This window comes from Streptomyces arenae (assembly GCF_022343545.1).
In the GTDB taxonomy this organism is placed as follows: domain Bacteria; phylum Actinomycetota; class Actinomycetes; order Streptomycetales; family Streptomycetaceae; genus Streptomyces; species Streptomyces humi.
This window is the reverse complement of the sequence record NZ_JAKQYH010000010.1, coordinates 115,075-228,389: the sequence shown is the minus strand read 5'-3', so window position 1 is coordinate 228,389 and position 113,315 is coordinate 115,075. Positions and strand designations below refer to the sequence as shown.

Here is a 113,315-nt window from a genome sequence, read left to right as displayed (position 1 = left end):
TCAGGCGGTGAACATGGTGAGGACGGCGGCGATCCGGCCCTCGCGGACCGTGATCACGTCGATGCCGCGCACCGCCGGTTCGCCCTCGGGACCGAAAGCCCAGGCGAGTGCTCCGTCGTGCGGTCCGGCGTAGCGGCGGCCGTCCTCGCTGAAGCCGAAGTCGGCGGGCACCTTGTCGAGCAGTGCCCGCGCCTTGTCCTCCAGGGCGTCCCAGCCCGTGGTGACGCCTTCCGGGTCGGTGAAGACGACGTCCTCGGTGTAGATCCGTTCGATCGTCTCGCGCCGGGTAGCCGCGTCACGGTTGCCGAAGACGCCGTGCAGGTTGGCGGCGAGCAGATCGGGGACGGTGTGCATGGTGCTCCTTGTGGGTTTCGGGGGGCGGGGTCGCCGGACCTCGTTCTCGCGGGGCCCGGTCAGATCTGGCTGGCACCGCCGTCGACGTAGATCTCGGCGCCGGTCATGTAGCTGCTGGCGTCGGACGCCAGGAACAGTACGGTCTCGGCGATCTCCTCGGGACGCGCCAGCCGGTTCATCGGCACGCCGGCGGCCAGGCCCTTGAGGAGCTGCTCGGCGGCCGCGGGGTCACCGGCCAGACCGCTGAGCCCCGGGGTCTCGACCGGGCCGGGGGCGATGCTGTTGACCCGGATGTTCCGGCCGACGAGTTCGGCGGCCCAGCTGCGGGTGAGGGAGCGCAGGGCGGCCTTGCTGGCGGCGTAGACGCCGAACGAGGCGGCGCCCTTCGTGTCGATGTTGGAGCTGGTCACGATGACCGAGGCGCCCGGCCTGAGCAGCGGCAGCGCCTTCTGCACGGTGAACAGGGTGCCACCGACGTTGGTGTTGAACGTGTCGGCGTAGTGCTCCCAGGTGACGTCGGGCAGGGCCGCGAAGGACCCGCCGCCGGCGTTGGCGAAGACGATGTCGAGGCCGCCGTGCTGTTCGACGGCGGCGAACAGCCGGTCGAGGTCGGCGAGGTCGGCGACGTCCGCGCGCACTCCGGTGGCACGGTCGCCGATCGAGGCCACCGCCTCGTCCAAAGCCTCCTGGCGCCGGCCGGTGAGGAAGACGTGCGCTCCCTCGGCGGCCAGCCGCCGGGCCGCGGCGAGGCCGATGCCCGAGGTGGCGCCGGTGACGAGAGCGGTCCTGCCGTCGAGCTGTCCCATGATGGTTCCTCCTGAGAAGGGTTTCTGTACCGTTCGGTACTGAAGAACGGCGTACCCGCCCCGGTTATTTCCGTACCGCTCGGTTAAAATTTTCTCGACGTCTGGGAACGGGGGTGAGCATGGCGGAGCGGGGCAGGCCCCGGGGCTTCGACGCGGACGCGGCGCTCGACCGCGCGGTGGAGGTCTTCTGGCGCCAGGGGTACGAGGGTGCGTCGCTGAGCGACCTCACCGACGCCATGGGCATCAACCGGACGAGCATGTACGCGGCGTACGGCAACAAGGAGGAGCTGTTCCGCCGTGCCGTGGCCCGGTACGCCGAGGCGGACATGGCCTATGCCCGCGAGGCGCTCACCCGGCCCACGGGGTACGCCGTCATCGCGGCCTTCCTGCACGCCAACGTCGACGCGATCACCCGTGCCGACCGTCCGGCCGGCTGCCTGTCCGTGCAGGGCGGCCTCGCCGACGGCGGCGACAACGGCCGCATCGCCGAGTTCCTCGCCGCGAGCCGCCTCGCCGGCGAACAGGCACTGGCCGACCGGCTCTCCCGCGCGGTCACGGAGGGCGACCTGCCCGCGGGCACCGATCCGGTCGCACTGGCCCGCTACGTCATGGTCGTCAGCGAGGGCAACGCCGTGCACGCGGCGGCCGGCGCGGGGCGTGCCGCGCTGCACGCCACCGTCGACATCGCCCTGCGCGCCGTCCCCGGCCACCCCGCGGCGGATGCGGACGCCTGACATCGGGGCCTCGCGAATTCCCTCAGGAACTCGCGGACACCCGCCATTTGACGAACACCCGTGACGAACACCCGCCGTTTGACGCGGATTTCAGGTTGTGGGTTCGGTAAGGGAATCTCATTGGACGCTCAACTTCCTTCCTGAATGGCGGAACTCCGGCCGCCGTATTTCCGTACGAGCCGCGCTCGACCGCATGTGAGCGGCGCCGAGACCCGGTCACGGGTCCTGAGATGGGAGGAACGACCGTGTCCTTCGCGAAGATCACACTGGCCAAGAAGGCCAAGAAGAAGGAAGTGGGGTGTGCCGCAAAGGAGGCGCACCACAAGCACCACCACAAGAAGCACCACCGCAAGCACAAGAAGCACGCCAGGTAATTCGACCGCCGGACGGTGCCGGGGCCGGACCGCCTTCCCCTCGGGGGCGGGCGGCCCCGGCCCGTCCACGGAGTCAGGGAGTACCGGCCGGTCATGGCTGACGCCGCACCGCTCGACAAGTCCGCCGCGGCGCGCCGCGCCACCCCCGCCGTCGCCTCGGCGCGGACGCGCCACGCCCGGCTCTCGCCCTGGGCGGCGTTCCGCACGTTCTGGCCCCTGGTCAGCGGCAATCGCGCCGCCGTACTGGTGTCGGCGCTGCTCCTGGTGGTGTCGGCGGGCTGTGACGCGGGGGCGATCGGGATCGCCGGGCAGCTCACCGACGATGTGCTCACACCCGGTGACCTCGGCGCCTTCTGGGACCCGGCGGCCCTGTGGCTGGCCCTCGCCGGACTGGGTGCCGTCGCCTCCGCGGCCGGCGGCTACCTGGCGGGGTGGACCAGCGAGCACTTCCTCCTCGGCCTGCGCGACCGGGTCTTCCGGCACCTCCAGCGGCTGCCCCCCGACACCCTGGCGCGCTACGGCACCGGCGACCTGGTCTCCCGTCTGACCGGGGACGTCGAGGCGGTCGAGACGCTGGTGGCCTCCGCGCCCGTCGAACTGCTCACCTCAGCGGTCAGTGCCCTCGTCTTCGCCGTCGCGGCCCTGCGCACGAGCTGGCGGCTGGCCCTGATCACGTTCGCCGCCGCTCCGCTGATCTGGTTCGGGGCCCGGGCGTTCGGCACCCTGATGCGCACCGCGACCCGTGCGGAGCGCGACAGCAACGGCCGGCTCGCCTCGCTCCTGGAGGAGAGTCTGGCCAACATGCCCCTGGTACAGGCGTACGGCCGCCAGGAGGCCGAGCGTGCCAAGGTGCATCGTGAGGGACGCACCTGGATGCGGGCCGGACTCCGGCAGATCCGGCTGTCCTCCGTGTACGGCCCGCTCGGCGAACTCCTGGAAACGGTCAGCGTATTGACCGTCATCGGTGCCGGTGCCTGGCAGATCTCCGTCCACCACCTGAGCACCGGCGGACTCCTCGCCTTCGCCGCCTACCTCGGCTACCTCCACCCACGTCTTCAGGAACTCGGCGAACTGGTCGTCGGCGCCTCCTCGGCCACCGCCGCCTGCGAACGCCTCGTCGAGGTCCTGCACACCGGTCCCGCGCAGGACCCCACGTCCGGGTACGAGGCCCTCGCCACAGCCGCTGCCGCCGCCCCGCCGGTGCCCGTCCGCGGAGCCGTCACCTTCGAGGACGTCGGCTTCGGCTACCCAGGTGCCCGCCGGCCGGTACTGCACCGGGTCCACCTGGAGGTCCCCCCGGGTCTGCTGGTCGCGGTGACCGGCCCGAGCGGCGCGGGGAAGTCCACCCTGGCCGCGCTGCTGCTGCGCTTCCACGAACCGACCCAGGGCCGGATCCTGCTCGACGGCCGGGACATCGCCGCGCTCCCGGTCGACGAAGTGCGCGGCCACGTCACCCTGTTGCCCCAGGACAGCATGCTCTTCGACGGCACGGTCCGCGAGAACATCGCCTTCGGCAGGCCGGACGCCACCGACGCACAGGTACGCGCGGCCGCGGTGGCCGCCGACGCGCACGACTTCGTCACAGCGCTTCCCGAGGGCTACGACTCCCCCGTCGGCAGACGCGGCAACGCCCTCTCGGGCGGTCAGCGGCGCCGCGTCGCACTGGCCCGCGCCATGCTGCGGACCTCACCGGTACTCGTCCTCGACGAACCCACCACCGGTCTCGACGACTTGGCGACCGCCCGGGTGATGGGACCGCTGCGCCGGCTGACCGCGGGCCGCACCACCTTTCTCATCACCCATGACCTGCGGCTGATCACCCAGGCCGACCTCGTCCTGCACCTCACCGACGGCACGGCCACCACAACGGACCCGGACACCGACGGCTTCCGAGCCGCGGCGGGACCGGTGGAAGGCGGTTTTGGGGTGGCAGCGGGACCGGGCGAAGGCGGCTTCGGGGTGGGGGCGGGGACTCGGCGGGAACGGTTCGGGGGCCGAGGCAGGTGAGGGCGGGGCGCGGCCGTTACGTGGGCGGTTCCGTCCCGGCCTGCTCGGCAACCAGGTACCGCGCGTACCAGTCCGGCCAGTCCGGGTCCTCCGCGCCGGTGCGGGCCTCGTGCTCGCCGTGTGCCGCCGCGGCCCGGCGCAGCGCGCCCGCCAGGTCATCGGCCGAGGCGAACGAGGTGGTCGCGGGATCCAGCCGGCCGGGGAGTCTGGCGGTGACCTCCTGGAGGAGCCAGCCGTTGCCGTCCGGGTCGCTGAACGACAGGAAGGAGCCGTAGCTGCCGCGTTTCGGGTCGGTACCGGGCACGCGGGCGTCGGTGCCCGCGTGGTGGAAGACGCCACCGGCGTCGTGGAAAACCTCGCTCGGGTCGGCGCCGTTGCGCGCCAGTTCGTCGTGCGCGGCCTCGATGTCGGCGACGATCAGATGGAGGCCGCGGGCCGACCCCGGAGGCTGCTCGGTGACCTCGCTGCCGAAGATGACGGACGCCGGCGAACCGGGAGGGGTCACCTGCACCACCCTGAAGTCGCCGTCGGTGGCGACGTCCGCGTCGAGCCGCCAGCCCAGCGCCGTGTAGAAGTCCTTGGCCCGGTCGACGTCGGACACCGGCACCACGACGACCTCGAGTTTCATGTCCATTGTCCGTGCCTCCCGCGGAGCCGTCAGTGGGCGACGAGTTGCTGGCCGCCGTCGATGTCGTAGGTCGCGCCGGTGAGGGCGCCGTTGAGCATGATGTGCACGGCGAGAGCGGCGACGTCCGCCGGTCCGACCACCCGTCCGATGGGCAGCGTTCTCCTCAACTGCTCGCGTCTCGCCTCAAGTTCGTCGCCGAGGAGCGCGGCGGACAACGGTGTGTCGACGAACCCGGCGGCGATCAGGTTGACCCGGACCGGGGCGACCTCCAGGGCCAGGTTGGCGGTCAGGGCGGGCAGTGCGGCGGTGAGGGCGCCGGTCACGGCCATTCCGGGCGCGGGCCGCCGGCCGCCGGTGCCGCCGACGAAGAGCAGCGTTCCCCCGGCCCTGACCCGGTCGCGGCTCGCCCGTGCCACCGCCAGCATCATCGCGACGCGGCCGCCGAAGTCCTGGCCCGCCTCGGTCAGGTCCAGTTCGTCGAGGGGGGTGTACGACGGACTGCCCGCGGTGACCATCACGTGGTCGACGCGGCCCGGCAGTTCGCCGAGGAAGCGTTCCAGGCGCTCGGTGTCGCGGGCGTCGAACACGGCCGTGCCGAGCGGCTTCAACTCGTCCGCGGCCCGCACCAGACGCTCGGCGTTCCGGGCCGTGAGCACCACCTCGCCGCCGTTAGCCCGCACTTGCCGTGCGGTCTCCAGGCCCATCCCGGCGCTGCCGCCCACCAGCACGACCGTCTGCCCGGCAAGTGCGCCGGAGGTACCGTCGGTTCCTGCCCCGGTCCCGCTCACGGAAGGTCACCACCGTCCGGATCCTGGTCCCTGCCGGTTGCTTCCACGACGCCGGCGCACAGGCCGGCCACGGCGTCGCGGCCCGCCCCTGACCCGGACGGCCGCCGGCTCCCAGCCGCGCGGCGCGCGCCGCCGACGCCGAACCCAGTCTGTCACTCACCCGGGCGAACGGCATCCGGGACCTGCGAGGTCCGGCCCCGTGCCGGGCCGAACCTCGCCAACCGAGAAGAACACCTCACCGCAGGTCATGTCCACGCGGATCCCGACGGGGAGCCGGACCGCCGTCCCGGCCGGGGCGCGTCACCTGGCGGACGTCTTGCGGAGGGAGGCCGCGTACAGCTCCTTCGACGTGGTGATCAGCTCGCGCTGCTCCGCGTGCGAACCGACCATCGGGCGGGACCCGTTGAGCGGGACCTGCGCGCTCTCGGGCAGGAACCGCACGGTCACCAGGCCCATCGCGCCGGCCAGCATCAGGTAGTAGGCGGGCATCAGGTCGTCACCGGTGACGTTGACGAGCGCCTCGGTCACCAGGGGTGTGGTCCCGCCGAAGGCCGCGACCGCGATGTTGAAGCCGATGCCCATCGCGGCGTAGCGGACGGCCGTCGGGAAGAGCGCGGGCAGGGTGGCGGCGCTCGGGGCGGCGAAGCAGGCCAGCAGGGTCGAGAGGATCAGCACGCCGAGGACGGGCGGCCAGGTGCCGTCGGCCTTGATGAGCTGGAAGGACGGCACCGCGAGCAGGATCATGGCGGCCGCGGAGACGCCGTAGACGGGACGCCGTCCGATCCGGTCGCTGAGCCGGCCGATGAAGGTGATCAGTACGACGATCCAGACCATGCCGATCAGCACCAGGAGGTCGGCGGAGCCGCTGGAGCGGTGCAGGGTCTCCGTCTGGTACGTCGGCAGGAACCCGGTGACCATGTAGTTGGTGACGTTGTACAGCAGCACCAGGCCCATGCAGATCAGCAGCGGCCGCCAGTGCCGCGTGACGATGCCCTTCAGTTCGCCGCCCGCCGACTCCTGGGCGAGTTCCCGCTCGTGCTCGTCCAGTTGCTGCTGGAAGGCCGGGGACTCCTCCAGCTTGAGCCGCATGTAGAGACCGATGACACCCAGCGGACCGGCGATCAGGAACGGCAACCGCCAGCCCCAGGTGAGCATCTGCTGGTCGGTGAGGAGCAGGTTCAGCACGGTGACCAGGGCGGAGCCGAGGGCGTACCCGACGAAGGTGCCGAAGTCGAGCCAGCTGGAGAGGAAGCCGCGGCGCCGGTCGGGTGAGTACTCGGCGACGAACGTGGTGGCGCCGCCGTACTCGCCGCCGGTGGAGAAGCCCTGCACCATACGGGCGAGAAGCAGCAGGATCGGGGCGGCGATGCCGATCGTGGCGTAGCTGGGGATGAGCCCGATGGCGAAGGTGCCGAGCGCCATCATGATCATGGTGGTCGCGAGCACCTTCTGCCGGCCGACCCGGTCGCCGAGCGGGCCGAAGACGAGCCCGCCGAGGGGCCGTACGACGAAGGCGGCGGCGAAGGTGGCGAACGAGGAGATGACCTGGGCGCCGGGGGACGCGCCCGGGAAGAAGACCTTGCCGATGGTGGCGGCGAGGTAGCTGTAGACGCCGAAGTCGAACCACTCCATGCAGTTGCCGAGCGCCGAGGCACCGACCGCGCGCCGCAGCAGCGGCCGCTCGACGACCTGGACGTCGTCGGCGCGGAACGCCCGCCTGTTCCGGCGCAGTCGGCGCCCGAGCTCGTCGCGGACCTGCCGGGGCAGTTCGGCGACCGGCGACGAGGTCCTGACCGGTCCGGGACCGGGGATTTTGTCGGATGTCGTGTCGGCCATGCCGCTGCCCCCTTCCACTGTCGTGACTTCGATGTTTCGCTACAGCGAATTCCGTGCCAGGCGTGAAGGACCCGCACAGGCGTCGGCTGCCCCGGAATGGCGATGCCACACGTGCATCATGTGCTCCTGCAACGCCACCGGCATCGGGCCAGGCTCCCCGGCTTTGGTCTGAACCAAAAAAGGAAACAAATATTGACGCGCTCGAACAAGATGCGTAGCTTCCGGGCCGAGCCGATCAGAGAGGGACGTGCCATGCGTGGTTTCCCCGGTAATGTCATGCACTCGCCAAGATTGCGGTTACGTCCGTGGCGGAGCGTGGCCGCGGTGGCGGCCTGTCTCGGCCTCGCCCTCGGGCTGCTGCTGGGACTTCCGGCCGCCTCGCAGGCCGCCGGTTCACTGCCGTGTGACGTCTACGCCGCGGCCGGCACCCCGTGCGTCGCCGCGCACAGCGTCACCCGCGCACTGCTCTCCTCCTACTCCGGCCCGCTCTACCAGGTGACCCGCGTGTCGGACGGGGCGACCGCCGACATCGGAACGCTGGCCCAGGGCGGGTACGCGAACGCGGCGGCCCAGGACGCGTTCTGCGCGAACAGCGGCGGCTGCCGGATCACCCGGATCTACGACCAGAGCGGCCGGCACAACGACCTCACGCCCGGTCCGGCCGGTACCGCCGGCACGGGCGCCGACCGGGGCGCCGACGCCTCCGAGATATCCGTGACGGCCGGCGGCCACAAGGTGTACGGGCTGTGGATCTCGCCCGGCGTGGGCTACCGGTACACCGGGGTCGCCTCCGGCGTCGCGGTGAACGGGCAGCCCGAGGGCGCCTACATGGTGGCCAGCGGCACCCATGTCGGATCCGCCTGCTGCTTCGACTACGGAAACGCCGAGAGCACCCCCGCCGACACCGGCAACGGCCACATGGACGCCGTCTCCATCGCCACCACCTGCTACTTCGCTCCGTGCACCGGAAACGGGCCCTGGGTGGAGGCAGATCTGGAGAACGGCATGTTCCAGGGCGACAACGGCTCCAACACGGCGAACCAGGGCAACAGCAGCACCTTCGTCACCGCCGTGCTGAAGAACAACGGGCAGACCCGCTACGCGCTCAAGGGCGGCAACTCCCAGTCGGGCGGCCTGAGCACCTGGTGGGACGGCGCGTTGCCCACCCGCGGCGGCTACCGGCCCATGCAGCAGGAGGGCGGCATCATCCTGGGCATCGGCGGCGACAACAGCAACTGGAACCGGGGCACCTTCTTCGAGGGGGTCATGGTCTCCGGCTATCCCACCGACGCGGCGGAGAACGCCGTCCAGGCGAACATCGTCTCCGTCGGCTACAGCGGCCGGACCGACGTGCCCAACGGCCCGCAGGGGACGATCACCGGTCCTGGCGGCAAGTGCGTGGACGTCGCCGCCGACGACACCGGCACCGACGGCGCCGCCGTCCAGCTCTGGGACTGCCAGACGTACGCCGAGGACCAGCACTGGACGCACAACCCGGACGGTTCGCTGTCCACCCTGGGGCGCTGCCTCGACATCGAGAACAACGGCACGGCGGGCGGTGCCAGGCTGGAACTGTGGGACTGCAACGGGGTCGGCGGGCAGAAGTGGGTCCAGCAGGCCGACGGGTCCCTGCTCAACCCGCAGTCCGGACGCTGCCTCGACTCCCCCAGCGGCGCGACCGCCAACGGCACCCGCCTGCAGATCTGGGACTGCAACGGCGCCACCGCACAGAAGTTCTCGGTGAACGGCGGCGGCCCGGTCACCGGCCCCGGCGGCAAGTGCATGGACGTCGCCGCCGACGACACCGGCACCGACGGCGCCGCCGTCCAGCTCTGGGACTGCCAGTCGTACGCGATCGACCAGCACTGGTACCGCGGTTCCGACACCTCCCTGGCCACCCTGGGGCGCTGCCTGGACATCGTCGGCAACGGCACGGCGAACGGCACCAAGGTCGAGCTGTGGGACTGCAACGGGGTCGGCGGGCAGAAGTGGGTCCAGCAGGCCGACGGGTCCCTGCTCAACCCGCAGTCCGGACGCTGCCTCGACTCTCCCAGCGGCGCCACCGCCAACGGCACCCGTCTGCAGATCTGGGACTGCAACGGCGCCACCGCACAGAAGTTCACCCTCAGCTGACGGCCGGGCACGGCATGTCCGGTGGGGCTCCCGGTCCGTGGACCGGGAGCCCCACCGGGCGTCGGGCGGCGAGCGGCCCCCGACTAGGCCTGGGTGGCGGGCTCCAGTGCCGCGGCGGCCGCGGCCGCCGCGGAGGAGTCCTGCCCGTAGAAGATGTCGATGTCGACCTCCTCGCCGCCCATGGTCAGCGTGTCCCAGGCGCCGCTCAGGACGAGCATGCGCAGGGTGGCGGGCTGAAGCGTGCGCAGGCGTTCGAGGATCGCCTCGTCGTCCGGCATGCCCGCGAGGCGGGGAGCGAGCCGGGCACGGATGGCCTGCATGCGTTCCAGCAGCGTCTTGGTGTCGGCCTCGCGGTCGGGCTCCTCGGGGATCCCGTCGATGCCGTGGCCGATGATGTCCTTGATGGCCCAGGTGACGCCCTGGTCGTCGGTGGTGACCATCGCCTTCCAGGCCCGGCTCTTGTGCCGGTACTGGAGCATGGACATCGCCGCCTCGTGGCGCAGGAAGTCAGCGTCCCGGAACGGCCGTCCGTTCCAGGCGCTGTTGAGGGAGCGGGCCAGCGAGATGGCCGAGGCGAGACCGCTGTTGAGGCCCCGGCCCGGCCAGAAGTGGATCGCGTTGGCCGCGTCGCCCAGCAGGAAGCCGTAGGTGCCCGGCGAGTTGGTGGTGGGCGGCAGCAACTCGGCCGAGAAGCGCGGGCGTTGCACCATGTCCAGGCGGAAGCTGGTGACCGCGGACAGGTCGTCGGACTCGACACCGAACAGCAGCAGGCCCTCCCGCACCCGCCGCCACAACGGCGACCCCTTGACCAGCGCGGGCAGGAACAGCGTGCCGTGGGTCGAGCACTGGAAGTCGCCGTACTCGTCGCGGTCCATCAGGCACGGCCGGGAGGCGATGCACTCCTCGAAGACCCGGCGGACCGGATCGAGACCGATGACCTCCGCCGCCTCGGCGTCGGTGAGCCGCATGTTGAGGAAGCCCTCGCCGCGCAGCGAGTTGAGCAGGAAACGGTTCTGGGCGACGGTGAGCAGGACCGCCATGGGGTCGGTCAGGCCCGACTTCACGCGCAGGCCGAGGACGACGTCCTGGAGGTGCCGGCCGTCCAGGGAGTAGATCGACTCGTCGGCCTTGCCGAACCGGGCGGCGAAGTGTTCCCGGGTGCGTGACCGGCCGCCGTCGCAGATCGCCAGTACGTGCTGGGTGGCCAGCGCCTCCTGCTCCGCGGCCGCGTCGAAGCGGGCGGGGATGAGCCGGATCCGGTCCCGCTTCTCGTTGGCCAGTTCCAGCAGCCGGTCCTCGATGTAGGCGATGCGCATGTTGCGCGGGTGGTGGTCGCCGACCGAGTCCGGGCCCGAGGGCCACATCTCCGTGTAGTGCTCCGGGTCGAAGAGCCGGGCCCGGACCTCCTCCGGCCACGCCAGGTACTGACGGCTCTGCACGGTCACCACCTGCTGGCGGCGGACGTTGCCCTCCTCCTGGGTCTTCCAGGTCACGGTCCGGCCCTGCTTGCGCCACCGGCCGTCGTAGACGGTGATCTGTGCCTGGGGGCCGAGGAAGTGCTCAAGGAGCAGGGCGAGGGACAGGCCGACGGGGCCGCCGCCGGCGACGGTGACCCGCAGGACGGGCCCCTGCTCGCCCTCCTTCGGGCCGTGCGTCACGGACCGGGGCAGGGAGAGCGCCATGAGCGTCTGCATGGCGTCGGCGACCTCGAATCGGAACTCCTGGTCGCCCAGGGAGATCTCGTCCCCCGGCTGCAGCAGCCGGGACTCCACCTCTTCCCCGTTGACGAGGGTGCCGTTGCTGCTTTCCAGGTCACGCAGTACGTAACCCTTGTCCTCGTCGAAGACGATCTCCGCATGGAAGCGGGAGACGCTCAGGCTGGAGATGACGACAGTGTTCTCGGAGTTGCGTCCGAAGGTGACGCGGGTGTCCAGGACCGGGATGCGCTCCCCCGCCAGCAGACCTTCGAGTCCGACCAGCACCGGTGCCACGGCACTTCCTTCCAGGAGTGGATGATCTCTACATCGATGCGGCACCACCGGACACTGCCATGCACGTCCACGCCGGGCGGCAGTCAACCGGCGGAACAGCGACACGTTTGACATGTTGTCGAACCGCGACCTCCATCATGGGCTACGGAGCCGCGATTCTCACGGGGGAGCATATAGTTGCTTAGCCAAGTACTTCCACTCCGCGCCCCGGCCCAATCCCCTGCTGTGCGCGGGGACTTCGCCGGTATCCGGCCAGGCCCGTACGGCCGGAGGTCTGGGCCGGGTCAGTGGCCGGGGCCGTCCGAACGCCTGCGGTGCAGTGTGAAGTTCTCGAAGACCGACAGTTCGCCGTGCGGCTTGTTCACGTTGTAGTACGTGACGTGCATCCGGGTGGTGTCACCGGGGTGCCGGCCGGGGTCGACGGTGAACGCGGCGAAGCCGTAGGGGTGTTCGGTGTCCCGGACGCCGATCCACACCGCCTGCTCCTTCACGTAGGTGGAGGTGCGCTTGCCGTTGGAGCCGGCGGTCGCCGACACGGCGGTGATCACCTTGCCGGTGCCGTCCTTGAAGAAGTTCTGGTTGGTGGTACCGGAGACACCGCCGCCGCCGAGGATCATGTGCACGGTGCCATGGTCGGCGTCGATGTCGTCGGTGGCCTGCGACACCGGGTTGGGCGTGAGCGTCTCGCTGCCGGTGACGACGCCGCGGACCGCCAGTGACCGCTCGTAGTTGTGCTCGTGTCCGCACAGCACCAGGTCGACGCCGTACCGGTCGAACAGCGGCCCGTACTTCTCGCGCAGGCCCAGGTCGGCGCCGTTGGCGTCGGAGGAGCTGATCATGACCTGGTGCATGGCCACGACCACCCAGTCGACGTCCTTCGAGGAGCGCGCCGCCTTCAGCTCCCGCTCCAGGAAGGCGAGCTGACGGCCGCCGGAGTAGCCGCTGATGTAGACGTCGCCGCCGTCCTGGAGGCAGTTGTCGTCGTTCTGCAGCACGATCACCCGGACCGAGCCGGCCGTGAACGCGTACCACAGGCCCGCGAGTTCGGGGTCCGTCTCGGTGGAGGGAAGGGAGAAGTAGGTCTGGAAGGCGCCGAGTCCGATCGGACCGTTGGCCTTCTCGATCTCGTGGTTGCCGGCCGCCGGCATCCAGGGGCGGAAGCGCGCCGAACGGGTGTTGTTGGTGAAGAAGTTGTTCCAGGTACGCACCCGGTCGACATCCAGGTTGGCGTAGCAGAGGTCGCCGTTGAGCAGGTGGAACAGCGGGGCGACCTGCTCGATGCCGGTGACGATGTCCTTCGTCGCGGGCGTGGAGTTGGCGTCCAGGGCGACCGTGCCGTCGGCCGACCAGGTGACCTGCGGGGCGGACTGGTCGCCGAAGCTGGTGAAGGTGACCGGCTTGCGCCCGCGCGGGGCGGTGCGGAAGGTGCCGCTGTCCGGGGTCGCGCCCTCGTGCGTGGCGAGGTAGAGGTAGTCGGTGTCCGGGGTGAGGCGGTCGAGCCGGGCGTGGTGGACGTGGACGGTGCGGTTCGAGGTGCCGTCGACGTAGGTCACGGTCCGGGCGGCGGCCTTGGCACCGAAGCCGTGTTCCAGGGTGCCGTAGTGCACGACCGGCTTGGTCACCGGGCCGTCCGTGATCCAGGAGACCGTCATCTGGGTGCGCGGGTCGGCCCCGAAGGTCAGGTGCAGGCCCTGCACGGGGGAGGCGCCCGAGGCGTCCGCGGTGAGGTGGAGGGCCGGGGCGGCGAGCGGCGCGGCCTGGGCCGTACCGGCTCCCAGCAGGCCGGTGGCCGCCGCACCGGCTCCCGCGGTGCCGAGCAGCCCCAGCGCGTGCCGGCGGCTGAACCCCTCCGAGGCCTCCGGCGATCTGCCCTCTGTGGACTCCGTCTGTTCCGTCATGACGCCCTCCCGACGAGCTGCTGAGCTGCCAACGTCCGCACCCTGGCCCAGCCCAACTGCCGCCACATGAACACCACATGACCACCTGGCCACCACAGGCCAGGCATCAGGCCGTCAAGACCGACACCTGCCCTCGCCTTTACCTGCCTCCGCCCCGCTCTTGACCTGGCGTCGGCAAGCGGCTGCGTCCCCGGCCCGGACCGAGTTCCGTAATGAAGGTCGTGGTGGTCGGTGGGACCGGGCTCATCGGCTCGAAGGTGGTCGCCCTGCTGGGCGGGCAGGGACACTACGCCGGGGCCGGGGGCCTCACGTTGCGGCCAGCACCGCCGTCACGCACAGGCCCATGGCCACGGTGATCAGGATCATCGCGGTCAGGGTGCCGCGCAGCCAGTGCCCGAAGCGGGCGTTGTGCCGCTGCTCGGCCTCGCTGACGCTGGCGGCGATGTGGTCGGTCACCAGGCGGGCCACGTACGTCTGTTCCGCGAGGTACCAGCGCTCGATGTCCGCCTTCTGCACCGGCGTCAGGCCGGGCTCGCGCGCGGTGAACTCGGCCACGCGGCGGCGTGCCGCCCTCAGATGGGCCTGCTGGTACAGGAAGTCCTGGATGTCGGTCAGGCCGCGGGCGGCCTCCTCGCTCGTGTCCATGGTGTGCTCCACAGGTGAGGCGGCGGGAGAGCGACGCGCACGTACATGTCGAGCCGGGGCCGGCCGGGGACCTGGGTCTCACGGACGCCGCGGGGCTGCCGGACCGGAGAGTCTGAACGACCAGCGTGGCAACTTCCGCGGGAAGCCGCAAGGGTACGGTCACCGGACGTGTTCGCCGGGGCCTACGTCACTTGACGGAATCGCCGCCGGCCGGGCGCCGCCTAGCTTTGCCGAGGTGGCCGCGACGGGCGGGCACGCCGAAGGAGAGGCCATGAGCACACAAGCGCGCAACGTCGTCCTGGTCCACGGTGGCTTCGTGGACGGCTCCGGCTGGCAGGGGGTCCACGACGCGCTCGGGGCGGACGGCTACCACGTCACCGTCGTCCAGAACCCGACCCTGTCGCTGGAGGCGAACGGCTGCGCCGGGCGAAGGCCACGACGGAGGCACGGGCCCAGCTCGGTGCCGCGCTCGACACCTTCGAGGCCCTCGGTGCCCGCCCCTGGGCTGCCCGGGCCGGCAACGAACTGCGGGCCACCGGGCTGTCCCACGGGTCCGCCGGTAGTGGCGGTCTGGCGTCCCTGACCCCGCAGCAGCGCGAGATCGCGCTGCTGGCGGCGGCCGGCCTGACCAACAAGCAGATCGCCGAACGGCTCTTCCTCTCGCCGCGTACCGTCTCCACCCATCTGCACCAGCTCTTCCCGAAGCTGGGCGTGGCGTCCCGCGCCGCGCTGCGGGACGCGTTGGCGGAGGGGGACGGCGCCTGACCGGCGCGTGTCCGGGGCTCCGGGCGGCCGGTCAGCTGTCGTAGTCGACGGTGAGCGTCTCGGAGACCGGGAACGTCTGGCAGGTCAGGACGTAACCGGCCCGCACCTCGGCCGGTTCCAGAGCGTAGTTGCGGCGCATGTCCGCCGAGCCGTCCGTGACGCGTGCGCGGCAGGTGCCGCAGACGCCTCCCTTGCAGGCGAAGGGCAGGTCCGGGCGGATGCGCGCGGCGGCGTCGAGGAGGGTGCTCCCGCGCGGCAGCAGGGCGGTGGTGGAGCGGCCGTCCAGGGTGACGGTGACCTCGCTGACCGGGCCGTCCGCCGTTCTCTCCGGATGCCGGAGCGGTTCGATCGGCTCGTCGGCGAAGAAGAGCTCCTGGTGGACCCGTGCGTCCGGGACGCCCAGCTCCGCGAGCAGCTTCCGGGCGTCGAGCACCATGCCGTGCGGGCCGCACAGCCACCAGTGGTCGGCGCCCCGTACGTCGACCAGGCCCTCGACGAGCGCGGCGAGGCGTTCGCCGTCGAGCCGGCCGGACAGGAGGTCGGCCTCGCGGGGTTCACGGGACAGGACGTGGGCGAGGTGGAACCGGGTGCGGTACTCGTCCTTGAGGTCGGCCAGTTCGTCGGCGAACATCACGGTGTCGGTGCGCCGGTTGCCGTAGAACAGCGTGACCTGCGAGCGGTCGTCGGCGGCCAGGACGGACTCGGCGATGGACATCATGGGGGTGATGCCGGAGCCGGCCGCGATCAGCACGTGGTGGCCGGGGACGGTGAGGTCGGGGGTGAACGCTCCGGTCGGTGCCATCACCTGGACGGTGTCGCCCGGCCGCACCTCGTGGACCAGCCAGGAGGAGAAGAGCCCGCCGGGCACCTCACGGACGCCGATGCGGGGCGGGGTGCCGGCCGCCGAGCAGATCGAGTAGGAGCGCCGTTCGTCGCGTCCGTCGAGCTCGCGGCGCAGGGTGAGCGACTGGCCGGGGCCGAAGGCGAACTCCGCCGCGAGGGCTGCGGGGACGTCGAAGGTGACTGCCACGGCGTCCTCGCACAGCGGCTGCACGTCGGCGACGCGCAGGGCGTGGAAGGCCGGGCGGCGCCGCCGCGGACTCGTCGCGGGGGCACCGGCGGCCGGTGCCGTCAGCTCTGCCATCAGATCTCCTTGACGTACTCGAACGGCTCACGGCAGGTGCGGCACCGCCAGAGCGCTTTGCAGGAGGTGGCCGCGAAGCGGGAGGTCTCCTCGGTGTCGGCGGAGCCGCACTGCGGGCAGGGCACCGTGCGCCGGGTCGGCGACAGGTCCAGCGGGACGGGGCCCGCGGGGCGTCGCGGCGCCGTCATGGGCGGTGCGATGCCGTGCTCGGCGAGTTTGCGGCGCCCCTCGGGGGTGATCCAGTCGCTCGTCCACGGCGGGTCCAGCACCGTGCGGATCCGTACCCGCTCGAAGCCGGCGGCCCGCAGGCGCGCGGCGACCCCGGCCCGCATCTCGGCCATGGCGGGGCAGCCCGAGTAGGTGGGGGTGAGGGCCGCGACCACGGTGCCGTCCGGTTCGACCGTCACGTCCCGCAGCACACCGAGGTCGGCCAGGGTGAGCATGGGCAGCTCGGGGTCGGGGACCTGCTCGGCGAGGTGCCGGGCCCGCCGGGCGCCGGACAGCACGCCGGTCACCATGTCGCCTCCGGGTCGGCGCGGGCCACGCTCTGCAACTCGGTGAGCAGCGGGGCGAGATGCCCGGTGTGGGCGCCGTCGCGGCCGGCGCCCGGCGACGGCGGGAGGCTCAGCGTGGGGAGTCCGGCCGCGTCGAACACCTGGCGGAGGTCGGCCAGTACCGCGGCGCGCACGTCCTGTGCGGCGAACAGCTCGTCCCAGTAGGGGGAGTGTGCCGCCAGGGCGGTCAGCATGCGGGCGTGCGACTCCTCGGTGCCGTCGCCGAGGCGTACGACCCACTCGGCGGCGTACTGCCGGTGGTAGGTGAGTTCCTTGACGCCCTTGGCCGCGATCGCCGCGAGCACCGGGTCGGGTGCGGTGACGAGTTCGGTGAAGTGGGCGAGCCGCCAGGCGGCGAACACCAGCAGCCGCAGGACGGAGAAGGCGAAGTCGCCGTTGGGGAGTTCCGCGAGGGTCACGTTGCGGAAGTCGCCGGGGTCGCGGAAGTAGGCGTAGGCGTCCTCGGTGCGGCCGGTGCCGTCCGTCTGACCGCAGCGCGCGTACAGCAGGCGGGCCTGGCCCAGCAGGTCGAGCCCGATGTTGGCCAGTGCCACCTCCTCCTCCAGCTCGGGGGCGCGGGTGACCCATTCGGCGAGCCGCTGGGCCAGCACCAGGGCGTCGTCGCCGAGCGCCAGGCACAGGCGGGACAGTTCGGCGGCGTCGACGTGCTCGGGCACGGTGGTGTCGACGCCGTGCAGCGGGTCCTCGAAGCCGGTGCCGAAGGCCCAGCGGGCGTCACTGTCGTCATGGCCCTCGGCCAGGCTCAGGTAGACGTGGTCGTCGCTCATCACCGGCTCCTAGATGTGCGGGACGTCGTCGGGGATGTCGTAGAACGTCGGGTGCCGGTAGACCTTGTCGGCGCTCGGGGCGAAGAAGGGGTCCTTCTCGTCCCGGGTGGAGGCGGCGATGTGCTCCGAGCGCACCGCCCAGATGCTCACGCCTTCGTTGCGCCGGGTGTACAGGTCGCGGGCGTGGGTGAGGGCCATCTGGTCGTCCGCCGCGTGCAGTGAGCCGACGTGGACGTGGTTGAGGCCGCGCTTGCCGCGGATGAAGATCTCGTACAGCGGCCAGTTCTCGGAGTTGCTCATGCCACGGCCTCCTCACGTGCCAGGGCGGCCTGCTTGGCGGCGTGGGCACTGGCGGCCGCACGCACCCAGGCACCCTCCTCGTGGGCGGTGCGCCGGCGCTCCATCCGCTGCGCGTTGCAGGGGCCGTTGCCGGTGATGACTTCCTTCAGTTCGGTGAAGTCGGGGGTGCCGAAGTCGTGGTGGCCGCGCTCCTCGTTCCAGCGCAGCTCGGGGTCGGGCAGGGTCACGCCGAGCTTCGCCGCCTGGGGCACGGTCATGTCGACGAAGCGGCGGCGCAGTTCGTCGTTGCTGTGCCGCTTGATCTTCCAGGCCATCGACTGCGCGGAGTTGGGCGAGTCGTCGTCGGGCGGCCCGAACATCATCAGGGACGGCCACCACCAGCGGTTCACGGCGTCCTGCACCATCTCGCGCTGGGCCTCGGTGCCGCGCATCATGGTCATCAGCAGTTCGTAGCCCTGTCGCTGGTGGAAGGACTCCTCCTTGCAGATCCGCACCATCGCGCGCGCGTAAGGGCCGTAGGAGCTGCGGCACAGCGGCACCTGGTTGCAGATGGCCGCGCCGTCCACGAACCAGCCGATGACGCCGACGTCCGCGTAGCTGAGCGTCGGGTAGTTGAAGATGGACGAGTACTTCTGGCGGCCTTCGAGGAGGCGCTCGGTGAGGTCGGCGCGGTCCGCGCCCAGGGTCTCGGCGGCCGAGTAGAGGTACAGGCCGTGGCCGGCCTCGTCCTGGACCTTGGCGAACAGGATCGCCTTGCGGCGCAGCGAGGGGGCCCTGGTGATCCACTCGCCTTCCGGCTGCATGCCGATGATCTCGGAGTGCGCGTGCTGGGCGATCTGCCGGACGAGCGTCTTGCGGTAGCCCTCCGGCATCCAGTCGCGGGGCTCGATGCGCTGGTCACGCGCGATCGTCGCCTCGAACTGGGACTCCAGATCCGGCCCGGCGTCCCTTCCGGCCGCTTCAGTCATCTCCACCAACTCCCTACCGACCATTCGTTCGGTTCATCATAAGGTCTTCCCTCCCCGGTCTGACAAGAGTCCGGGCCGACCGGGCCCGGTCACCGGGTGTGACCGTTCCGGTGTTCACACGCGCTCCACGAGGAGGGCGGCGCCCTGGCCCACGCCGACGCAGAGCGTGGCCAGACCGCGGCGGCCGTTCTCCCGCTCGAGGCGGCCGAGCAGCGTGAGCAGGATGCGGGCTCCGGAGCAGCCCAGCGGATGCCCGAGGGCGATGGCGCCGCCGTCGGCGTTGACCCGGGCCTCGTCGAGTCCGAGGCGGCGGACGACGGCGAGCGCCTGGGCGGCGAACGCCTCGTTGAGCTCCACGGCGTCCAGGTCGTCGGCCTGCCATCCGGCCCGGGCCAGGACCTTCCCGGTGGCGGGTACCGGGCCCAGGCCCATCAGATGGGGCTGCACCCCGGCGGAGGCGGACGCGACGATCCGGGCCCGGGGCGTGAGGCCGTACCGCCGCACCGCGTCCGCGCCGGCGACGACCAGGGCCGCGGCGCCGTCGGAGAGCGGGGAGGAGGAGCCCGCCGTGACGATGCCGTCCGCGCGGAAGACCGTCCGCAGGGAGCCCAGCTTCTCCAGGGTGGTGCCGGGGCGCGGACCCTCGTCGCGGGTGACCTCGCCGTCGCGCACCGGGACCGGCACGATCTCGCGGTCGAAGCGGCCCGCCTCCTGGGCGGCCACGGCCCGCTGGTGGCTGCGCAGGGCGAAGGCGTCGGACTCGGCGCGGGTGATGCCGTCCAGGGCCGCGACCTCCTCCGCGGCCTCCCCCATGGAGAGCGTGACCCTGACCGCCTCCGGGCCGGCGTCCGGGGGCACGGCCCGGTCGGCGGCGGTGAAGCGCGGATTGGTGAACCGCCAGCCCAGGGCGGTGTCGTGCACCTGGCCCGGCCTGGCCCACGGGGTGCCGGGCTTCTCCATGACCCAGGGCGCCCGGGTCATGGACTCCACTCCCCCGGCGACCACGAGGTCCGCCTCCCCGGCGCGGATCGCCTGGGCCGCCGAGGCCACCGCGGTCAGGCCCGAGGCGCACAGGCGGTTGACGGTGTAGCCGGGCACGGTGTGCGGCAGTCCGGCCAGCAGGACCGCCATCCGGGCCACGTCCCGGTTGTCCTCGCCGGCCTGGTTGGCGGCTCCGAGCACGACCTCGTCCACGGCTTCGCCGGGCACGCCGGCCCGCCGGACAGCCTCGCCGACGACGAGGGCGGCCAGGTCGTCGGGGCGGACGGCGGCCAGCGCGCCGCCGTGGCGCCCCTGCGGGGTGCGGGCTCCGTCGACGAGGTACACGTCGTCGGGCATCGGTCGGCCTCCTCGGCGTCGGATCCGTCGGTCCCCTCGGGGGTCTGCGGCGACCTGCGGTCCGCCTCTTGACATGCGGGGGCCTGGCTGGATTACTTGACCACGCCGCACGCTAACCGAATGTTCGGTCGGTTCACAAGGTGGTGGAGATGACGACCCAGGTACCGGGTACGACGCCTGGCCCCGTCGAGACGATGTTCGCCGCGGACGAGGCGTCCCGCGGGCTCGGCATCGAGTTGCTCGAACACGGCGAAGGGACCGCCGTGCTCCGGATGACCGTGTCGTCCTCGCAGGTCAACGGGCACCGGATCGCCCACGGCGGCTTCCTGTTCCTCCTCGCCGACACCGCGTTCGCCTGTGCCTGCAACAGCCACGGCCCGGTGACCGTCGCCGCCGGCGCCGACATCGACTTCGTGGCGCCCGCGTACGAGGGCGACGTGCTGGTGGCCACCGCACGCGAGCGGGTCCGGTTCGGCCGCAGCGGTGTGTACGACGTGAGTGTCGTGCGCGGCGACGAGGTGATCGCGGAGTTCCGCGGCCGCAGTCGCACCCTCCGCACCCTCCGAAATGAGCACGAGGAGCCGCAGTGAGCAGCGAAGTGATCGCGCCCGAGCCCAGGGGCACCCGCCGGGGAGAGCCGCTGCCCGAGGCGCTGCTGGACGACGCCGAGCGGATGTCCCGTGCCGAGCTCCGGGCGCTCCAGCTCACCAGGCTCCGCACGACCCTGCGGCACGCGTACGACAACGTGGAGCTGTACCGCAGGAAGTTCGACGCGGCCGGGGTGCGGCCCGACGACTGCCGGACGCTCGCGGACCTCGCCCGGTTCCCCTTCACGACCAAGGCCGACCTGCGCGACACCTACCCCTTCGGCATGTTCGCCGTACCGATGTCCGAGGTGCGGCGGGTGCACGCCTCCAGCGGCACCACCGGCCGCCCCACAGTGGTCGGCTACACGGACCACGACCTGTCCGTGTGGGCGGACGTCGTGGCCCGCTCCATCCGGGCCGCCGGCGGCCGCCCCGGGCACAAGGTCCACATCTCCTACGGCTACGGCCTGTTCACCGGCGGCCTGGGCGCCCACTACGGCGCCGAGCGGGCCGGCTGCACCGTGATCCCCGCCTCGGGCGGCATGACGGCGCGCCAGGTGCAGATCATCCAGGACTTCCGGCCCGAGATCATCATGGTCACGCCGTCCTACATGCTGACCCTGCTCGACGAGTTCGAGCGCCAGGGCGTCGACCCCCGCTCCACCTCTCTGCGGGTCGGCATCTTCGGCGCCGAGCCGTGGACGGAGGAGATGCGCCGCGAGATCGAGGAGCGCCTCGACCTCCACGCGGTCGACATCTACGGCCTGTCCGAGGTGATGGGCCCAGGGGTCGCGCAGGAGTGCGTGGACACCAAGGACGGGCTGCACGTCTGGGAGGACCACTTCCTCCCCGAGGTCGTGGACCCGCTGACCGACGAGGTGCTGGCCGAGGGGGAGAGCGGAGAGCTGGTCTTCACCTCGCTCACCAAGGAGGCGCTGCCCGTCGTCCGCTACCGCACCCGGGACCTGACCCGGTTGCTGCCCGGCACCGCGCGTCCGGGATTCCGCCGGATCGAGAAGATCACCGGCCGCTGTGACGACATGATCATCCTGCGTGGGGTCAACGTCTTCCCCAGCCAGGTGGAGGAGATCGTGCTGCGGACCCCGGGGGTGGCCCCGCACTTCCAGATCCAGCTCAGCCGGCGGGGGCGGATGGACCACATGACCGTCCGCGTGGAGGCACGGCCCGACGCGGCGCCCGCCGACCGCGCGGCCGCCACGAGGACGATCGCGCAGGGCATCAAGGACGGGGTCGGGGTCACCGTCGAGGTCGACGTGGTCGCACCGGAGACCCTGGAGCGCTCGGTCGGCAAACTCCGCCGGGTCAAGGACCTGCGCAAGGCCTGACACGGTGGCGGACGGGCGGCCGGTTGCCTACCGTCCTCCCCATGCCCGAGCTCCAGTTGCTCCGTCCTGACCACGCCCCGGCGCTCCTCGTCTTCGAGCGGGAGAACCGCGCCTACTTCGCGGCGTCGATCCCCGACCGCGGGGACGACTTCTTCGCCCGCTTCGACGAGGTGCACCGTGCGCGGCTGGCCGAACAGGCCGCCGGGATCTGCTACTTCCACGTACTGGTCGACGCGGCCGGCGAGGTGCTGGGCCGGATCAACCTGGTGGACGTGGCGGACGGCGCCGCCGATCTGGGCTACCGGATCGCGGAGCGCGCCACCGGGCGGGGACTGGCCACCTCGGCCGTACGGGAGATCTGCCGGCTCGCCGCCGCCGACTACGGGCTGAGCGCCCTGCGAGCCGCCGCGAGCCTGCGGAACGCGGCGTCCCGGGCCGTCCTGACCCGGACCGGCTTCGTCGTCACCGGCGAAACCGTGCTCTCCGGCCGCCCGGCCCTGACCTACCTGCGTACCCTCGACGCCGCCCCCGGCCACCCCACGGGCACACCCGTGGAGCCGTGAGCAGGCCAGGGAGCTCCGCCGGGCACCGGACGTCGGCCGCGACGCTCGTGGACGTCGCGGCCGACGCCCGGTGGGTCAGCCGGCGACGGGCCTGCCGCGGCCCCAGGCCCAGGCGAGGCGGTCGGCGCCGGACTGGTTGGTGGTGGCCAGCCAGGGGCGGGAAGGGTCGCCGACCAGCTTCTGGATCGAGTACGTGTCGTCGGTGCGCAGGCCCGGCCAGTACACCGAGCCCATGCCGAGCTTGCGGAACAGGTCGGTGTCGGCCTGGATGAAGTTGACGGAGTTGTCGTCGGGCGCGGGCTTGTCGTAGTCGAGGCCCGTGGTCATCGGGGCGCCGAACTCGTCGGCGACGGTGCGGCCCGCGCAGTCGCCGAGGCGTTCCTTCAGGTCGGCGGCCCACTGGTCGTAGGTGGCGTAGCTCTTCCAGAACCCGTAGTGGTGCAGGGAGAGATAGGTGCCCTTCAGGCGCGGGTCCGCGCAGACGGTGGTGACGTGGTCGTTGTAGCCGGCGCCGCTGACGAAGACCCGGTCGTGCGGCACGGACGGGTAGGTGGCCAGCCACTTCGCGGCGAGGTCGGCCCACTGGGCGTCGGTGTAGCCGTGCGGCTCGTTCATCGGCTCGAAGTAGACGTGCGGGTCGTGCCGGTAGGTCTTCACGACGGTGTCCCACATCGGCCAGTAGGTGGCCTCGTCGTCGATGAAGCCGTCCTTGTTGGCGCCCGTCCCCTCCCAGTAGGAGACGATCACCTTGAAGCCCTGCGCGGAGGCCGCGTCGATGACCCCGCGGTACGACTTCCAGTACGAGCCGTTCACCGTGTACGGGTTGATGGGCAGCCGTACGGTGTTGGCCCCGAGGTTGGCACGGAAGGCCGCGATCACCCGGGTCGCCTTGGCGTAGGTCCGGGCGTAGCCGTCGGAGAGCGACAGGCCGGAGAGGACCACCGGGTCGTCGGCGTAGTTGTCGCGGGGGTCGGCCCAGTTGACGCCCTTGAACTGGCTGGTGCCGTGGCCCGGAACGGCGGCGGAGGCCGGGCTGCCGGTGAGGGTCGTGGCGCCCACCGCGGCGACCGCGACCGCCGCGAGGGCGGCGCGGGTGCGGGGGGTGACACGGGTTCTGGCTGGGGTCTTGCGCATCAACGTGCCCTTTCAGGAGACGGCGGCTCGACGCGAGGGGGGATCGGGGCCCAGGTCACGTGTTCACGTAAACATCAGGTGGTCGTGTTTACGTGAACATCGTCTGCGCGACGACCGGACGGGATCTCCGTCCGGGCTGGTCACACGGCGATGTTCACGTAAACTCGAAAGCGTCGGAATCGTGGCACCCGCTCCTGCGGCCGTCAAGATTCCCGGTCGCGACTTCCCGTGCCTGACGGGGATTTGAGGGGTGGGGCGATGGGTCCGGACGAGCCGGAGGGGCGGGTAGCGGCGGCCGCGGGCGGGGCCGGGCGGGATGGCGCCGGGGTGCCGGGCGGGCGCCGTAAGCAGCGGGTCTCCATGGCGGACGTGGCCGAACTCGCCGGTGTCTCCTCGCAGACGGTCTCGCGGGTCTCCAACGGCCGTCCGGGGGTGATCGGTTCCACCCGGGAACAGGTGCTGGCCGCGATGCGGGAGCTGGGCTACCGGCCCAACAGCGCGGCACGCGCCCTGCGTTACGGCCGGTTCAACACCATCGGCGTGATCCTGTTCAGTCTCTCCTCGACGGGCAGCAGCCGCACCGTGGAGGCGATCGCCACCCATGCCGCGGCCGAGGGCTACGCGATCACCCTCATCCCCATCGACGTGGCCACGCAGGACAACGTGCTGGGTGCCTTCACGCGGATGGGCGAGCTGGCCGTGGACGCCGTCATCGTCATCATGGAGATCCATCTGCTCGACACCAGCACCGTACAACTGCCGCCGGGGGTCCATGTGGTGGTCGTGGACTCGGACGCCGGGGACCGCTACTGCGTGGTCGACACCGACCAGGCCGACGGCGCGCGCAAGGCCGTACGGCATCTGCTGGAGCTGGGCCACCGGACGGTGTGGCATGTGACGGGTCCGGAGTCGTCGTACGCGGCTCAGCGCCGCGGTCAGGCCTGGCGGGCCGTGCTGGAGGAGGCCGGGTGCCCGGTGCCGGCACCGCTGCACGGTGACTGGTCCGCCGAGTCCGGTCACGCGGCCGGACTGCTGCTCGCCGAAGTCCCGGAGTGCACCGCCGTGTTCGCGGCCAACGACCAGATGGCGCTCGGTCTGCTGCGCGCCTTCCACGAGCGGCGGCGGTCCGTCCCGGCGGACATCAGTGTCGTCGGCTTCGACGACACCGCCGACGCGCCCTTCTTCACCCCGCCCCTGACCACCGTGCACCAGGACTTCGCCGAGGTCGGCCGGCGGTGCGTGCAGCGGGTCCTGCGTCAGATCCGCACCGGTGACGACTCCCGTCCCGGTACCGACCTCGTCCCCACCCGTCTCGTGGTCCGGGGCAGCACCGCCCCGCCGGGCGGCTGACGGCTCACCCGGCCGGCGGGAGCGCCGTGACGGCGGCCAGGGCGTCGCGGAGCGTGCTGCCGTGCGGCGGCGGCGCGTCCCAGCGGGCCGCGACATGGCCGTCCGGGCGGACCAGGAGGGCCCCGGCGCGCCGGTCCAGTCCGTACCCGGCGCAGTGTTCGCCGGGCAGCGCCTCGACCCGCACCGGCCAGGGGCCGGTGGCCTGGCTCAGCCAGCGGTCGGGAGCGGGCGTGAGCAGGGTGAACCACTCCCCGAGCGTGTCGAGGGTGGAGCGGCCGGGGGCCAGCCAGTGGTGCGGCATGCGGTGGCCCGGCCGGGCGGTGGGAACGTACTCGGTACCAGCGAGGCCGGGTCCGGTACCGGAGGGAGCGGGACGAGTACCGCGGGGCCGGGGTGACCCGTGCTCGTGGAGGACGGCCGCGGACTCGTACGTCACACCGAGCACGAGGCCGAGCTGGGCGAAGTACCTTTCCGACCAGGGAAGTTCGACGGGTCCCGAGCCCCCGGCGCGCAGTTGTCCGGTGCGCAGCCGCTGCACCTGGAGCAGGAGCCGGGTGTTGTCGACCGCCTGGCGGAGGGTCTCCCGGGCGACCGGTTGCCGTTCCGTCTCGTAGGTCGCGAGCAGACCTGGTCCGGCCCAGCCCTGGAGCACTCCGGCGAGTTTCCAGGACAGGTTGTGCGCGTCGGCGACTCCGGCGTTCATGCCGAGGCCGCCGATGGGCGGTACCGCGTGCGCAGCGTCACCGGCCAGGAAGACCCGGCCGTCGCCGAAGCTGTCGGCGACGTGCGCGGTCATCGACCAGTGCTGGACCCGGACCACCTCGGCCCGCACGTCCGCGTCGGGGCCGAGGGCGCGCGACACCAGGCCGGACCAGTCGGCGGGCCCGGCGGCCGGCGGTGTGGCGCCGAACCAGGCCCAGCCGCCCTCGGGGTAGAGCGGGGTGAAGGTGCCGAACGTGGTGAAGTAGACCCCTGCGGGCTGGTGCGCGCACCAGCGGGACAGGTCGGCGTCGAACACGACGGTGGTGAAACTGCCGAGCGCTCCGGGGCCGGTGGCCTTGATGCCGAGCCGTTCACGGACGGTGGAGTTCGCCCCGTCGGCGGCGAGCAGGTATCCGGCGCGGACGCGGGTCCGCGTCCCGCTGCCGGCGTCGACGAGTTCGGCGCGGACACCCGCGGCCGTCTCCTCCAGGTCGACGAGTTCGGTCCCGAACCGCACCTCTCCCCCGGCCGCGGCCAGCAGGATGGGCTCCAGCCGGTCCTGCGAGGTGACCACTCCGGTCACCGGGCTCTCGGGGACCGGATCGTGCACGCCTACCATCGCGGCGGTGGCGAAGTCGGGGTCGTGGAGGGTGTCGCGGAAGCGGACCCGCCCGTACTCGGGTGCGAACGCCCCGGCCGAGACCTCGGCGGCGACGCCGAGCCGCCGGAAGATCTCCATCGAGCCCACGTTGACCAGGCGGGACCGGGGGAACGGGGACAGTTCCCGGCGCTTCTCGACCAGCAGGGCCGGCACGCCCCAGCGCTCCAGCAGTGCCCGGGCGGTGAGCCCGACCGGTCCCCCGCCGACGATCAGCACCGGCACCTCGACATCCGCTCCAGGCATGCCCCCATCATCGGCTCCCGGCCGCCGATCGCCGGCTCCGCCCACGCACGTGCACCCGAACGAGCCCGTTCAGCGGACACAGCCGGCCGCATGGGCCGCCGACCGGGCGACCTGGAGGCCGGAGCCGGAGCCGGGAGCCGGAGCCGGAGCCCGCCGTCAGCCCAGTCGGCGGACCACGCGGCTCAGCCGCTCCGCCCCGTCGCAGCCGGAGCCCGCCGTCGCCGGCTCCAGGCTCCGGGCTCCAGGCGCTCCAGGCGCTCGCCTCCGGGCTCCGGGCTCCGGGCTCCGACGGGGCGGAGCGGCTGTGCGCCGGTCCTGGCCTCGTACCCTTTCGGTGTGTCCGCCAGCCGCCTGCATCGCGTCGCCGTCCTTGTCCTGGAGGGGGCCAAGCCCCTCGACGTCGGTATCCCGGCGCAGGTCTTCACGACCCGGGCGAGCATGCCGTACGAGGTACGGGTGTGCGGGGCGGCGCCCGGCCTCGTCACCGGCGGTGACGGGCTGTCGTACCACGTCGCCCACGGTCTGGACGCGCTGGAGTGGGCGGAGATGGTGTTCGTGCCCGGCTACCGGTTCCCGGACCGCGAGGACCCGCCGCGGGCGGTCGTCGACGCGCTGCTCGCCGCGCACGGCCGGGGCGCGCGGCTGGCCGCCATCTCGACGGGGGCCTTCGCACTCGCCGCGACGGGACTGCTCGACGGCCGGCGGGCCACCACGCACTGGCACTACACGCGGGCGCTCGCCGAGAGGCATCCGCTCGTCAAGGTCGACGAGAACGTGCTGTTCGTCGACGAGGGCAGCGTGCTGACGTCGGCCGGTGCCGCCTCGGGCATCGACCTGTGCCTGCACGTCCTGCGCGGTGACCTGGGCGTGGCCGCCTCCAACCACGCGGCGCGGCGGCTGGTGGCGGCTCCCTACCGCAGCGGCGGCCAGGCCCAGTACGTGCCGCGCAGCGTGCCCGAGCCGCTCGGCGAGCGGTTCGCCGCGACCCGTGAGTGGGCGCTGCACCGGCTGGCCGAGCCGCTCACCCTGGACGCGCTCGCCCGGCACGCCGGGGTGTCGCCGCGTACGTTCTCGCGGCGCTTCGTGGAGGACACCGGGTACACGCCGATGCAGTGGGTGATGCGGGCCCGGATCGACCTGGCCCGCGAACTCCTGGAGCGGTCGGAACGCGGCGTCGAGCAGATCGCCGACGACGTCGGCCTCGGCACCGGCGCGAACCTGCGGCTGCACTTCCAGCGCATCCTCGGCACGACACCGAGCGACTACCGGCGCACCTTCACGAAGGGCGAGTGACACCGCGCCGGGCGGTGGCGGGATCCTTTTGAACAGTGGCGTTCTCGCCGCTGTCCCGGGCGGGCGCGGACGGCGAACCTGGTGGCGTAGCGAAGGGACACCACTCATGACTCGTATCGCCGTCAACGGATTCGGCCGTATCGGACGTAATGTGCTGCGCGCTCTGCTGGAGCGGGACAGCAGCCTGGAGATCGTCGCCGTCAACGACCTCACGGAACCCACCGCGCTGGCGCGGCTGCTCGCCTTCGACTCGACGGCGGGCCGCCTCGGGCGCCCGGTGAGCGTCGACGGGGACGTCCTCGTCGTCGACGGCCGCCGGATCAAGGTGCTCGCCGAGCGCGAGCCGGCCCAGCTGCCGTGGGCCGACCTCGGCGTGGACCTCGTGCTGGAGTCGACCGGCCGGTTCACCTCCGCGAAGGCGGCCCGCGCGCACCTGGACGCGGGCGCGCGGAAGGTGCTGGTCAGCGCGCCGTCGGAGGGTGCCGACGTCACGCTGGCGTACGGCGTGAACACCGACGCGTACGACGCGGAACTGCACACGATCGTCTCCAACGCCTCCTGCACGACGAACGCGCTCGCGCCGCTGGCCGCCGTGCTCGACGAACTTGCCGGTATCGAGCACGGGTTCATGACGACCGTGCACGCCTACACGCAGGAGCAGAACCTCCAGGACGGCCCGCACCGCGACCCGCGGCGGGCCAGGGCCGCGGGGGTCAACATCGTGCCGACCACGACGGGCGCCGCGAAGGCGATCGGTCTGGTGCTGCCGAACCTCGACGGCAAGCTGTCGGGCGACTCGATCCGGGTGCCGGTGCCGGTGGGTTCGATCGTCGAGCTCAACACGACGGTGTCGCGGGACGTGACCCGCGACGAGGTGCTCGCCGCGTACCGCACGGCGGCCGAGGGTCCGCTCGCGGGTGTCCTCGAGTACTCGGACGACCCGCTGGTGTCCTCGGACATCACCGGCAACCCGGCCTCCTCGATCTTCGACTCGGCCCTCACCCGTGTCGACGGCCGCCACGTCAAGGTGGTCGCCTGGTACGACAACGAGTGGGGCTTCTCGAACCGGGTGATCGACACGCTGGAGCTGCTCGCGCGCTGACCGTCGGCGCGGCACGGCACCTCGATCCGGTCAGTTTCGGAGAAGCCCGCGGCGCTGCGGATTCCTAGCATGGAGTCCTCAGCAGGTCCGTCGGAGAGGAACCCGGAATGACGCGCACGCAGACAGCCGCGAAGAGCGCCGCCCCCGCGACCGCCGGGCGGCGCGACGGTTTCACGGACGAGGAACGCGACGCGATGAAGGAGCGGGCGCGGGAGCTGAAGGCGGCGGCCCGCCGGGCCGGGAGCGCGGACAAGGCGGCGGAGGCGGAGCGCGAGGTGCTCGCGAAGATCGCGGAGATGCCGGAGGCGGACCGTGTGCTCGCCGAGCGGATCCACGCCGTCGTCGCGTCCGCCGCGCCGGCCCTGGCGCCGAGGCTCTGGTACGGGATGCCCGCGTACGCCAGGGACGGCAAGGTCGTCTGCTTCTTCCAGAGCGCCCAGAAGTTCAAGTCGCGGTACGCCACGCTCGGTTTCAGCGACCAGGCGTTCCTGGACGACGGGACGCTGTGGCCGACGGCCTTCGCGCTGACGGAGCTGACCCCCGAGACCGAGGCGCGGATCACCGAACTCGTCCGGCGGGCGGCGGGGTGAGTCCGTCGGCCGGACGGTGTGCTGCGGGCCCGCCCGGCCGACGGAGGTCAGGACAGGTCAGGACGGCAGTGTCCAGCTCTGGTTGGCGGCGCCCGAGCAGGACCAGATCTGCAATCGGGTGCCGTTGGCCGAGCTGGGGCCGGTGGCGTCGAGGCACTTGCCCGACTGGGGGTTGACCAGGGACCCGTTCGCGCCGGTCCGCCAGACCTGTGCTCCGGAGCCGTTGCAGTCGTACAGCTGCACCTGGGCGCCGTTGGCGGTGCCGGCCGAGGTCACGTCCATGCACTTGCCGAGCGCGGTGAGGGTGCCGGAGCTGCCGACCGTCCAGTTCTGCGCGGAGGTGCCGTTGCAGTCGTAGAGCTGTACGGCGGTGCCGTTGGCGCTGCTCGCGCCCGCGACGTCCACGCACTTGCCGCCGTAGCCGTGGATCGGGCCGGTGGCGTTCGTGGGCGGGGTGACCGGGCCGGACTGGCCGGACGCCCACTTGATCTCCTGGAGCAGGAGCTGGTTCTGCTGGGCGCTCGCGAACGTCGACGACAGGGTGGTGTTCGTCGAGTAGTCCATCGCGTTGTGGCCGAAGTTGTTGTAGACCATCTTGTAGTTGCGGTTGGACCAGACGATCGGGTAATAGCCGCTGTACCAGGTCTGGTTGGGGTCGGTGCCGATCGGGAAGGTCGACGGGGCCATCGAGGCGAGGATGTCGATGGCCGGGTTCTGCCGCAGGTCGTTCTGCCAGCTGTACCACTCGCTCACCGAGGACGTGATGGTGGACGGGAGGTTCGCGGTCGCCGGGTGCGAGGGGTCGTCGATCTCCAGGGTCTCCTGGGTCGGCCCCCAGGTGTTGCTCCTGAAGGTGCCGGTGCCGAGGAAGGTGTTGTGGTACCAGGGCCAGTCACTGGTGTCGTCGTTGTAGGCCGAGACGTGGAAGCCGATGAACCCGCCGCCGCCCGCCACGTACGTCTGGAAGGCGGACTGCTGTGCCGCGGTGTGGGGGTAGTCGTCGAGGAACATGACCACCTGGTAGTTGGCCAGGGTGGCGGTGTTGAGCCGGCTCCAGTCCGTGGTCGCGGTGTAGGTGAAGCCGTTCTGCGCGCCCGCCTGCGGGAACCAGGAGTTGGCCTCGTGGTCGAAGCTGATGTGTGCCGCGTCGTAGGTGCCGTCGTAGAAGGCGATCACGTTGACGGTGGTGGCGGCGCGGGCGGTGTGCGCGGGCGCGGCCTGGACGCCGAGCACCACGGCGACCAGGGCGAACAGTCTCAACAGGGTGCGGGACCAGGTCATGACGGGGTGGGGGGTGATCATGCGGGGGCCTTCCTCGTGCGCGGCCGTCGGGCGAGAGGTGCGGATGAGCCGCATTGAAGGCCTCGGTACGCGTACATGTCAATGGTGCAGACCAAGTGCTCATGTCGTGGCCGCGGGGTACTCGGGCGATCAGCGGGAGGACCGCCACACCGGGAGGAGGCCGGGATGCGGGGTGACACGGACACCGGGGACCCGGTCACCGTCATGGTGACCCGGGTCGTCGCGCCGGAGCGGGAGGAGGAGTTCGCCCGCTGGGCCGAGGACGTCGACCGGGCGGCGGCCGGCTGTCCCGGCCACCTGGGCGCCGTACGGCTGGACGACGGTCAGGGGCTGCACCACCTCGTCTACCGCTTCGACTCCGCCGAGCACCTCGACGCGTGGGAGCGGTCGGACGTACGGCGCGAGCTGCTGCGGCGCGGCAACCGGATCTCGGAGCCACGGAGCAGTCGCAGCACCGACCTGGCCCCCTGGTTCACCCTTCAGGAACGGAACGTGCCGCCCCGGTGGAAGAGTTTCCTCACCACATGGGCCGCGGCCTATCCCTGCCTGCTGACCATCGCGACGCTGCTGAGGCTGCTGTTCCCCGCCCTGCCGCAGGCCGCGGCCCTGGCCGTCAACTCACTGGTCCTGACGGCCCTCCTCACCTGGGTGATCCAGCCGCGGCTGACCCGCAGGGCGCGTTCGTGGCTGCTGCGGGGAGCCCGGCCCGCGGGCACCAGGGGCACGACGTCCGAGCCGCGCGGCTGACGGGCCCTGTGCCAACCTGGAGGCACGAGCGAAAGGAATCCGCATGAGGATCGCGATCCTGGACGACTACCAGGGCGTCGCGCGGAGCCTGGCCGACTGGGATTCCCTCGGCGCCGACGTGCGGGTCTTCGGGGCACCCTTCGCGAACGAAGCGGACGTGGTGGCGGCCCTCGGCGACTTCGACGTGCTGGTGGCCATGCGCGAGCGGACCGCGTTCCCGTCGTCGACGCTGGGCGCGCTGCCCCGTCTGAAGCTGCTCGTCACCACCGGCCCGGTCAACGCGGCGATCGACGTGCCGGCCGCACGCGACCTGGGGATCACCGTCTGCGGCACGGGCTACTTCCCGCACCCGACGGTCGAGCTCACCTGGGGACTGATCCTGTCCGCGGCGCGCCTGATCCCCCAGCAGGTCGACGCGGTCCGCCGGGGCGGCTGGCAGGAAGGCCTCGGGACGAGTCTGCGGGGCGCCACGCTGGGGCTGCTGGGACTCGGCCGGCTGGGGACCGCGGTGGCGGAGATCGGGCGCGCCTTCGGGATGCGGACCATTGCCTGGAGTCAGCACCTGACCCCCGCCGACGCCGAGGCCAAGGGAGCCGCCCACGTGTCACGGGACGAACTGTTCCGGCGCTCCGACGTACTGAGCGTCCACGTCGTGCTCAGCGACCGCACCAGGGGCCTGGTCGGCGCCCGCGAACTGGGCCTGATGAAGCCGACGGCCGTCCTCGTGAACACCTCGCGCGGGCCCGTGGTGGAGGAAGAGGCCCTGATCACGGCACTGACCGAGAAGAGGATCGCGTCCGCGGCCCTGGACGTCTTCGACCGTGAGCCGCTGCCCGCCGGCCACCCGTTGCGTTCCCTGCCGAACGCGGTCGTGACCCCGCACATCGGGTACGTGAGCCGGGACCTGTACGAGGTGTTCTACCGGGACGCCGTCGAGGACATCGCCGCCTGGCAGGCCGGAACCCCGGTCCGCGTCCTCTCCTGACCGACCCGGCTTCAGCCGTCGTACGGCATCACCTTGACGGTCTTCCCCTTCTTGTCGGTCTGGAGGTATCCGGTCTGGCTGTGGTCGTTGCTGAGGTAGACGGACATCCCGGCGGGGTCGCCGAAGGCGTTGCCCGGCAGGATCAGCACCAGGTAACGGGTGTCGGGGTCGGGCACCTTGAGCTTCTCACCGGCCTCGGTGAGGAGCGAGGGCACCTTGTCCCAGTCGTAGCCGTCCAGGGTGACGGGCTTGTCGTCGCCGCTCACGTGCCCGCTGATGACGTCCTTCCGCACGCCCTGGCCCGGGCGGTAGGTGTACATGTCGTACGCGGCGTCGTCGCCCTTCACCATCAGGTTGGCGACCACGTACTCCGGATAGACCGTGAGACTGGCGTACCGGTCCCGGCCGGTCTCCTTCTCGAAGGCGGCGATCGCCGTGCGGATGCCCTGCGGCGTCAGCAGGTCGGTCGTGGTGGCCCGGCTCCCGGACGTGGGTGAGCCGGTGGCGTCGTCCGGCGCGGACGCCGTGGCGGACGTGGTGCCGGAGCCCGTGGGGCCGTTGGCGTGGGTGCCCGTGCCGGGCAGCTGGGTCCACACCAGGGCACCCGCGAGGGCGATGCCCGCGGTGGGCAGGACCAGCAGCGTCCACCGGCGGCGGCCGGGCGGGGGCGCGGCGGGGTGCGGAACCGTGTCCCGTGGCGGCGCGGCCGGCGGCCGCAGGGGGAAGGACGTGGGCGACTCGGTCCGGTCGGGCTGCCGGGCGGCTTCGGCCAGCATCCGGTCCAGCTGCCGGGCGGGCGCCGGGGTCGCGGACGAGGACGCGGCTGAGGACGTCCGTGAGCGGGCCCGCCTGAACCGGCGGGGGAACGTCCTCCGCGAGGACCGCCGCGAGCGTCGCGAGCGTGGTGCCCCGGCGCAGCGGGTGGTGGCCCTCGACGGCGACGTACAGCATCATCGCGAGCGACCACAGGTCCGCCGCCGGTCCGCCGTCCTTGCCCGAGACGCGCTCCGGTGCCATGTAGTCGGGGGTGCCGATGACCGAACCGGTGGCGGTGAGGGCGGTGGCCTCGCGGACGGCGGCGATGCCGAAGTCGGTGAGGACCGGACGCCCGTCGGGGCGCAGCAGGACGTTGGCCGGTTTGACGTCGCGGTGTTCGATGCCCGCCGCGTGGGCGGCCTGGAGGGCGGCCAGCACCTCGCGGCCCATGCGGGCGGCCTCGGCCGGGTGCATCGGGCCGCGGGCGAGGCGGTCGGCGAGCGAGCCGCCGGTGACCAGTTCCATGACGATCCACGGGTAGGTTCCCGGGCCGCCGTCGACGATGTGATGGATGGTCACCACGTTCGGGTGGTCGACCCGTGCCAGGGCGCGGGCCTCCCGCAGCACCCGTTCCCGCAGCAGCCGGGCCGCCTCCGGGTCGTACTCGGCGAGGCCGGGGTCGGACGGCCGTACCTCCTTGATGGCCACGCTCCGCCGCAGCACCAGGTCGGTGGCGCGCCAGACCATGCCCATCCCGCCGCCACCGAGCCGTGCCGCCAGCTCGAACCGGCCGTCGACAACCCGTCTCGCGGGGTCGCCTCTGCCCTCTTCGCTCATGCGCGGGAGCTTAGTTGGCCGGTCCGACAGCCTCGCACCCCGTTCAGTACCCGGACCCCAGCGACTGCGTCGTGTAGGCGCACTCGGTGTAGACGTAGCCGTAGCGGAGCTTGGCGGTGTCGGAGCCCGGCGTGGCCGAGGTGTCCTTCTTCGGTTGGTGCACGAAGTACGTGGTGCCGGGCGGGAGGCTGATCGTGCGCTGCGGGTAGTCGCGGCCGCTGTCGCTGCACGGCTCCCAGCCGGGGGTGATCGAGCTGGTGAAGGAGTACGCCTTGCAGCCGCCGCACGCCTTCAGCGTGAAGCTGCCGGTGACCGGGCCGGTGTACAGCACGGTGATGTCGTCCGGGCTGTCGTTCTTCACGGTGACGGAGATACCGCCGCCGGACGCCGTGGTGGGCAGTTTCCTGCCGGCGGCCGGGAGGGTCTGGGCGACCTCGGCGCCGATGGCGATCTTCCGGGCGCGGTCGCCGTTGTGGTCGTGCGGGTTGTCGGTGACGAACTGCTGCATGGTCTCCTGCGCCTTGGCGTAGTCGCCGTCCTTGTACTGCTTGACGCCGCACTGGTACTCCCCCGCGTCGCCGCTGCGGTCGGCGCGGGTGGCGACCTTGCCCAGGGCGCCGGACTGCGCGCCGGACACGCCGGACAGCTGGACGATCTGGGAGTTCAGGGTGTGCAGCCGCTCGACGGCGGTGCACGGATCGGATCCGGACACGGCCTTCGCCGCCTTCTTCTCGGCCGCGTCCACGGCCGGCACGACCTTGGCGGCCTGCGCCGAGTCCGGGAAGGTGCCCAGCAGGTCGTCGAACCGGGCCACCCAGTCGGTGCCGTCGCCGGCCAGGCCGTCCGCTCCGCACTCGTACAGCGAGGTGGCCAGCCGGTCGTCGGGCCAGTGGGCGAGCGTGCCGAGCTGGTCCTTCGGCATGGAGTTGGGCACCGTCCGCAGGTACTTCAGCGGGGCGACGGCCGTGCAGTAGTCCTGGTGGCCGTAGGCCGCCGCGACGGTCGTGTAGTAGGTCCGCAGCCGGTCCGGGACCTGGGCGGCGGCCCGGGAACCGGAGTGGTTCACGGCGAGGTCGCGGTAGACGGCCAGGGCGTCCCGGTAGTCGGCCTCGGCACCGGTGAAGTCGTGCTCGGCGGCCGCGGTGACCTGTTCGTCGGCCCGGTCGAGCCGGTCGAGGAGCGCGCGTTGCACGGCTTCCTGGCGGGCGCTGTCGTACCAGAGCGCGCCACCGACGGGGACGGCGAGGAGAGCCATGCCCAGCAGGAGGGCGACGGGCCGCCGGCCCGGCCACACCAGCGTGGTGCGCAGGCCGACGAACGCGCCGTGCACGGCCGCCAGCAGCAGGAGGACGAGGTAGCAGACGAGTGCGGCGCCGGGTACGCCGTCGGCGTCCGCGGGCAGCGCCACGAGGAGCAGGACGACGGTCGCCGCCAGACACACGGCCGTCAGGAGCCGTCTTCGGACGAGCAGGTAACCGAGGCCCAGTCCGCTCAGGTTGAGGAGGGCCACGGTGGCGGCCCGCAGGCCGTCAGGCGGCGCGGGCGGCGGACTCGACGGCATGGGCGGGACGAAGGGCCCCGGGGCCGGAAAGCCGTGCGGCGGGGGCAGGAAGCCCTGCGGCGGGAGGGCCGGGCTCTGCTGCGGACCCATGGCGCCCTGCTGCGGACCCGTGGGGTTCGGCGGCAGGCCCGTGGGGTTCGGCGGCGGGAACCCATATCCCGGCGGAGCCGGGTTCGGGGAGCCCTGGCCCGGGGGCCTGTCGTTCGGCGGTTGCTGGTTCGGGCCGTGCGTTTCCCCGGACATGGCGGCTCCCCCAATTGCTGCCGAATCCTCATCAATTGACAGCGTACGGCCAAACGTGCGCATTCGACAGAGCCCCGGCCGCCCCCCCCTGCCGGGTCACCCCGCCGTCCCGCTCTCGCTCACCGCCCCGGGATCTCCTGCTCGGCCCAGATGACCTTTCCCTCACCGGTGTAGCGGGCACCCCACCGGTGGGCGAGCTGGGCCACCAGGAAGAGGCCGCGACCGCCCTCGTCGGTGCTGCGGGCGTGCCGCAACCGCGGTGCCGTACTGCTGCCGTCGGCGACCTCGCAGGTCAGCCGGGTGTCACGGAGCAGCCGCAGCCGGATGGGCGGTTCGGCGTAGCGGATGGCGTTGGTGACCAGTTCGCTGACGATGAGTTCGGTGGTCACCGCCAGCTCGTCGTAGCCCCATGCCTCCACCTGGTTCACCGCCTTGGCCCGGACCTCGCCCACGGCGGCCGGGTCGACCGGTACGTCCCAGGAGACGACGTGGTCGGTGCCCAGGGCGTGGGTGCGGGCCAGCAGCAGGGCGATGTCGTCGGGCTGGGGAACGGGGACCAGTTGCTGCACGGCCGACACGCACAGCGTGCCGAGGTCCGCGTCCGGGACCGAAAGGGCCGCCCGCAGCCGGGACATGCCCAGCTCCACGTCCCGGTCGGCACCTTCGATGAGGCCGTCGGTGTAGAGGCCCAGCAGGCTGTTCTCGGGGAGTTCCAACTCGGTGGACTCGAAGGCCATGCCGCCCAGCCCGAGCGGCGGGCCTGCGGGCATCTCCGGGAACCAGACCCGCCCGTCGGGCGCCGCGACGACCGGCGGCGGGTGCCCGGCCCGGGCCATGGCGCACCGCCGGGTCACCGGATCGTAGACCGCGTACAGACAGGTCGCCCCGACGAACGTGGCCGTGCTGCCCTCGGAGGCCGTGCCCGAGTTCTCCTCCTCCCCGAGCCGCAGCACGAGGTCGTCGAGGTGGGCGAGGAGTTCGTCGGGCGGCAGCTCCATGTCGGCGAGGGTCTGGACGGCGGTGCGCAGCCGGCCCATGCTGGCGGCCGCGGTGAGGCCGTGGCCGACCACGTCGCCGACGACCAGGCCGACCCGGGCGCCGGACAACGGGATCACGTCGAACCAGTCGCCGCCGACGCCGTCCGCGGCGTCCGCCGGCAGGTAGGAGGAGGCCACGTCGAGGGCCGTACCGCCGCTCAGGGCCTGGGGCAGCAGGCTGCGCTGGAGGGTGACCGCGGCCGTGTGCTCCCTCGTGTACCGGCGGGCGTTGTCGACGCAGACGGCGGCGCGCGCGACCAGTTCCCGGGCGAGCAGGACGTCGTCGGGCTCGAAGGGGACCGGGTTGACCGAGCGGGCGAACGTGGTGAGGCCGAGGGCGGTGTTGCGGGCCCGCATCGGGACCGAGATGAGGGTGTGCAGCCCGAATTCCCGGATGCGGGCCGTCCGCGCGGGCTGCTCGGTGACCCACAGGTGGTCCTCCGGGTCGAGTTCCGGGATGAGGATCGGTTCGCCCTTGATGAGGAGGTCGAGGCCGTGCGGCGGCGGCAGGAAGTCCACGCGGTCGCCGATCCGCGCCACCGCCTCGGGGCTGCCCTCACGGACGGTCTTCAGCGCGGCGCGCCGCATGGCGGGCCGGACGGGCGCCGGGCCGGCGTCGGTCAGCCAGGTGCCGTGCCCCTCGGTGCTGAGAACGGGCTCCAGGAGGTCGACGATGACGAAGTCGGCGAACCGGGGGACCGCGAAGTCGGCGAGTTCCTGGGCGGTGCGCAGTACGTCCAGGGTGGTGCCGATCCGGGTGCCGGCCTCGTTGACCAGGGAGAGCAGCTGCCGGGCGTTCCAGCGTTCGGTGACGTCGGTGACCAGGTAGCAGACCCCGGTCACGGAGTCGTCGGGGTCGACCAGGGGGAAGAACGACGTGGAGTAGGCGCGCTGGCGGTGCGGGTCCGACCAGCTCCAGCCGAGGTACTCGTAGTCGGTGACCGGCTCCCGGGTCGCCAGCACCTTGCGCATCAGGCCTTCGATGGTGGCCCCCTGCAAACCGGGCAGCAGTTCGCTCAGCCGCCGGCCCAGGCGCTGTTCGCGGGGCACTCCGCCGAACTGCTCCAGGGTGTCGTTCAGCCAGACGTAGCGCAGCTCCGGGTCCATGACGGCCATGCCGATCGGCGCGCGGGTGAGGAAGCCGTCCAGGACGGACTGCCCGGCCGTCCACTCGGGCCGCTGCTCGCGCGCCGAGAGCAGGAAGCACTCCTCGCCGCCGATACGGAAGGCCGCGGAGACCCGCAGGTCGACGAGGACGCTGCGGCCGTCGCGGTGCCGAACGGGGACCAGCCCGCTCCAGCCCATGCCGGAGCGGCAGCGCTCGGCGACCCCGGCGGCGCGGGCCGGGTCGGCGCGCAGGGCGAGCAGCCGCGCCGCGGGGTGGCCGGTCACCTCGGCGGGCGGGTATCCGAGCAGCGCCTCGGCACCGCGCGTCCAGCCGACCACGACGCCCCCGGCCGACAGCACCGCCGCCGCGTCGCTGGAGGCGTCGAGCAGATCGCGCGGTCCCACGGAAGCCGGCCCGTCGACATCTCTTCGCGGAGAATCCATTGGTCACATCCTCCAGATATCACCCATGTTCCTGCTTGTCCCACCGATACGCACGGCCCGCCCGGGAGGCGGGGCGGATCCGGCGGACAGGGTTCCGCGGGATCCGGGGTACCCGTTCTTGAGTTGGGCGAGCGGCGGGCCGGGGGCAGCATGGAAGTGCCGCTTCAGCGGCATCGGCATCGGCCCGGCGGCCGGTGGAGGTGGTTGAGGGATGGCTGTGGGTTCCCTGCGGTCCGGTGGCGCCGGCGGTTCCGGTGACGAGGAGTACGGCGCCGGGAGACCGCGTCCGACCGGTCTGCTGGACGTGCTGAGCGTGGCCGCGGTGGCACTGGACACGCAGGGCCGGATCGTGTTCTGGACCCCGCAGGCCGAGGATCTCTTCGGGTACACGGCTGACGAGGCGCTGCGCAAGAACGCGGCGCGCCTGCTCGTCGACCCCGTGAACCTGAAGGCCGTGGTGGGTCTCTTCACGGAGGTGCTGGAGACCGGCCGGAGCTGGGCGGGCGCCTTCCCGGTCCGGCACAAGGACGGCAGCAGCCGGCTGACGGAGTTCCGCACCATGCGGCTGCTCGACGATCTCGGCGACGTCTACGCGCTGGGCATCGCCGCCGACCACACCCTGTTGCAGCGGGTGGAGACCGACCTGGCGCTGTGCGAGCGGCTGATCAACCAGTCCCCCATCGGTCTGGCCCTGCTCGACCCCGACCTGCGCTATCTGCTGGTGAACCCGGCGCTGGAGCGGATCGACGGCGTTCCCGCCGAGGAGCACATCGGCCGTCACCTGCGGGAGACGCTGCCGCTGCCCGACATCGACACGGTGGAGTCGGCGCTGCGCCAGGTGCTGACCACCGGCACGCCGCTGCTCGACCAGTACCACGTGGGCCGTACGCCGGCCGATCCGGATCACGATCACGCCTGGTCGCTGTCGTTCTACCGGCTGGAGGACCCCGGCGGCCGGACCCTGGGCGCGGCGACGTCGGTCGTCGACGTCACGGAGCGGCATCGCGCGGCGGCCGAGGCCGACCGGGCCCGGCGCCGGCTCACCCTGATCGCGGACGCCTCGGCGCGGGTGGGCACCTCGCTGGAGGTGGAGCGCACGGCCCATGAACTGGCCGAGGTCGCCACCCCGGTCCTGGCGGACGTGGTCGCGGTGGACGTGCTGGACTCGGCGCTGGCCCTGCGCCGGTCGCGCCGTCCGGACAACGGGCCCGAGCTGTTCCGTGCCCTCGCCCTGACGGCGGACCAGCCCACGGTCGCGCTGCGGGCCGCCGATCCGCCGGGCGGCCTCGCCACCTACGAGGGCGACCGGCTCGTGACGCTCTGTGTGCACACCGCCCGGCCGGTCCTGGTCCCGCGGGTCGGCGCGCACGACCTGCCGCGCATCGCACGGGACGCCGAGGGAGGCGAGCTGCTGGCGCTGGCCGGTGTCCACTCGTACCTCGCCGTGCCCCTCATCGCCCACGGCGAGGTACTCGGCGTCCTCGACCTCAAGCGCACCCGCAATCCGCTGCCCTTCGACGAGGACGACGTGTTGCTCGCCACCGAGCTGGCCGGGCGCGCGGCGGTGGCGATCGACAACGCGCGCTGGTTCCAGAGCGTGCGCAACACCGCCCTCACCCTCCAGCGCAGCCTGCTGCCCGACCACCCGCCGCACCAATCGGGCCTGGAGCTGGCCTCCCGCTACCAGCCCGCGCAGGCGACCAGCGAGGTGGGCGGTGACTGGTACGACGTGATCCCGCTGTCGGGAGACCGGACGGCGCTGGTCGTCGGTGACGTCATGGGCAACGGCATCGACGCGGCCGCCACCATGGGCCGGCTGCGTACCGCCACCTGCGCGTACGCGGACCTGGAGCTGCCCCCGGCGGCGGTGCTCCGGCACCTGGACAAGATCACCTGCGATCTGGAGCACTACATCGTGACCTGCCTGTACGCGGTGTACGACCCGCACACCAGGCGCTGCGAGATCGCCAACGCGGGTCACATGCCACCCGCGCTGGTCCATTCCGGGGTGCCGCCGGTCCTGCTGGAACTGCCGCCGGCCGCGCCGCTGGGCGTCGGGGGCGTCACGTTCGAGACCACGTCCGTCGTGCTGGCCGAGGGCGACCTGCTGGTGCTGTACACCGACGGTCTGGTGGAGACCCGCCGGCACCCGATCGACGACCGCCTGGAGGTCCTGCTCGGATTCCTGGACGAGCCCCAGCGGCCGTTGGAGGAGACCTGCGACCTGCTGCTGCACGGCCTGCGGCACCCGGACGACCACGACGACGTGGCACTGCTGGTGGCACGGGCGCTCTAGGTCCTGTCGGCCCCGGGGGCACCGCAGCAGTCGGTGCGGCAGTAGCAGGAGGCGGTGATCGGTACGTCGGCCGTCGCGGCGGCGAGTCTCAGCTGCTGGGCCACGATCCGCGCCTCGCCGTCCTTGCCGAGGCGGCGCAGGCATTCGTGGAGGCCGTGCAGGGCCCACACGTTGCCCGGGTGCTGGAGGGGCCGGGGCAGGGTGTCGTCCAGGCCGAGGTCGGCGCGGTAGACCGCCTCGGCCTCCTCGACCCGGCCGCGTTCGAGGAGCAGGGCGCCGTAGGCGTGCCGGGTGGGCTGCATCCAGCCCCAGGGTTCGTCGTAGGGAAGGTGGTCGTCCAGCTCGACCGAGCGGCGCAGGGCCGTGAAGGCGGTGTCGAAGTCGCCTTTGCGGTAGGCGAGTTCACCGTCGAGCATGGCGGCGGCGATGGCCAGGATGTCGACGCAGGTGTTGTTGAACAGGGTGCGGGTGGCGGGCACCGCGGCGACGGCGTCGCGGAAGCGGGCGCGTTCCGCCTCGGCCTCGGCGATGCGGCCGGTGGCCGAGTGGGCGACGCCCCGCGCGTAGTGCAGCATCGCGGTGGTCACGCAGTACAGCCGGCGGTCGGCGGGCAGGGGCAGGACGAGGACGTCGTCCCAGCGGCCGAAGCGGATCAGGACGTGCACCCGCATCGCGAGGAACCCCTCCAGCCAGTCGGCCATCGGCGGGCTCGGCACGCGCAGCAGTTCCTCGGGGACGGCGGCTTCGAGGAGGTCGGCGGTATCGAGGGCGTCCTGGAGGCGGCCCAGGAACATCGCGCCGTAGATCCTGAAGTGGAGGTTGTGGCAGCGGTAGAGGGTGTAGAAGTTCATGGCGCCGGCCCGCGCGCGGTACTTCTCGTCGGCGGCGACGGCCGCGCTGTTGTCGGAGACGACGCGCCGGTAGTCGCCGCAGAGGACCTCCAGGTGGGAGGGCATGTGCTGGAGGTGCCCGGCGTCCGGCACGAGGTCGCGCAGCCGGTCGGCGACGGGCAGCGCGGTCTCGGGGGCCGGCGACATCTCCATCAGGTGGATGTAGAGGTGCAGCAGTCCGGGGTGCCGGGTGCCAGCCCCGGTGGCGAGGGCCCGCTCCAGGACGGCCCTGGCCTCCTCCGTGCGGGCGCCCTCCGCGGGCCGGCCGGTGCGGATGTCCCACAGCTGCCAGGGGGTGAGGTTCATCAGGGCGTCGGCGTACAGGGTCGCGACGTCGAGGTCGTCGGGGGCCAGGTCGTAGACGGCGCGCATGCGGTCGGCGTAGGCCGTGCTCCACACCGAGCAGGCCGCGGCGTCCTGGGCGGCGGCCCGTGGGTAGCGGGCGCGCAGCGCCTCGACGAGGGCACGCTCCACGGGCGTCGCACGGACGGCCTTGGCGTGGGCGCGTTCCACGGCGGCGTGGGTGCGTTCCGTCGTACGCGCCAGGTCCCGCTCGTCGAAGAACTCCCAGGGCTTGTTGTAGTTGGGGCCGAGGGCGTAGGCCACCCCCCAGTCGGCCATGGCGCAGTCCGGGTCGGCCGCGCCTGCCGCCTCGAAACAGCGGACGGCCTCCTCGTGGTTGAAGGCGTAGGTCCAGTTCAGCCCCCGGTCGAACCAGGTCTGCGCTGCGGGGGACGACGTCGTGACGCGCCGGCCGTGACTGCCCAGGTCGTAGTAGTCCACGACGGCGAACCTATCGACGGCGGGCCTCGGGGAGGTTGTTGTTCATCCGAAGTCATGAGAAGGGCGCGGCGGTTGACGGACCGCCGCGCCGGCGGTGCCCCTGGTCTCCCAGGAGGCTCCGGCTCGCTCAGGGAGCCACCGCGCGCCCGGTCCCCGGGGAGATCCGCCCGGAGCACAGCCCCTTGGCCGCGAGGGTCCCCGCGATGCGCGGGATCGCGGCCAGGGTGTTGGCCGGCCATTCGTGCATGAGGATGATCTGGCCGTTGGTGAGCCGGGCGACGGCCTGCACGATCGCGTCGGTGCTCGCGCCGTTCCAGTCCTGCGAGTCGACGTCCCAGATGATCTCGGTCAGCCCGTACTTGGCCTCGACCGTGCGCACGGTCGCGTTGGTCTCGCCGTACGGCGGCCGGAACAGGGCCGGCGTGCCGCCGCCGGCGGACGCGACGGCCGACTGGGTGCGGGAGATCTCCGAGTCGATCTGCGCCTGGGTCTCCTGGGTCAGGTGCGGATGCGTGTAGCTGTGGTTGCCGACCCACATGCCCGCGCTCACCTCGGCCCGGACCTGGGCCGGGTAGGCGGCCGCGTACTGGCCCTCGTTGAACATGGTGGCCCGCAGCCCGTTGGCCCCGAGGGCACCGAGCAGGGCCGGGGTGTGGGCGGTGGACGGCCCGTCGTCGAAGGTGAGGCCGACGTAGCCGGCGCAGGCGGCCGCGGGGGCCGGGGCGGCGCCGGCGAGGAGTGTGCCGGCGGCGGCCAGGGCGACGGCGGTCGCCACCAGGGGCCGTGACGAGCGCTCTGCCGGGGTGCCCATCACGCCACCGTGATGGTGGAGTTGCCGCTGCTCTGGTAGCCCTCGGTCGCGAGGATCTGGTAGTAGCTGAAGCTGCCGAGGGGCATGCCGGCCCTGGCCCAGGCGTCGAAGTGGTTGCCGGTGGTGATGGTGCCGCCGGTGCGCTTGGACTGGCGGACGCTCCAGTACTGGTTGAAGGTCTTGGTGCCCTCGACGGACGGGGCGTTGTACCGCGTCGTGAGGTAGATGTCGTAGGTGCCGCCGTCACTGGTGACGCTGCCCTTGTACGTCCCGGTGGGCCGGTAGGTGCCCCAGTTGTCGACGATGTAGTACTCGACGAGCGGGTTCGAGGTCCAGCCGTACAGGGACAGGTAGCCGTTTCCGGAGGGGCTGAAGCTGCCGGAGTAGGTCACGTTGCGGCGGGCTCCGGTGCTCCAGCCCTTGCCGCAGACGAAGTTCCCGGTGTTGCTCCAGCTGGTGCTGTAGTTGCCGCCGGAGCCGAGGGTCATGGAGACCGTGCCCTGGGCGTCGGTCCAGAAGGAGTAGTAGTAGCCGTTGTTGGTGCCGGTCTGGTTCGTGGTGACGACGGTGGCGGCGCGGGCGGTGCCCGGCAGGGCGAGCCCGGCGGCGGCGCCGAGCAGCAGGGCGCCGGCGCTCCGGCGGCTGAGGGCGTGGTCGAGCGGGTTCATGCGATGCCTCCTCGTGGGCCTGTGCGGGTTGCTGCGGGTGTGACGTGGTGGAGTGTTGGTCTGCGCATGTCACCTGTCAACAGTTTCGGTACTTATTTCGAAAGCTGCGGGCGGCCCGATTAGCAATCTCCGCAGTACAGCCCGTCAAATAGGGGATCCGAGATCACCAAGGCCGATATTCGGCCAATTCAAGATCTCATATCCAGGCTTGAAATCCCGAATGTTTCGTAACGGAATTCGAACGCTGTCGACGGTGTCCGGAACATGCCGCTGAGCGGAGCAATCACCGGTGTGTCGGGAGCGGGACCGGGAGGCTGGGCGTCTTGTCGAGACGCGTATTCCAGGAGTCCCGGGTGAGGCACGACGGTCGCTACCCAGCACTGCCCGCGCCCCCCACGTGGATGCGCTGGCTCCCCGTGATGTACGTGGCCGGCGTGCTGGTGGTCGAGCCGATCACCCCCGTGTCGTGGCCGGTGAGCTTCGCCCTGATCGCGCTGCCGCTGGTGACCGCTTTCGCGCATGCGGCGGTCGTCGTCGCCGGCACCACCGTCTTCGCCGTCGGCTTCGAGATGCTGCTGGCCGGCACCCCGTGCTGCGCGGGCCGCCCGGTCGGCTACATCTGGGAACGGCACTACGTGGCCGTCTACGCCTGTACGGCTCTGGTCGGCGCCCTCGGCACGGTCCTGGCCGCGCACCGGATCCGCCGCGAACGCACCCTGGCCGACGTCCGGTTCGTGGCCGAGATCGCGCAGCGCGTCCTGCTCCGGCCGGTGCCGCACCGGATCGGCGACCTGCTCCTCGAGAGCTTCTACCTGTCCGCCGCCGCGGAGGCCCGCATCGGCGGCGACCTCTACGAGGCCGTGCCCACCGCGCACGGGGTACGCCTGCTCATCGGCGACGTGCGCGGCAAGGGGCTGCTCGCGGTGGAGACGGCGGCCGCGATGCTGGGCGCGTTCCGGGAGGCCGCGCACGACGAGTCCGACCTGCACGCGCTGGTGGAGCGGGTGGACGTCAGCATGTCGCGCCGGGCCGACCAGCTGGGCGGCCACGAGGTGGGCGAGCGGTTCGTCACCGCCGTCTTCGCCGAGGTCCCCGACGGCGAGAGGGTGGTCCGCGTCCTCAACTGCGGTCACCCGCCGCCGCTGCTGATCCGCCCCGGCGAGGTGCGCGAGCTGGACCGGGGACAGCCGGGTCCGCCGCTGAACCTCGGCATGCTGGTCGGGGATCCCTACCGCGTCGACACCTACGCCTTCGGGCCCGGCGATCAACTGCTGCTGTACACGGACGGCGTCACCGAGACCCGGGCCCCGGACGGCGCCTTCTACCCCTTGCTCCAGCGGCTGCGCTCCTGGGGCCCGATGCCGCCGCCTGAACTGCTGGCACGGCTCCACCAGGACCTGCTGGACTACAGCCACGACCAACTGCGGGACGACACGGCCGCACTCACCGCGTTCCTGCTGCCCGAGGGAGCGGCCGGACCGCCGAGGGGCGGCCGCGACCGCCCGGACGGCGACGGCTCGTAGACTCACCCCGTGGCATTCCTGAGCACCCCTCACCACTGCTTCCTGTGATCACAGGGCCCTGAGGGCGACGCCGGCCGGCGTCGCCCTCCCGCGCATGCCCACCGTGACCCACATCAGGAGTGCCCCGTGCCCGTTTCACTGCCCCCTGCCCTGGAACTCTCCCTGGATCTGCTGCGCTGCCCGGCCTGCCGGGCCCACCCGCTCCTCCCCGGCCACGGCAGCCTGCGCTGCCCGGCCGGCCACTCTTTCGACATCGCCCGGCACGGCTACGCCGGCCTGCTCACCGGCGCCCGCGCCACCAGCGGCGACGACGCGGCCATGGTCCGGGCCCGCGAACGGTTCCTGGCCACCGGCGGCTACGTGCCCCTGCACGCCGAGGTGACCCGGCTGGCCGCCGCCGACGCTCCGCGGCACGCCACCGTCGTCGACGTGGGCTGCGGCACCGGCTACTACCTCGGCGGTGTCCTCGACCGGCTGCCCACCGCCCGTGGTCTGGGACTGGACACCTCGGCGCGCGCACTGCGCTCGGCGGCCCGGGCCCATGCCCGGGCCGCCGCGGTGGCCTGGGATGTCTTTCGTTCCTTTCCGCTGGCCGACGGGGTGGCCGACGTGGTGCTGGACGTGTTCGCGCCACGCAACCCGGCGGAGTTCCACCGGGTGCTCCGGCCGACGGGCCGGCTGCTGGTGGTGCGCCCCACCGGCGGGCACCTGGCCGAGTTGCGGGGTCGGGTGCCTGCGGTGGTCGGTGTCGACCCGGTCAAGGAGTGTCGGCTGCGTCGGGCGTTGGGTCCCTTCTTCGAGGCCGTGCGGACCGAACGGGTCGAGTACGTCATGCCGGTGGCCCGGGCCCGGGCCGGGGATCTGGTGCGGATGACGCCGAGCGCGTGGCACCTCGGCGGGGCCGACGTCGGCGGGTGGGTGCCGGAGCGGGTCACCGTGTCGGTGCTGGCGACCGTCTACCGTCCCCGGCGGCGCTCAGAGGAAGCTGACGCCCTGGGCGAGGGTGAGTTCGCCTGAGTAGTTGACCGTGTTGGTGGCCGCGCGCATGTACGCCTTCCAGGCGTCGGATCCGGACTCGCGGCCGCCGCCGGTGTCCTTCTCGCCGCCGAAGGCGCCGCCGATCTCGGCTCCGGAGGTGCCGATGTTGACGTTGGCGATACCGCAGTCGGAGCCGGCGGCGGACAGGAAGATCTCGGCCTCCCGCTGGTCGCGGGTGAAGATGCTCGACGACAGGCCCTGCGGGACGTCGTTGTGCAGCGCGATCGCCTCGTCGAGGGTGTCGTAGGTGAGGAGGTAGAGGATCGGCGCGAAGGTCTCCTCCCGGACGACGTCGGTCTGTCCGTCGACGCGGACGAGGACGGGCTCCGTGTAGGCCGCCGCCGGTGCCGCCTCGGCCAGGCGGCGGTTCCCGCCGGCCAGCACCTTGCCGCCGTCGGCCCGGACCCGGCCGAGGGCGTCGTGCATGGCGTCGAGCGCGGCGGTGGAGATGAGCGGTCCGACCAGGGTGGCGTCGTCGAACGGGTCGCCGACGGGCAACCTGCCGTAGACGTCGGTCAGACGTCCGGCGATGGTGTCGGCGATGTCGCGGTGGACGATGAGCCGGCGCAGCGTGGTGCAGCGCTGGCCCGCCGTGCCGGCCGCGGCGAACACGACGCTCGGGACGGCGAGGTCCAGGTCGGCGGAGGGCGCGACGATCGCCGCGTTGTTGCCGCCGAGTTCCAGCAGGCTGCGGCCGAGGCGGGCGGCGACGCGCGGGCCGACCGCGCGCCCCATGCGGGTGGAGCCGGTGGCGCTGACCAGGGCCACGCGGGGGTCGTCGACCAGCCGCTCGCCGACCGCCCGGTCTCCGAGCAGGAGGCGGTGGACGTCGTCCGGGGCACCGGTCTCGGCGGCGGCGCGGGTCAGCAGGTGGTGGCAGGCCAGGGAGGTCAGCGGGGTGAGTTCGGAGGGTTTCCAGACCACGGTGTCACCGCAGACGAGGGCGATCGCGGTGTTCCAGGACCACACCGCGGCGGGGAAGTTGAAGGCGGAGACCACACCCACCACGCCGAGCGGGTGCCAGGTCTCGGCGAGCCGGTGGCCCGGCCGCTCGGAGGCGATCGTACGGCCGTACAGCTGACGGGAGAGGCCGACCGCGAAGTCGCAGATGTCGATCATCTCCTGGATCTCGCCGAGCGCCTCGGAGCGGATCTTGCCCGCCTCGACGGTGACCAGATCGGCCAGGTCGCTCTGGTACTCGCGCAGCAACGCGCCCAGGCGGCGCACGAGTTCGCCGCGGCGCGGGGCGGGCGTGGTGCGCCAGGTCAGGAAGGCGGCCCGGGCGGCGGCGACGGCCTCCTCGACGTCGGTGCCGGTGGCGGCCCGCAGTCCGATGAGCCGTTCGCCGGTGATCGGGGTGCGGGCCGCGAAGTCGTCGCCCTCGACGGCCCGCGCGCCGATGTTCCGGAGGCACGCGAGTGCGCGGGCGCGCAGTTCGTCCGTGGCGGGGAGCGCGGTGCCGGTCATGGTGTCCTCCCGGGGTGAGGGATCAGCGGGGCGGGCCAGTGAGGCCGAGGGAGCGGGCGACATGGGCGAGGGAGCGGTTCTGCTGCCGTTCGTAGAGGGCGAAGGGGTCGAGGACCTCCCGGCCGACCGCGCCGGAGAGCCAGTCGGCGTCGTAGCGGGTGCCCTGCCGGCCGTTGTCGCGGGTGCCCTCGCCGCTGAGGTTGGACTGGAAGATGCCGGCGGCGGAGCGGGGCAGGAAGTCCTCGTAGACGACGGGTTCGGCGACCAGCCAGCCCTGCCGCACCAGTTCGGCGACACCGGACGGTGGTGCGGTGCCGTCCCGTGGCCGGCCGTCGGCCACCCGGTAGGTGAAGTAGGCCAGTCCCTGGGCGGCGAGTTCCCGCTCGGTGCCGGGCATGTGCCGTTCCCACAGGGCGCGGGCGAGGTCGTCGCGGGCCGCCGCGGGGTGCTGGGCGGCCTGCTCGTCGACACGGTCGAGGAGGTCGTCGTACCGGGCCCGTCCCGTCCGGGTGAGGGCGATGCCGCGGGCCTCGACCTCGCCGAACCGGACCCGCAGGGCGCCGGCGACGACACCGCCGTCCTCGGTGCGCATGGCCCGGGGTTCGGCCAGGGCGCGGAAGGAGGTCTGCCGCAGCAGGACGTCGGGGCCCTTCCAGGCCGGCGGGCCCTGGACGGTGTCGATCATCTCGATGCCGCGCTCGGTCATGCGGCGGTACAGCTCGTCGATGTCCAGCACCCGCGGGGTGAGGTGGTTGATGTGGGTGCTGCGGACACCGCCGATGTCGGCGGCGACGGCGGAGACCCGCTCCAGGGTCCGGTACCAGGCCCGGTCCACCGGTTCGGCCGACAACTCGAAGGCTCGCACGGCCAGTCGCAGGAAGCGTTCGGCTTCGTCGGCCGGCAGCCCGCCCTCGGCCGCGGCCCGGTCGGCGAGCAGCGGCAGCTCGGGCGGGAAGAGCTCCCGGCCGGCGAGGAAGGTCTCCAGCCGCGAGCGCAGGTCCGGGTCGAAGAAGCGGGGGTCGGCGGGGGTGAGCAGGGAGGTGAAGACCCGGAAGGGGTTGCGGGCGAGTTCCTCCTCGTCGACCGGCCGGAAGGCGGTGGAGACGACGGGGACCGCGCTGGCGGCGGCCTCCCGCAGGTCGTAGAAGCCGACCGGGTGCATCCCGAGGGCGCCGAAGATCCGGGCGACCTGCGCCAGTTCGCCCGGGGTGCCGACCCGGATGGCGCCGTGCCGTTCGGCGGTCACCCGGCCGATGGAGCCCAGGCGTTCGGCGTCGGCACCCCGTGCCCGCAGGACGTCCTCGTTGACCTCGCGCGAGACGTCGACCAGCGTGGTGTACGCGGGCACCTCGCGCCCGTACATCCCCGACAACCGCTCGGCGAACGCGGCCCGCAGCCGCCACTGGCTGATCGTCGGCATGGTTCAGCCCTCCGGTCGGGGCGGCGGCGGTACGGGGATCATGTCCTCGATGGTGGCCGACCGGACCCCCGGCGTACAGACGACAGGGCCGGGCGCGCAGCCGGGCCGGAACACCCGCGGGCCGGAACTCGCCGGACGCGCCGCAAGAAACCCACTGGACCGATCGTCGTGTGTGATCCCTACCATGTGACCTCAAGACAACCATGCGACCGGTCCGTCGGATGCGAACCGGTCGGGGTCGCCGATGCCAGGGACCGCTCCCCGGGCTGCGGTGATCTTCCTACCCAGGAGGACCTTCCGCATGTTCCGACGAATTGGCAGTGCCGTCGTCCGACATCCCGTCTGGACGATCGTGGCATGGCTGATCGCGGCGGTGGCGATCGTGGCCACCGCCCCGAGCCTGCCCTCGAACAGCGACGAGAGCAGCTTCCTGCCCAAGAGTTACGAGTCGATCAAAGCGGCCGACCTCCAGGCGAAGGCGTTCCCCAGCGCCTTCACCCCGTCCGCGATCGCCCTGTACCAGCGCACCGACGGCGGAAAGCTCACCGCCGCCGATCTGAAGGACGTCGCCCGGATCACCACCGAACTGGGCGGCAAGCACATCGACCAGGTCCAGAAGGTCGTCCCCGGCCAGCCGTCCAAGGACGGCAAATACACCATGACCCTGGTCCAGATGGACAGCAAGAACGCCGGCCAGCCCGTACAGGCGGACGCGGCCAAGGTGTTGCGTGACGACGTCAGGCAACTGACCAAGGGCACCGACCTGGAGGCCAGGCTCGGCGGCTCGGCCGCACAGGCACTGGACCAGCAGGACTCGTCCAAACGCGGTGAGGCACTGATCGGGATCGGCACCTTCCTGATCATCCTGGTGACCCTGCTGATCATCTTCCGGGCGCCGATCCTCGCGATCCTGCCGCTGATCACGATCGGCCTGGTGTCCGCGATCGCCAACGGACTGATCGCCTACGCCACCAAGCTGTTCGGCCTCCAGGCCAACAGTTCGGTCTCGTCGATCCTGATCGTCGTGCTCTTCGGTGTGGGCACCGACTACTTCCTGTTCCTGATGTTCCGGTACCGCGAGCGGCTGCGCGCGGGCGACGAACCCAAGGAAGCCATGATCAACGCGGTGGCCCGGGTCGGCGAGGCCATCGCCTCGGCGGCCGGCGCGGTCATCATCGCCTTCCTCGCTCTGGTCCTGTCCACGCTGGGGTTCCTCAAGCAGATGGGCCCGGCACTGGCCATCGCGGTCTCCGTGACCCTGATCGCGGGCCTGACGCTCATCCCGGCCGTCGTCTCGCTGATCGGCCCGAAGGTGTTCTGGCCCTCGAAGTCCTGGCAACGCGAGCCGGAGAACGCCCGGTTCGCGGCTCTCGGCCGTGGGGTGCAGCGCCGCCCGGCACTGACCGCCGCGGTCTCCGGCCTCGTCCTGGTCGTGCTGTCGCTGGGCACGCTCGGCTACCACGCCACGTTCGACCTGGCGTCGGGCTCGATGCCCAAGACCAAGGAGTCCATGGTCGTCCAGGACGAGATGCAGAAGGCGTACTCGGCCGGTGCCGCAGCGCCCACCGACGTGTACCTGTCGAGCACCGGCGGCAAGCCGCTGGACACCTCCGCGTTCGACGCCTACGCGCGGAAGCTGGGCACCGTGGACGGTGTCGCGAGCGCCCGCATGACCCAGCTGAACAAGGCCGGTACCACGGCGGACTTCACCGTCACGCTCAAGTACGAGGCCTCCACCGACAAGGCGATAGACGCCGTGGGCCGGGTGCGTGAGGTGGCACACGCCGACGCTCCCGAGGGCACCGAGGCCCTGGTCGGCGGTATGTCCTCGATCTACAAGGACATCGACTCCGCGGTCAACCACGACTACCGGACGGTGTTCCCGGTCGCCGCCCTCCTGATCATGGTGATCCTGGGCCTGCTGCTGCGCAGTGTGGTCGCGCCCTGGTACCTGATCGCCTCGGTGGGGCTCGGCTTCGGCTCCACGCTGGGCGCCACGGTCTGGATCTTCCAGGACGCGCAGCACAAGCCGGGGCTGATGTTCATGCTTCCGGTGATCATGTACCTCTTCGTGGTCGCCATCGGCACGGACTACAACATCCTCATGATCGCCAGGCTTCGCGAGGAGGCCCGCGAGGGCCGGGAGCCGCGCGAGGCGGCCGGGATGGCGCTGCGGCACGCCGGTCCTACGGTGGCCGCGGCCGGCTTCATCCTGGCGGCGACCTTCGCCACCATGATGCTGGCCGGCAACTCGCTGCTCACGGAGATGGGCTTCGCGGTGTCCTTCGGCATCGCGGTGGCCGCCTTCGTGATGGCGATGTTCTTCACCCCGAGCCTCACGGCCCTGATCGGTCACGCGGCCTGGTGGCCGGGGCACGCCGACCGGGCGGACTCGGGGACGGACGGCGGCTCCTCCCCCGCCACGGACGAGTACCAGGCCGCGGGGCGTCCCGGCTAGCGGCAGCGCGGACAGCGGGGGGCCGTCGGCGGCCGCGGGGTCGCCGGCGGCCCCCGCCCGTTGCCGGGTACACATCCGGTCCGCGTACGGCCGGGTGCGCATCCGGTCCGCGTACAGGTGATCGCGGCGGGAAGGCGCAGGGGTGAACCCGATCCCCGCTCAGAGGTGGCACATGGCTTTCTTCGCGCTCTCCCGCACCCAGCCGTTGCGGCTCCTGTCGGCCACCGAACTGGCCGTGGAGCAGGAGCGGCTCGAGACCCGCAACGCCCAACTGCGTCAGGCGGTCACCTCGCACGCCGTCGTCGACCAGGCCATCGGTGCCGTCGTCGCGTGCGGCCGGATCCCGCCGGAGCAGGCCTGGCACGTCCTGCGCGAGGTGTCCCAGCGCACCAACACCAGACTCCGCACCGTCGCCGAACACGTCCTGGAGTACGTACAGGGCATCGCCGTACCGGACTTCGACCCGGCGGAACTGGAGCGGGCGATCGGCCGGTACCGGGTCCGCGCGGACACCGGTCGGGGCCACGGCTCCCCAGGGGTACGGCTCAGGTGAGCCGGGTCCTGCGCACCTCGTTGCGCAGTTCACCGAGGCCGCTGACCCGCGTGACGACCACGTCGCCGTCGGCGAGGAAGACCTGCGGTTCGCGGGCGCTGCCGATACCGCTCGGCGTACCGGTGAGGACCACGTCCCCGGCGCGCAGCGTCATCCCGCGGCTGAGCTCGGCGATGATCCGGGGCACGGGAAAGGCCATCTGACCGCTGGTCGCGTCCTGCAACACCTGCCCGTTGACCTCGCACCGCACCCGCAGCGCCGTCAGGTCCCCGACCTCGTCGGCGGTGGTCAGCCAGGGGCCGAGCGGCATGGTCGCGTCGATGCTCTTGCCCTTGAGCCACTGGCCGCCGTGCGCCCGCTGGAGGTCGCGCTGGGACACGTCGTTGGCGACGAGGTAGCCGAAGACGTGGTCCAGCGCCTTCTCCTCCGGGATCGAGCGCCCGTCCCGGCCGATGACGAGGGCGATCTCGGCCTCGTAGTCCCACCTGGCGGAGAGGTCGGGGTCGTAGGCGATGTCGTCGGCGGGGCCGATGACCGTGTCCGGGCCCTTGGTGAAGAAGGTGGGGTGCCGGGGCCGCTCCTGCGGATCCTGGCCCTCGCGCCTGCCCTTCGACTCCTCGAAGTGGTCCCAGTAGTTCCAGCCGGTGCACAGGATGTCGCGGTTGAAGCGGTGCAGCGGCGACTCCAGCCGGACGTGGGGCAGTGCCACGGTCTCCGGTCCGCCGTGGGCCACCGCCGCCCGGGCCGCGTCGAGGGCCGCCGGGCCGCCGCGGACGATGTCGTCGACGGTCCCGACGTGCGCGGGCACCAGCGTCACGGTGCCCCGTGACACGTCCACGGCACCGGCGCGCCGCTCGCCCTCGACGACGAGGGATGCAAGTTTCACGTCGCCCCTTTCACTCTGTTGCCGTCGGGTCGGCCCATGCCCGGACGGGGTGCATTGACTTTAAATGACGACCGTGAAAAATACGAGACATGAGAGAGGGCGCGGAGATGACACACGGAGCGGAGCCGGCGGACCCGGCAAACCGGCTCCTGCCGTCCGGGACGGTCCGTGCCGTGCACCGGTGCCGTGTGGAGTGGGCGGACACGGACGCCTCCGGGCACTACCACAACTCGGCGGTGGTGCGGTACGTGGAGGCGGCCGAGGCGGCGCTGGTGCGCGAGCGCGGGGTCGTCGGGTACTTCGGCGTGGTTCCGCGCGTGCGGTACGAGGTCGAGTTCGCCGCCCCGCTCTGGTTCGGGCAGGAGGTGACGACCGTGCTCGGCGTCGAGCGCGTCGGCACGTCCTCGATGACGTTCGGGTTCGAGGTGTGGGGTGAGGAGACCGACGGCCGGCCGCGGCAGCTCGCGGCCTCCGGCCGTTACACGGTCGTCCACGTGCCGCGGGGCGGCGAGCGGGTGAGCGCTCCCTGGCCGGCCGAGTGGGTGGCGGCCCTCACCCCGGGACCGGCCGGCTGACCGGTGCGCGTACGCGCTCGTGGCGGGCCGGCTCCCGGGAGCCGGCCCGCCACGGCGGGGTGACGGGACTATGCGGCGAGCGCGTGACCGGGATGCAGGACGACCTTGGTGTAGCCCTCGATCCGCTGGTCGAACTTCTCGTACGCGCCGGGCGCGTCCTCGAGCGGCAGTTCGTGGGAGACCACGAAGCTGGGCTTGGCCCGCCCCGCGATGATCAGGTCACGGAGCTGGCGGTTGTACTGCTTGACGTTGCACTGGCCGGTGCCCATCCGCTGGCCCTTCTCGAACATCCGGCCGATGGAGACCAGCAACTGGCCGTGCTTGGCGTGCTCGTCGGGTCCGCCCGGGTCGGACGGGACGTACAGGCCGGGTATGCCGAGCATGCCGGTCGGCCGCACCGTGTCGACGAGGGTGTTGAGGACCACGGCGGGCTCCTCGTGGCTCGCGTCGTGCGCCTGGGCCTGGTAGCCGACGGCGTCGACGCCCTTGTCGGTGCCCTCACCTCCGGTCTGTTCCTTGATCTGTTCCGCCGGTTCGCCCTTGGTGAAGTCGATCGGTATCGCTCCGATCTCCTCCGCCTTGGCGAGCCGCTCCGGTACCCGGTCGACCGAGAACACCTTGGCCGCGCCGCGCAGCAGCGCGGAGTAGGCGGCCATCAGCCCGACCGGACCCGCGCCGAAGACGGCCACGCTCTCGCCGGGAATCACCTGGGCGAGTTCACAGCCGTGGTAGCCGGTCGGGAAGATGTCGGCGAGCAGCACGAAGTCGGTCTCGAATTCGTTGCCCGGCGGCAGCTTCAGGCAGTTGAAGTCGGCGAACGGCACCCGCAGCAGCTCCGCCTGGCCGCCCTTGTAGGGGCCCATGGCCACATAACCGTAGGCGCCGCCGGCGAAGCCCGGGTTCACCGTGAGGCAGAACCCCGTCTTACCGGCCAGACAGTTCTTGCAGAAGCCACAGGCGACGTTGAAGGGCATGACGACGCGGTCGCCCTGGGACAACGAGGTCACACCGGAGCCGACCTCCTCGACGATGCCCATGTTCTCGTGACCGAAGACGATGCCGGACTGGGCGGCCGTACGGCCCTCGTACATGTGCAGGTCTGATCCGCAGATGGCGGTCGATGTGACCCGTACCAGCACGTCGTTGGGGTGCTGGATGCCCGGATCGTCGACGTCCCTGACAGCGACGCTGAAAGGCTTCTCGTAGACAACGGCTTTCACCTGGTTCACCTCCGCGTCGAACGCCGGGTGACGGCGGCGGACCACCCGGACCGAGGCTTTGACCAGGAGAAACACATCGAGGCGGGCCCGGGTCGGTGCGTGCCGCAACCCTGGCGATCTCGTTTCACCGTCGGATACTTCCAGAAAACGCCGGTCCGGCAGGCGGTGCAACCCATGGGCCCGCACGGGCGGGAGCGCGTGTCAGCGCGGCGCGTCGAACGGGTTCTCGTCGTCCGGCGCCCGCTGCGGCAGCCGTTCCAGCGCGGCGGCGACTCCGGCCCGTGCCACGACGTCGATCAGGGCCTGCCCGATCACCGAGACCGGTTCCCGGGCCGGGAGCACCAGACCGATCCGCTCGGTACGGGCCGGCCGGACCAGGGGGACGACCCGCATGCCCGTCGGCACACCGAACACGTGCAGCCAGGCGTGCGGCACGATGCTCGCCCACTGACCGGCCCTGACCTGGGCGAACAGCGAGGCGATGGAGTCGGTCTCGACCCGCGGTGTCACGCTCACGCCCACGGCCTCGAACACCGCGTCGAGCACCTGACGGCCCTGCATCATGGGGTGCAGCAGGCACAACGGGTACCGGGCGGCCTCCTCCCAGGAGATCTCGGCGGGACCCGGGCCGGCCGTGGTCCGCCGGGTCAGCAGCACGTGGCGCTCCCGGTACAGCGGTACGAAGGTGAAGTCGTGGGCGGCGACCGAGCTCTGGTAGGTGACGGCCGCGTCGAGTTCGTAGCTCCGCAGCCGCCGCACGATGTCCTCGGCCTGGAGGTCGGCGAAGACCTGTACGGTCGCCAGCGGGTTCGCGGCGCAGAACGGCTGGGTCAGCAGCGCGACCGCGGTGGACGCCGTGGGGACGGTGCCGATGCGCAGCCGGCCGCTCAGTCCGGCCCGCAGCGCCTGGATCTCGCTCTCCATGGCGTCGCGGTCGGCGAGGATGCGCTGCGCCCACAGGACGACCCGTTCGCCCTCCGGTGTGAAGCCGTCGAACCGGCGTCCGCGCCGGACCAGCGGGATGCCGAGCTCGTCCTCCAGCTTGCGGATGCCCTCGGACAGGGTCGGCTGGGAGACGTAGCAGGCCTGCGCCGCCTTCGCGAAGTGGCGGGCCCGGCCGAGGGCGACGAGGTATTCCAGTTGGCGCAGTTGCACGCCCCCATGATCCCCCGGACGGGGCGGCCGTGATCGGCGGTGCCTGTCAGACGATCGGAACTACCGCTTTGACCTGTGCCCGAGCGCTCACGAAGAGTGGGTGCGACGGAGAGGACGTGGTGTGCGATGCGGGACGTCGAGGAGCCGGACGAGGCCGGGCTGTCGGTGACGGCTCCCAGGACGTGGGCGACCGGTGCTCCGGCGGTGGCGCACGCGCTGCGGTACGCGCTCGGCCAGACCACGCCGAAGCGCACCGCGCTGACCCTGCTGAACATCAACCAGACCGACGGCTTCGACTGTCCCGGCTGCGCCTGGCCGGAACCGGGCCCCGGCCGGCGGCACCGCAACGAGTACTGCGAGAACGGCGCCAAGCACATCAGCGACGAGGCGACGTCCCGGCGGGTGACCGCCGAGTTCTTCCGGCGGTACTCGGTGGACGAGCTGAGCCGGAAGTCGGACTACTGGCTCAACCAGCAGGGCCGGCTGACCGAGCCGATGGTGCTGCGCGAGGGCGCGACCCACTACGAGCCGGTCGGCTGGGACGAGGCGCTGGGCCTCCTCGCCGGCGAACTGCGCGCCCTGGACCACCCGGACGAGGCGCTCTTCTACACCTCCGGGCGGCTGGCCAACGAACCGGCCTTCCTGCTCCAGCTGTTCGCGCGGGCCTTCGGCACCAACAACCTGCCGGACTGCTCCAACATGTGCCACGAGTCGAGCGGTTCGGCGCTGAACGAGACCCTGGGCATCGGCAAGGGCAGCGTCAGCCTCGACGACATCCACGACGCCGACCTGGTGTTCGTCGTGGGGCAGAACCCGGGCACCAACCACCCGCGGATGCTGTCCGCGCTGGAGGAGACCAAGCGCCGCGGCGGTCAGGTCGTCGCGGTCAACCCGCTGCCGGAGGCGGGGCTGCTGCGCTTCAAGCACCCGCAGAAGGCGCGCGGGGTCCTCGGGCGTGGCACGGACATCGCCGACCAGTTCCTGCAGATACGGCCCGGCGGCGACCTGGCCCTGTTCCAGGCGCTGAACCTGCTGCTCCTGGAAGCCGAGGACAAGGAACCGGGCACCGTCCTGGACCGCGCGTTCATCGAGGAGCACACCACCGGCTACGACGCCTTCGCCGAGCACATCCGCCGGACGTCCTGGGACGCCGTCCTGGAGGCCACCGGCCTGAGCCGGGACGAGATCGAGCGGGTGCACGAGCGGGTGCTGGCGAGCCGTGGGGTCATCGTCTGCTGGGCGATGGGCCTGACCCAGCACAAGCACGGGGTGCCCACGATCCGTGAGGTCGTCAACTTCCTTCTGCTGCGCGGCAACATCGGCCGTCCGGGCGCAGGCGTGTGTCCGGTGCGCGGGCACAGCAACGTGCAGGGCGACCGCACCATGGGCATCTGGGAGCGGATGCCCCAGCCGTTCCTGGACCGGCTCGGACGGGAGTTCCGCTTCACCGCGCCGACGCGGCACGGCCTGGACTCCGTGGACTCCATCCGGGCCATGCTGAACGGCCGGGCCAAGCTGTTCGTCGGGGTCGCGGGCAACTTCGTGCGCGCGACGCCCGACAGCGAGGCCACCGAACGCGCGCTGCGCAACTGCCGGCTGACCGCGCACGTGTCGACCAAGCTCAACCGCTCGCACGCCGTGTGCGGGCGGACCGCGCTGATCCTGCCCACGCTCGGCCGCAGCGACCGTGACGTGCAGGCGGGCGGCGAGCAGTTCATGACGGTCGAGGACTCGATGAGCGAGGTGCACACGACCCGCGGCCGGCTCGTCCCCGCGTCCGCGCACCTGCTCAGCGAGGTGTCCATCATCAGCCGCCTCGCCCGCCGGGTCCTGGACCCCGGGCCGGACGCCCCGGACATCCCCTGGGCGGACTTCGAGGCCGACTACGGCCTCGTCCGCGACCGGATCGCCCGGGTCGTGGAGGGTTTCGAGGACTTCGACGCACGGGTGCGGCGGCCGGGCGGCTTCCGGCTGCCCAACCCGGTCAACGAACGGGTGTTCCGGACGCCCGCGGGGAAGGCCGTCCTCACCGTCAACGACTTCACGATGCTCCAGGCGCCACCGGGGCATCTGGTGTTGCAGACGCTGCGCTCGCACGACCAGTGGAATACGGTCCCGTACGCGATGGACGACCGCTACCGGGGCATCAAGGGCGGCCGGCGGGTCGTGCTGGTGAACCGGGCCGACCTCGCGGACCTCGGTCTGGACGACGGCGCCCTGGTCGACCTCGTCAGCGTCTGGACCGACGGTTCGGAGCGCCGGGCCGACGCCTTCCGGGTCGTCGCCTACCCGACGCCCCGGGGTTCGGCGGCGGCCTACTACCCGGAGACCAACGTCCTGGTGCCGCTGGACAGTGTCGCGGACATCAGCAACACGCCGACCTCGAAAGGCGTGATCGTCCGTCTGGAGCGGGCCGGGGACCGGGCACCGGCGTGACCGGCCGAACGGCTCAGCGGCGGAACAGCCGCACCTCCGGGTAGCGGTCGGGCAGTTCGGCCTCGTCGCGGCCGCGCAGCGAGCGGTCGAAGAACGCGCTGAGGCAGGCGCGTTCGGCGGCGATCGCCCGCGCCGGCGCGATGGTGCCGACGTTCTTCACGACCGTCGCGCGGGGCAGGCCGAGCCGGCGGGCGAGCTGCGGGATCATCGTCTCCGCGTCGGTGTAGGTGGCGTGTTCGGCGCCGCGCAGGGTCAGGCCAGCGCCGTGGCCGCGGCTGTGCCGCCACAGGGCGTTCCAGGACGGCACCGTGCTCAGGTCGTTGCCGTCCTTGCCGACCAGCAGGAAGGGGCGGTCGAGGCCGTCCGCGGCGACACCGGACAGGTGACCGTAGTCGCTGTCCTCCTGGACGTAGGCGAGCACGCCGTCGAAGTTCGCTCCCGCGAGGATGCGCCGGTCGTCGTGCATGGCCTGCAGGGCGGTGAAGCCGCCGGCCGAGTGCCCGAACATGCCGGTCCGGGTCCGGTCGGCCAAGTCGCGCAGCTCTCGGGGCAGGGCACCGGGCAGCGCGTCGAGCAGGAAGCGGGTGTCGGCGACCCGTACGGCCATCGTCTTCTCCAGGAGCGCCCGGATGCGCCCCTCGTCCGGGTAGGCCTTGTCGAACTCGGCGGGCAGCACGGTGCGTTCGACACGGCCGTCGGGGAACTGGACGGCCGACGCGTCGTAGGTGTGGTCGAGGGTCACCACCACGTAGCCGCGGGAGGCCAGGTCGTCGCAGAGGGTGCTGCCGAGGGCACGGGGATCGCCGGCGCCGGGTGAGTAGCAGACCACCGGGTACGGGCCCCGGCTCCGGTCGGGCGGGGCGCCCTCGTGGGCGTGGGTGCGGGTGGCCGCCCAGTCGACCCGGTCGCCGGGCACGTCGGCGAAGTTGTTGACCGCGGCGAACCCGGCGGCCTCCCCGGGGAGCAGCTGCGGCGCCCTCGGGTGGCCGTCGACGGCCCGCGCCGGGTAGCGGACGCCGATCATCAGTTCCCGGTACGGGCGCGACGGGACCCAGGGGTCGGCGCGTGTGGTGTCCACGAGGTGCAGGGAGACCGTCCCCACCGGGTGCGGGCCGCCGGGCGCGGGCAGGGTCAGCCGTGCCCGCCCGGCCGGGCGGGGCGCTGCCGACGCGGTGCGGGCGGAGACGGCGGACAGGGTGACGGCGGCGACGGCCGACAGGACAGCGGCGCGGCGGGTGAGCAAGGAGGCCTCCTGGTGTGCGCGTTTCCGTGACGCGTGAGCGTCTTCGGCGGCTTCTCCCAGCTTTGTGGACCGCGCCCGCCCGCGACCATCCGGCCTGCCGGTCGTCCCATGCGGGGGTCAGCCATACCCTCCGTCAGTGGCGGCCCCGGTCCTGCCACCGGTAGGTGGCGAAGGCGCCGGCCGGTACGGTCACGACGAACGTCCGGTCGCCGACGGTCATCCGGACCCGGCGGTCGCTGCCGGCGCTGTTGCCGAGGACCGCGACGTAACCGCCCGCCCGGGTGCGGTAGACGACGTTGCCGACGCCGTTGTCCGTGGCGCTGGACTCGATGCGGGTGTCACCGGGCGTGAGGTACTTCGCGAACTGGCCGAGTCCGTACAGTTCGTCGCGGACCGAGAAGCGCCCGGTGTCGGTGTGCACCATCACCAGCCGGTCCGGCCACTTGGTGGTGGCGGCGACCTGGTCCCAGTCGATGTCGTTGTCCCGGGCCGGTGTCCAGTGCAGGGTGCCGCCGTTCTGGTCGGTGGCCTGGGCCCACAGGATGTAGGAGCCGGCGTCGAGACGGAAGTCGTCGAGGACGGTGGCGGGTGCCAGGTCGCTGGTCTCGGTGAGCTGGACCGGCTTTCCGGTCTGCTCGTAGGCGTCCCGCATGACGGTCGGGTCGCCCCAGTAGGGGTGGAAGGCGATGGCGTCGGCGGCCTCGCGGACCTGGGCGCCGGTCACCGAGCCGTCGGGGGCGTCGTCGAAGATGCGGTGGTAGTTCTTGGTCGCGGTGCTGTGGGGATCGCGCCAGTCCCAGAAGTTGAAGTCGTGCACGTAGAGCTGGGTGCCGAGGTGGTGGGCGCGCATCTCGCGCTTGATCGCCAGGGCCAGCTTCTGCTGCTGGGCGACGCTGATGTCCATGGCCGGGTAGACGACGTCCATGCCGGGCTCGTTCAGCAGGGTGAGCGCGTCGACGCGGATGCCGTGCCGGGCGTACGCCTGCACGAACTTGACGTAGTAGCGGGCGAACACGTCGACGCAGTCGTCGCGCAACTTGCCGACCTGGTAGTAGTCCGTGCTGCTGCCTGGCTTGAGCGCGACCTCGCCGAGGAAGCGGTTGTCGGTCTTCATCCAGGCCGGTGCGCTCCACGCGGACGCGAAGAAGGTGGCACGGGGGTTGTAGCGCTGGATCAGCTTGACCGTGTCGATGATGTGCAGGTCGAGGTCGCGCCGGATGGAGAAGTGCTTCAGGCCGAAGTCCTCGGTGACGCCGGCGGGCAGGTCGTCCTCCGACCAGAACGGCAGGTGCTCGATGAGGTCGGGGCTGCCGATGGTGAGCCGGAACCGGTCGAGTCCCGCGCCGTGCACGGGATCGACCAGCAGCCGGACGGCCCGGGCCCGCTCGGCGGGGGTGAGCTTCCACAGGTTGGACACGCTGGTCTCGTCCAGGGAGAAGCCGATGCCGGTGTACCGCTGGCGCAGGGCGCTCGGGTCGGCGGTCACGGTGGCGTCGACGGCGCCCCCGTGGTCGTCTCCCGTTCTGACCACCGGCAAGGGCTGCCAGGCCTGCGTGCCGCCGGTGGAGAAGGTGCCGGTGACGGCCTCGCCGCGCCCCGACGCGGCGGAGCCCGCACCGATGAGTGGCAGGGTCATGACAGTAACGGCCGCGATCGCGGTCAGCGCACGTCTCACAACTGCTCCTGGACTCTTGGGGAGTTGCGATACAAGCAATATCCGTGGTGTTAAGTCAAGGTGTGAAGAAAGCCCGTGCCGCCGGGCCGTCGATCCGTCCAAGTGCCGTCGATCTCCGTCCATGGACCCGGACGCGGCCGGCCGCGAGGGTCGGTGCATGGACACAGGCGTACGGGAGGCCGGACCGCGCCGGGTGCCGGGCGGGCTGGTGGCACTGGCACTCGGCGGCTTCGGCATCGGGCTGACGGAGTTCCTGATCGCGGGGCTGCTGCCGCAGGTGGCGTCGGACTTCTCGGTGTCCGGGGCGACCGCCGGGTGGCTGATCTCCGGGTACGCGCTGAGCGTGGCCGTCGGCGCGATCGTGCTCACCGCGGCGACGGCCCGGCTGCCGCGCAAGCGGGTGCTGGTCGGACTGGTGGCGCTGTTCGTCGCCGGCAACCTGTTGTCGGCGATCGCGCCCACGTACGCCGTGCTGCTCCTCGGGCGGATCGTCGCGGCGCTGTGCCACGGCTCGTTCTTCGGCATCGGCTCGCTCGTCGCCCGCGGCCTGGTCGGGCCTGAGCGCAAGTCCCGTGCGGTGGCGGTCATGTTCGCGGGGCTGACGCTCGCCAACGTGCTCGGTGTGCCGTTCGGCGCTCTGGTGGGCGAGCGCTGGGGATGGCGGGCGGCCTTCTGGGCGGTCACCGCGATCGGGGTGCTGGCGCTGGCCGGCATCGCCGCCCTGGTCCCCGGCCGGCCGTCGGGGGCGCCCGCCGACGGGCCGTCCGCGGGCCTGCGGGACCAGGTGCGCGTGTTCCGGTCCGCACAGGTCTGGCTCACCCTGACCGCCACCGCCCTCGGCTACGGCGGGATGTTCGGTGCCTTCAGCTACCTCGCGTACACCTTCACCGAGGTCGGCGGGTTCTCCCCGGCCGACGTCGCCTGGCTGCTGATGGTGTACGGCGTCGGCCTGGTCGTCGGGAACCTGGTGGGCGGCCGCGCGGCCGACCGCGACCGGGACCGCGCCCTGGTGCTCTCGCTGCTCGCCCTGACCGTCACGCTGGCCGTGTTCGGGCTGCTGGCGGGCAGTGCCGTGGCGTCGGTGCCGCTGGTGTTCCTGATGGGGGTGACGGGGTTCGCCCCCGTCCCCGGCATGATCACCCGTGTGACGGACGCCGCCCACGGAGCGGCGCTGGCCGCGAGCGCCAACGTGTCCGCGTCCAACGTCGGCAACGCCCTCGGCGCCTGGCTGGGCGGCCTGGCCCTGACCACGGGCCTCGGCTACACGGCCCCGCTGTACACCGGCGCCGCGATCACACTGGCCGCCGTGCTCGTGATGCTGGTCGCGGCGCGGCAGGCCGGGTCCGGCGTGTGAGGTGAGGCAGACCCGGGGGGATTGCCGGGAGAGATCCGGGTACCCGAGCGCCGTGGGAAAGCGATCAGAACGCAACGACAAGGACAGAACGGCCCCGACCCTCACGGACGAGGTGCTCGAGCAGGTCGGGAAGCGGGCCGGCCGGGCGGACGCCGATCGCGGCGCGCCCGAGCGGGCGGCGTCCGGCGACCCGATCACGCCGAGCCCCGGGGCCAACGAGAAGACACTCCGGGGCCGCCGGTCCGCGCCCCGGAACTGAGCCGCTTGCGACGAGGAGGAACAGATGAGCACGGTCAAGGAAGCCGTTGACGTCGGCGTCCCGCTCCACACGGCCTACAACCAGTGGACCCAGTTCGAGGACTTCCCGAACTTCATGGAGGGCGTCGAGGAGGTCAGGCAGCTCGACGACCGGCACAACCACTGGATCACGAGCATCAGCGGGGTGCGGCGTGAGTTCGACACCGAGATCGTCGACCAGCTGCCGGACGACCGGATCACCTGGCGGACCACCGACGGTGACACGCAGCAGCGCGGAACCGTCCGGTTCGAGTCGCTGGACGACGGCCGCACCAGGGTGGAACTCACGATGGACGTCGAGCCCTCCGGGCTGGCCGAGAAGGGCGCGGACGCCCTCGGCCTGATCGACCGGCGGGTCAAGGGCGACCTGCGGCGCTTCAAGGAGTTCATCGAGCAGCGCGGCGCCGAGAGCGGTGCCTGGCGTGGCCGGGTCCGCCCCGGTGACCCCGGCGGCCTGATCTGACCACCCGCTTCCCAGCACCCGCACAAGCCGAGGACCCCGGCCCCGCACCACGGGCCGGGGTCCTCGGCTTGTGCGGGGTCCGGTTGCGGTGGGGGCTGTGGGCAGGGCCACGGGGTTCGTCCATATCTCCGGGGGGTCGGTCCGGGATACCGTTTTGTCGGTTCCCGGTCGGTTTCCCTCAGGTGTTTCGGACGGTTGGCAGTGCTCGCAGATCTCTCTCCGCTCATCGCCGCCACGGCCCGGTGGCTCTCGGGCGCCTTCCCGGCCCACGGGGGCGCGTTCGCCGCCGCTCGGTGTGAGGCGCAGGCCCGGCAGGCCGTGACGGTGGCCGCCTGGCTGCGCTATCCGACCGCGCTGGACGCCGGTCTGGTCGGGATCGCAGGCCCGGGGGGCGCCACCCGGCTGGACTGGGTGACCGGCGGCGATGCCGCCCCCGACGCGGACGGCGCCTGGCGCAGCTGGGTGGACGAGGTGGTGGCGAGCTGGGCGGCCGGCCTGCTCTGCGACCCGGAACTGGCCCGGCTCGCCGTCGGCGCGCTCACGGACGGCGAACACCTGGCCGGCGCCTCGGTCGACTTCCGGCGTCTGCTGCTGCCCGACGAGGACGACGTCCGGGCGGCGTCACTGCTGCGCCACCCGGACCTGCTCGCCCCGGTGGCGGAACTGCACCGTGCGCAGCTCCGCGGGCGGCTGAAGCCCGACGGCCGGCCCGTCACGGCCTGAGCCCGAGCCCCGCTCCGGGACCGGCTGTCAGGCCGCTGTCTCCAGCGCCGGCGTCAGAGGCACGTCGCCGGCCGGGGGCCGTACCGGCACCGGCGCCAGGGGCCGCCGTGCCCGTACGGCGAATCCCGCCGCGATCGTGCCCGCGATGAGCAGGCCGCCGCCCACCAGCGCCCCGCGCGCACCGGCCGTCTCCATGAGGAGGCCGAGCAGCGGCGGTCCGCCGAGGCTCCACACGGTGCCGATGCTGCTCCAGATCCCGAGCACACGGCCGCGCAGGTGCAGAGGCGGGTCGGTCTGGAGGACGGACGTCATGGCGGTGTCGGAGACGGATTCCACCACCGCCATGGGCAGGACGAGGACCAGCAGCACGAGCAGTGACGGGGACAGTCCGGCGACCGCCTGGAGCAGGCCGCCCGCGGCCGCCAGGACGCCCACCAGCCGGACCGACGGACGGCGCAACCGGCCGCCCAGGACGGCCCCGACGATGCCGCCCGCGGCCAGTACCGCGGAGACGGTGCCGAAGGCGCCCGCGCCCGCCGCCAGGGGGCCGGTGACCAGCACGGCCAGGGTGAGTCCGTAGTTGCGTCCGAAGACCGAGCTGACCGCGGACACGCAGGCGAGCGCGACCAGCCGGGGCCTGCGGGCGAAGAACGCCAGTCCCTCGCGCACGGTCAGCTCGGAGGCCCGCGGCGCGTCCCCGGGCGCCGCGTCCGGGGCGGTGTCCAGGTCGCCCCTGGTGTCCCGCACCGGGCGCAGGAACGGCACGACGGACGCCACGAGCAGGAACGACAGCCCGTTGGCCGCGTATGCGGAGGCCGTGCCGAGGAAACCGACGGTCACGCCCGCCAGGGCGGTACCGACCAGCCGCCCCGCGCTGTGCACCAGCGCGCCCACGCCGATGGCGGAGGGGAGGTCCTCGGCGGGCACCAGGTCGTTGCCCAGCAGGGCGCACGCGGGACCGTCGACGGTGGCGATGACACCGGTCACCGCGGCCAGCAGGAGCAGGCCGGTCAGGTCGAGCCGGTCAAGGGCCACCAGGAGCGCCGTGGTGAAGGCCACGGCACCGAGGAGCGCCTGGCTGACGGCGACGGTGGTGCGGCGGGGCCAGCGGTCCACGGCCGCGCCGCCGAGAACACTGATGAACAGGGCCGGAGCGGCCTGCACGGACACCGACAGGCCGGTGGCGGCCGCCGAGCCGGTGATCTGGAGCACCAGCAGGTTCTGCACGGTGAGCTGCATCCAGGTGCCCGCGTTGGACAGGAAGTTCGCCGCGGACCACCAGCGCATACCGGTGTGGCGCAGGGACCGCCACGGCGACCGCGAGGCGGGTCCGGGCATCGGGGCAGGAGTGGTGACAGGGGCAGCAGCAGGCACGGCGGTACTCGGCAACCGGGAGGCGGGAGGGGACCGGCGGCGGCGAAGGGGGCCGGCTCCGCTGCGCGGCCGCGCCACCCGGTCGATCAGGCAACGCCATGGTGACAGAAGCGGTGCCGGGGACGCGGCCCGCCACCGCGCCCCGGCGGCCGGCGCCTGCCCAATCCGCGCGGCCGGTGGGGCATTTGATCCCGGAGTGTGCTTGCTCACAGGGGCTTTCCCGGGCCGGAGCAGGTTTCAGGACCTGAACCTGACTCATGACATACCTCGGTACAGACGAGAGCCCCTCACCGGGCACACAGGGGCCCGGCGTGCCGAGCGCCGGGCCCCTGCGTCGTGTGGCCGGGATACGGGTCAGTCCGGCTTGCCGCGGCCGGTCAGCGCGTCGCGGAGCCGGTCGACCAGGCCGGCGCCCGGAGCCAGCATCTTGTTCGCCGGCGGCTTGTCCGGGGCGGCGGGGTGCGGACGGGTCGGCGCGGTCTTCTTCGCCTGCCTGACCTTGTCGCCGAGGTCGTTGAGGGCGTCCGCCGAGCAGGCGGCCCGCAGCCTCGGGAAGAGGTTCTGCTCCTCGTCCTCGACGTGCATGCGGATCTCGCTCATCAGGGAGTTCAGCAGCGTGTCGAACCGGGCGTCGTCCGGCTCGCAGCCCTCCAGGTCCTTCATGATCTGCTCGGCCTTGGCGTGGTCCTCGAGCTCCTTGTCCGCCAGGGCGTCACCGCCCTCGACGTGCTCGCGCACAGCCGGATAGAGATATGCCTCCTCGGCCACCGAGTGCCGTACCAGTTCCATCGTGGCCTGGTCGGCGTACAGCTTGCGGTTCCTGTCACCGGGCGGCAGCGCCTCGATCTTGCCGAAGATCTCCTCCACCTCGCGGTGATCGGTCACCAACTCGTCGATGACGTTTCCACCGTGTCCCATGCCCTTCACCTCCGCTCGTGGCACAGCGGTCCGGGTTCGGACCAGCCGCGAGCCGAGTGCCCCGCGTCCGCCGCGTCACACGAATCGCGCGACAGGAGGAGACCCGCATACTGGAACCAACGTGTGAAACCAACTGACCCGGGAACCCCGGTCAGGACCGTCGAGAACACGGCGGCGTCCCGGAAGCTGCCAAGCCGCTCTCCGCCCCCCACGAACGTTTCTCTCTCACACTTCAGCCCTCGTGTTCCGCGCCGGACGTGCACCACGTCCGGGTGCCGGGCCCTCGTGCGCCCCCGTCGCGGTCGAAGGACACCCCATGACTGATGCTCGCTCAGCCCTGCCCTGGCGGCGTGCCGTGGTGACCGGCGGTGCCGGTTTCCTCGGCAGCCACCTCTGCGAACATTTGCTGAATGCGGAGGTCGGAGTCGACTGCGTCGACAACCTGCTCTCCGGTTCCCGCGAGAACGTCGCGCACCTGACCGGCCGCCCCGGCTTCCGCTACGTCCAGCAGGACGTGTCCGCCCCCGACGCCGACGCGGACCTGCCCGGGCCCTACGACCTGGTGCTGCACTTCGCCTGTCCCGCCTCCCCCGCCGACTACCTGCGTCATCCGCTGGAGACGCTGGACGTCGGGAGCCTGGGCACCCGCAACATGCTGGCGCTCGCGGAGCGCGACGGAGCCCGCTTCCTGCTGGCCTCGACGTCCGAGGTGTACGGCGACCCGCTGGTGCATCCACAGCGCGAGGACTACTGGGGCAACGTCAACCCGGTCGGCCCGCGCAGCGTCTACGACGAGTCCAAACGGTTCGCCGAGGCACTGGTCACCGCGCATGTCGGCAACCGGGGCGCCGACGCGGGCATCGTGCGGCTGTTCAACACCTACGGGCCGCGGATGCGGGCCCTGGACGGCCGTGCCGTGCCCACCTTCGTGTGCCAGGCGCTGGCCGGCGAGCCGCTGACGGTGGCCGGGGACGGCGACCAGACCCGGTCGCTGTGCTACGTCGACGACACCGTGGACGGGATCCTGCGCGTCGCGGCCAGCCGGTCGGTGCGCCCGGTCAACATCGGCGGCACCGACGAGGTCACCGTCCACGAGATCGCCCTGCGGGTCGTGGAGCTGACCGGCTCCGCCTCGCCGATCGAGTTCGTCGCCCGGCCCACCGACGATCCGCAGCGGCGCCGTCCCGACACCACGCTGGCCCGCGAACTCCTCGGCTGGACACCGCACGTGCCCTGGGAGGAGGGCATCAAGCAGACCATCGCCTACTTCGCCGCCCGCCCGGCAGCCGCGCCGGATCCCCGCGGCTGATCTTCGCGGCTGATCCCCGCCGCACCGTCCACCAGCCACGGAGGCACCGCATGCGCGTCCTGGGAATCAACGCCCTCTTCCACGACCCGGCCGCCGCCCTCGTGGTGGACGGCCGCATCGTGGCGGCGGCGGAGGAGGAACGCTTCAGCCGGCGCAAACACGGGAAACGGCCGCTGCCGTTCTCCGCGTGGGAGCTGCCCGAGCAGTCCGCCCGCTGGTGTCTGGAGCAGGCCGGGCTGACCGCCGCCCACCTGGACGCGGTGGCCTACTCGTACGATCCCGAACTCGCCCTTCCTGCCGCCCAGTTGCAGCTCGACGACCCCTGGGACGCGCTCCGCCAGGAGTACGCCCGTCAGGCGCCGGGGTTCCTGGCCGAGGCGCTGCCCGGCCTCGACCCGGAGAAGGTGCGCTTCGTCGCCCACCATGTGGCGCACGCCGCCTCCGCCGGCCAGGCGTCGCCGTATCCGGACTGCGCGGTCCTGGTACTGGACGGCCGCGGCGAGTGCGGGTCCCATCTCTCCGGCCGTTACGTCAACCGGGAGTTGGAGGTGCTGTCCGCCCAGGCGCTGCCCGACTCGCTGGGCCTGTTCTACGAGGACCTCACCCAGCACCTCGGATTCCTGCGCAGCAGCGACGAGTTCAAGGTGATGGCGCTGGCCTCCTACGGCAGTCCCCGCTTCCTCGACGCGTTGCGGGAGTACGTCCGCGCGGACGGTGACGGCGGCTTCCGGGCCCGGCCCGTGCCCTGGGAGTCGCTGGCGCCCGCGCGGGCGGCGGGCGCCGGCTGGACCCGCGACCACGCCGATCTGGCCGCCAGTGCCCAGGCCTGTCTGGAGGAGGTCCTGCTGGGGCTGGCGCGCTCGCTGCACGCGCGGACGGGACAGGACGTGCTGACCCTGGCCGGCGGGGTGGCGCTCAACTGCGTGGCCAACTCCCTGCTGTACCGGGAGAGTCCGTTCCGTACCGTCTGGGTGCAGCCGGCGGCCGGGGACGCGGGGACCGCGCTCGGCGCCGCCCTGCATCTCGCCCACCAGAAGGAGCCGGTGGAGGCGATGCCGACCGCCGCGCTCGGACGCGGCTGGCGTGACGAGGAGCTGCGGGCCTGGCTGGAACGGGCGGCCGTACCGTACGAGGAGCCGGACGACATCGCCGAGGCGGTGGCGGCCGAGCTGGCCCGGGACGGCATCGTGGCCTGGTTCCAGGGGCGCAGCGAGTACGGCCCCCGGGCGCTCGGGCACCGCTCGCTGCTCGCCCACCCGGGTCACGCGGCCAACCTGGAGCGGCTGAACGCCGTGAAGGGGCGGGAGGAGTTCCGGCCGGTGGCCCCGATGGTGCTGACCGAGCGGGCCGCCGAGCTGTTCGACGGGCCGCTGCCGAGCCCGTACATGCTGTTCGTGCACGACGTCGCCGAGGAGTGGCGGGCACGCATTCCCGCGGTCGTGCACGTGGACGGCACGGCGCGGATCCAGACCGTGGACCGCTCCGCGGAGCCGCTGGTGGCCCGGATGATCGACGGGTTCGAGGCCCGGACGGGACTGCCCGTGGTCGTCAACACCAGCCTCAACACCGCGGGCCGTCCGATGGTCGACGATCCGCGCGACGCCCTGGAGTGCTTCGGCTCGGCGCCCGTCGACCTGCTCGCGCTGGGGCCGTTCGCGGTCCGCCGCCGGGAGGTCTTCGCATGAGCGCGCCCGCCTACAGCGTGGTCGTCCCGACCATCGGCCGGGCCTGTCTCGCCGACTGCCTGCGGGCGCTCGACGCGGCCACCGGCCACCCTCCCGAGGAGATCGTCGTGGTCGACGACCGCCCCGACCCCGCCGCGCCGCTGCCGCTCGGCGCGGCGGGCACCCTGCGCGACCGGGTCCGGGAACTGCGCACCGGCGGGCGTGGCCCGGCCGCGGCCCGCAACGCCGGCTGGCGGACGGTCGGCACGCCGTGGACGGTCTTCCTCGACGACGACGTGCAGGTGCTGCCCGACTGGTCCCGCCGGCTGGCCGCCGATCTCGCCGGAGCGGGGCCGGCCACCGGCGGCGTCCAGGGCCGGCTGACCGTGCCGCTGCCCGACGACCGCAGGCCCACCGACTGGGAACGGGGCACGGCGGGACTGGAGGGCGCGGCCTGGGCGACGGCCGACATGGCGTACCGGACACGGACGCTGACCGCGGTCGGCGGTTTCGACGAGCGGTTCCGGCGGGCCTTCCGTGAGGACGCCGACCTCGCCCTGCGGGTCCTGGCGGCGGGGTGGGCGCTGCGTCGCGGGCAGCGCGCCACGCGCCACCCGGTGCGGGCGGCCGACGCCTGGGTGTCGGTGCGGGCCCAGCGCGGCAACGCGGACGACGCCCTCATGAACCGGCTGCACGGCGCCGACTGGTGGGACCGGGCCCGCGCACCCCGGGGACGGCTGCCTGGGCACACGCTCGTGACGGCCGCGGCAGTGGCCGCGCCCGTCCTCGCGCTGGCCGGCCGCCGCCGGGCCGCGACCGTCGCCGGGGCGCTGTGGGCGGCCGGCACCGCCGAGTTCGCCCTCGCCCGCATCCTGCCCGGCCCCCGCACGGCGCGGGAGACCGCGACGATGGCCGTGACCAGCGTGCTCATCCCCCCGCTCGCGGTCCGCCACCGGCTCACCGGCATGCTCCGGCACCGCCGGGCCGCCCCGCTGGACCCCGGTCCCGCGACGGCCACCGCCCTCACCCCGTCGCGGAGCACACCATGAACTCCGCCCGCCCCACCACCGCGTCGGGAGTGCGGACGAACACCGGCGCCCCCGGGTCGTGTGGCGCCGCCGCCGCGTCGTCCCCCGGTGCCTGCGTCACCCCGCTCCCCGTCACCGCCGTCCTCTTCGACCGGGACGGCACCCTGGTCGTGGACGTTCCCTACAACGGCGATCCCGACCGGGTGCGGCTGCTGCCCGGCGCCCGGCGGGCCCTGGCGGCGGTGCGCGGCGCCGGGCTCGCCACGGGGGTGGTCAGCAACCAGTCAGGTGTCGGGCGGGGTCTGATCAGCCACGCCGACGTCCGGCGCGTCAATGCCCGGGTCGACTCGCTGCTGGGCGGTGTCGACGTCTGGCTGTACTGCCCGCACCTGCCCGAGGAGGGGTGCGACTGCCGCAAGCCCCGGCCGGGACTGGTGCTGCGGGCGGCGCGGCTGCTCGGCCGGGCGCCCGGCGAGTGCGTGGTGATCGGCGACATCGGCGCCGACCTGGCGGCCGCGCGCGCCGCCGGCGCCCGGGGGGTGCTGGTACCGAACCCGGCCACCCGGCCCGAGGAGGTCGCCGGGGCGCCGGAGTCCGCGCCGGACCTGCTCACCGCGGTCCGGACGCTGCTGGACGGTGGTCGCTCGTGAAGGCACTGGTCGTACGCCTGGACAGCTTCGGCGACGTGCTGCTCGCCGGGCCCGCCGTCCGCGCCGTGGCCGCGCACTGCTGCCATGTCACCATGCTCTGCGGTCCGGGCGGCGCACCGGCCGCCCGGCTGCTGCCCGGCGTCGACGAGGTGCTGGTGTGGGAGGCGCCCTGGGAGGGCTTCGACCCGCCCTCGGTCGCGGACGCGGACGTGGCCGGACTCCTCGGACGACTGCGGGCGGCCGCCTTCGACGTGGCCCTCGTGCTGACCTCGTTCCACCAGAGCCCGCTGCCCACCGCGCTGTTGCTGCGGCTGGCAGGGGTCGGGCGGATCGGCGCCGACAGCGTCGACCACCCCGGGCGGCTCCTGGACGTACGGCACCGGCGGCGGCCGGAACGGCACGAGGCCGAGGCCGCGCTGGACACCGCCGTAGCCCTGGGGTTCCTGCCCCGGCCCGGCGACGACGGACGGCTGCGCGTGCTGCCCCCTCCGGACACGGTCGCGCTCACCGGGCACGGCCCCTATGTCGTCGTCCATCCCGGAACCAGCGCGCCGGCCCGGGCCTGGGGCGCCGACCGGTGCGCGGCGGCCGTCGAGCTGCTCGCGGACGCGGGACACCGGGTCGTCGTCACCGGCGGCCCCGGTGAGAAGGAGCTCACCCGGTCGGTGAGCGGGGGCGCCGGGATCGACCTGGGCGGCCGCACCGATCCCCGGGTCCTCGCGGGCGTGCTGCGGCTGGCCGACGTGGTGGTGTGCGGCAACACCGGTCCGGCCCACCTGGCGGCTGCCGTCGGTACGCCGGTGGTGTCCCTGTTCGCACCGGTGGTGCCGGCCGGGCGGTGGGCGCCGTACGGCGTGCCGAGCGTGCTGCTCGGCAACCAGCGCGCCCCCTGCGCGGACACCCGGGCCCGGCACTGTCCCGTGCCCGGCCACCCCTGCCTGGCCGAGGTGACGGCCCAGGACGTGGTCGGCGCGGTGCGGAAACTCCTCTGACGGCATGTGAGCAGGTGGCAGACGATGAACGTCCTGGTATGGCATGTGCACGGTTCATGGCTGACGTCGTTCGTGCAGCCCCCGTACACCTTCCTGGTGCCGGTGACGCCGGACCGCGGGCCGGACGGTCTCGGCCGGGCCCGGACCTGGCAGTGGCCCGCGTCGGTGCGTGAGGTGACGCCCGATCGGCTGCGGGACGCCGACATCGACCTGATGGTGCTGCAGCGTCCTCACGAGCTCGAACTCGCCCGGCGGTGGACCGGCCGCCGCCCCGGCGTCGACGTGCCGGCCGTGTACGTGGAGCACAACAGCCCGCACGGGACCCCCGACGGCACCCGGCACCCGCTGGCCGGCCGCGACGACATCACCGTCGTGCACGTCACCCATTTCAACCAGTTGATGTGGGACAACGGACGCGCCCCCACCACGGTCGTCGAGCACGGGATCATCGACCCCGGTCACCTGTGGACCGGCGCCGAGCCCCGGGCCGCGGTCGTCGTCAACGATCCGGTGCGCAGGGGCCGTACGACCGGAACCGATCTGCTGCCCCGGTTCGCCGGATGGGCGCCGCTGGACGTCTTCGGAATGCGCACCGCGACGCTCCCCGCCCATCTGGGCCTGCCGCCGGACCGCTGCCGCTGCCACGACCTGCCACAGGGCGAGCTGCACCCGGCGATGGCCCGGTGTCGTCTGTACGTCCACCCGGTGCGCTGGACGTCGCTCGGGCTGTCCCTGCTGGAGGCGATGTTCCTCGGGATGCCAGTGGTGGCGCTGGCCACCACCGAGGTCCGGGAGGCCGTCCCGGAGGGCGCCGGGATCGTCTCCAACCGCTTCGACGTCCTGGAGTACGCCGTCCGCGGCTTCCTCGCGGATCCGGCGTACGCCAGGCAGACAGGGGAGGCCGCCAGGGCCGCGGCACAGGCCCGCTACGGAGAACGACGTTTCCGGGACGACTGGGAGCGCCTGATCAAGGAGGTCACCCGATGAGCCACAGCTACCCCTCGGCCGGCCGCGTCGCCATGGTCTCGGAGCACGCCAGCCCGCTGGCCGAGCTCGGCGGGCCGGACGCGGGCGGCCAGAACGTGTACGTCGCGCAGGTCGCCGCGGTGCTCGCCCGGCGCGGTCACGAGGTCACCGTGTACACGCGGCGCGACGGGCCGCGGCTGCCGGACCGGGTCGTCACCCCTGACGGCGTGCAGGTGGTGCATGTCCCGGCCGGTCCGGCCGCGCCCATACCCAAGGACGAACTGCTGCCGTACATACCGGAGTTCGGCGACCGGTTGGCCCGGGAGTGGGCGGTCACGCCGCCCGACGTGGTGCACGCCCACTTCTGGATGTCCGGGATGGCGGCGCTGGCCGGTGCCCGCGCCCCGGGAGTGCCGGTGGTGCAGACGTATCACGCCCTCGGCACGGTGAAGAAGCGCCATCAGGGCGCCGCCGACACCAGTCCGTCCGAGCGCGTCGGGGTCGAACGGGCCGTGGGCCGTGAGTGCGCGGCGATCGTGGCGACCTGCCGGGACGAGGTGGCCGAGCTGGAGGCCATGGGCCTGTCCACGGACCACGTCTCGATCGTGCCCTGCGGGGTGGACCCGGTGCAGTTCTCCCCCGTCCCCGGTCTGCGGCGGTCGCGTCCGGGACCCCGGCGGCTGCTCACGGTCGGCCGGCTCGTCCCCCGCAAGGGTTTCGACCGGGCGATCCGCGCCCTGGCCGGGGTCCCCGACGCCCACCTGGTGATCGCCGGCGGCCCCGAACCGGCGCTCCTCGCCGCGGAACCGGAGGCGGAGCGCCTGTGGGCGGTCGCCGAGGAGCACGGGGTGGCCGACCGGGTGGAACTGCTCGGCGGCGTCGGCCGGGAGGACATGCCGCAGCTCATGTCCAGCGCGGACCTGGTGCTGTCGCTGCCGCGCTACGAGCCCTTCGGCATCGTCCCCGTCGAGGCCATGGCCTGCCGCACCCCGGTGGTGGCCACCGCGGTCGGCGGACAGCTCGACACCGTCGTGGACGGCCTGACCGGCCTGCTGGTCCCGTCGGACGACGACCACGACACGGCCGCCACCATCCGCCGGCTGCTCGACGACCCGAGGCGGCTCGACGAGTACGGCGCCGCCGGCCGGCACCGGGTCCTCGACCACTACACCTGGGACCGGGTGGCCGACGGACTGACCAGGGTCTACGCCGCCGTCTCCAGTGTCCCCTCGCTGTCGGGGGTGGTCCGATGAAACTCGTCACCGACCTCACCCACTGCGACGACCTGATGAAGGCCCTGGAGGGCTTCCGCGCCGACGCGCCGCTCATCGAGCGGTGGGGCACCGAGCTCGCCGGGCGGCTGGGCGGCGGTGCCCGGCTGCTGGTGGCCGGCAACGGCGGCAGCGCCGCGCAGGCCCAGCACCTGACCGCCGAGCTGGTGGGCCGCTACCGGAAGGACCGTCCGGCGTTCTCGGCGCTCGCCCTGCACGCCGACACCTCGTCCACGACGGCCATCGCCAACGACTACGGCGTCCAGGAGATCTTCGCCCGTCAGGTGGCCGCGCACGGCCGCTCCGGGGACGTCCTGATGCTGCTGTCGACCAGCGGCGCCAGCGCGAACCTGCTGGTCGCCGCCACCGAGGCGCACCGCCTCGGGCTGTCCGTGTGGGCGGCCACGGGCCCCGCGCCCAACCCGTTGCAGGCCTGCGCCGACGAGGCGCTGGCCGTGGCCGCGGCGACCGGAGCGACCGTCCAGGAACTGCACCTGGTGGCCGTGCACATGCTCTGCGAGGCCTTCGACCGGGCCGTGGAGCGGCGGCCCGCCCGGCGGCACTGGTCGGAGGTCCGGAAGGAACGCGCATGACCGGCCCGGCCCCGCTGCTCGTGGTCGGCGACGCGCTGCTCGACCACGACCTGTGCGGAACGGCGGAGCGGCTCGCCCCGGACGCCCCCGTGCCCGTGGTCGGCGGCGTCCGGCGCACCACCCGTCCCGGCGGCGCGGCCCTCGCGGCATGGCTGGCCGCCGCCGACGGCCGTGACGTCACGCTGGTCACCGCACTGGGCGAGGACCCTGCCAGCGGGCGGCTGCGCGAGCTGCTCGGGGACCGGGTGAGGGTGGTCGGGCTGCCCCTGCGGGGAACGCTGTCGAGCAAGACCCGGGTGCTCGCCGGGGGACGGCCGATGCTGCGCCTGGACGACGGCGAGGGACGCGCGGGGGACGCCACCGAGGAGGCCCGCCGTGCGGTCGCCGGCGCGGGTGCGCTGCTCGTCGCCGACTACGGCCGCGGCAGCGCCGACGTACTGCGCGAGGTGCTCGCCGAGGCCGCCGCACGGGCCTCCGTGGTGTGGGACCCGCATCCGCGTGGCGGCGCGCCGGTGCCCGGGGCACGCATGGTGACGCCGTCGGCGGCCGAGGCCCGTGCCTTCGCCGCCCGGTTCGGCGCCGGCGAGGAGGGCGACGACCCGGCCGGGCTGCGCGGCGCCGCTCGGGACGCCGACACGCTGGTCGGTGCCTGGCGCGCGGCCTGTGTCGTGGTGACGCTCGGCGGGCACGGCGCGCTGCTGTCGCACGGCGGGACGCCGCTGATGGTGCCCTCGCCGGTGACCGCCGACGGGGACGCGTGCGGCGCCGGTGACCGGTTCGCGGCGACGGCGGCGGGGGCGCTGGCCGACGGTGAGCTCACCGAGTCCGCGGTCCGCGGGGCGGTGCACGCGGCCACCCGGTTCGTGGCCGAAGGGGGCGTCCGCTCCCTCGGCACCGAATCCGAGTGCGCCGGCGAACCCGCGGGCGGTCCGACGGGCGACGCGCTGCGCACGGCGGCCCGGGTCCGCGCGGCCGGAGGCACGGTGGTCGCCGCGGGCGGCTGCTTCGACCTGCTGCACGCCGGGCATGTCGCGCTCCTCCAGGCCGCGCGGCGCAGCGGCGACTGCCTGATCGTGTGCGTCAACTCGGACGCCTCCGTGCGCCGCCGCAAGGGCGACGGCCGGCCCCTGGTGGGGGTCGCGGACCGGATCCGGGTGCTGCGGGCCCTGGAGTGCGTCGACGAGGTCGCCGTCTTCGACGAGGACACGCCGGAGCGGCTGCTCGGCGAGCTGCGCCCGCACATCTGGGCCAAGGGCGGGGACTACGCCAGGACCCCGCTGCCGGAGGCGCCGCTGGTGGCGTGCTGGGGCGGGCAGGTCGTCCTGTTCCCCTACCTCGACGGCCGTTCCACCACCGGTATCGCGGCCCGCGCCGCCCTGAAGGGGTGACGGGTGACCGCCGCCCCCGACGCGCCCCGCCTGCTGGTGCTGCGGGCGCTGGGACTCGGTGACCTGCTCACCGGCGTCCCGGCGCTGCGCGGCATCCGCCGGGCCCACCCCGGTCACCACCTCGTCCTCGCCCTGCCGCCCGCCCTCACCGAGGCGGCCCTGGCGACCGGCGCCGTCGACGCGGTACTGCCGGCCGAGGCGCCCGGCCGGGCCGTGCCCTCCCTCGAACACTGGCCGGGACCGCCCCCGTCGCTGGCGGTCGACCTGCACGGCAACGGCCCCGCGAGCCGCGACGCCCTGGCCGTCCTGCGGCCCCGGCGGCTGCTCGCCCACGCCGAACCGGGGCGGCCGCCCCTGTGGCGAGCGGACGAGCACGAACGCGAGCGCTGGTGCCGTTTCCTCGCCTCGTACGGCATCGCCGCCGATCCGTCCGACGTACGTCTCCCGCCGCCGGCGACGCCCTCGCCGGCACCGGGGGCGGTGGTCGTGCACCCGGGTGCGGACGCGGCCGCCCGCCGCTGGCCCGTCCGCCGGTTCGCCGAGGTCTCCCGGCGGCTGCGGGCCGCCGGTCACCGGGTCGTGGTCACGGGCGGGCCCGGCGAGGACACGCTCGTGCGGGCGGTCGCCGAACCGGCCGGGGTCCCCGGACCGGACACGCTGTGCGGCGGGCTGCCCTTCGGCTCGCTGTCGGCCCTGGTCGCGCGGGCCGCGCTGGTGGTGAGCGGCGACACGGGCCTCGCCCATCTGGCGGTCGCGCACGCCACGCCGTCCGTGACGCTCTTCGGTCCCGTGTCCCCCGCCCTGTGGGGGCCGCCCCGGGTGTCACGTCATGTCGCGCTGTGGCATCCGGGCCCGCCGGGCGACCCGCACGGCACGGCCCCCGACCCCCGGCTGCTGCTGATCCGGCCCGAGGAGGTCACCGCGGCCGCCCTGGCACTGCTGCCGGCCCGGCCGCCTCGCCCAGGAGGTGACACCCGTGCCTGACAGCCGGGTCACCGTCGGCGTGATCACCCTTGACCGGTGTGCCAGTCTGCTGCGTACCCTCGACGCGCTGGGCGCCCTGCCGGAGCGGCCCCCGGTCGTGGTCGTGGACAACGGCTCCGACGAGGTCACCGGGCGGGCCGTGCGCCGCCACGCGTCCGGCGCCCGGGTGCTCAGCCCCGGTCACAACACCGGCGCCCTGGGCCGCAACCTGGCCGTCCTGGACGCCGACACGCCCTACGTCGCGTTCAGCGACGACGACTCCTGGTGGGCGCCGGGCGCCCTGGGCCGGGCCGCCGACCTGCTCGACACGCATCCGCGACTGGGGCTGCTCGCGGCCCGTACGCTCGTGGGTCCCGAGGGCACCGAGGACCCGCTCAACGCGCGACTGGCGGCCTCCCCGCTGCCTGCCGAACCGGACCTGCCGGGCCGCCCGGTGCTGGGTTTCCTGGCCTGCGCGTGCGTGGTGCGCCGGGAGGCGTTCCTCGCGGCGGGCGGCTTCCATCCCTTGCTGTTCTTCGGCGGCGAGGAGACCCTGCTCGCCTACGACCTGACGGCACGCGGCTGGGGCGTCGCCTACGAGCCGACGCTGACGGCCCATCACCATCCCGAGCCGGGCGGCCGTCGCGGTCGTGGCCCCGCGCTGCGCCGCAACGAGGTGCTGACCCTGTTGATGCGCCGGCCGCTGCCGGCCGCCTTCGCCGCCGCGGCACGGCTGGCGGCCGCCGCGGTCACCGCCCGCCCGGGCGCCCGACAGGCGTCGCGCGAAACCCTGGCCCGCCTGCCCGCCGCCCTCGCGGCCCGCCGCCGGCTGCCGACGCGGGTGGAACGGGCGGCCCGGCTGGTGGACGCGACCGCCCGGGCCGGCCGTCCTGACCGCACCGGAGCGGACCGGCCGTCCTGACCGCACCGGACCGGCCGTCGTGAGCGCCCCGGGCCGGCTGTCCGGACCCGGGGCGCGACGGTCGTAGGGAGTGCGGGGGGCCGGCACGTCAGGTAGTGCCGCCGCCTCCGCCGCCGAAGGAGCCGCTGGAACCGGGATCCCAGCGGGGGCGGGTCTGGTCGCTGCTGGGCCGGCTGGAGACGTTGCCGAGCTGGTGCGGGGTGAGACGGTCGTCGTCACCCGACGCCCGGGGCACCTCGTTCGGCTCGCGCACGCTGCGTTCCTCGCGCACCGGCCCCGTGCTGGGCAGCTTCGGCTGCTCCTCGGGCCGGGGCGCCGGGGACTCCCGTCGCCGTACCCGGATGCCCAGGCGTACGGCCGCGATCAGGGCGCCCGCGATGAGCACACCACAGACGACGATCGCGATCGCCCCCGCTACCGAACCGGCGGCGGCCAACTGCTCATGTGTCGTATGCATGGGCGGCGAGTACCCCCCACGCGGCGTGGAATGCCCGGTCGGCGAGGCGTGGCGGACCGGGCATCGGGCGGGACCCCGGTAGCGTCGCCACGCACCCGGCGCCCGCGTGGAGCCGCCGGTTTCCCCGGCCGACGGGCAGGGCACCCGCGAGGCGCTTGTCGCGCTCGGCACGGCTGAGGAGGACCATGACCCAACTGTCGCACCACGTCGGCCAGGAGCCGTCGCCTCCCGCCGCCCCCGCGCCCCTGGGCCGCAGGCTCCTGGGCTGGGCCACCACGACCGACCACAAGGTGATCGGCCGGCTCTACATGGTCACGGCGTTCTGCTTCTTCCTGTTCGCCGGGCTGCTGGCCCTGGGCATGCGGGCCGAACTGGCCCGCCCCGGCCTTCAGTTCCTCAGCAACGAGACCTACAACGAGTTCGTCACCATCCACGGCACGATCATGATGCTGCTGTTCGCGACCCCGATGTTCGCCGGGTTCACGAACGCGGTCATGCCGCTCCAGATCGGCGCCCCCGACCTGGCCTTCCCCCGGCTCAACGCGCTGTCGTACTGGATGTACCTGTTCGGCGGCCTGATCGTGGTCTCCGGATTCCTGGTGCCCGGCGGTGCCGCATCGTTCGGCTGGTTCGCCTACGCGCCGCTGAACAGCGCGTACCGCTCCCCCGGCGCGGGCGGTGACCTGTGGACGATGGGGCTGGTGGTCTCGGGTGTGTCCACGACGCTCAGCGCCGTCAACTTCCTCGCCACCGTCATGTGTCTGCGCGCGCCGGGCATGACCATGTTCCGGATGCCGATGTTCACCTGGAACGTGCTGTTCACGTCCATCCTGGTGCTGCCCGCGTTCCCGGTGCTGACGGCCGCGCTGCTCGCCCTGGAGTGCGACCGGAAGTTCGGTTCGCACGTCTTCGACGCGCACAACGGCGGGGCGCTGCTGTGGCAGCACCTTTTTTGGTTCTTCGGGCATCCCGAGGTGTACATCGTGGCGCTGCCGTTCTTCGGCATCATCTCCGAGATCATCCCGGTGTTCTCGCGCAAGCCGCTGTTCGGCTATCTGCCGATGATCGGGGCGACCACCTCCATCACCATGCTGTCGGCGGTGGTCTGGGCGCACCACATGTTCGCCACCGGCGCGGTGCTGCTGCCGTTCTTCTCCCTCATGTCGTTCCTGATCGCGGTGCCGACCGGCATCAAGTTCTTCGCGTGGATCGGGACGATGCGCGGGGGCTCGCTCTCGTTCGAGACGCCGATGCTGTGGTCGATGGGCTTCCTCGTGACGTTCCTGCTCGGCGGGCTGAGCGGGGTGCTGGTCGCGTCGCCGCCGCTGGACTTCCACGTCACCGACTCGTACTTCGTCGTGGCGCACCTGCACTACGTGCTGTTCGGGACGGTGGTGTTCGCGATGTTCGCCGGGTTCTACTTCTGGTGGCCGAAGTTCACCGGGAAGATGCTCGACGAGCGGTGGGGCAAGGTGCACTTCTGGCTGCTGTTCCCGGGGTTCCAGCTGACGTTTCTGGTGCAGCACTGGCTCGGGGCGGAGGGCATGCCCCGCCGCTACGCCGACTACCTGCCGGCGGACGGGTTCACCCTGCTCAACACCCTCTCGTCGGCGGGCGCGTTCCTGCTCGGCGTCTCCACACTGCCGTTCCTCTACAACGTCTGGCTCACCGCTCACAAGGGCAGGCAGGTCGAGGAGGACGACCCGTGGGGGTTCGGCCGCGGCCTGGAGTGGGCCACCTCCTGTCCGCCGCCCCGGCACAACTTCGTGGCGCTGCCCCGGGTCAGGTCCGAGTCACCGGCCTTCGACCTGCACCATCCGGAGGTCACGCGGAAGTTGGCGGAGGAGGGTCCGCGATGAAGGTCGAGGCACTGCTCTTCGGCGGGGTGGCCGTCTTCTTCGGCGCCGCCGCCGCGCTCTACGGGGTGTGGTCGCACGCCGATCCGGCGGGTACGGCGGCGCTGATCGTGGCGTTCGGGATGGCCGCGGTGGTGTCGTTCTTCTGCGCGACGCACTACGTGCGCCACGGCTCGCGCCCCCAGGACCGTACCGACGCGGAGGTGGCCGACACCGCCGGGCCGGTGGAGTTCTTCCCGCCGCACAGCCCCTGGCCGATCGTCACCGCGCTCGGGTTCGCCGTCGCGGCGACCGGTGTGGTGTTCGGGCTGTGGCTGTTCCTCATCGGTTTCGGCGTTCTGGCCCGGGGGGTCGCGGGGCTGGTGTTCCAGTACGTGAACCGGGGGACTGAGCAGGGGGACTGAGCGGCCGGCGCGGGGCGCCCGGCCGGAAGTCCGTCACCGGCCGGTGGCCGCTCTCGTAGCCGCCGGCGAGGGTCTGCCGTACCTGCCCGGTCTCCTCCCCCTCCACCAGCCGTTCCTGTTCGGCGTGGAGCAGGGCGCGGCACAGCGCGCGGGTGACGAGGAACGCGAGGACCGGGCCGAGGATCAGAAGGACCCGGAAGATCCAGGTCAGGGCGTTCACCGAGATCCGGAAGGTCTGTGCCGTCACGTCGTTGCCGCCGGCCAGCACCAGCACGGCGTAGAAGGTGACGCCCGCCGCGCCGAGGCCCGTGCGCACGGGCCGTTCCCGGGGCCGCTCGCTGAAGTGCTGCTCCTGCCGCCACTCCCCCGTCAGCCGCTGCTCCACGAAGGGGTAGGCGTACAGGACGGCGAAGAGCAGCGCGGGCAGTACGACGGCGGGCAGCAGGACGTTCCACATGAGGGTGTGGCCGGCGACGTTCGTCTCCCAGGGCGGGACGAGCCGCAGCGAGCCTTCCAGGAAGCCGACGTACCAGTCCGGCTGGGAGCCCGTGGACACCTGGTCGGGCCGGTACGGGCCGTACACCCAGACCGGGTTGATCTGCGCGACGCCGGCCAACGCCACCAGCAGACCGGCGACGGTGAGGGACAGCCCGATGGAGGAGGCCGAGAACTGGGGGTAGAGCGGTTTCCCCACCACGTTGGAGTTCTGGTGGCCGGGCCCCCGCCACTGGGTGTGCTTCAGGTAGAAGACCAGGATGAGGTGGACGGTCACGAGGCCGATCAGCGCGCCGGGCAGCAGCAGGATGTGCAGGCTGTACAGCCGGGGGATGATGTCGTGGCCGGGGAACTCGGAGCCGAACACGAACATGCCCACGTACGTCCCGACGACCGGGATCGAGAGCATGATGCCCTGGGCGATCCGCAGGCCGGTGCCGGAGAGCAGGTCGTCCGGCAGGGAGTAGCCGGCGAAGCCCTCGGCCAGGGCCAGCGCGAAGAGGGTGACGCCGATGACCCAGTTCATCTCGCGGGGGCGGCGGAAGGCGCCGGTGAAGAAGATCCGCAGCAGGTGCACGCCGATCGCGGCGACGAACACCAGTGCGGCCCAGTGGTGGGCCTGCCGCATCAGCAGGCCGCCACGGATGTCGAAGCTGATGTGGAGGGTTGAGTCGAAGGCCCCGGAGACGAGCTGCCCCTGCAGGGGCGTGTAGGGCCCCTGGTACACGACCTCCCGCATCTCGGGCTTGAAGAAGAAGGTCAGCCAGACGCCGGTCACCACCAGGACGATCAGGCTGTACAGGGCGATCTCGCCGAGCAGGAAGGACCAGTGGTCGGGGAAGGCCTTGCGGAGCAGCTGTCCGGCCCCGTCGTGCACGGGCAGCCGGGCGTCGACCGCGTCCGCGAACCTCTCCCCCCGCGCGCCTCGTTCCGGCTCCACCCGACGCTCCTCCCGACGGCCCGCCGCCGTGCTCTCGTCATGCCTTGCCCGTCACGGGCTCGGAGCGGGTACCCAGCCCGCGCGAAACACTCGCGCGGCTGGGCGGCGGCACCCGATCGGCTGAGGCGCCGGGACCTCAGGTGTTGGGACGGGCCGCGCTGATGTCGCCGAGGGCGGACCGCTCGTCGCGTTCCATCGCGAGGTCGCCGAGGGCGAGGATGCCCACGGGACGGTCGCCGTCGACGACCGGGAGGCGTCGTACGGCGTGCTCGCGCATCAGCCGGACCGCCTGGTCGAGGCTGTCGTCCGGGGTGACGGTGACCAGGTCGTCACTGGCCGCCTGCATCACCGTGGTCCGGTCGGGGTCGGCGCCCTCGGCGAAGGCCCGCACCACCAGGTCGCGGTCGCTCACCAGGCAGCGCAGGTGCCCTTCCTCGGTCACCAGGACCGCGCCGACGTCCTCGTCCCGCATCACCCGGGCGACGGCGGCCACCGACGCCTGGGGTTCGACGGTCACCAGGTCACTGGTCATGATGTCGCGTACGTGCTGGGCCATGACCGGCCCCCTTCTCATGGTTGGTCGGTGTCTTCCGACGACCGGGTACCCGTGGCGCCGGATCCGTCCCCGGGGTCGTGGGGATTGAGGGAGTAGACGTGGAAGGCCCGTTCGATCACGGGCTGGGCGACGTTGCGCACCCGCACTCCGCCGCCGGTCATGCCGTGTTCGGTGCCGGCGTGGGCGTGTCCGTGGACGGCGAGGTCGGCCCCCGCGGTGTCGATGGCCTCGGCGAGCAGGTAGCTGCCGAGGAACGGGTAGATCTCCAGGGGTTCGCCGGCCAGGGTGTCGGGCACGGGCGCGAAGTGGGTCAGGGCGATCCGTACGTCGCACTCGCGTCCCCGGAGTTCCTCCAGGGCGGTGCGCAGCCCGTCGGCGCGGTGCCGCGAGTACCGTACGAACTCCCTCATCACGGGCTCGCCGAACTCCCCGGCGCAGCGGCCCACGAACCCGCCGCCGAACCCCTTGGTGCCGGCCACTCCGATCCGCAGACCGCCGTGGGTGACGACGGTGGCCTCGCCCTCCAGGACGTGCGCGCCGGCGTCCCGCAGGATGGCCGTGATCTCGTCGGGGTGGTCGTCGTGGTGGTCGTGGTTGCCGAGGACGGCGACGACGGGGACGCCCAGGTCCTCGATCTCCCCGGCCACCACCCGTGCCTCCTCGGGGGTGCCGTGCCGGGTGAGGTCCCCGGCCAGCAGGAGCACGTCGGCGCAGTCGGGCAGGGTGTCGAAAGCCGGGCGGAGGGTGCCCCGGCTGTCGGGCCCCAAGTGGATGTCACCGACGGCGGCTACCCGGGTCATGTCAGCTCCTCGGGGTGGTCGGGCGGGGCGTTCTCCGCGACGACGAGATCGCTGTGCACCGGCACGTCCGGGAGTTCGTCGTGGACGACCCGGAGGATGTCGTCACGGCAGCCGGCCGACGGGACGGTTCCCGTCAGCAGGACCGCGCCGCCCCGGATCTCGGCCCGTACCCCCAGCTCGCCGCACTGTCCCTCGGCCAGCCGTTCGGCGACGTGGGCGACGCGGTATTCCAGGTTCATCGCTCCTCCGGTTCGGGGTCGATGACGTTCAGGCGTTCCAGGAGGTAGAGGAAGGCGGCCGGCATCGGCTCGTCGCCGCAGCGGCGGCGCACCTCCGGCCAGTCGACCTTCTCGCGCAGCGAGCGGGCCACCGGGAGTACGGCCCCGAAGTCGCAGTGGTGTTCGGAGAAGGCGGTGCTCAGGTTGACCACGAGGTCGGTCGCCGAGAGCACCGGCATGTGCACCGAGTCCACCGGGAGTTCGTCGGCCCGGGACAGCAGGTCCACGGTGACCGGCTGGTGGGCCAGCTCGAAGATGATGTCCACGTCCTGGTCGAAACAGGTGGTCTTCACCAGCCAGTCCTCCGGCGGCACCCGCACGGTCAGGCCGGCCGCGCGCAGCGACCCGGCCACCGCCTCGGCGTCCTCGGGCAGCACGCAGAAGTCGGTGTCGTGCTGGAGGGTGCCGGTGCCGCCGTGCGCGTACACCGCGACGCTGCCGGCGAGGGCGAACTTGTGCCCGGCGCGTTTCAGGATGGCGGCCACCTGCTTGGTGGCCTCTAGGATGGCCTGGCTGCGGTCGGGCGGCAGCCGGCCCGGCGTCGGCTCGGGGCCGGGGGCCTGGAGGTCAGGGGCGCGTTCGTCGCCCGGCGCTTCCGTCATGGACGGCTCCCTTCGTGCGCCGCGGTGCGCAGGCAGCGCCACAGTTCCTCGGCGTACGGCACGGCGACGCCGGCGACGATCACTCCGGCGAGCGCGGCCAGGTACGTGGCGGGCAGCGGCCGCTCCTTGGGGAGCAGCCGCCAGTCCTCGGGTCCGGTGCCGCCGCGCAGGGCCCCGCGGACCTGGTCGGCGTGGAGACAGGCGGTGAACGCGAGGGCGGTGAGCGGCAGCACCTCGAGGAAGCTGTGGATGTGCTGCTCCACGGGGCGGACCTCGCGGTCGCCGACGGCCAGCGACACGTCGTAGACGGCGGTCGCCCCGTGGACCAGTGCCGCGCCGCCCATGACGGTGAGCACGAGCGGGTTGACCCGGGCCAGCAGGCCCATGAGCACCGGCACGCCGGCCTCGGTCATCATCAGCGCGTGGACCGCGGACTCCTTGGTACCGCTGGTGTGCTCGATCCGGGTCCGCTTGTGCATCCACCAGTCCGCGAGGCCGGGCACCACCCACAGGGGCAGGGCGCCGTACAGGAGGAACCGCCGGCTCGCGTCCTCGGTGTCGGTCGATCGGAGCGGGATCCGCAGGTCGTCGGAGCGCCGCCAGTTCCGCCAGGCCTTCCGGGGCAGCAGGCGCAGTGCCATGTGAACCTCCGTGAGGTCGGTCTTCGGGGGACCCGCATCCCCGGTACCCCTCCTGATCCGTGCGACACGCCGTGCACAACCCGGTGGCCATCGGGTACTCGGCAGCGGACCCCAGACGTACACGTGGTTCAGGAGAGACGATGGTGGCCTTCGGATACTTCCTCTCGTGCGAGGAGCACACCCCGGCGGAACTCGTCGAGCAGGCGCGGATGGCCGAGCAGGCCGGCTTCGAGTCGCTGTGGATATCGGACCACTACCACCCCTGGCACGACGGCCAGGGACAGAGCCCCTTCGTCTGGTCGGTGATCGGTGCCCTGTCGCAGGCGGTCTCGCTGCCCGTGGAGACGGCGGTGACCTGCCCGCTGGTCCGCACCCACCCCGCCGTGATCGCCCAGGCCGCCGCGACCAGCGCGGTGCAGCTGGGCGGGCGGTTCCGGCTGGGCGTGGGCACCGGTGAGGCGCTGAACGAACACATCCTCGGGACCGTCTGGCCGGAGGCTCCGGTGCGGCTGGAGATGCTGGAGGAGGCCCTGGGGATCATCCGGCGGCTGTTCACCGGGGAGCAGGTCAGCCATCGCGGCAAGCACTACACCGTCGAGAACGCGCGGCTGTACACGGTGCCGGACGAGCCGGTGCCGATCGACGTGTCGGCGTTCGGCCCGCAGGCCGCCGAGGTGGCCGCGCGGATCGGCGACGGGCTGATCACGATGATGCCCGACGAGTCGCTGGTGGAGCGCTTCCGGCGCGGTGGCGGCGGTACCAGTCCGGTGTACGGCGGGATGAAGGTGTGCTGGGGCACCGACCGGCAGGAGGCGGTGCGTACCGCGCACCGGTTGTGGGCGAACGAGCAGCTGCCGGGCGAGCTCCCGCAGATCCTGCCGACCCCGCGCCACTTCGAGCAGGCCATGGACCTGGTCACCGAGGAGCAGGTGGCCGGTTCCGTGCCGTGCGGCGACGACCCGGACGAGCACGTCAAGGCGGTCTCCGCGTTCGTCGACGCGGGGTTCGACACCGTCTACGTGAACCAGATCGGAAAGGACCAGCAGGGCTTCTTCGACTTCTACCGCACCAAGGTCCTCCCCCGGCTGCGGAGCTGACCGCGACAGCAGCGGAAGGTGGTGAACGCCGTGACCGGGTCCGGTTCGACCGACGGCCGCGCGCTCGTCGTCATCGACATGATCAACACGTACGACCACGAGGACGCGGAGCTGCTGCTGCCCGCCGCGGAGCAGGTGGTGCCCGTCCTGGCGGACCTGATCGGCCGGGCCCGGGACGCGGGCGTGCCGGTGATCTACGTCAACGACAACTTCGGGCGCTGGCGCTCCCACCACGGCGAACTGGTCGAAGCCGCGCTGTCCCGCCCGCACGGCGCGCTGGTCGAACCGATCCGGCCCGACGACGACTCGCTGTTCGTCGTGAAGGCGCGGCACTCGATCTTCTACGACACTCCCCTGGCCTATCTGCTGTGGCAGCTGGGCGTCGGGACGGTGGTGCTGACCGGTCAGGTCACCGAGCAGTGCGTCCTGTACTCGGCCCTGGACGCGCACATCCGCCATCTGGAGGTCACGGTGCCCAGGGACGCCGTCGCCTCGATCCATCCGCACCTGGCGGACGCGGCGCTGGAAATGATGGAGCGCAACATGGACGCCCGGATTGTCCTGGCGAAGGAAGTGGACTTCCGGGGTACCCGGGGGGCCGCACCGGAGGAAGCTCCACGTCAGCCCGGAGGTCGGCCATGAGCACACGCGTGCCCGGAGAGTCGTTGGACAGCCTGGTCGAGGCCCTGCGGGCCGGGACCGACGCGGAGGTCCGTTTCGATGCCGGGAGCCGGGGTGCCTACGCGACGGACGGCTCCAACTACCGGCAGGTGCCGCTGGGCGTGGTCGTGCCGCGCACCGTGGAGGCCGGCGCCCGCGCGCTGGAACTGTGCGCCCGCTTCGACGTACCGGTGCTGTCGCGCGGCGGCGGCACGAGTCTCGCCGGGCAGACGACGAACGAGGCCGTGGTGATCGACTGGAGCAAGCACTGCAACGCGCTGGTCTCCGTCGACCCCGACGCCCGCACCTGCGTGGTGGAGCCCGGGATCGTGCTGGACGAACTCAACCGGCGGCTGGCCGGCCACCAGCTCAAGTTCGGCCCGAAGCCGTCGACGCACAGCCACTGCGCGCTCGGCGGCATGATCGGCAACAACTCGTGCGGGGCGTCCGCGCAGGCCTACGGCAAGACGGTCGACAACGTGCGCCGGCTCGAAGTGATGACCTACGACGGGCTGCGGATGTGGGTGGGGCCCACCTCGAAGGCCGAGCGGGCCCGGATCGCCGCCGAGGGCGGCCGGCGGGCCGAGCTGTACGACGGCCTGGACCGTCTCGTCGCCGAGTACCTGGGAGACATCCGGCGCGGCTATCCGAAGATCCCGCGCCGCGTCTCCGGCTACAACCTGGACTCGCTGCTCCCGGAGAACGGGTTCGACGTGGCCAGGGCCCTGGTCGGCAGCGAGGGCACCCTGGTGACCGTGCTGCACGCCGAGCTGGAGCTGGTACCGGTACCGGCGTACGAGTCGCTGCTGGTGCTCGGGTACGACGACATCTGCCAGGCCGGCGACCACGTGTCGCAGCTGCTTGAGCACTGCTCCCCCGGCCAACTGGAGGCGCTGGACGGGCGGATGGCGCAGCTGATGCGTGAGGAGCACGCCTACCTGGAATCGCTGCGGGTGCTGCCGGAGGCGGACAGCTGGCTGCTGGTGCAGTTCACCGGGGACAGCCAGGAGGAGGTCGACGCGCAGGCGCACGCGCTGCTGAAGTCGATCGGGCGGTCCGAGAAGGACTCCTCGGTCGCCTTCTCGGACGACCCGCAGCGTGAGCAGAGGATGCTCAAGGCGCGCGAGGCCGGTCTCGGGGTGACCGCGCGGCCGCCGGACGACCGGGAGACCTGGGAGGGCTGGGAGGACTCGGCGGTGCCGCCCGAACGGCTCGGCGACTACCTGCGGGACCTCAAGGGGCTGTTCGAGGAGTTCGACTACGACCACCCTTCGCTGTACGGGCACTTCGGGCAGGGCTGTGTGCACACCCGGATCCCGTTCGGGATGAAGACCGCGGAGGGGGTGGCCGACTTCCGCCGGTTCCTGGAGCGGGCCGCCGACCTGGTGGCGTCGTACGGCGGTTCGCTGTCGGGCGAGCACGGCGACGGCCAGTCCCGGGGCGAGCTGCTGACCCGGATGTTCGGGGGGCGGCTGGTCGGTGCCTTCGGCGAGCTGAAGGCGCTGTTCGACCCGGGCAACCGGATGAACCCCGGCAAGGTCGTCGACCCGAATCCGGTGGACGGGCAGCTGCGGCTCGGGGCCGCCTGGCGGCCGGACACCCACGACACCCACTTCGGGTATCCGCAGGACGACCACTCCTTCACCCGGGCGGTGCTGCGCTGTGTCGGCATCGGCAACTGCCGGAGCCTGGAGGGCGACGTGATGTGCCCCTCGTACCGGGCCACCCGCGAGGAGGAGCACTCCACGCGCGGGCGGTCGCGGCTGCTGTTCGAGATGCTCGACGGGCATGCCGACTCGGCGGTCAAGGACGGCTGGCGGTCCACGGAGGTCCGGGACGCCCTGGATCTCTGTCTGGCCTGCAAGGGCTGCAAGTCGGACTGTCCTACGGGCGTCGACATGGCCACGTACAAGGCGGAGTTCCTCGCCCACCACTACGCGGGCCGGCCCCGCCCGGCCGCCCACTACTCGATGGGCTGGCTGCCCCTGTGGGCGCGACTGGCGGAGCACGCGCCCGGGCTGGCGAACAGCGCGCTGCACGCGCCGCTGCTCGGCCGGGCCGGGAAGATCCTCGCCGGGGTGGCCGGGGAGCGGCGGCCGCCGGTCTTCGCCGAGCGGTCCTTCGTCCGGTGGTGGCGCGCCCTCGGCACCGGGCAGCCGGACCCGGCGGATCCGGCCACCGTGGTCCTGTGGCCCGACACCTTCAGCAACCACTTCCACCCCTCGATCGCGATGTCGGCGGTACGGGTCCTGGAGGACGCCGGCTTCCGGGTGGCCGTGCCCGAGACCCCCGTGTGCTGCGGACTGACCTGGATCTCGACCGGTCAACTGAGCGTCGCCAAGAAGGTGTTGCGCCGCTCGCTGCGGGCGCTGGCGCCCTATCTGGAAGCGGGCACGCCCGTCATCGGCCTGGAGCCGTCCTGCACGGCCGTGTTCCGCTCCGACGCCCCCGAACTGCTCCCCGACGACCAGGACGTGCGGCGGCTCGCCGGGCAGACCCGTACCTTCGCCGAGCAACTGGTCCACCACGCGCCCGACGGCTGGCAGCCGCCGTTCCTGGCCCGGCAGGCGACCGTGCAGACCCACTGCCACCAGCACGCGATCATGAAGTTCGACGCCGACCGTGAGCTGATGCGCCGGGCCCATCTGGACGCGGACGTCCTCGACGAGGGCTGCTGCGGACTGGCCGGCAACTTCGGCTTCGAACGCGGTCATCACGACGTCTCCATGGCCGTCGGCGAACTGGGGGTACTGCCCGCGGTGCGCGGGGCCGCCCCCGGCAGTCTGGTGCTGGCCGACGGGTTCAGCTGCCGCACCCAGATCGAGCAGGGCGGCACCGGGCGCCGGGCCCTGCACCTGGCGGAGGCGCTGGCCATGGCCCTCGACGGCCCGGTGCCCAGCGACCACCCCGAACGGCTCGCCCGGCGGCCCGCCGAACCCTCCGGCCTGGCCCGGTGGGCGACCACCGCCGCCGCCGGAACCCTCGCGGCCGCGGCCGCGCTGGGCGCCGTACGGCAGCTGCGCCGCCCGTAAACGCACGCACGTCCACATCAGGAAAGGTTGTCGAACATGTCGACGAAGGTCTCCGACTACATCCTCCAGCGGCTGCGCGAGTGGGACGTGGAACATGTCTTCGCCTACCCCGGCGACGGCATCAACGGCCTGCTCGCGGCCTGGGGACGCGCGGAGAACAAGCCCCGGTTCATCCAGTCCCGGCACGAGGAGATGTCCGCCTTCGAGGCCTGCGGGTACGCGAAGTTCTCCGGCAAGGTGGGCGTGTGCGCCGCCACCTCGGGACCCGGCGCCATCCATCTCCTCAACGGCCTGTACGACGCCAAGCTGGACCATGTCCCGGTGGTGGCGATCGTCGGGCAGACCAACCGCAGTGCCATGGGCGGCTCCTACCAGCAAGAGATCGACCTGGTCAGCCTGTACAAGGACGTCGCCTCGGACTTCTGCGAGATGGTCACCGTCCCCGAGCAGCTTCCGAACGTCCTGGACCGCGCCATGCGCACCGCGATGGCGCGCCGCTCGGTGACCGCTCTGATCATCCCGGCCGACGTGCAGGAACTCGACTACTCGCCGCCCGAGCACGCCTTCAAGATGGTGCCGTCCAGTCTCGGCATGTCGCACTACGCGCCGGTGCCCGACGACGGTGACCTCCAGCGGGCCGCCGACGTGCTCAACTCCGGGGGCAAGACCGCGATCCTGATCGGCCAGGGCGCGCGCGGCGCCCGCACGGAGGTCAAGGAGGTCGCCGACCGGCTCGGCGCGGGGGTCGCGAAGGCGCTGCTGGGCAAGGACGCCCTGGACGACGACCTGCCCTACGTCACCGGTGCCATCGGGCTGCTCGGCACCCGGCCGTCGTACGAGATGATGCGCGACTGCGACACGCTGCTCGTCATCGGTTCGTCCTTCCCGTACACGCAGTTCCTGCCGGCGTTCGGGAAGGCGCGGGCCGTGCAGATCGACATCGATCCGCACATGGTCGGGATGCGCTATCCCTTCGAGGTCAACCTCGTCGGCGACGCCGCCCGGACGCTGCGCCGGCTGCTGCCGCTGCTGGAGCAGATGGAGGACCCGTCCTGGCGGGAGACGATCGAGAGCAACGTCAGGGACTGGTGGGAGGTGATGGAGCGGCGGGCCGCCGTCTCGGCCGACCCGATCAACCCCGAGCACGTCGCCCACTCCCTCAGCGGGCTGCTCCCGGACGACGTCATCCTCTCCGCCGACTCCGGTTCGGCCGCCAACTGGTACGCCCGGCACCTGAGGCTGGGCGGGGCGATGCGGGGCTCGCTGTCGGGGACGCTGGCGACGATGGGTCCGGGCGTGCCCTACGCCATCGGCGCCAAGTTCGCGCACGGCGACCGGCCGGCGATCGCCCTGGTCGGTGACGGGGCGATGCAGATGAACGGCATGGCCGAGCTGATCACCATCGCCAAGTACTGGCAGGACTGGGAGGACCCGCGGCTGATCGTCGCCGTGTTCAACAACCGGGACCTGAACCAGGTGACCTGGGAGATGCGGGCGATGGAGGGCGCCCCGCAGTTCCTGCCCTCGCAGTCCATCCCGGACGTCGGGTACGCCGACTTCGCCCGCTCGCTGGGCCTGACGGGCATGCGGATCGACGAGCCGGGCGGGGTGGCCGGTGCCTGGGAGGCCGCGCTGGCCGCCGACCGGCCGTGTGTCCTCGACTTCGTGACCGACCCGGCCGTACCGCCGATCCCGCCGCACGCCACCCTCGACCAGATCGAGGCGGCGGCCGCCGCCGTCCTCAAGGGCGACAGCGACCGGGTGGCGATGGTCCGGCAGGGCTTCAAGGCCAAGGTGCAGGAGTTCCTGCCGCACCGGCACGAAGCGGGACGGCGGTGAGCGACCTGTCGGCCGTCGAACGGGTGGACAGCGCCGTCTACACCGTTCCGACGGACGCCCCCGAGGCGGACGGCACCGCGGCCTGGGACAGCACCACGCTCGTCCTGGTCACCGTCCGCTGCGGGGAGGTCTCCGGGCTCGGGTACACCTACGCCCCGGCGGCGGCCGCGAGGACCGTCGACGACCTGCTCGCCCCGGCGGTCACCGGCCTGTCCGCGCTCGACGTGCCGCGCGCCAACGAGGCCATGCGGCGGGCCGTGCGCAACGCCGGGCTGCCGGGGATCGCCGCGGAGGCGGTCTCCGCCGTGGACATCGCCCTGTGGGACGCCAAGGCACGGCTGCTCGGGCTCCCGCTGGTGGACCTGCTCGGCGCCGCCCGTGACGAGGTGCCGGTGTACGGCAGCGGCGGCTTCACCACGTACGACGCGGAGCGGCAGGACCGGCAGCTGCGGGGCTGGGTGGCGGAGGAGGGCATCCCCCGCGTCAAGATCAAGATCGGGGAGTCCTGGGGCAGCCGGGAGACCCGCGACCTGGCGCGGGTGGCCCGGGCCCGCGCGAGCATCGGCGACGCGGCCGAACTGTACGTGGACGCCAACGGCGGTTACGGCGTGAAGCAGGCGGTGCGGGTGGCCGCCGGGCTGGACGGGGAGGGCGTGACCTGGTTCGAGGAGCCCGTCTCCTCCGACCACCTCGACGCGCTGGCCGCCGTCCGTGGCCGGGTCACGGCCGACGTGACGGCCGGCGAGTACGGCTACACGCTCCCGTACTTCCGGCACATGCTCGCCGCCGGGGCCGTCGACTGCCTCCAGGCGGACGTCACCCGCTGCGGCGGGATCACCGTCTGGCTGCGGGTCGCGGCGCTGGCGCTGGGCCACGGCCTGGAGATCTCGGGGCACTGCGCACCCGCCGCCCACGCGCACGCGGCGGCCTCGGTGCCGAACCTGCGGCACCTGGAGTGGTTCCACGACCACGTCCGCATCGAGCGCCTGCTCTTCGACGGCGCACCCAGCCCGCAGGGCGGCGCCCTGGTCCCGGGCCGGGACGGATCCCCCGGCCTGGGGCTGCGCCTCGACGCCGAACGGGCCCTCCCGTACCGCGTCGGCTGACGGAAAGACCAGGAAGGCTCACGAACCGAAGGAAAGGACCATGTCGCAAGTCGTCGTCATCACCGGAGCCAGTGCCGGCATCGGCCGTGCCACGGCGCGGCTCTTCGCCGAGCGCGGTGCCCGCATCGCCCTCGTGGCCCGCGGCGAGGCCGGACTGGAGGCGGCCGCCAAGGAGGTCGCCGAACGCGGCGGCCGGCCGCTGGTCCAGCGGGCCGACACCGCCGACCCCGCCCAGCTGGAGGCCGTCGCCGACGCCACCGAACGGCTCCTCGGCCCCATCGACGTCTGGATCAACTGCGCCTTCACCAGTGTGTTCGCGCCCTTCACCGAGATCACCCCGGAGGAGTACCGGCGGGTGACCGAGGTGACGTACCTCGGGTTCGTCAACGGCACCCGGACCGCCCTCGGTCGGATGCTCCCGCGGGACCGGGGAACGATCGTGCAGGTGGGTTCCGCGCTCGGCGAGCGGGCCATCCCGCTCCAGTCGGCCTACTGCGCGGCCAAGCACGCCATCAACGGCTTCACCTCGTCGGTCCGCGTGGAACTGCTGCACCAGGGCAGCAACGTGAACGTCACGGTCGCCCAAATGCCCGCGGTCAACACCCCGCAGTTCTCCTGGGTGCGCACCCGGCTCCCCCGCCACGCGCAGCCGGTGCCGCCGATCTACCAGCCCGAGGTGGCCGCCCGCGGAGTCGTGTACGCCGCCGACCACCCGCGGCGCAAGCAGCGCTACATCGGGGCCACGACCGCGGCGACGATCTGGGCCAACCGGCTCGCCCCGGCCCTGCTCGACCGCTACCTGGCACGGACGGGCTTCGGCTCCCAGCAGACGGACGAGGCCGCCCCGGCCGGTTCCGGCAACCTGTACACGCCGGCCGACGCCACGCCCGGCTCCGATCACGGCGCCCACGGCGAGTTCGACGACCGGTCCCACCCGCGCTCCGTGCAGGCCGCGCTGGCCCGGCATCCCGCGGCGACGGCGGTGACCACGACGGCACTGACCGTGGCGGCCGTCGGCGGCATACGCCGGCTGCTGGGCAACGGGAGCGCGTAGCGGCGGTCCCGGTGTTCCGGTGGTGTTTCCGGCGCGTTCCGGACGGAGGTGGGTGAGGGAACGATGGGCAAGACTTGACCCTGAGCGCTTGTGAGGTTGTGCGGCGCGGCGGATCATTGGCCGAATCCCGCCCCTCCTCCGAGCAAGCTGGAGCTCCCGGTGACCGCTGGCCCCCTCGCTCCCGAACCGGTCGACACGCCGACCGCGGCCCAGGCGGAACGGCGGAAGCTGCGCAAGCACTTCGGCCGCTTCGACATCCTGTTCTTCCTGCTGTGCACCATCGTCGGCGTGGACACCATCGGCGTGGTGGCCGGCAAGGGTGCCGAGGCGTTCACCTGGCTGATCGTGCTGGCCCTGGTGTTCTTCGTGCCGTCCGCGCTGCTGATCGCCGAGCTCGGGGCCGCCTTCCCGGACGAGGGCGGCCCCTACATCTGGACCAGCCGGGCCTTCGGGCGCCTCGCCGGTGCCGTGAACAACTTCCTGTACTGGATCACCAACCCGGTGTGGCTGGGCGGCACCCTCGCCGTCTCCGCCGTCACCGCGTACACCACCTTCTTCAACGACGGGAAGGACCTGGGCGCCCCCGCCTTCTACGCCTTCACGCTCGTCTTCGTCTGGGTGGGCGTGCTCGCCGCGATCCTCTCCTTCGACATCGGCAAGTGGATCCCGACCATCGGCGCGTGGAGCCGGTTCCTGCTGCTCGGCCTGTTCACGGTGACCGTCGTGGTGTACGGCGTACAGCACGGCCTGCACGGTTTCGGGATGGGCGATTTCTCGCCGACCTACGCGGGCTTCGTCGGCCTGGTGCCGGTGCTGATGTTCAACTACGTCGGTTTCGAGCTGCCCAACACGGCCGGCGACGAGATGACGAACCCGCAGAAGGACGTGCCGTACGGGATCTTCCGCAGCGCCGTCCTGTCCGTCCTGCTGTACGCCCTGCCGATCCTCGGCATCCTGCTCGTCCTGCCGGTCAAGGCCATCACCGGCCTCGGCGGGTTCGTGGACGCGATCAGACAGGTCTTCACCGTGTACGGCGGCCACGTCGGCGCCGACGGCACCGCCACGCTGACCGGGGCCGGCTCGGTGCTCGGCGACCTGGCCGCGATCATGTTCATCCTCACGGTGCTGTCCTCCGGCGTCACCTGGATCATGGGCTCCGACCGGGCCCTGGCCGTCTCCGGCTACGACGGCGCGGCGCCCCGCGTCCTCGGCGTCATCTCCAGCCGGTTCGGCACCCCGGTCCGGGTCAACGTCCTCAGCGGGCTGGTCTCCACGGTCGTCCTGGTCCTGGCCCACGAACTGACCAACGGCAGCGCGGCCAAGCTCTTCGGCGCGGTCCTCGGGCTCGCCGTGTCCACCACCCTCGTCAGCTACCTGGGCATCTTCCCCGCGCTGCCGGTGCTGCGCCGCAAGTACCCGGACACCCCCCGGCCGTACCGCACCCCGCTCCCCCGCGTCATCGGCACGGTCCTCACGCTGCTCATCCTGTTCGCGAGCGTGCAGCTGGTCGCGCCCGGACTGGGCGACCACTGGTTCGGCGCCGGCTACGCGCCGGACGGCTGGAGCCACGCCGAGCGCTGGCAGTACCTCGCGACGGAGCTGGTGCCGCTCGTCGGGTTCATGCTGCTGGGAGTGGTGTTCTGGGCGCTCGGGAGTCCGACCCGGCGGGCGGCGGAACACCGCTGAGCCGGGCCGGACACCGCTGAGCCGGGCGGGGCTCCGCCGCCGGGTCCACCCGCCGGCCGATGATCATTGCGCGTACGCTCGTGCACATGGTCCAGCATCGAATGATCGACGTGAACGGGATCCGGCTGCACGTCGCCGAGCAGGGTTCCGGCCCGCTGGTCGTGCTGCTGCACGGCTTCCCCGAGTCCTGGCACTCCTGGCAGCACCAGTTCGGCCCGCTGGCCGCGGCCGGGTTCCGGGTGGTCGCCCCCGACCAGCGCGGGTACGGCGGCAGCGACCATCCCGAGGACGTCGAGGCGTACAGCATCCTGCACCTGGTCGGACGTCGTCGGGCTGATCCGGGAGCTGGGCGAGGACCGGGCGTTCGTCGTCGGGCACGACTGGGGCGCGCCGGTGGCCTGGCACACCGCGCTGTTCCGCCCGGACCTGGTGCGCGGGGTGGCCGGGCTGAGCGTGCCGCCGCCGTTCCGGGGCGACCGGCCGCCGCTGAAGGCCATGGACGAGAGGTTCGGCGGCCGGTTCTACTGGAACTACTTCGACCGCCCGGGGGTCGCGGACGCCGAGTTCGGCCGCGATCCGCGCACCACGCTGCGGAAGTTCTTCACCATGACGGCCGGTGACGCCCGCACCGGTGAGGTCCGGCAGCCGCTCGTCGACCCGGAGCGCGGCTGGCTCGCGGACCTGCCCGACCCCGAGGCGCTGCCCGACTGGTTCACCGAGGCCGACCTGGACGCGCTCACCGAGAGCTTCTCGCAGGGCTTCACGGGCGCCCTGAACTGGTATCGCAACCTCGACCGCAACTGGGAACTGACCGCCCCCTGGCAGGACGCGGTCGTCACCCCGCCCGCCCTGTACGTCTACGGCGACCGTGACGTCGTCCCGGCGTTCCCCGGCACGCCCGAACTCATCGCCCGGCTGCCCGAGTTGATGCCGAACCTGGTGCGCGAGCCACTGAGGCTGGCGGGCTGCGGGCACTGGACCCAGCGGAGCGCCCGGACGAGGTGAACGCGGCGCTCCTGGAGTTCCTGACGTCCCTTTCCTGAGGTCCCTTTCCTGAAGTCCCCTCGCCGAGCCCGGCGTTCGCGGCCGGCGGCCGGGTTGGTCCCCGGCGCCCTCTACGATCGTCCGGTGAGCGCGTGGAGCAAGACCCTGACCGCGGCGGGCATCACGGACCCGGAGCTGCGCCGGGACTACGGCGCCCAGCGGCGGACCGTCCGGCGGTACCGGCGCAGCGCCTACCTGGCCTGCCGGGCACTGCTGCCACCCGCCGTGCTGCCCCATGTGATCGCCGCGACGGCCGTGATGCACCACGGGGACACCCTCCTGGACTCCGGTCCGAAGGCGCAGCGGGCGGCGGCCTGGGCCGCCTGGGAGGAGCGGGTGCGCACCGCGCTGGAGACCGGCACCAGTGACGATCCGCTGATCCGCACCCTGCTGCACACCGTCACCGCGTTCCCGCGGCACCGGGAGGCCGTGGAGGCGTACCTGGCCACCGCCGCCACCGAGTTGGAGTTCGACGGGTTCGCGACGGAGGCCGACTACCAGGCCTACGTGGACGCCTACTCGCTGCCCGCCTTCCTGCCGATCGCCGGTCTGCTGGGGCCCGAGACCGACACCGACGGGCGGTACCGGGCGGGGTGCCGCACACTCATCGACGGCAGCCAGCGGCTGGACTTCGTCAACGACCTGGCCGAGGACTTGCGGGAGGGGCATCCGGGGATCCCGGCGGAGACCTTGAAGCGGTTCTCGGTCACGGTGGCCGACCTGGAGGCGGGCCGGACCTCCGCCGGCCTGCGCGCCCTCGTGGCGCGGGAGATCGAGACGGCCCGCGCCGATCTCCGGTCCGGCCGGGAGGTGCTGGCTCTGATGCCGGCGCCCCACCGGCCGATGGTGCGCGCCCTCATCGAGATCGAGCTGATGACGGCCGAGGCCGTCCTGGCCCGCGGTACCGGGGTGCTGCGCGGTTCCGCGTCGCCGTCCACGGCGGGCACGCTCAGGCTGCTGCTCGGTGCCCGCCGCGAGGCGGTGCGCGCTCAGCGGTAGCAGGTGGTGACGGCGATGCGGTGAGCGCTCAGCGGTAGCAGGTGGTGACGCCGGGCCGCCAGTGGCAGGCGATCGCGGCGAAACCGCCGTTCGCCTCCACATCGACACTCAACTCCTGCCCGCCGCGCAGTACTTGCCGGTCCTGCACGAGCCCGTCGGCGCCGTCCCGGACCGTCTGCACCAGCCAGCGGCCGGCTCCGAGCGTCAGCGGCACGGCGGCCGTGCGGGCGGCGCCCGCGTACACCCCGCCCAGGAACCAGCGGTCCCCGCTGCGGCGGGCGAGCACGGCCTCCTGCCCGGGACTGCCGGCCAGCAGCCGGGTGTCGTCCCAGGCGGCGGGCTCCTGGTCCATGAAGTCCCGTGCGAGGGGCCGCTGTTCGTACGACTCGGGGCTGCCCGCGAACATCTGGAGCCCGGACTCGTAGGCGACGGTGAGGCCGACCTCGGCGGCGTCGGTGTTCGGGCGCAGCCCGACCCGCTGGAAGCCGCCGGGGGTGAAGTCCATGGAGCCGATCACGTTGCGGGTGAAGGGCAGGGTGGTGAGGTGGACGGCGGTGTTGGTGCGCTTCTCCTCACCGCCGACGGCCTCCATGGTCATCACCTGGGGCCAGGTGCGCTGGATCCCCTTGGGCAGGGTGGCGCCGTGGAAGTCGACCATGAGGTGGTGGGCGGCGGTCTCCGCGAGGATGGTGTCGTACCACTGGAACATGGCCTGCGACTCGGAGTTCATGAAGTCGATCTTGATGCCCTTGACCCCCCAGCGTTCCAGCGTCGGCAGCCACTGGGCGCGTTCCTCGGGGGTGTCCAGGTCGCGCTGATGGATCCAGACGACGATCCCGACGCCCTTGGCCCGTGCGTGGTCGACGAGTTGGGGCAGCCAGCTGTCGGTCCCCCAGTCGGGGTCGGTGACGTCCCACTCGTCCTTCTTGAAGTACCAGCCGGAGTCCACGGCCTCGTAGGGCCAGTGGTGTGCGGCGGCGTAGTCGACGTACGCCTTCTGCGCGTCGAGGCTCTGGCCCGCCGTGCGCCCGCCGGCCAGCCAGGTCCACAGCACGGTGCCGGGGCGGATCCAGGAGGTGTCGGCGACCTTGGACGCGGGGGCGAGGTCGTCGGTGAAGGTGGACCGGGTGACGGTGGCCAGGTCACCGGTGATCATGGCGCGCCAGGGGGTGGCGAGGGGCCCGTCGGTGTGGACGCGGTCGTCGGCGAGCTGGACCCGGTAGGTGCCGGTGCCCTGGGTGTGCGCGAGCCGGGCACCGGAGTAGGCGCCGGTGAGGTCGGACTCGGCGAGCAGGGTGTAGCCGCCCGGCGTGGCGAAGAGGGCCTGGTCGGAGTAGGCGCCGGTGGGGGCGGTCGCGGCGGTGTACGGGGTGAACTGGCCCTCGTTGTCGACCCGGTAGGTGCTGAGCCAGGCGCCGGCGTCCGGGGGCAGCGCGAAGGCGGAGGTCTCGCCGAGGACGTCGCCGTGTCCGGCGGGCAGGACGTAGCGGTAGGCGATGCCGTCGGCGGCGGCCCGCACGACCAGGTCGAGACGGGCCCCGGCGGCGGTGGCGAAGGACAGCCGGGTCTCGTTCATGCGCACCCTGCGGTCCAGGCGCTTGCCGGACCTGGCCCGGTAGTGCTCGTCGACCGTGCGGTCCTCGCGGTGCAGGAACCGCAACCCCTGGGACAGGTCGGCCTGTTCGGTGACGATGCCGACGGGTGACGGCTCGAGGACGGTACGGCCGGCCCGGGTGACCGCGAGGCTGAGGGTGCCGGTGGTGTCGTCGAGGGATATCCGGGCGCGGGGTGCGTGGGCCGCCTCGGACACGGTCCAGGCGTGGGACCTCTGCCCGGCCCGGGCGGCGGGCGCGGTGGTGAGGAGGGTGGCCGCGAGACCGGCGCAGAGCGCGGCGACCACGGTTCTTCTGAGCGGAACAGCCATGGGAACCTGCCTTTCCGGTCGGTGGTTACGGCAGTCCCCAGGCCGCGCCCGGTTCGCTGACGGCGACGGGGGCGATGACGAGGTCGGGGCGGGTGCCGGAGTACACGAGTACCTCGCGGCCGCGGGGCAGTTCGACGGCGAGGGTGCCGTCGCCGAGGTCGTGGGTGCGGGCCGGGGTGCCGTCGTCGAGGAGGACGGTGAGCGGGCCGGTCAGACCGTGCCGGAGCCTGAGGGGTTCACCGGCCAGACTCCTGACCCGGATGAACCGCGTCCTGCCCGCCTTGCGGACGGCGCTGACCAGGAAGGCGCCCTGGGTACGGAAGTTGTGCAGGGTGAGGTCCGCCCAGGCGGCCGGGACGGCCGGGAAGACGCGGATGATCCCGCCCCAGCTCTGGCAGAACATGTCGTGCAGGGACTGCGAGGCGGACAGCGGGGTCTCGATGACCGGACCGGCCTCGGTGTAGTGGGTGTTGGCGCGGCACGGGTAGCGGGTCGTGGGGTCGAAGAACTTGCGGAGATAGCTGATCGCGGTGTCGCCGTCGCCGGTCATGGCGTACATCGAGGCGGCGCCGGTGTAGCTGTAGCCGCGGTGGGCGCCGGTCAAGGCGTGCCAGCGGACCACCGACCGCGTGATCAGGTCGCGGTTCTCCGGCTGGTCCCAGTTGACCAGGTACAGCGGGTACACCATGAGCAGATGCGAGTAGTGGCGGTGGGACTGCGCGTACGGGGTGTCGGCGCCGATCATGAAGCCGTTCTCGTCGACCGGGTACGGCGTGAGCTTGGCCAGCACCTCCTGCCAGCGGGGAGCCAGTTCGTCGTCGACACCGAGGAGTTCCGCGGATTCGAGGAGGGTCTGGCAGCCCCAGCGGATCAGGGCCAGGTCGTAGTTGGTGTCCTGCGGCGGCACGACCGGGTACTCGGGCGAGAGCGTGCTCGGGAGGTGCAGCCGGCCGTCGCTGCCCGGGGTGAGGAAGTGCAGGTAGTAGTTGATCGCACGGCGCAGCACCGGGTAGACCGTGTCGCGCAGGAGGGACCTGTCCATGGAGTGGCGGTAGGACAGCCAGACGTTGTGCAGCGCCCAGGTGAGGTCACCGGTCTCGGCGCCGGTGCCGGGCCTGCCCACCTCGCGGTGCGCGAACATGTCGGAGCTGCGGCCGATGCCGGAGCTGTCCGCACGGTAGGCGGCGGGCACGTTGGCGGTGAGCTGTTCCTGGTTCTGGCGCAGGGTGGTGGCGAGGGAGTCGAGTTCGGGGTGGTTGAAGGCGTGGATCAGCCAGTACTCGAGCTGGACGTTCAGGTTCCACCAGACGGCGGGCCAGGGGGTGGGTTCCAGCCAGGGCCCGGAGGTGGCCATCACGGGGCCGTCGGCGCGGCTGGCGCAGGCGACCTTGTAGAGCTGGATCCAGTGGAAGCTCTGCAGCCGCTGGTCGGGGAAGGACACGAAGCTCTTCCGGTAGAAGGCGTGCCACCAGCGGGTGTGCCGGTCCCGCAGGCCCGCGTAGGTCTTGGCGCGGCGCAGGTTGCGCCGGGAGTCGGCCTCGGCCGCGGTGTCCGAGGGGAAGCTGTGACCGACGCTGAGCAGCAGTTCGTCGCCGGTGCGGCGGTAGGAGGTGGCCGTCTGTCCGCCGCCGGTGAGCGGCTGGAGGACCTGTTCGGTGCCGTCGGACGTGGTCCGGGTGGTCCAGGGCGGGTTGGCGGTGTAGCCGGCGGGCGGTGACTCCTGGATCCTGCGGGGGCTGACGGCCTCCTCGGGATGGAAGGTCCAGGTGACCCGTTCGCCGCCGTGGGCGGTGGCGCGGACGGCCAGGACCTCGTCGTGGACGAACGCGGCGAGGGTGAGGGTGCCGGCGGTGGTGGTGACGGTGCCGGTCAGTTCGGCGTTCCAGAGACTGAGCCGCCAGTCGACGGCGGTGACGGTGCCGGCCGGTTCGAGGGTGAGGTGGCCCACCGGGAGGCGGGCGGTACCCCAGCCGCTGCCGAACTCCGGCCGGTGGTCCTGGACCCGGCCGTGCTGGACGGTGAAGCGGATCTGGTCGGCGCCCGGTTCCTGGTAGATCATGCTTCCGAGCAGCCCGTCGCCGAGGAACGGCGCCTCGTGCCAGACGGTGGGCAGTCTGCTCCACAGCAGGTCCTGGCCGCGCAGGAACCCGTCCCAGGCTCGGTCGGTGGTCATGGTGTCGCGGAGTTTCCAGGGGTGTGCGGCGCGCGCGTCGGCCGGTTCCGCCGGGGCCGCGTGGACGGTGCCGGGCAGCGCCGCGACCGCCGCTCCCCCGAGGGCGGTCCCGAGCACGGCCCTGCGGGGCACCTGCGAATGTTTCTCCGGCTGCGAGGTCATCATCGTCCTCCAGAGCTGACGGATCATCAATACATCGGGTGTATCGGCGAACTTAGGGACCCGACGTATGACTGTCAACAACCCCAACAGACGGCGTTACAGGGGCGGTTCACCCAGAAATGCCGGATTCACCTCGGGCTGAGCTGGGTGTTCACATCCACGACCTTGACTCAACTGGTTGACTCATCCGATGTATTGATCTGCCGGACCGGTAATCTGGAGGACGATCGCCGTCAGCTCTTGCGCCACTTCTGGTTGGGGGTGCCGGCACAGGTCCACAGCTGGAGCTTGGTGCCTGGCGACCTGGATCGCCGTGCCGTCGGCATCCGGTGCCGATCAGGGCCAGCACCCGGAGCGGCTGGCCCGTCTCCAGGACGACCCGTCGCTGATCCCGACGGCGGTGGAGGAGTTCCTGCACTGGGCCTCCCCGGTCTACCACTTCCGGCGCACGGCGACCTGGGAGGAGGTCTTCGGAAACCCGTACGACTTCGACGTGGCCCGGCAGCACAACGGCCATGTTGCCTTCGGCAAGGGCAGTCCGCATCTGTGCCTGGGCAACCTGCTCGCCCGCACCGAGATCCGGATCATGTTCGAGGAGTCAAGAAGCTGCCGGTGGAGGTGACGCTCGCCTTACGACGGGCGACCTGACGGCGGACGGCGCGACGGCGTGCGGCGCGGCGTGGTGCGGTGCCGGTCACTCCGGCCAGTCGGACTGCCGGATCACCTCCACGAAGTCGCCGCGCCGGAACCCCGGTACGTAGTGGGCCAGTACGTCGGCCTTGACGTTGCCGAAGGTGGTGCCGGGTCGGTCCTGGATGCCCTCGGTGAAGGCGGCGAGGATCTGGTTCTTGAAGTCGGGGCGCGGGTGGGCCGCGACGACCCGCGCCCGCTGTTCGTCGGTGACGTCGTGGTACCCGATACCGAGGACGTCGAGTTCGACCCCGCGGGTGACCAGGGCGATCTCGGGCGCCATGTGCAGCGGGATCTCCGGGGTGGTGTGCAGCGCGACGGCCGTCCAGACCCGGTCGGCGGGCTCACCGGTGACGCCGTGGGCGTGCAGGAAGCGGCGGGCCTCGTCAGCGCCGTCGATCTCGAAACGCTGGTCGGTGCGGCGCAGGCTCTTGGTGAGTCCGAGGTCGTGGAACATCGCGCCCACGTACAGCAGTTCGGGGTCGAAGCCCAGCCCCAGGGCGCGGCCGCGCAGCGAGCCCCACAGGAAGACCCGTCGGGAGTGGTCGAACACCAGCGGTGTGGCGACGTCCCGGACCAGTTCGGTGGCCTCCCGCGCCAGGTCGCTGTCCGGGATCCGTACGCCCGCGATCACTTCGCTCATCGTTCCTCAGCCTCCGTGCCGGATGGATGGTGTGCCTCCAGGGTTCTCCGCGGGGCGTACGCTGGGCCATGTCCCTGCTGCCAGGAAAACCACGGATTCGGACATGACGCATCGAGTGGGCCTCGTGGTCTTCGACGGGGTGACCATGCTCGATGTGAGCGGCCCGTCGGAGGTGCTGCACCAGGCGGGCCGGCTCGCCGCCCCCTACGACCTGGTGCTGGTCTCCCCACGGGGCGGACCGGTCACCACCTCCGCCGGGCCGGCGCTGGCCGGCACGGTCCGGGCGGCCGACGCCGGCCGGGTCGACACGGTCCTGGTGGCCGGGGGCGACCGGCTGGCCGAGCGGCCGGTCGAGGAGGAGCTGCTGACCACGGCCCGCGACCTCGTCACGGGGGCGTCCCGGGTCGCCTCGGTGTGCACCGGCGCGTTCGTCCTGGGCGCGTTGGGCCTGCTCGACGGCCGCCGGGCGACGACCCACTGGCGGCACGCGGCCACGTTCGCCCGGCGCTGCCCGCGGGTGTCGGTCGAGCCGGACGCCATCCATGTCCGCGACGACCGGTACGTGACCTCCGCGGGCATCAGCGCGGGCATCGACCTCGCCCTGGCCCTGGTGGAGGAGGACCAGGGAGCCGAGGTGGCCCGGGACATCGCCCGCGAACTGGTGGTCTTCCTGCAACGCCCGGGCGGCCAGTCCCAGTTCTCCACGGCCATCGCCACACCGCCGGCCCGGAGCGACCTGCTGCGGACCCTGGTGGCGTCCGTGCTCGCCGACCCGGCGGCCGACCACAGTCTGCCCGCGATGGCCGCGTCCGCCGCCGTCAGTGCCCGGCATCTGACCCGGCTGTTCACCGCCGAACTGGGCACCACACCGGCGCGCTGGGTGGAACGGGTCAGGCTCGACCGTGCCCAGCAACTCCTCCTGGACGGCCACAGTGTCACCTCGGCCGCGCGGCACAGCGGCCTCGGCACCGACGAGACCCTGCGCCGCGCCTTCGCCCGCCAGCTGGGCACCACCCCGACCCACTACCGCAGACGCTTCACCACGACCGGCCGGCAGGACCAGGGCGTGTCGTGAAGGCGCCGCCGTCAACCTTCCCGGCATGGCCGCACGGGACGGTGCCCGGTCCCTGGCACGTCCGCGGGCGCTTGCCTCTGACCCACGGGTCAGGGCTTAGCGTCCGGCCATGAACGCGACTCATCGTGTGGTACGGCTGACCCGCCGCCCCGCCGGCCTGCCGACAGCCGACGATCTCACCCTGGTCCGGGCCCCCGTCCCCCGCCCCGAAGCCGGGCAGGTACTGGTCCGCAACACCCATTTCCTCGTCTTCCCGGGCCTGCGCACCCTCATCGGAGGTGCGACCCGCGACGTCCCCCTCCCTCCGCTGCACCCCGGTGACACCCTGTTCGGCCCCGCTGTCGGCGAGGTGGTCGACGGGCCGCTGCCAACGGGCCGGCTGGTGCTGCACCTTCAGGGCTGGCGGGAGTACGCGACGCCCGCCGCCGCCGAGTGCAGGCTTCTGGACGGCGCCCTGCCCGACCCGGTGGCCCATCTCGCCCAGGGCTCCGCGGCGTACGGCGCACTCACCCGGCTGGCCGAGGTCGGGGAGGGCGACACCGTGCTGGTGACCGGCGCGGCCGGTGCCGTGGGCACCATGGCGGGCCAGATCGCCCGGCTGCTGGGTGCCGCCCGTGTGATCGGCAGCACCGGTTCACCGGACAAGGCGCGGCGGCTGGAGCGGGACCTCCGCTACGACGCCACCGTGCTGCGCGGCGCGGCGCCGGTCGAGGGACAACTCGCCGCGGCGGCGCCGGACGGCATCGACGTCGTCGTGGACACCGTGGGCGGCGAGCAGTTGACGGCCGCCGTCCAGGCCGCGAACCGGGGCGCCCGGATCGCCCTGGTGGGGGCGCTGGACGGTCAGCTGTCCCCGGACCGGACGGGCGCGAGCGCGCCGGCCGTGCTCGACACCTTCCGCCTGCTGACCAGGGGCATCACGGTCGCCGGCTACAACGGCCCGGACCACCCGGACGTCGAGGCGGAGTGGGAGGCCCGCTTCGGCGACTGGCTGCGGGCGGACGAGATCCGTTTCCCGTACACACCGGTCCCTGGAATGGAACGTGCCCCGGAGGCGTTGCCGGGGCTGATCGCGGGCCGCTCCTTCGGGGCGACGGTCGTGGAGCTGTAGGACGGGGTGGAGCGGGCATGCGGATCGGCGAGGCAGCGGCGGCGGCCGGCACCACACCACGCGCGCTGCGCCTGTACGAGGCCCGCGGCCTCCTTGACCCACCGCCACGCTCGTCGTCAGGTCAGCGTGAGTACGGCGCGGCGGAGGTCGCCCGGGTCCGGGTGATCCGCGGCCTCCTGGCCCTGGGCCTCACCCTGGAGGACGTCCGGCGCCGCGCCCACCGTCTGGATCTCCTCGTCCCGGACCGTCCGTCGGCGTCGTGTGGCAGCCGCCCCGGTGAGTTCAGTGACGTGGTGGCCGATCGCGTGGCGGCCCTGGACGCGGAGATCACCCGCCTCACCCGCCTGCGGCAGGGCCTCGCCACCGCCGCGGGCCTGCCACGGCGCGAGCCGGACCCACCTCCCCACGACGGCGGCACGCCCACCTCCGCCGTCGAGTACTGATCTCCGACAGCCCGGCCCTGCCCCACAGCACACACGGACGCGACGTGGCCATCCGGTCCCGCCCTGCGTACGGACGAGTCCCGGCCACCCGCCCCCGCCCTGCGCACGGGCGCGGCAGCCGTCAGTGCCTGCTCCGCTCCGGCTCCCCGTGTCCCTCCCAGGGCCGGGCCAGTCCGACGAGTGCCAGCGCGGCCGCGGCCACCGCGACCAGCATGATGAGCGCCATCGGCCGGGAGCTGTCCTCCCCGAACATCCCTACCAGCGGCGCCGCGAGGGCCCCGAAGAGGAACTGGAGGCCGCCCAGGAGCGCGGACGCCGCACCCGGTGCCGTACGGCCCACCCCCTGGCCGATGCTCATGGCGCTCGGGAAGACCAGGCCGATCCCGCCGACCGTCACGAACAGGGTGAGCCAGGTGCCCGCGAGGGTCTCACCGGCGGTCAGCACGAGCACGACCTGCGCCAGCGCGCCCAGCAGGGCGATGCCGACGCCGGCCGTCAGCAGCGTGTTCAGACGGGTGCCCCGGCCGGTCAGGCGGGCGAAGCAGGCCCCGCCCGCCAGCATGGCGACGGCGTTGGTGGCGAAGATCAGCGAGTACATGGTCGGGGAGACCCCGTGCAGGTTCTCGAAGACGAAACTGGAACCGCTGATGTAGGCGAACAGGGCAGCCGAGACGAGGGCGACGACCAGGACGTACCCCATGAACGTGCGGCCGGCGAGCAGGGCGCCCATGGCCCGGAAGGTCCCGGCGAGCCCGCCGCCGTGGCGGCGTTCCGGCGGCAGCGACTCCGGCACCGCCCGCACCACGGCGAGCAGCAGCAGCGCGCCGAACACGGACAGCACCACGAAGACGGCACGCCAGGTGGACACGGCGAGCACGGCACCGCCCAGTACCGGCGCGGCGACCGGCGCCACACCGATCACCTGGGACAACACCGCGAAGTAGCGGGGCAGTTCGGGCCCGTGGAAGCGGTCCGTGAGCACGGCCCTGGCCAGCACCATGCCCGCGGCACCGGCGACGCCCTGAAGGAAGCGGGCGCCGGTCAGGGCCGCGACGTTCGGGGCGGCGGCACAGGCGAGGGAGAACAGGACGAACCCGGCCGCGCCCGCCGTCAGCAGCCGGCGGCGGCCGAGCGCGTCGCTGAGCGGGCCGATCACCAGCTGGCCGACGACGAGTCCGGCCAGGAACGCGGTCATCGTCAGCTGCACCGCCGAGCTGCTCGCCCCGAGCGCCCTCCCCAGCGCCGGGAAGCCGGGCACGTACATGTCCGTCGCGAGCGGGGCGACGGCGGTGAGCGCGCCGAGCACGGCGATCAGAGCGGCGGCCGGGCGACCGGAAGGCGCGGGTGCGGGGGTGTCGGGGACGGCGGCGGCACGGCTGCGCGAGGATGACGGAGCTACCATGACAATAAAGGTAACCGATAGTTCACCAGCTAACAAATTACCGACCGAGAAGACGAGCCGCATGCCCTCCACCTCCACCCCGCCCGCTGCCACCGCCACGCCGTCCGCCTTCGACGTCGGCGCCCAGTGGGCCGCCCACAACCCCGGCCTGGACACCTCACCGATGGCCCTGGTCGGCCTGCTCAAACATGCGACGGGGCTGCTCAGCCGCGCCGTGGAGCCGCTTTACGCGGGCGCCGTCCTCACCGCGCCCGAGGTCGACATGCTGATCCCGCTGCGCCACGCGACGGACCCGTTCATCGCCAGGAGCCTCGCCGAGCGGCTGGGCCTGTCCCGGGCCGGCGTCAGCAAGACCCTCGGGAAGCTCGAGAAACGCGGCTTCATCACCCGTGCCCCCAACCCGGCCGACCGCAGGGCCGCGCTGGTCACCATCACCGAGGCCGGCGCCAGGGCGGTCGACGACCTCTTCCCACGGCAGCTCGCCGTCGAGGTCGGTCTGCTGGCGGGCCTGGGCGAGGACCGGGCGCGGGTGACCGAGGCGCTGCAACGGCTGGTGGACGTCATGGAGAGCCGTGCGGGCCAGGCCTGACCCGCTGTTTCTGTAGGGGATGCTCCAATTAGAGTGGGGCTCCCAGGCGGCCGCACCGCGAACGCCGCCGACTTCTCCGAGAGGCGCAGAGATGACCGGGCCGCAGACGCCACGCAGGAAGCGCGCGAACGGGGTGGAGTCGCGCCAGCGCATCCTCGACGCCACCGTGGAGATCGCCGGCGAGCGGGGCTACGACGGCACCTCCATCGCGGCCGTCAGCGCCAAGTGCGGGCTGCCCGCCAGCTCCATCTACTGGCACTTCAAGGACAAGGACGACCTGATCGCCGCCGTCATCGAGCGCAGCTTCGAGACCTGGCTCGCGGCGGTCGAACTCCCCGGCGAGGAGGCCGGCACCCCGTTGGAACGGGTCGTACAGATGGCCGCGAACGTGGCCAGGTCCCTGGTCGCCGCACCCGACTTCCTGCGCCTCGGCCTCATGCTGGCACTGGAGCGCCGCCCCACCGAACCGCGCGGCCGGACCGTCTTCCTCCAGGTCCGCGAGATCTCCCACCGGCGGATCGCCGAGCTGATCGCCACCCTCTTCCCGGCCCTGCCCGAGGACGACGTGCGGACCCTCACCACCTACGCCGTCGCGGGCGCCGACGGGCTGTTCGTGCACCGAGAGGTCAACGGGGACTCCGTGGACCTGGTGGCCCTGTTCGAACTGCACGCCCGGTTCCTGTACGCCGCGGCCGACCGTCTCGCCGCCCGCACGGGACGCTGACGGCGGCCACGGCCAGACCCCGCACGCGCGTCCGGGACCTGACCGCCGGCTCCGCGCCGCCCACCCCCGCCCCGCCCGACGCCATGCCGTCGACGCCGCGCCGAGGCTATGCCGTCGCGTCCTCGTGGGTGACGGTCACGACGATCTTGCCGACCTGCTCGTTGGCCGCCATGTAGCGATGGGCCTCGACGATGTCCGTGAGGTCGAAGGTCCGGTCGACGACGGGGTCGAAGGAGCCGGAGCTCAGCCCCGCGTTGACGAACGCCACCGCGCGGCGCAGCCGCTCGGGATCCGTGGTGATCTCGAAGAGGGTGTACGTGCTGCTGGTCAGCGCGGGGAAGGACTGGGCGTTGGGCAGCGGGGTCGGGCGCGGGTCGAGGGCGCCGTAGACCACCAGGAAGCCGCCGGGCGCGATGCCCTGGGCCAGGGTCTCGACGCCGGGCCCGGCGACCGGGTCGAAGGCGAGACGGACGCCCTCGCCGCCGGTGATCTCCTTGACGCGGGCGGGCAGGTCCTCCTCGTCGGTGACGATCACATGGGCGGCACCCGCCTCCAGGAGGCGCTGCCTCTTACCGGGGCCGCGGGTGGTCGCGATCGGGATCGCGCCGATGTGGCGGCCGATCTGGATGGCGGCCAGTCCGACGCTGCTGGAGGCCGCCGTGATGAGGACATGGTCACCGGGCCGCACCCGGCCGCTCTCGGCGAGCGGCCCGTAGGCGGTGACGTAGGCCATCCACACGGCCGCCGCCCGGACCGGGTCGACCTCGGCGGGACGGGGTACGACCGCCGAGGCGGGGACGATGACATGGTCGCCGTACGTGCCGTAGTCGGTCTGGAGGAACTGCGGTACGACCGCCACCGGATCGCCCTCGGAGAGGCCGGTCACGCCCTCGCCGACCGCCTCGACGACACCGGCGGCCTCGTAGCCGAGCAGGGAGGGGAAGCGCGGCTCGTAGAAGTAGGCGCCCTCGCGGAACATGATCTCGGCGCGGTTCAGGCCGATCGCGTCGACCCGGATCCGCACCTCCCCCGCGCCGGGCGCGCCGACCTCGACGTCACGGAGGGTCAGGACCTCGGGGCCGCCGATCCGGTCGAACTGAACGAGTTTCGCCATGGTGCATCCGTCCTGGGGGCAGAGAAGGGGCAGGGGGCGCGCCGGGACCAGCCGGCGCCTCCGTCCACCCTGCCCCAGGGTTCGATGGCCGTCAAATTTTGACTCCCATCGAAATAACGTACCGGGGTGTCAGACCGCCCCCGCCCGGTCCTCCGCGGCCGCCGCGGCCAGCACGGCGGTGAGCAGGCCGGGGAACCGCTGCTCCATCTCCTCGGCGCGCAGCGTGTTCATCTTCGCCGTGCCGACGTAGTACTGCCGGATCACTCCGGCCTCGCGCAACACGTTGAAGTGGTGCGTGAGCGTCGAGAGGGACACCGGCGCGACGAACGTCCCGCAGCTCAGATCCTCGCCCGCGCGGGCCAGTTGCGACACCACCAGCCGCCGTACCGGGTCCACCAGCGCCTCCAGCGCCTGCTGGAGCGAGACCTCCGACAGGTCGGGGTGCTCCACGGTGCGGGCGGCGGTACGGGGGCGGGCCACGGTGACTCCTCGGGTCGGATTCGGGGCCGATTCGGGGCGGGTACGAGGCCGATTCGGGCGGTCAGGCAATCGTACGACCGTCATCGAAACCGCGGTCGACCCGAAGCGGCACGGCATGCACCCCCAGGTGGTAGAGGACGTGGTGGGGCGCCTTGGGGCCGTCAGAGGTTGATCATGTGTCCGGCGAGGCCGTGCAGGGCGTCCTGGACCGCCTCGCTCAGCGTCGGGTGGGCGTGCACGTTCCGGGCCAGTTCGTGCACGGTGAGGTCCCATTTCTGGGCGAGGGTCAGCTCGGGCAGGAGTTCGGTCACGTCCGGTCCGATCAGGTGCCCGCCGAGCAGTTCGCCGTACCGGGCGTCGCTCACCAGCTTCACGAACCCCACCGTGTCGCCCAGGCCGTGCGCCTTCGCGTTGGCCGTGAAGGGGAACTTCGCCACACGCACGTCGAAGCCCTCGGCGCGGGCCTGGGCCTCGGTCCAGCCGAAGCTGGCGATCTGGGGCTGGCAGAACGTGGCGCGCGGGATCATCCGGTAGTCCAGCTCCATGGTCTCCGCACCGGCGATGCTCTCGGCGGCCACCACGCCCATCGCCTCCGCGGTGTGCGCCAGCATCAGCTTCGCCGTGACGTCACCGATGGCGTAGATGTGCGGCTGACTGGTGCGGCAGTGTCCGTCGATGTCGATGGCGCCGCGCTCGGTGAGCCGCACCCCGGTGGCGGCGAGCCCGTAGCCGGCCGTGCGCGGCTGGAAACCGGTGGCCTGCAGTACCTTCTCCGCCTCCAGGACCTGCTCGGTGTCGCCCTGCCGTACCGTCACCCGGACGTTGTCGGCGGTCTCCTCGACGGACTGCACGGCGGTGGCGGTCAGGATGCGGATGCCCTGCCGTTTGAAGCGGCGGGTGAGTTCGGCCGAGACCTCCTCGTCCTCCAGCGGCGCGATCCGGTCGAGGTACTCCACCAGCGTGACGTCGACGCCGTAGGATCGCAGCAGATAGGCGAACTCGACGCCGATGGCCCCGGCGCCCGCGATGATCAGGCTGGCCGGGAGGCTGTCGGAGAGGATCTGCTCCTCGTAGGTGACGACGCGCCGGCCGAGCGCCGTGCCCGGCAGCAGTTTCACGGTGGAGCCGGTCGCGATGACGCAGGAGCGGAACGACAGCGTGGTCTCGCCGTCCCGCATCCGCACCTGGAGCGTGTGCGGGTCCAGGAAGGTGCCCTGCCCCTCGAACTGGTCGATCCCGTTCTTGCGCATCAGGTAGCCGACACCCTTGACGCGCCCGTCGGCCACCACCCGGCTGCGCTCGTACGCGGCGCGGTAGTCGAGGGCCACCTCCCCGCTGATCTTCACCCCGAACTTCTCCGCGTCGTGCTGGATCAGCTGGGCGACCTCCGCGTTGCGCAGCAGCGCCTTCGCCGGGATGCAGCCGATGTTCAGGCAGACGCCGCCCCAGAAACGCCCCTCCACGATGGCGGTGCGCAGGCCGAGTTGCGCGGCGCGGATCGCGGCCACGTAGCCGCCCGGTCCGGCTCCCAGGACGACGACGTCGAAGTCGGTCTGCATGTCTCCACCTCACCGTTGTGCCGATGTGCCGAGTCGGTCCGCCGACCCCACCGTCGCACGGTCGAAGGGTCGGGCAGTCCCACACGGACAAATGGCCGGACAGTCGTACGGGGTCAGAAGGCCGGGCAGCCGCACCGGTCAAGGGGCCGGGCAGCCGCACCCCTTCAAGGGGCCGGGCAGCCGCACCCGGTCAAAGGGCCGGGTAGAGGAGGTCGAGCGGACCGGACAGGGCCGCGCGGACCCGGCGGGCGGTGTCGTCGACCAGTACCTCGGACTCGTCGCGGGCGATCGCGTCCATGGTCTGCGCGGCCACCTCGGCCGGTTCCGTCTTCGGCTCGTCGACCCGGACGGTGGCGTCGGTGTCCACCCAGCCGACGTGCACGCCGACCACCAGGGTGCCCTGGTCCCGCAGGGCGACCCGCAGCGCGTTGGTCAGCGACCACTGCGCCGCCTTCGACGCGGCGTAGCTGGGGAACCGCTCGGTCGAGCGCCAGGACGCCACGGAGAGCATGTTCACCAGGGCTCCGCCGCCGCCCGCGGCCAGCACCGGCGCGAAGGCCCGGGAGACCGCCCAGGTGCCGAGATAGTTCACCTCCAGCTCCCGCCGGGCGCCGTCCAGCGGGCCCTCCAGCAGGGCCGGCCCCGCCTGGATGCCCGCGTTGTTCACCACGATCGTCGCGTCGGGCACCGCCCGCGCGGCGGCCGCCACCTGGTCGTGGTCGGTGACGTCGAGGCGCAGCGGCTCCAGCCCCGGCTCGGTGAAGTCCTCGGGGCGCCGTACGCCCGCGTACACCTTGGCCGCTCCCCTGGCCAGCAGGGCCTGCGCGAACGCCAGCCCGATCCCCCGGTTCGCCCCGGTCACCACCGCGACCGATCCCTCGATCTTCATGGTCGGACCACCTCGTTTCACGGTTCGCGGGCGGACGGCGGTCTCCCGCCCCTCGCGGCCGAACCCGTCATGACCAGTGAAAGGGCGCCGAGCGCCGCTGTCCACGCGGCTCCGACCTGGTCAGCAGAGTTTCTTCCTGAGACTCGCTCCGGGTGGCTATCGTGAGGACATGAAACGG

96 protein-coding genes and 6 pseudogenes (1 of these 102 running past the window's edge) are annotated in these 113,315 nt (G+C 72.5%); 55 read left to right on the top strand and 47 right to left on the bottom strand.

Annotation, left to right across the window (positions count from 1 at the left end; genetic code table 11):
* Both MB828_RS05900 and MB828_RS05895 read right to left on the bottom strand, forming a co-directional pair.
* Window positions 1–354 carry a nuclear transport factor 2 family protein gene (locus tag MB828_RS05900; protein ID WP_301647222.1) on the bottom strand — a complete coding sequence of 118 codons (354 nt, stop codon included), beginning with the start codon at window positions 352–354 and terminating at the stop codon, window positions 1–3.
* A 59-nt stretch (window positions 355–413) separates the two neighbouring features.
* Window positions 414–1,160: an SDR family NAD(P)-dependent oxidoreductase gene (locus MB828_RS05895; protein WP_133023051.1), complete on the bottom strand. Its 747-nt coding sequence runs from the start codon at window positions 1,158–1,160 to the stop codon at window positions 414–416.
* Between the two features lie 119 nt (window positions 1,161–1,279).
* Here MB828_RS05895 and MB828_RS05890 point away from each other — a divergent pair, with 119 nt between their 5' ends.
* The 3 genes from MB828_RS05890 (at window position 1,280) to MB828_RS05880 (ending at window position 4,275) form a co-directional block, all read left to right on the top strand.
* On the top strand, window positions 1,280–1,894 hold the full coding sequence (locus MB828_RS05890; protein WP_301647270.1) for a TetR/AcrR family transcriptional regulator: 615 nt from the start codon (window positions 1,280–1,282) through the stop codon (window positions 1,892–1,894).
* 245 nt (window positions 1,895–2,139) lie between these two features.
* A complete protein-coding gene (locus MB828_RS05885) occupies window positions 2,140–2,268 on the top strand; it encodes a hypothetical protein (RefSeq protein WP_301647221.1) in 129 nt (42 codons plus the stop codon).
* A 93-nt stretch (window positions 2,269–2,361) separates the two neighbouring features.
* Complete coding sequence (locus tag MB828_RS05880) at window positions 2,362–4,275, top strand: ABC transporter ATP-binding protein (protein ID WP_301647220.1); 1,914 nt, start codon at window positions 2,362–2,364, stop codon at window positions 4,273–4,275.
* Window positions 4,276–4,291: 16 nt separating this feature from the next.
* Here the strand turns inward: MB828_RS05880 and MB828_RS05875 are convergent, their stop codons facing one another.
* The 3 genes from MB828_RS05875 to MB828_RS05865 form a co-directional block, all read right to left on the bottom strand.
* Window positions 4,292–4,903, bottom strand: a complete 612-nt coding sequence (locus MB828_RS05875) for a VOC family protein (RefSeq protein WP_343236151.1) — start codon at window positions 4,901–4,903, stop codon at window positions 4,292–4,294.
* Between the two features lie 29 nt (window positions 4,904–4,932).
* Window positions 4,933–5,691, bottom strand: coding sequence for an SDR family oxidoreductase (locus MB828_RS05870; protein ID WP_301647219.1), 759 nt, complete (start codon window positions 5,689–5,691; stop codon window positions 4,933–4,935).
* A gap of 300 nt (window positions 5,692–5,991) precedes the next feature.
* Entirely contained in the window at window positions 5,992–7,527 is a 1,536-nt protein-coding gene (locus MB828_RS05865; protein WP_301647218.1) for an MFS transporter, read from the bottom strand.
* A 276-nt stretch (window positions 7,528–7,803) separates the two neighbouring features.
* On the opposite strand from MB828_RS05865, the gene MB828_RS05860 reads away from it, so the two are divergent.
* Window positions 7,804–9,660 (top strand): arabinofuranosidase catalytic domain-containing protein, encoded by a 1,857-nt coding sequence (locus tag MB828_RS05860; RefSeq protein ID WP_343236150.1) that lies wholly within the window; start codon window positions 7,804–7,806, stop codon window positions 9,658–9,660.
* An 83-nt stretch (window positions 9,661–9,743) separates the two neighbouring features.
* Here the strand turns inward: MB828_RS05860 and MB828_RS05855 are convergent, their stop codons facing one another.
* Both MB828_RS05855 and MB828_RS05850 read right to left on the bottom strand, forming a co-directional pair.
* Entirely contained in the window at window positions 9,744–11,651 is a 1,908-nt protein-coding gene (locus MB828_RS05855) for an FHA domain-containing protein (protein ID WP_301647216.1), read from the bottom strand.
* A gap of 284 nt (window positions 11,652–11,935) precedes the next feature.
* Window positions 11,936–13,549, bottom strand: a complete 1,614-nt coding sequence (locus tag MB828_RS05850) for a purple acid phosphatase family protein (protein ID WP_133023047.1) — start codon at window positions 13,547–13,549, stop codon at window positions 11,936–11,938.
* Between the two features lie 212 nt (window positions 13,550–13,761).
* Between MB828_RS05850 and MB828_RS05845 the strand changes: the two are divergent.
* Window positions 13,762–13,842 (top strand): annotated as a pseudogene (locus tag MB828_RS05845) (NmrA family transcriptional regulator); the annotation flags it as partial.
* Between the two features lie 13 nt (window positions 13,843–13,855).
* Here MB828_RS05845 and MB828_RS05840 read toward each other — a convergent pair.
* Complete coding sequence (locus tag MB828_RS05840) at window positions 13,856–14,194, bottom strand: hypothetical protein (protein ID WP_301647215.1); 339 nt, start codon at window positions 14,192–14,194, stop codon at window positions 13,856–13,858.
* A 399-nt stretch (window positions 14,195–14,593) separates the two neighbouring features.
* Here MB828_RS05840 and MB828_RS05830 point away from each other — a divergent pair.
* Window positions 14,594–14,959 (top strand): annotated as a pseudogene (locus MB828_RS05830) (helix-turn-helix transcriptional regulator); the annotation flags it as partial.
* Window positions 14,960–14,990: 31 nt separating this feature from the next.
* On the opposite strand, the gene paaE reads toward MB828_RS05830, so the two are convergent.
* From paaE to MB828_RS05800, 6 genes are all read right to left on the bottom strand, one after another.
* A complete protein-coding gene (gene paaE / locus MB828_RS05825) occupies window positions 14,991–16,103 on the bottom strand; it encodes a 1,2-phenylacetyl-CoA epoxidase subunit PaaE (protein ID WP_301647214.1) in 1,113 nt (370 codons plus the stop codon).
* Window positions 16,103–16,621, bottom strand: coding sequence for a 1,2-phenylacetyl-CoA epoxidase subunit PaaD (gene paaD, locus MB828_RS05820; RefSeq protein WP_301647213.1), 519 nt, complete (start codon window positions 16,619–16,621; stop codon window positions 16,103–16,105). Before paaD ends, paaE begins: the two co-directional genes overlap by 1 nt.
* The gene (gene paaC / locus MB828_RS05815) at window positions 16,615–17,445 is read right to left on the bottom strand and encodes a 1,2-phenylacetyl-CoA epoxidase subunit PaaC (RefSeq protein ID WP_301647212.1); all 831 of its coding nucleotides are present in this window, start codon (window positions 17,443–17,445) and stop codon (window positions 16,615–16,617) included. The genes paaD and paaC overlap by 7 nt, the downstream gene beginning before the upstream one ends.
* A 9-nt stretch (window positions 17,446–17,454) precedes the next feature.
* A complete protein-coding gene (paaB, locus tag MB828_RS05810) occupies window positions 17,455–17,745 on the bottom strand; it encodes a 1,2-phenylacetyl-CoA epoxidase subunit PaaB (RefSeq protein ID WP_133023042.1) in 291 nt (96 codons plus the stop codon).
* Complete coding sequence (gene paaA, locus MB828_RS05805; RefSeq protein ID WP_301647211.1) at window positions 17,742–18,713, bottom strand: 1,2-phenylacetyl-CoA epoxidase subunit PaaA; 972 nt, start codon at window positions 18,711–18,713, stop codon at window positions 17,742–17,744. The genes paaB and paaA overlap by 4 nt, the downstream gene beginning before the upstream one ends.
* Before the next feature lie 114 nt (window positions 18,714–18,827).
* Window positions 18,828–20,051, bottom strand: coding sequence for a thiolase family protein (locus tag MB828_RS05800; protein ID WP_301647210.1), 1,224 nt, complete (start codon window positions 20,049–20,051; stop codon window positions 18,828–18,830).
* A gap of 149 nt (window positions 20,052–20,200) precedes the next feature.
* Between MB828_RS05800 and paaI the strand changes: the two genes are divergently transcribed.
* From paaI to MB828_RS05785, 3 genes are all read left to right on the top strand, one after another.
* Window positions 20,201–20,641: a hydroxyphenylacetyl-CoA thioesterase PaaI gene (gene paaI, locus MB828_RS05795; protein WP_133023039.1), complete on the top strand. Its 441-nt coding sequence runs from the start codon at window positions 20,201–20,203 to the stop codon at window positions 20,639–20,641.
* A gap of 83 nt (window positions 20,642–20,724) precedes the next feature.
* A complete protein-coding gene (gene paaK, locus MB828_RS05790) occupies window positions 20,725–21,984 on the top strand; it encodes a phenylacetate--CoA ligase PaaK (RefSeq protein ID WP_133023212.1) in 1,260 nt (419 codons plus the stop codon).
* A 41-nt stretch (window positions 21,985–22,025) separates the two neighbouring features.
* Window positions 22,026–22,547 carry a GNAT family N-acetyltransferase gene (locus MB828_RS05785; RefSeq protein ID WP_301647209.1) on the top strand — a complete coding sequence of 174 codons (522 nt, stop codon included), beginning with the start codon at window positions 22,026–22,028 and terminating at the stop codon, window positions 22,545–22,547.
* 75 nt (window positions 22,548–22,622) lie between these two features.
* Here the strand turns inward: MB828_RS05785 and MB828_RS05780 are convergent, their stop codons facing one another.
* Window positions 22,623–23,681, bottom strand: coding sequence for a glycoside hydrolase family 5 protein (locus MB828_RS05780; protein WP_301647208.1), 1,059 nt, complete (start codon window positions 23,679–23,681; stop codon window positions 22,623–22,625).
* A gap of 258 nt (window positions 23,682–23,939) precedes the next feature.
* Between MB828_RS05780 and MB828_RS05775 the strand changes: the two genes are divergently transcribed.
* Entirely contained in the window at window positions 23,940–25,031 is a 1,092-nt protein-coding gene (locus MB828_RS05775; protein ID WP_430381334.1) for a LacI family DNA-binding transcriptional regulator, read from the top strand.
* A 4-nt stretch (window positions 25,032–25,035) separates the two neighbouring features.
* Here MB828_RS05775 and MB828_RS05770 read toward each other — a convergent pair whose 3' ends face one another.
* On the bottom strand, window positions 25,036–26,637 hold the full coding sequence (locus MB828_RS05770) for an FAD-dependent monooxygenase (RefSeq protein ID WP_301647207.1): 1,602 nt from the start codon (window positions 26,635–26,637) through the stop codon (window positions 25,036–25,038).
* A gap of 336 nt (window positions 26,638–26,973) precedes the next feature.
* Here MB828_RS05770 and MB828_RS05765 point away from each other — a divergent pair, with 336 nt between their 5' ends.
* From MB828_RS05765 to MB828_RS05755, 3 genes are all read left to right on the top strand, one after another.
* Window positions 26,974–27,930: a GlxA family transcriptional regulator gene (locus MB828_RS05765; RefSeq protein ID WP_046727113.1), complete on the top strand. Its 957-nt coding sequence runs from the start codon at window positions 26,974–26,976 to the stop codon at window positions 27,928–27,930.
* Between the two features lie 106 nt (window positions 27,931–28,036).
* Window positions 28,037–29,032, top strand: coding sequence for a type I glyceraldehyde-3-phosphate dehydrogenase (gap, locus tag MB828_RS05760; protein ID WP_301647206.1), 996 nt, complete (start codon window positions 28,037–28,039; stop codon window positions 29,030–29,032).
* A gap of 107 nt (window positions 29,033–29,139) precedes the next feature.
* Window positions 29,140–29,622, top strand: coding sequence for an iron chaperone (locus MB828_RS05755; protein ID WP_133023033.1), 483 nt, complete (start codon window positions 29,140–29,142; stop codon window positions 29,620–29,622).
* A 57-nt stretch (window positions 29,623–29,679) separates the two neighbouring features.
* Here MB828_RS05755 and MB828_RS05750 read toward each other — a convergent pair whose 3' ends face one another.
* Complete coding sequence (locus MB828_RS05750; protein WP_301647205.1) at window positions 29,680–30,924, bottom strand: ThuA domain-containing protein; 1,245 nt, start codon at window positions 30,922–30,924, stop codon at window positions 29,680–29,682.
* Between the two features lie 165 nt (window positions 30,925–31,089).
* Between MB828_RS05750 and MB828_RS05745 the strand changes: the two genes are divergently transcribed.
* Together MB828_RS05745 and MB828_RS05740 are read left to right on the top strand one after the other, a co-directional pair.
* Window positions 31,090–31,671, top strand: a complete 582-nt coding sequence (locus MB828_RS05745) for an antibiotic biosynthesis monooxygenase (protein WP_301647204.1) — start codon at window positions 31,090–31,092, stop codon at window positions 31,669–31,671.
* A 43-nt stretch (window positions 31,672–31,714) separates the two neighbouring features.
* Window positions 31,715–32,656: a D-2-hydroxyacid dehydrogenase family protein gene (locus tag MB828_RS05740; RefSeq protein WP_301647203.1), complete on the top strand. Its 942-nt coding sequence runs from the start codon at window positions 31,715–31,717 to the stop codon at window positions 32,654–32,656.
* Between the two features lie 11 nt (window positions 32,657–32,667).
* Here MB828_RS05740 and MB828_RS05735 read toward each other — a convergent pair.
* The 3 genes and pseudogenes from MB828_RS05735 to MB828_RS05725 all read right to left on the bottom strand — a co-directional run bounded on the left by MB828_RS05735 (window position 32,668) and on the right by MB828_RS05725 (window position 38,641).
* A pseudogene (locus MB828_RS05735) lies at window positions 32,668–34,249 on the bottom strand (serine/threonine-protein kinase).
* A gap of 43 nt (window positions 34,250–34,292) precedes the next feature.
* Window positions 34,293–35,810: a hypothetical protein gene (locus MB828_RS05730; RefSeq protein WP_301647268.1), complete on the bottom strand. Its 1,518-nt coding sequence runs from the start codon at window positions 35,808–35,810 to the stop codon at window positions 34,293–34,295.
* Between the two features lie 362 nt (window positions 35,811–36,172).
* Window positions 36,173–38,641 carry a SpoIIE family protein phosphatase gene (locus MB828_RS05725; protein ID WP_301647202.1) on the bottom strand — a complete coding sequence of 823 codons (2,469 nt, stop codon included), beginning with the start codon at window positions 38,639–38,641 and terminating at the stop codon, window positions 36,173–36,175.
* Window positions 38,642–38,852: 211 nt separating this feature from the next.
* Between MB828_RS05725 and MB828_RS05720 the strand changes: the two genes are divergently transcribed.
* On the top strand, window positions 38,853–40,937 hold the full coding sequence (locus tag MB828_RS05720; protein WP_301647201.1) for a SpoIIE family protein phosphatase: 2,085 nt from the start codon (window positions 38,853–38,855) through the stop codon (window positions 40,935–40,937).
* Here the strand turns inward: MB828_RS05720 and MB828_RS05715 are convergent.
* The 3 genes and pseudogenes from MB828_RS05715 to MB828_RS05705 all read right to left on the bottom strand — a co-directional run bounded on the left by MB828_RS05715 (window position 40,934) and on the right by MB828_RS05705 (window position 44,089).
* Window positions 40,934–42,610 (bottom strand): tetratricopeptide repeat protein, encoded by a 1,677-nt coding sequence (locus MB828_RS05715; RefSeq protein ID WP_301647200.1) that lies wholly within the window; start codon window positions 42,608–42,610, stop codon window positions 40,934–40,936. The two genes, MB828_RS05720 and MB828_RS05715, sit on opposite strands and share 4 nt — an antisense overlap.
* Window positions 42,611–42,740: 130 nt before the next feature.
* A pseudogene (locus MB828_RS05710) lies at window positions 42,741–43,421 on the bottom strand (polysaccharide deacetylase family protein); the annotation flags it as partial.
* Complete coding sequence (locus tag MB828_RS05705) at window positions 43,421–44,089, bottom strand: glycoside hydrolase family 11 protein (protein ID WP_301647198.1); 669 nt, start codon at window positions 44,087–44,089, stop codon at window positions 43,421–43,423. The gene MB828_RS05705 and the pseudogene MB828_RS05710, both read right to left, overlap by 1 nt.
* Before the next feature lie 353 nt (window positions 44,090–44,442).
* Between MB828_RS05705 and MB828_RS05700 the strand changes: the two genes are divergently transcribed.
* Complete coding sequence (locus MB828_RS05700) at window positions 44,443–45,612, top strand: PP2C family protein-serine/threonine phosphatase (protein ID WP_301647197.1); 1,170 nt, start codon at window positions 44,443–44,445, stop codon at window positions 45,610–45,612.
* Between the two features lie 126 nt (window positions 45,613–45,738).
* A complete protein-coding gene (locus MB828_RS05695; RefSeq protein ID WP_301647196.1) occupies window positions 45,739–46,629 on the top strand; it encodes a methyltransferase domain-containing protein in 891 nt (296 codons plus the stop codon).
* Here MB828_RS05695 and amaB read toward each other — a convergent pair.
* Both amaB and hglS read right to left on the bottom strand, forming a co-directional pair.
* On the bottom strand, window positions 46,588–48,117 hold the full coding sequence (gene amaB / locus MB828_RS05690; RefSeq protein WP_301647195.1) for an L-piperidine-6-carboxylate dehydrogenase: 1,530 nt from the start codon (window positions 48,115–48,117) through the stop codon (window positions 46,588–46,590). The genes MB828_RS05695 and amaB overlap by 42 nt on opposite strands.
* A gap of 22 nt (window positions 48,118–48,139) precedes the next feature.
* On the bottom strand, window positions 48,140–49,537 hold the full coding sequence (gene hglS / locus MB828_RS05685) for a 2-oxoadipate dioxygenase/decarboxylase (protein ID WP_301647194.1): 1,398 nt from the start codon (window positions 49,535–49,537) through the stop codon (window positions 48,140–48,142).
* A gap of 301 nt (window positions 49,538–49,838) precedes the next feature.
* Between hglS and MB828_RS05680 the strand changes: the two genes are divergently transcribed.
* Both MB828_RS05680 and MB828_RS05675 read left to right on the top strand, forming a co-directional pair.
* The gene (locus MB828_RS05680; protein ID WP_301647193.1) at window positions 49,839–51,995 is read left to right on the top strand and encodes an MMPL family transporter; all 2,157 of its coding nucleotides are present in this window, start codon (window positions 49,839–49,841) and stop codon (window positions 51,993–51,995) included.
* Between the two features lie 172 nt (window positions 51,996–52,167).
* Window positions 52,168–52,548 (top strand): ANTAR domain-containing protein, encoded by a 381-nt coding sequence (locus MB828_RS05675; RefSeq protein WP_301647192.1) that lies wholly within the window; start codon window positions 52,168–52,170, stop codon window positions 52,546–52,548.
* Here MB828_RS05675 and MB828_RS05670 read toward each other — a convergent pair.
* Window positions 52,541–53,434, bottom strand: coding sequence for a fumarylacetoacetate hydrolase family protein (locus tag MB828_RS05670; protein ID WP_301647191.1), 894 nt, complete (start codon window positions 53,432–53,434; stop codon window positions 52,541–52,543). The genes MB828_RS05675 and MB828_RS05670 overlap by 8 nt on opposite strands.
* Window positions 53,435–53,607: 173 nt before the next feature.
* Between MB828_RS05670 and MB828_RS05665 the strand changes: the two genes are divergently transcribed.
* Window positions 53,608–54,009: an acyl-CoA thioesterase gene (locus MB828_RS05665; protein WP_301647190.1), complete on the top strand. Its 402-nt coding sequence runs from the start codon at window positions 53,608–53,610 to the stop codon at window positions 54,007–54,009.
* A gap of 68 nt (window positions 54,010–54,077) precedes the next feature.
* On the opposite strand, the gene MB828_RS05660 is transcribed toward MB828_RS05665, so the two are convergent.
* A complete protein-coding gene (locus tag MB828_RS05660) occupies window positions 54,078–55,229 on the bottom strand; it encodes a glutathione-independent formaldehyde dehydrogenase (RefSeq protein ID WP_301647189.1) in 1,152 nt (383 codons plus the stop codon).
* 201 nt (window positions 55,230–55,430) lie between these two features.
* On the bottom strand, window positions 55,431–56,384 hold the full coding sequence (locus tag MB828_RS05655; RefSeq protein WP_301647188.1) for a LysR family transcriptional regulator: 954 nt from the start codon (window positions 56,382–56,384) through the stop codon (window positions 55,431–55,433).
* A 126-nt stretch (window positions 56,385–56,510) separates the two neighbouring features.
* Here MB828_RS05655 and MB828_RS05650 point away from each other — a divergent pair, with 126 nt between their 5' ends.
* Complete coding sequence (locus MB828_RS05650; RefSeq protein WP_301647187.1) at window positions 56,511–58,820, top strand: FdhF/YdeP family oxidoreductase; 2,310 nt, start codon at window positions 56,511–56,513, stop codon at window positions 58,818–58,820.
* Window positions 58,821–58,833: 13 nt separating this feature from the next.
* Here MB828_RS05650 and MB828_RS05645 read toward each other — a convergent pair whose 3' ends face one another.
* A complete protein-coding gene (locus tag MB828_RS05645; protein ID WP_301647186.1) occupies window positions 58,834–60,063 on the bottom strand; it encodes an alpha/beta hydrolase family protein in 1,230 nt (409 codons plus the stop codon).
* Between the two features lie 133 nt (window positions 60,064–60,196).
* Window positions 60,197–61,699, bottom strand: coding sequence for a glycoside hydrolase family 30 protein (locus MB828_RS05640; protein WP_301647185.1), 1,503 nt, complete (start codon window positions 61,697–61,699; stop codon window positions 60,197–60,199).
* A 232-nt stretch (window positions 61,700–61,931) separates the two neighbouring features.
* Here MB828_RS05640 and MB828_RS05635 point away from each other — a divergent pair, with 232 nt between their 5' ends.
* The 4 genes from MB828_RS05635 (at window position 61,932) to MB828_RS05620 (ending at window position 64,575) form a co-directional block, all read left to right on the top strand.
* Complete coding sequence (locus tag MB828_RS05635; RefSeq protein ID WP_301647267.1) at window positions 61,932–63,092, top strand: MFS transporter; 1,161 nt, start codon at window positions 61,932–61,934, stop codon at window positions 63,090–63,092.
* 52 nt (window positions 63,093–63,144) lie between these two features.
* A complete protein-coding gene (locus MB828_RS05630; RefSeq protein WP_301647184.1) occupies window positions 63,145–63,351 on the top strand; it encodes a hypothetical protein in 207 nt (68 codons plus the stop codon).
* Between the two features lie 24 nt (window positions 63,352–63,375).
* Window positions 63,376–63,852 (top strand): SRPBCC family protein, encoded by a 477-nt coding sequence (locus tag MB828_RS05625; RefSeq protein WP_133023011.1) that lies wholly within the window; start codon window positions 63,376–63,378, stop codon window positions 63,850–63,852.
* A 201-nt stretch (window positions 63,853–64,053) separates the two neighbouring features.
* A complete protein-coding gene (locus tag MB828_RS05620; protein WP_301647266.1) occupies window positions 64,054–64,575 on the top strand; it encodes a hypothetical protein in 522 nt (173 codons plus the stop codon).
* 27 nt (window positions 64,576–64,602) lie between these two features.
* Here MB828_RS05620 and MB828_RS05615 read toward each other — a convergent pair whose 3' ends face one another.
* Window positions 64,603–65,862 (bottom strand): MFS transporter, encoded by a 1,260-nt coding sequence (locus MB828_RS05615; protein ID WP_430381338.1) that lies wholly within the window; start codon window positions 65,860–65,862, stop codon window positions 64,603–64,605.
* A 441-nt stretch (window positions 65,863–66,303) separates the two neighbouring features.
* Window positions 66,304–66,867, bottom strand: coding sequence for a hemerythrin domain-containing protein (locus MB828_RS05610; protein WP_133023009.1), 564 nt, complete (start codon window positions 66,865–66,867; stop codon window positions 66,304–66,306).
* 316 nt (window positions 66,868–67,183) lie between these two features.
* On the opposite strand from MB828_RS05610, the gene MB828_RS05605 reads away from it, so the two are divergent.
* Genes MB828_RS05605 through MB828_RS05555 form a run of 11 tightly spaced genes read left to right on the top strand, consistent with a single transcriptional unit; the run spans window position 67,184 to window position 78,613 of the window.
* Window positions 67,184–68,176 (top strand): NAD-dependent epimerase/dehydratase family protein, encoded by a 993-nt coding sequence (locus MB828_RS05605; protein WP_301647182.1) that lies wholly within the window; start codon window positions 67,184–67,186, stop codon window positions 68,174–68,176.
* Between the two features lie 50 nt (window positions 68,177–68,226).
* Window positions 68,227–69,861: a carbamoyltransferase family protein gene (locus tag MB828_RS05600; protein ID WP_301647181.1), complete on the top strand. Its 1,635-nt coding sequence runs from the start codon at window positions 68,227–68,229 to the stop codon at window positions 69,859–69,861.
* Window positions 69,858–70,889 carry a glycosyltransferase family 2 protein gene (locus MB828_RS05595; RefSeq protein ID WP_301647180.1) on the top strand — a complete coding sequence of 344 codons (1,032 nt, stop codon included), beginning with the start codon at window positions 69,858–69,860 and terminating at the stop codon, window positions 70,887–70,889. Before MB828_RS05600 ends, MB828_RS05595 begins: the two co-directional genes overlap by 4 nt.
* Entirely contained in the window at window positions 70,886–71,518 is a 633-nt protein-coding gene (locus tag MB828_RS05590; RefSeq protein ID WP_301647179.1) for a D-glycero-alpha-D-manno-heptose-1,7-bisphosphate 7-phosphatase, read from the top strand. The genes MB828_RS05595 and MB828_RS05590 overlap by 4 nt, the downstream gene beginning before the upstream one ends.
* Window positions 71,515–72,510, top strand: a complete 996-nt coding sequence (locus MB828_RS05585) for a glycosyltransferase family 9 protein (protein WP_301647178.1) — start codon at window positions 71,515–71,517, stop codon at window positions 72,508–72,510. Before MB828_RS05590 ends, MB828_RS05585 begins: the two co-directional genes overlap by 4 nt.
* 24 nt (window positions 72,511–72,534) lie before the next feature.
* Complete coding sequence (locus MB828_RS05580) at window positions 72,535–73,497, top strand: glycosyltransferase (protein ID WP_301647177.1); 963 nt, start codon at window positions 72,535–72,537, stop codon at window positions 73,495–73,497.
* Window positions 73,494–74,729, top strand: coding sequence for a glycosyltransferase (locus tag MB828_RS05575; RefSeq protein WP_301647176.1), 1,236 nt, complete (start codon window positions 73,494–73,496; stop codon window positions 74,727–74,729). The genes MB828_RS05580 and MB828_RS05575 overlap by 4 nt, the downstream gene beginning before the upstream one ends.
* Window positions 74,726–75,340 (top strand): D-sedoheptulose-7-phosphate isomerase, encoded by a 615-nt coding sequence (locus MB828_RS05570; protein WP_301647175.1) that lies wholly within the window; start codon window positions 74,726–74,728, stop codon window positions 75,338–75,340. The genes MB828_RS05575 and MB828_RS05570 overlap by 4 nt, the downstream gene beginning before the upstream one ends.
* Complete coding sequence (locus MB828_RS05565) at window positions 75,337–76,728, top strand: PfkB family carbohydrate kinase (RefSeq protein ID WP_301647174.1); 1,392 nt, start codon at window positions 75,337–75,339, stop codon at window positions 76,726–76,728. Before MB828_RS05570 ends, MB828_RS05565 begins: the two co-directional genes overlap by 4 nt.
* Before the next feature lie 3 nt (window positions 76,729–76,731).
* Window positions 76,732–77,712: a glycosyltransferase family 9 protein gene (locus MB828_RS05560; RefSeq protein ID WP_301647173.1), complete on the top strand. Its 981-nt coding sequence runs from the start codon at window positions 76,732–76,734 to the stop codon at window positions 77,710–77,712.
* The gene (locus tag MB828_RS05555; protein WP_430381333.1) at window positions 77,696–78,613 is read left to right on the top strand and encodes a glycosyltransferase family 2 protein; all 918 of its coding nucleotides are present in this window, start codon (window positions 77,696–77,698) and stop codon (window positions 78,611–78,613) included. Before MB828_RS05560 ends, MB828_RS05555 begins: the two co-directional genes overlap by 17 nt.
* Window positions 78,614–78,701: 88 nt before the next feature.
* Here MB828_RS05555 and MB828_RS05550 read toward each other — a convergent pair whose 3' ends face one another.
* Window positions 78,702–79,070, bottom strand: coding sequence for a DUF6479 family protein (locus tag MB828_RS05550; protein ID WP_301647171.1), 369 nt, complete (start codon window positions 79,068–79,070; stop codon window positions 78,702–78,704).
* 185 nt (window positions 79,071–79,255) lie between these two features.
* Here MB828_RS05550 and ctaD point away from each other — a divergent pair, with 185 nt between their 5' ends.
* Window positions 79,256–80,929 carry an aa3-type cytochrome oxidase subunit I gene (ctaD, locus tag MB828_RS05545; RefSeq protein WP_301647170.1) on the top strand — a complete coding sequence of 558 codons (1,674 nt, stop codon included), beginning with the start codon at window positions 79,256–79,258 and terminating at the stop codon, window positions 80,927–80,929.
* Complete coding sequence (gene ctaF, locus MB828_RS05540; RefSeq protein ID WP_133022996.1) at window positions 80,926–81,330, top strand: aa3-type cytochrome oxidase subunit IV; 405 nt, start codon at window positions 80,926–80,928, stop codon at window positions 81,328–81,330. The genes ctaD and ctaF overlap by 4 nt, the downstream gene beginning before the upstream one ends.
* On the opposite strand, the gene qcrB is transcribed toward ctaF, so the two are convergent.
* The 6 genes from qcrB to MB828_RS05510 form a co-directional block, all read right to left on the bottom strand.
* The gene (qcrB, locus tag MB828_RS05535; RefSeq protein WP_301647169.1) at window positions 81,248–82,765 is read right to left on the bottom strand and encodes a cytochrome bc1 complex cytochrome b subunit; all 1,518 of its coding nucleotides are present in this window, start codon (window positions 82,763–82,765) and stop codon (window positions 81,248–81,250) included. The two genes, ctaF and qcrB, sit on opposite strands and share 83 nt — an antisense overlap.
* Window positions 82,766–82,901: 136 nt before the next feature.
* On the bottom strand, window positions 82,902–83,321 hold the full coding sequence (locus MB828_RS05530) for a CBS domain-containing protein (protein ID WP_133022994.1): 420 nt from the start codon (window positions 83,319–83,321) through the stop codon (window positions 82,902–82,904).
* A gap of 14 nt (window positions 83,322–83,335) precedes the next feature.
* Window positions 83,336–84,121: a metallophosphoesterase family protein gene (locus tag MB828_RS05525; RefSeq protein ID WP_133022993.1), complete on the bottom strand. Its 786-nt coding sequence runs from the start codon at window positions 84,119–84,121 to the stop codon at window positions 83,336–83,338.
* Window positions 84,118–84,360 carry a hypothetical protein gene (locus MB828_RS05520; RefSeq protein WP_133022992.1) on the bottom strand — a complete coding sequence of 81 codons (243 nt, stop codon included), beginning with the start codon at window positions 84,358–84,360 and terminating at the stop codon, window positions 84,118–84,120. Before MB828_RS05520 ends, MB828_RS05525 begins: the two co-directional genes overlap by 4 nt.
* On the bottom strand, window positions 84,357–85,001 hold the full coding sequence (locus MB828_RS05515) for a hypothetical protein (protein WP_301647168.1): 645 nt from the start codon (window positions 84,999–85,001) through the stop codon (window positions 84,357–84,359). Before MB828_RS05515 ends, MB828_RS05520 begins: the two co-directional genes overlap by 4 nt.
* The gene (locus MB828_RS05510) at window positions 84,998–85,642 is read right to left on the bottom strand and encodes a diguanylate cyclase (RefSeq protein ID WP_301647167.1); all 645 of its coding nucleotides are present in this window, start codon (window positions 85,640–85,642) and stop codon (window positions 84,998–85,000) included. The genes MB828_RS05515 and MB828_RS05510 overlap by 4 nt, the downstream gene beginning before the upstream one ends.
* A 140-nt stretch (window positions 85,643–85,782) precedes the next feature.
* Between MB828_RS05510 and MB828_RS05505 the strand changes: the two genes are divergently transcribed.
* The 9 genes and pseudogenes from MB828_RS05505 to MB828_RS05460 all read left to right on the top strand — a co-directional run bounded on the left by MB828_RS05505 (window position 85,783) and on the right by MB828_RS05460 (window position 98,159).
* The gene (locus MB828_RS05505) at window positions 85,783–86,739 is read left to right on the top strand and encodes an LLM class F420-dependent oxidoreductase (protein ID WP_301647166.1); all 957 of its coding nucleotides are present in this window, start codon (window positions 85,783–85,785) and stop codon (window positions 86,737–86,739) included.
* Window positions 86,740–86,817: 78 nt separating this feature from the next.
* Window positions 86,818–87,381 carry an isochorismatase family cysteine hydrolase gene (locus MB828_RS05500; RefSeq protein WP_430381337.1) on the top strand — a complete coding sequence of 188 codons (564 nt, stop codon included), beginning with the start codon at window positions 86,818–86,820 and terminating at the stop codon, window positions 87,379–87,381.
* Window positions 87,378–90,431, top strand: a complete 3,054-nt coding sequence (locus tag MB828_RS05495) for an FAD-binding and (Fe-S)-binding domain-containing protein (protein WP_301647165.1) — start codon at window positions 87,378–87,380, stop codon at window positions 90,429–90,431. The genes MB828_RS05500 and MB828_RS05495 overlap by 4 nt, the downstream gene beginning before the upstream one ends.
* 36 nt (window positions 90,432–90,467) lie before the next feature.
* Complete coding sequence (locus tag MB828_RS05490; protein ID WP_301647164.1) at window positions 90,468–92,270, top strand: thiamine pyrophosphate-requiring protein; 1,803 nt, start codon at window positions 90,468–90,470, stop codon at window positions 92,268–92,270.
* On the top strand, window positions 92,267–93,376 hold the full coding sequence (locus MB828_RS05485) for an enolase C-terminal domain-like protein (RefSeq protein ID WP_301647163.1): 1,110 nt from the start codon (window positions 92,267–92,269) through the stop codon (window positions 93,374–93,376). Before MB828_RS05490 ends, MB828_RS05485 begins: the two co-directional genes overlap by 4 nt.
* A gap of 40 nt (window positions 93,377–93,416) precedes the next feature.
* On the top strand, window positions 93,417–94,430 hold the full coding sequence (locus tag MB828_RS05480; protein ID WP_301647162.1) for an SDR family oxidoreductase: 1,014 nt from the start codon (window positions 93,417–93,419) through the stop codon (window positions 94,428–94,430).
* Window positions 94,431–94,589: 159 nt separating this feature from the next.
* A complete protein-coding gene (locus tag MB828_RS05475) occupies window positions 94,590–96,116 on the top strand; it encodes an APC family permease (RefSeq protein ID WP_301647161.1) in 1,527 nt (508 codons plus the stop codon).
* Window positions 96,117–96,217: 101 nt separating this feature from the next.
* Window positions 96,218–97,159: pseudogene (locus tag MB828_RS05465) on the top strand (alpha/beta fold hydrolase).
* Between the two features lie 85 nt (window positions 97,160–97,244).
* Entirely contained in the window at window positions 97,245–98,159 is a 915-nt protein-coding gene (locus MB828_RS05460) for a squalene/phytoene synthase family protein (RefSeq protein WP_301647160.1), read from the top strand.
* 28 nt (window positions 98,160–98,187) lie between these two features.
* On the opposite strand, the gene MB828_RS05455 is transcribed toward MB828_RS05460, so the two are convergent.
* Together MB828_RS05455 and MB828_RS05450 are read right to left on the bottom strand one after the other, a co-directional pair.
* Window positions 98,188–100,083: a glycoside hydrolase family 97 protein gene (locus MB828_RS05455; RefSeq protein ID WP_301647159.1), complete on the bottom strand. Its 1,896-nt coding sequence runs from the start codon at window positions 100,081–100,083 to the stop codon at window positions 98,188–98,190.
* A gap of 25 nt (window positions 100,084–100,108) precedes the next feature.
* Entirely contained in the window at window positions 100,109–102,418 is a 2,310-nt protein-coding gene (locus MB828_RS05450; RefSeq protein ID WP_301647264.1) for a glycosyl hydrolase family 95 catalytic domain-containing protein, read from the bottom strand.
* 343 nt (window positions 102,419–102,761) lie between these two features.
* Here MB828_RS05450 and MB828_RS05445 point away from each other — a divergent pair.
* A pseudogene (locus MB828_RS05445) lies at window positions 102,762–103,016 on the top strand (cytochrome P450); the annotation flags it as partial.
* 96 nt (window positions 103,017–103,112) lie between these two features.
* On the opposite strand, the gene MB828_RS05440 reads toward MB828_RS05445, so the two are convergent.
* A complete protein-coding gene (locus MB828_RS05440) occupies window positions 103,113–103,751 on the bottom strand; it encodes an HD domain-containing protein (RefSeq protein ID WP_301647158.1) in 639 nt (212 codons plus the stop codon).
* Between the two features lie 103 nt (window positions 103,752–103,854).
* On the opposite strand from MB828_RS05440, the gene MB828_RS05435 reads away from it, so the two are divergent.
* From MB828_RS05435 to MB828_RS05425, 3 genes are all read left to right on the top strand, one after another.
* Window positions 103,855–104,826 carry a GlxA family transcriptional regulator gene (locus tag MB828_RS05435; RefSeq protein WP_301647157.1) on the top strand — a complete coding sequence of 324 codons (972 nt, stop codon included), beginning with the start codon at window positions 103,855–103,857 and terminating at the stop codon, window positions 104,824–104,826.
* 109 nt (window positions 104,827–104,935) lie between these two features.
* Window positions 104,936–105,937: an MDR family NADP-dependent oxidoreductase gene (locus MB828_RS05430; protein ID WP_301647156.1), complete on the top strand. Its 1,002-nt coding sequence runs from the start codon at window positions 104,936–104,938 to the stop codon at window positions 105,935–105,937.
* A gap of 17 nt (window positions 105,938–105,954) precedes the next feature.
* On the top strand, window positions 105,955–106,380 hold the full coding sequence (locus MB828_RS05425; protein ID WP_301647155.1) for a MerR family transcriptional regulator: 426 nt from the start codon (window positions 105,955–105,957) through the stop codon (window positions 106,378–106,380).
* Window positions 106,381–106,501: 121 nt separating this feature from the next.
* On the opposite strand, the gene MB828_RS05420 is transcribed toward MB828_RS05425, so the two are convergent.
* Entirely contained in the window at window positions 106,502–107,782 is a 1,281-nt protein-coding gene (locus tag MB828_RS05420) for a multidrug effflux MFS transporter (protein ID WP_301647154.1), read from the bottom strand.
* 61 nt (window positions 107,783–107,843) lie between these two features.
* Here MB828_RS05420 and MB828_RS05415 point away from each other — a divergent pair, with 61 nt between their 5' ends.
* Window positions 107,844–108,371: a MarR family winged helix-turn-helix transcriptional regulator gene (locus tag MB828_RS05415; protein WP_301647153.1), complete on the top strand. Its 528-nt coding sequence runs from the start codon at window positions 107,844–107,846 to the stop codon at window positions 108,369–108,371.
* Window positions 108,372–108,462: 91 nt separating this feature from the next.
* Entirely contained in the window at window positions 108,463–109,095 is a 633-nt protein-coding gene (locus tag MB828_RS05410; RefSeq protein WP_301647152.1) for a TetR/AcrR family transcriptional regulator, read from the top strand.
* A 106-nt stretch (window positions 109,096–109,201) separates the two neighbouring features.
* On the opposite strand, the gene MB828_RS05405 is transcribed toward MB828_RS05410, so the two are convergent.
* From MB828_RS05405 to MB828_RS05390, 4 genes are all read right to left on the bottom strand, one after another.
* Window positions 109,202–110,209 (bottom strand): zinc-dependent alcohol dehydrogenase family protein, encoded by a 1,008-nt coding sequence (locus MB828_RS05405; protein ID WP_301647151.1) that lies wholly within the window; start codon window positions 110,207–110,209, stop codon window positions 109,202–109,204.
* A 129-nt stretch (window positions 110,210–110,338) separates the two neighbouring features.
* Window positions 110,339–110,689: an ArsR/SmtB family transcription factor gene (locus tag MB828_RS05400; protein ID WP_301647150.1), complete on the bottom strand. Its 351-nt coding sequence runs from the start codon at window positions 110,687–110,689 to the stop codon at window positions 110,339–110,341.
* Between the two features lie 161 nt (window positions 110,690–110,850).
* On the bottom strand, window positions 110,851–112,248 hold the full coding sequence (gene lpdA, locus MB828_RS05395) for a dihydrolipoyl dehydrogenase (protein ID WP_301647149.1): 1,398 nt from the start codon (window positions 112,246–112,248) through the stop codon (window positions 110,851–110,853).
* Between the two features lie 190 nt (window positions 112,249–112,438).
* A complete protein-coding gene (locus tag MB828_RS05390) occupies window positions 112,439–113,137 on the bottom strand; it encodes an SDR family oxidoreductase (RefSeq protein WP_301647148.1) in 699 nt (232 codons plus the stop codon).
* Between the two features lie 169 nt (window positions 113,138–113,306).
* On the opposite strand from MB828_RS05390, the gene MB828_RS05385 reads away from it, so the two are divergent.
* Window positions 113,307–113,315, top strand: the beginning of a protein-coding gene (locus MB828_RS05385; protein WP_301647147.1) for a winged helix-turn-helix transcriptional regulator. Its footprint extends 495 nt past the window's final position; 9 of the gene's 504 nt are visible here — the first part of the coding sequence; the start codon lies at window positions 113,307–113,309; its stop codon lies off the right edge, out of view.

Coding starts and splice junctions, on each gene's coding strand:
- paaK (WP_133023212.1), top strand. CDS start 20,725: ATGTCCCGTGCCGAGCTCCGGGCGCTCCAGCTCACCAGGCTCCGCACG.
- MB828_RS05625 (WP_133023011.1), top strand. CDS start 63,376: ATGAGCACGGTCAAGGAAGCCGTTGACGTCGGCGTCCCGCTCCACACG.
- MB828_RS05720 (WP_301647201.1), top strand. CDS start 38,853: ATGGCTGTGGGTTCCCTGCGGTCCGGTGGCGCCGGCGGTTCCGGTGAC.
- MB828_RS05755 (WP_133023033.1), top strand. CDS start 29,140: ATGACGCGCACGCAGACAGCCGCGAAGAGCGCCGCCCCCGCGACCGCC.
- MB828_RS05500 (WP_430381337.1), top strand. CDS start 86,818: ATGATCAACACGTACGACCACGAGGACGCGGAGCTGCTGCTGCCCGCC.
- MB828_RS05800 (WP_301647210.1), bottom strand. CDS start 20,051: ATGCCCGACGACGTGTACCTCGTCGACGGAGCCCGCACCCCGCAGGGG.
- MB828_RS05505 (WP_301647166.1), top strand. CDS start 85,783: ATGGTGGCCTTCGGATACTTCCTCTCGTGCGAGGAGCACACCCCGGCG.
- MB828_RS05750 (WP_301647205.1), bottom strand. CDS start 30,924: ATGATCACCCCCCACCCCGTCATGACCTGGTCCCGCACCCTGTTGAGA.
- MB828_RS05865 (WP_301647218.1), bottom strand. CDS start 7,527: ATGGCCGACACGACATCCGACAAAATCCCCGGTCCCGGACCGGTCAGG.
- MB828_RS05785 (WP_301647209.1), top strand. CDS start 22,026: ATGCCCGAGCTCCAGTTGCTCCGTCCTGACCACGCCCCGGCGCTCCTC.
- MB828_RS05440 (WP_301647158.1), bottom strand. CDS start 103,751: ATGAGCGAAGTGATCGCGGGCGTACGGATCCCGGACAGCGACCTGGCG.
- MB828_RS05405 (WP_301647151.1), bottom strand. CDS start 110,209: ATGGCGAAACTCGTTCAGTTCGACCGGATCGGCGGCCCCGAGGTCCTG.
- MB828_RS05390 (WP_301647148.1), bottom strand. CDS start 113,137: ATGAAGATCGAGGGATCGGTCGCGGTGGTGACCGGGGCGAACCGGGGG.
- MB828_RS05410 (WP_301647152.1), top strand. CDS start 108,463: ATGACCGGGCCGCAGACGCCACGCAGGAAGCGCGCGAACGGGGTGGAG.
- MB828_RS05520 (WP_133022992.1), bottom strand. CDS start 84,360: ATGAACCTGGAATACCGCGTCGCCCACGTCGCCGAACGGCTGGCCGAG.
- MB828_RS05730 (WP_301647268.1), bottom strand. CDS start 35,810: ATGCCGTCGAGTCCGCCGCCCGCGCCGCCTGACGGCCTGCGGGCCGCC.
- MB828_RS05840 (WP_301647215.1), bottom strand. CDS start 14,194: ATGGACACGAGCGAGGAGGCCGCCCGCGGCCTGACCGACATCCAGGAC.
- paaC (WP_301647212.1), bottom strand. CDS start 17,445: ATGAGCGACGACCACGTCTACCTGAGCCTGGCCGAGGGCCATGACGAC.
- ctaF (WP_133022996.1), top strand. CDS start 80,926: ATGAAGGTCGAGGCACTGCTCTTCGGCGGGGTGGCCGTCTTCTTCGGC.
- MB828_RS05745 (WP_301647204.1), top strand. CDS start 31,090: ATGCGGGGTGACACGGACACCGGGGACCCGGTCACCGTCATGGTGACC.
- MB828_RS05525 (WP_133022993.1), bottom strand. CDS start 84,121: ATGACCCGGGTAGCCGCCGTCGGTGACATCCACTTGGGGCCCGACAGC.
- MB828_RS05490 (WP_301647164.1), top strand. CDS start 90,468: ATGTCGACGAAGGTCTCCGACTACATCCTCCAGCGGCTGCGCGAGTGG.
- MB828_RS05480 (WP_301647162.1), top strand. CDS start 93,417: ATGTCGCAAGTCGTCGTCATCACCGGAGCCAGTGCCGGCATCGGCCGT.
- MB828_RS05890 (WP_301647270.1), top strand. CDS start 1,280: ATGGCGGAGCGGGGCAGGCCCCGGGGCTTCGACGCGGACGCGGCGCTC.
- hglS (WP_301647194.1), bottom strand. CDS start 49,537: ATGCCGACGATCAGCCAGTGGCGGCTGCGGGCCGCGTTCGCCGAGCGG.
- MB828_RS05770 (WP_301647207.1), bottom strand. CDS start 26,637: ATGCCTGGAGCGGATGTCGAGGTGCCGGTGCTGATCGTCGGCGGGGGA.
- MB828_RS05615 (WP_430381338.1), bottom strand. CDS start 65,862: ATGCGCTGGTGGTCCGCGGCGAACTTCCTGTCCAACGCGGGCACCTGG.
- MB828_RS05455 (WP_301647159.1), bottom strand. CDS start 100,083: ATGGCTGTTCCGCTCAGAAGAACCGTGGTCGCCGCGCTCTGCGCCGGT.
- MB828_RS05430 (WP_301647156.1), top strand. CDS start 104,936: ATGAACGCGACTCATCGTGTGGTACGGCTGACCCGCCGCCCCGCCGGC.
- paaI (WP_133023039.1), top strand. CDS start 20,201: ATGACGACCCAGGTACCGGGTACGACGCCTGGCCCCGTCGAGACGATG.
- MB828_RS05650 (WP_301647187.1), top strand. CDS start 56,511: ATGCGGGACGTCGAGGAGCCGGACGAGGCCGGGCTGTCGGTGACGGCT.
- MB828_RS05900 (WP_301647222.1), bottom strand. CDS start 354: ATGCACACCGTCCCCGATCTGCTCGCCGCCAACCTGCACGGCGTCTTC.
- ctaD (WP_301647170.1), top strand. CDS start 79,256: ATGACCCAACTGTCGCACCACGTCGGCCAGGAGCCGTCGCCTCCCGCC.
- MB828_RS05775 (WP_430381334.1), top strand. CDS start 23,940: ATGGGTCCGGACGAGCCGGAGGGGCGGGTAGCGGCGGCCGCGGGCGGG.
- MB828_RS05860 (WP_343236150.1), top strand. CDS start 7,804: ATGCACTCGCCAAGATTGCGGTTACGTCCGTGGCGGAGCGTGGCCGCG.
- MB828_RS05495 (WP_301647165.1), top strand. CDS start 87,378: ATGAGCACACGCGTGCCCGGAGAGTCGTTGGACAGCCTGGTCGAGGCC.
- MB828_RS05550 (WP_301647171.1), bottom strand. CDS start 79,070: ATGCATACGACACATGAGCAGTTGGCCGCCGCCGGTTCGGTAGCGGGG.
- MB828_RS05590 (WP_301647179.1), top strand. CDS start 70,886: ATGAACTCCGCCCGCCCCACCACCGCGTCGGGAGTGCGGACGAACACC.
- MB828_RS05895 (WP_133023051.1), bottom strand. CDS start 1,160: ATGGGACAGCTCGACGGCAGGACCGCTCTCGTCACCGGCGCCACCTCG.
- paaE (WP_301647214.1), bottom strand. CDS start 16,103: ATGGCAGAGCTGACGGCACCGGCCGCCGGTGCCCCCGCGACGAGTCCG.
- MB828_RS05705 (WP_301647198.1), bottom strand. CDS start 44,089: ATGAACCCGCTCGACCACGCCCTCAGCCGCCGGAGCGCCGGCGCCCTG.
- MB828_RS05605 (WP_301647182.1), top strand. CDS start 67,184: ATGACTGATGCTCGCTCAGCCCTGCCCTGGCGGCGTGCCGTGGTGACC.
- MB828_RS05610 (WP_133023009.1), bottom strand. CDS start 66,867: ATGGGACACGGTGGAAACGTCATCGACGAGTTGGTGACCGATCACCGC.
- MB828_RS05420 (WP_301647154.1), bottom strand. CDS start 107,782: ATGGTAGCTCCGTCATCCTCGCGCAGCCGTGCCGCCGCCGTCCCCGAC.
- MB828_RS05850 (WP_133023047.1), bottom strand. CDS start 13,549: ATGACGGAACAGACGGAGTCCACAGAGGGCAGATCGCCGGAGGCCTCG.
- gap (WP_301647206.1), top strand. CDS start 28,037: ATGACTCGTATCGCCGTCAACGGATTCGGCCGTATCGGACGTAATGTG.
- MB828_RS05435 (WP_301647157.1), top strand. CDS start 103,855: ATGACGCATCGAGTGGGCCTCGTGGTCTTCGACGGGGTGACCATGCTC.
- MB828_RS05450 (WP_301647264.1), bottom strand. CDS start 102,418: ATGACCTCGCAGCCGGAGAAACATTCGCAGGTGCCCCGCAGGGCCGTG.
- MB828_RS05680 (WP_301647193.1), top strand. CDS start 49,839: ATGTTCCGACGAATTGGCAGTGCCGTCGTCCGACATCCCGTCTGGACG.
- MB828_RS05425 (WP_301647155.1), top strand. CDS start 105,955: ATGCGGATCGGCGAGGCAGCGGCGGCGGCCGGCACCACACCACGCGCG.
- MB828_RS05510 (WP_301647167.1), bottom strand. CDS start 85,642: ATGGCACTGCGCCTGCTGCCCCGGAAGGCCTGGCGGAACTGGCGGCGC.
- MB828_RS05565 (WP_301647174.1), top strand. CDS start 75,337: ATGACCGGCCCGGCCCCGCTGCTCGTGGTCGGCGACGCGCTGCTCGAC.
- MB828_RS05530 (WP_133022994.1), bottom strand. CDS start 83,321: ATGGCCCAGCACGTACGCGACATCATGACCAGTGACCTGGTGACCGTC.
- MB828_RS05780 (WP_301647208.1), bottom strand. CDS start 23,681: ATGCGCAAGACCCCAGCCAGAACCCGTGTCACCCCCCGCACCCGCGCC.
- lpdA (WP_301647149.1), bottom strand. CDS start 112,248: ATGCAGACCGACTTCGACGTCGTCGTCCTGGGAGCCGGACCGGGCGGC.
- MB828_RS05580 (WP_301647177.1), top strand. CDS start 72,535: ATGAACGTCCTGGTATGGCATGTGCACGGTTCATGGCTGACGTCGTTC.
- MB828_RS05875 (WP_343236151.1), bottom strand. CDS start 4,903: ATGAAACTCGAGGTCGTCGTGGTGCCGGTGTCCGACGTCGACCGGGCC.
- MB828_RS05740 (WP_301647203.1), top strand. CDS start 31,715: ATGAGGATCGCGATCCTGGACGACTACCAGGGCGTCGCGCGGAGCCTG.
- MB828_RS05600 (WP_301647181.1), top strand. CDS start 68,227: ATGCGCGTCCTGGGAATCAACGCCCTCTTCCACGACCCGGCCGCCGCC.
- MB828_RS05725 (WP_301647202.1), bottom strand. CDS start 38,641: ATGGATTCTCCGCGAAGAGATGTCGACGGGCCGGCTTCCGTGGGACCG.
- paaA (WP_301647211.1), bottom strand. CDS start 18,713: ATGACTGAAGCGGCCGGAAGGGACGCCGGGCCGGATCTGGAGTCCCAG.
- amaB (WP_301647195.1), bottom strand. CDS start 48,117: ATGACCGGCACCGCGCTCCCCGCCACGGACGAACTGCGCGCCCGCGCA.
- MB828_RS05515 (WP_301647168.1), bottom strand. CDS start 85,001: ATGACGGAAGCGCCGGGCGACGAACGCGCCCCTGACCTCCAGGCCCCC.
- MB828_RS05415 (WP_301647153.1), top strand. CDS start 107,844: ATGCCCTCCACCTCCACCCCGCCCGCTGCCACCGCCACGCCGTCCGCC.
- MB828_RS05595 (WP_301647180.1), top strand. CDS start 69,858: ATGAGCGCGCCCGCCTACAGCGTGGTCGTCCCGACCATCGGCCGGGCC.
- MB828_RS05880 (WP_301647220.1), top strand. CDS start 2,362: ATGGCTGACGCCGCACCGCTCGACAAGTCCGCCGCGGCGCGCCGCGCC.
- MB828_RS05570 (WP_301647175.1), top strand. CDS start 74,726: ATGAAACTCGTCACCGACCTCACCCACTGCGACGACCTGATGAAGGCC.
- MB828_RS05575 (WP_301647176.1), top strand. CDS start 73,494: ATGAGCCACAGCTACCCCTCGGCCGGCCGCGTCGCCATGGTCTCGGAG.
- MB828_RS05675 (WP_301647192.1), top strand. CDS start 52,168: ATGGCTTTCTTCGCGCTCTCCCGCACCCAGCCGTTGCGGCTCCTGTCG.
- paaD (WP_301647213.1), bottom strand. CDS start 16,621: ATGGTGACCGGCGTGCTGTCCGGCGCCCGGCGGGCCCGGCACCTCGCC.
- MB828_RS05640 (WP_301647185.1), bottom strand. CDS start 61,699: ATGACCCTGCCACTCATCGGTGCGGGCTCCGCCGCGTCGGGGCGCGGC.
- paaB (WP_133023042.1), bottom strand. CDS start 17,745: ATGAGCAACTCCGAGAACTGGCCGCTGTACGAGATCTTCATCCGCGGC.